Raw genomic sequence first — 113,181 nt, 5'->3', positions numbered from 1 at the left:
CTCGGGCCAGGGCCGCATCAAGCGCAACAAAACGCTGGAAGTGAAGATCCCGGTCGGCATCGACAACGGCATGCGCATCCGCTCGTCCGGCAACGGCGAACCGGGGACCAATGGCGGACCGTCGGGCGACTTGTACGTGGAAATCCACATCAAGCCGCACAGCGTGTTCCAGCGCGAAGGCGACGACCTGCACTGCGAAATGCCGATCTCCTTCGCCAAGGCGGCGCTGGGCGGCGAAATCGAAGTGCCGACGCTCTCTGGTAAAGTATCGTTTACGATCCCGGAAGGCACCCAGTCGGGCAAGACCTTCCGCCTGAAAGGCAAGGGCATCAAGGGCGTGCGTTCCGGTTTCGCGGGCGACCTGTTCTGCCACGTGGCGGTCGAGACGCCGGTCAAGCTGACCGACAAGCAGAAAGACCTGCTGCGCGAGTTTGAAAAGTCGACCACCGAGGGCGGCAACAAGCACAGCCCGCAGACGAAAACCTGGCGTGACAAGGTCAAGGACTTCTTTGAGTAACTTGTCGGTCACACAGGCTTGGTAATATCGGACCGCCGCGCTGCCGTTTTGGGCAGACCGGCGGTCTTCTTATGTACGAGAGGAGCATCATGGAAAGTCTGAAAAACAGCACGTCCCCCCTGCGTGGCCTGCTTGAGAACAACCGCCGCTGGGCGGAATCGGAAGTCGCGCGCGACCCCGAATTCTTCAGCCGGCTGGCCAACCAGGCCGCACCGGAATACCTGTGGATCGGCTGCTCGGACAGCCGCGTACCGGCGAACGAACTGCTGGGCCTGTTGCCGGGCGACGTTTTCGTGCACCGCAATATCGCCAACGTGGTGGTGCACTCGGACCTGAACTGCCTGTCGGTGCTGCAGTTCGCGATTGATGTGCTGAAGGTCAAGCACGTGATCATCGTCGGCCACTACGGCTGCAAGGGCGTGCATGCCGCCATGATGGGCACGCGTGTCGGCCTGGTCGACAACTGGCTGCGCCACGTGCACGACGTGCACCAGAAGCACGAGCGTTACATGGGCACCGTGGTCAACGAGCAAAAGCGTTCGGAGCGCCTGGTGGAATTGAACGTGGTGGAGCAGGTATCCAACGTCTGCGCCACCACCATCGTGCAGGACGCCTGGGAACGCGGCCAGGACCTGACGGTGCATGGCTGGGTGTACGGCATCAACGACGGCAAGCTGCAGGACATGGGCATTGCCGTCAGCGGGCGCGACCAGCTGGCGCCGGCAGTCGCGCAACGTCTGGCCAAATACGATGTCGTTGCCGGCTGATCGGACTGAAAACGTATAACGATATCGGATAAGCTTCGTTTTCTTGATAAGGACGGCGGCATAGACTGTATGGCACATAGTTCTCAAGGTGTGCATCATGTCTGCCGTTCTTCAGGAAACTTTTCAGGTTGAGTTGTTTGATGCGCCGCTGGGCGCCGCAATCCTTGGGCTGGACCTGAACCGCCCGCTGCCGCAGCGGGACTTCCAGCGCATCCACAAGGCGCATCTGGACCACCACCTGCTGGTGTTCCGCGACCAGCGCATCACGCCGCAGCAGCAGGTCGATTTCAGCCGCCGTTTCGGGCCGCTGCAAATCCACGTGCTGCGCAATTTCCAGCTGCCCTCCAATCCGGAGGTGCTGATCATCTCCAACATCATCGAAGACGGCAAGCCGACCGGCCTGGGCGACGCCGGCCACTTCTGGCATTCCGATTTGTCGTATGTCGACAAGCCGAGCCTCGGCTCCATGCTGCACGCGCAGGAGCTGCCGGCGGAAGGCGGCGATACGCTGTTCGCCAATATGCACCTGGCGTGGGACACCTTGCCGGCCGCGCTGCGCAATGCCGTGCAGGGCGCGCGCGCCGAACACAGTTACCTGACGCAGTATGAAGAGCTGCGCCGCCGCAGCCCGTTCCGCCCGGCGCTGACGCAGGCGCAGATCGACGAGGTCAAGCCGGTGGTCCATCCGGTGGTGCGTACGCACCCGGAGACGGGCCGCAAGGCGCTGTTCGTCAGCGAGCATTTCACCACCCGCATCGTCGGCATTCCGGAAGACGAAAGCCGCACGCTGCTGACCGAACTGTTCGCGCACAGCGTGCTGCCGGAGCATGTGTATCGCCATCGCTGGGCGCCGCACGACATGGTGTTCTGGGATAACCGCTCGCTGATGCACTTGGCGGCCGGCACGCCGGCGCATCTGCGCCGCAAGCTGTATCGCACCACCATCGAAGGCGACGCGCCTTTCTAATCCACCAGGGAATTCCATGTTCAAACTGACCGCCGCCGCTCTGGCCCTGAGCTTCGCCGTGACCGCACCCGCGCAGGCGGAAGGCCGCATCCGTATCGCCGAGCAGTTCGGCGTGGTCTACCTGCTGCTGAACGTGGCGCAGGACCAGCAGCTGATTGAAAAGCAGGGCAAGAAGCTCGGCGTCGACATCACCGTGGAGCGCTTGCAGCTGTCCGGCGGCTCGGCGGTAAACGATGCGCTGCTATCGGGCGCCATCGATATCGCCGGCGCCGGCGTCGGCCCGCTGCTGACCATCTGGGACCGCACCAACGGCCGGCAGAACGTGAAGGGCGTGGCGTCGCTGGGCAGCTTCCCTTACTACCTGGTGAGCACCAATCCGAAAGTGAAGTCGATCGCCGACCTGACCGAAAAGGACCGCATTGCGCTGCCGGCGGTGACGGTGTCGGTGCAGTCGCGCATTTTGCAGTACGCGGCGGCCAAACAGTGGGGCGAGAAGGAGTTTGCGCGCCTGGATAAATTTACGCAGACCTTGCCGCATCCGGATGCGACGGCGGCTGTCATTGCGGGCGGTACGGAGATCAACGGTCACTTCGGCAATCCGCCGTTCCAGGAGCAGGAGCTGGCCGGCAATTCGCATGCGCACATCGTGCTCAATTCCTACGATGTGCTGGGCGGCCCGAGTTCGGCCACCGTGCTGTATGCGACCGAGAAGTTCCGCAACGAGAATCCGAAAACCTACCGCGCCTTCACCGCCGCGCTGGCGGAAGCGGCGCAGTATGTGGCCAGGAATCCGGAAGGCGCGGCCGATACCTATCTGCGCATCAGCAAGAGCAAGGTGGATCGCGAACTGCTGCTGAAGATCATCAGGAACCCGCAAGTGAACTTCAGCGTGGCGCCGCAGAACACCTATGGCCTGGCGCAGTTCCTGTATCGCGTTGGCGCGATCAAGAAGCAGCCGGCCAGCTGGCGCGATTACTTCTTTGAAGATCCTGTGATTGCGAACGGATCATGAGCCTGCAGATCGTCAGTCCCACCGGCGGCATCCAGCCGCTGCTGCGCGCCGATGGCGTCAGCCTCGAATACGGCGGCACGCGCGCCACGCACGACGTCAGTTTCGACGTGTATCGCGGCGACCGTTTCGTGCTGCTCGGTCCTTCGGGCTGCGGCAAGTCGTCGCTGCTGAAGGCGGCGGCGGGATTCGTCAAGCCGGCGGCGGGCAGCATCTCGCTCAACGGTGCGCCGGTGCGCGGACCGGGACCGGATCGCATCGTGGTGTTCCAGGAGTTCGACCAGCTGCCGCCGTGGAAGACGGTGAAGGAGAACGTGATGTTCCCGCTGCTGATGGCCAAGCGCGTCAGCCGTCACGAAGCGTCTGGACGGGCGATGCACTGGATCGCCAAGGTGGGCCTGGCCGGCTTTGAGGATGCGCATCCGCACACGCTGTCCGGCGGCATGAAACAGCGCGTGGCGATTGCGCGCGCGCTGGCGATGCAGCCGGAGGTGCTGCTGATGGACGAGCCGTTCGCGGCGCTCGATGCGCTTACGCGGCGCAAGATGCAGGAGGAGCTGGGAAGGCTGTGGGAAGAGCTCCGCTTTACGCTGCTGTTCGTTACGCATTCGATCGAGGAGGCGCTGGTGGTGGGCAACCGTATCCTGCTGCTGTCGCCGCATCCGGGGCAGGTGAGGGCAGAGTTGAACAGCCACCAGTTCGATCTGGCCAGCGCCGGCAGCACCGAGTTCCAGGCCGCCACACAGCGCATTCACAGCTTGCTGTTCGGCGAATCGGTCGACCAGGATGCCGCGCGTGTCGCCGAGGCGCGCGACCGGAGCGCCGCACCATGAGCCTCGTCCTCGATCCGCCTATCCTCCAGGAGCGCGAATACACCGTCGCGCCGCCCACGTTGCGCGCCGCCGATCCCGTGCTGCCGCTGGCGCGCCGCGCATGGCAGCAAAGCTGGCTGCGCAAAACCGTCATCCTGATCCTGCTGGCCATCTTGTGGGAAGCCGTCGCCCGCTGGCAGGCCAACGACCTGCTGCTGCCCAGCTTCCTGCAAACCGCCCGTGCCTTCATCGACGGTGTGGTCAGCGGCGAACTGCCGGCCCGCGTGCGCATCTCGCTGGCGGTTCTGCTGCAAGGCTACGTGGCCGGCATCGCCGCCGCCTTCGCCCTGACCGCATTGGCCGCCTCCACCCGCATCGGCCGCGACCTGCTGGAAACGCTGACCGCCATGTTCAACCCGCTGCCCGCCATCGCCTTGCTGCCGCTGGCGCTGCTGTGGTTCGGCCTGGGACGCGGCAGCCTGCTGTTCGTCATCGTCCACGCGGTGCTGTGGCCGCTGGCGCTGGGCGCCTACGCCGGCTTCCAGTCGGTGCCGGACACGCTGCGCATGGCGGGCCGCAACTATGGCCTGAGCGGACTGCGGCTGGTGCTGCACATCCTGGTGCCGGCGGCGTTGCCGTCCATCCTGTCCGGCCTGAAAATCGGCTGGGCCTTCGCCTGGCGCACGCTGATCGCGGCCGAGCTGGTGTTCGGCACCACCGGCGGGCAGGGCGGCCTGGGCTGGTACATTTTCCAGAACCGCAACGAGCTGTACACCGACAAAGTTTTCGCCGGGCTGGCCGCCGTCATCGTCATTGGCCTGCTGGTGGAAAACGTGGTATTCCGTCCACTGGAAACGTTAACCGTGCGACGCTGGGGCATGCAACGCTAGGATGAGGTCTGGCAGAATCCGGCGTTTGTGCCGTAGAATCTGCAAATGCACATCCAAACTACTGGTTTGATTCTTGCTTGCAGCAAGGTCATGACCCATCTCCATGCGTAAGCCGGCCATGCCCAATTTGCGTATCGTCGTCGTCAACACCGTCATCCATGATGAGGGTGACGAAGCGTTGCACGCTCAGGCCGAGCGTGCGCGCGTGCTGCGCATTGGTCTGCTCGAAGCCGGCTACGACATCATCGCCTCGCTGCCGCCGGACATGTACCTGCCCGAGCGCATCGGCCAGCTGCAGCCGGACATGATCATCGTCGACGCCGAGTCGGACGCGCGCGATGTGCTGGAACACGTGGTCATCGCCACCCGCGACGAGCGCCGCCCCATCGTCATGTTCACCGAAGACCAGGACCCGGAAAGCATGGAGGCCGCCGTCGAAGCCGGCGTGTCGGCCTACATCGTGGCCGGCTTGCAGAGCGAACGCATCAAGCCGGTGCTGCAAGTGGCGCTGGCGCAGTTCAAGCGCGAGCAGAAGCTGCTGGATGAGCTGTCCGACACCAAGAGCAAGCTGGCCGAGCGCAAGGTCATCGAAAAGGCCAAGGGCCTGCTGATGGAGCGCCAGCGCTTCACTGAGGAGCAGGCCTATCAAAAACTGCGCTCCATGGCCATGAGCAAGAACCTCAAGCTGTCCGAAGTTGCCCAGCGCATCCTCGACGTCGAAGACCTGCTAGGCTAAAAACGCCCCACCAAAATGATGCACCGCGCAATTGCGGTGCATTTTTTTTGCGCAAACCACGCGTTCTCCCTCTGTGGCACTGCTGGCACAAACATTGCATAGCTGTAAGCAAGCGCAATGATGCGCGGATGCGCCTCGCCAACGGCGGTGAGGCCCACCAGACAATGACGTCTACCAATCATGAATTCGTTCGTGAGGGTAGGCGTTTTTTTTGGCCCATAGTTATTGACGACTACAGAGGGATTGCCATGAAATACAAGCAGCTCAAAGCGAAGATCACCTTGCCACCTGGCGACGCGGACGTTAATGTCAAGCGCAGGAAAATCATTCATGGTGCAGGTTTAATCGCAGGAGGAAGCATGTTGGGATTGGCAACGGGTGGCGTCTGGGCTGCAGGCTCGGACAAGCCGGAGAAGGAAGAAATCAAGATCGGCTTCATTCCGCTGACCGACTGCGCCTCCGTGGTGATGGCGTCGGTGTTGGGCTTCGATAAAAAATACGGCGTCAAATTCGTGCTGAGCAAAGAGGCTTCGTGGGCCGGCGTGCGCGACAAGCTGGCCAATGGCGATCTGGATGCGGCCCATGTGTTGTATGGCCTGCTTTACGGCGTGCAGATGGGGATCGGCGGCCAGAAGAAGGACATGGCGGTGCTGATGAGCCTCAACAACAACGGTCAGGCCATCACGCTGTCGAAGAAAATCGCCGACAAGGGCGGTGTCGACGGCCCGTCGCTGGCCAAGCTGATGCAAACCGATAAACGCGAATACACCTTCGCGCAGACCTTCCCGACCGGCACCCACGCGATGTGGTTGTACTACTGGATGGCCGCCAACGGCATCAATCCGATGAAGGACGCCAAGGTCATCACCGTGCCGCCGCCGCAGATGGTGGCCAATATGCGTGTCGGGAATATGGACGGCTTCTGCGTGGGCGAACCGTGGGGCCACCGCGCCATCATGGATGGCGTCGGCATCACCGCCACCACCACGCAGGATATCTGGAAGGACCATCCGGAGAAGGTGCTGGGATCGACGCTGGAATTCGCGAAAAAATATCCGAACACCTGCCGCGCGATGATGGCGGCGATTCTGGATGCCGGCAAATGGATTGACTCTTCGCTGGCCAACAAGAACAAGATGGCCGAGACGATTGCCGACAAATCCTACGTCAACACCAGCAAGGATGCGATCGACCAGCGCATCATGGGCCGCTATCAGAATGGCCTGGGCAAGACCTGGGACGATCCGAACCACATGAAGTTCTACAACGACGGCGCGGTCAACTTCCCCTACCTGTCGGACGGCATGTGGTTCATGACGCAGCATCGCCGCTGGGGCCTGCTGAAGGAAGATCCGGACTATCTGGCGGTGGCCACCTCGGTCAACCAGATCGCGCTGTACAAGGATGCGGCGGCCATGACCAAGACGCCTGTCCCTGCAAGCCCTCTGCGCACCTCGAAGCTGATGGACGGTTCCGTATGGGACGGCAAGAATCCGAAAGCCTACGCCGCCTCGTTCAAGATCAAAGCCTGATAACCGGAGGACGCCATGAACGCCTTGCTCGAACCCGATAGCGCGGAACCGGTGGCTGCGGCCATCGAAGCTTCCGCTCCGACGCGCCGTCCACGCCGGCCGCTGGCCGCCAACGGCACGGCGCGTGCGCGCCAGCAGGTCTCCGCCACCGCCATGAAGATCGTGGCGCCGCTGGTGGGCGCCGCGCTGCTGGTGCTGGTGTGGCAGCTCATCACCGTCAACAACAGTTCCTTCCCGACGCCGATGGTCACGCTGGCGGAGGCGGTCAAGCTGTTCTCCGATCCGTTCTACCGCAACAGCCCGAACGACCAAGGCATCGGCTGGAACCTGCTGGCGTCCCTGCAGCGCGTGGGCATGGGCTTCGGCATGGCGGCGCTGGTCGGTATTCCGCTGGGCTTCGTGATCGGCCGCGTCAAGTTCGTCAACAACATGTTCGGGCCGATCATCAGTTTGCTGAAACCGGTGTCGCCGCTGGCGTGGCTGCCGATTGGGCTGCTGGTGTTCAAGTCCGCCAATCCGGCTGCGATCTGGTCGATTTTCATCTGCTCGATCTGGCCGATGATTATCAACACAGCCGTTGGCGTGCAGCGCGTGCCGCAGGATTACATGAACGTGGCGCGCGTGCTGAATCTGTCGGAATGGAAGATCCTGACCAAGATCCTGCTGCCGTCGGCGCTGCCGTACATCCTGACCGGCGTGCGCCTGTCGATCGGCACCGCGTGGCTGGTGATCGTCGCGGCCGAGATGCTGACCGGCGGCGTGGGCATCGGCTTCTGGCTGTGGGACGAGTGGAACAACCTGAATGTCCCGCACATCATCATCGCGATTGTGTCGATAGGCCTGGTGGGGCTGCTGCTGGAACAGGCGCTGATGGCGCTGGCCCGCGCCTTCACCTACGAACAAGTATCCAACTAAGGAGCGCGATCATGGACGAATCCAAATTCATCGACATCGAAGGCGTGGAGATGGTCTTCCACACCAAGAAGGGTGTGTTCCACGCGCTGCGCGAGATCGACCTGACGGTGCGCAAGGGCGAATTCATCACGCTGATCGGCCACTCGGGCTGCGGCAAATCGACCTTGCTCAATCTGATCGCCGGCCTGCTGCAACCGAGCGACGGCGTGCTGTTGTGCGCCAACCGCGAAATCGCCGGTCCGTCGCCGGAGCGTTCGGTGGTGTTCCAGAACCACTCGCTGCTGCCTTGGCTGACCTGCTACGAAAACATCCATCTCGGCGTGGAGCGCGTGTTCGGCAAGACTGAATCGAAGGCGCAGCTGCGCGAACGCACCATGGCTGCATTGGCGCTGGTTGGCCTGACGCCGGCCGAGAACAAGCGTCCGCACGAAATCTCGGGCGGCATGAAGCAGCGAGTCGGCATCGCCCGCGCGCTGGCGATGGAGCCGAAAGTGCTGCTGATGGACGAACCCTTCGGCGCGCTCGATGCGCTGACGCGTGCGCACTTGCAGGACGAGTTGCTGAAGATAGTGGCCGCCACCAAGTCCACCGTGGTGATGGTGACGCACGACGTGGACGAAGCGGTGCTGTTGTCCGACCGCATCGTCATGATGACCAACGGCCCGGCCGCCACCATCGGCGAAATCGTCGAGGTGCAACTGGAGCGACCGCGCGACCGCGTGGCCCTGGCGGCTGACGCCAAGTACATGGCATACCGCACGGCGGTGCTGGAATTCCTGTATCGCAAACAGGCGCATCCCGCGAAGGAAGCCGCCTGATGGAGAACGTCGCCAGCAAAGCGCTCAGTGGCGAAGTATTCAGCGCCTTGATCAACTTGTCCGGGCGCCGCCGCTTCACCTCGCAGCGCATCGTGCTGTATGCGCTGCTGGCGTCGCAAAGACAGGATGGCAGCGCGGCCACGGCGCAGGAAGCGTTGACACTGTTCCGTGGCGCGCACAAGTCACTGCTCAGCGAGGCGGATGGTTTGCCCGGCGTGTTCTGCCCCGAGTTGCGCGAAGCCTACTTCGGCAAGCTCGATGGCGACAAGCAGATCGTGGCCTTTGCCGATCTTGGCGAACGTACCTTGAAAGCCATCGCGCAGGGTTCCACGCAGGCGGAGGAACTGCTGGCGGAACTGGTGCGCATCACCACGCCGACGCTGGCGATCCTGAATGCGATCACCGGCATCTACGAGGAACAGGCCAAGCAGAACGCGCGGCAGGTGCGCAGGCAGCTGCGTGGTGTGATCACGGATATTGAAACCATTAACCGCCAGGCGCGCATGGTGGCGTTCAATGCGCGCATCGTGGCGGCGCGCGCCGGGCAGGCAGGCAAGGAGTTCTCGGTGGTGGCTGGCGTGCTGTCCACCATCACCGGAGAAATCGACGAAATGGTCAACGCGGCGCTGGCCGCTGCCGCTTGAACCAATCGGCCAGGCTGGCGACATAGTCTTGCAGGTGCGGCTGGTCCGGCGCTTGCAGCGCGTGGCTGGCGTTGGGATATTCGATGAAAGTGAAGTCCTTGCCCGGATGTTGCGCAAAGTAGTCGCGCAAGGCGCGGCCGGATTCGATCGCTTCACTCTCATCCTTCTCACCCATGGCCGCGATGATGGGAATGTCTAGTTGACGATAGGTGAGCAGCGGATCGTAGAACAGGTGCGAACTCCAGTAGCGGTAGGCGTGTCCCATGAATTCTTTTTCCAGGCTGTCCGGATCGGCTTTGATGGCGGCGAAGGTCTTCAGGAACAGCGCGCGCGAAAGCGGATTCGCATACGGCGCCACACCGCGATCTGCAAAGATCAGAAAGCCTTCGCTTTGCGGCAGGCCGCCACTCCCGCCCGTGGCGAGCCAGCCGATTTTCGGGCTGCGCAAGGCCACCAGCGGCGCCACCATGCCGCCTTCGGAGAAGCCCACTACCGCCACGCTGCGCGCGCCCAGCGCTTTCAGAGGCGGCAGGTTGTCGATGAAGGCCAGATTGTCGCTGACGCGGCGTTCCAGATAGTCCGCCTGGTTGTAGGTGTCGGAGCAGGTCTCGCCGCTGTCGCCCGGCTGAATACCTGTCTTCTCGAGGAAGTGGACATCCACCGGCGCCGGATAGCGTTCGAAGAAGAACGGCAGGCGGTTGCCGGATGCCTTGCAGCCGGATCATTGTATGTCTGCCTTTTTGACAACCAAGTATAGAAGCTGAACCGGAATCTGTACAGAACCCCTCAATAGCTGAATGCCTGTTACGATGGCTCTTTCACCGAGGAGGTGATATGTCGATTTACCATCGAGAAGGCCAGCGGGCATTCACCGAGTTTGCTGCCGCATTGGCTGAAGAACAAGCCGCAGCGCACGAGCTGGCGCAATGCGCCAAGATCGACGCCTACCACCTGGTGGCGCAGGATGTCTTCAAGCGGCTCACCGCCGCCCACGCCAAGACCACCGCCGCATTCGAACAGATTGAGTGCTTCAGGGTGAACGGTGCATCATAAGCGTGCAAACGCGCACCGCAACATCGCACCGCACCAAATTATCAATCCACCACCACACCGCGTTTTTCCGCTGTTTCCCTCTGTAGCCGCGTGTTTGAAGGCTTGGCACGCGTCTTGCACTACACAAGGCAAGAGGTCAACGGCGATCTCCCTGAAGTACACGAATACATAGCTGGTCCAAAGACGGACTGGCAGGACAACGGCGTCCGCCCAACCCGGTCTTTGAGGCCCGGTTGCGCGGACGCCTTTTTGTTTTCTGAACGGGATAAACAATGGCCAGCAAAGCTACCAGCATCAAGCTCTTTTCGATCTCAACGCCACAGATGCGGGCGTTCCATTTGACCTGGATGGCGTTCTTCGTCTGCTTCTTCGCGTGGTTCGCCTGCGCGCCGCTGATGCCGGTGATTAAAGGAGAATTCGGACTGACCGTCGCGCAGATCGCCAACATCAATATCGCGGCCGTCGCCGTCACCATTCTCGTGCGGCTGGTCGTCGGCCCACTGTGCGACCACTTCGGCCCGCGCAAAGCCTATACCGGCCTGCTGCTGCTTGGTTCCATTCCGGTGATTGGCGTCGCCTTCGCGCAGAGCTACGAGAGCTTCCTGTTCTTCCGCCTTGCCATCGGTGCGGCCGGCGCCAGCTTCGTCATCACGCAGTATCACACCTCGGTGATGTTCGCGCCGAAGGTGGTGGGCACCGCCAATGCCGCCGCCGCAGGCTGGGGCAATGCCGGCGGTGGTGTCGCGCAAGCCGCCATGCCGCTGCTGATGACCGCCATGGTGATGCTGGGCGTGAGCGAAGGCTTCGGCTGGCGCGCAGCGCTGATCGTGCCCGGCGTGCTAATGATCGTCATGGCCTTTGTCTACTACCGCTATACGCAGGATTGCCCGCAAGGGAACTTCAGCGAGCTACGCGCCGCCGGCATTACGATTGAAGGCGGAAAGAAAGGCGGCTGGGATTCGTTCAAGCTGGCCGCCGCAAATTACCGCGTATGGCTGCTGTTCATCACCTACGGCGCCTGCTTCGGCATCGAGATCTTCATCCACAACATCGCCGCGGTCTATTACGTCGACCACTTCAAACTGACGCTGGCGCAGGCCGGCATGGCGGCGGGCAGCTTTGGCCTGCTGGCGTTGTTCGCCCGCGCGCTGGGCGGCTGGGTATCGGACAAGTTTGCCGCCGGCGGCAACCTGAATCACCGCGTCACGCTGCTGTTCGTGCTGATGCTGGGCGAAGGCGCCGGCCTGCTGATGTTCGCCCACGCCGGCAACGCCATGCTGGCCATTGCCGCCATGCTGTTCTTCGGTTTGTTCACTCACATGGCTTGCGGCGCGACCTACGCCGTGGTGCCGTTCATCGACAAGCGCGCCTTGGGCGGCGTGGCAGGCATCATCGGCGCCGGCGGCAATGTGGGCGCTGTCGCTGCGGGCTTCCTGATGAAAGGCATGGGCGACGTGCAGCAGACGCTGAGCATCCTCGGCATCCTGGTTGCCATCTCCGCGCTGTGCGCACTGGCTGCGCGCTTCAGCGGCAGCACCGTAGACAACGCAGTCGCCACCGCTTAAAGGAACAGACCATGAAAATTATCGTTATCGGCCACGGCATGGTGGGCCATAAATTTCTCGAAAGCCTGGCCAACAGCGGAGCGGCCAATGTGCAGGTGACGGTGCTGTGCGAGGAACCGCGTCCCGCCTACGACCGCGTGCACCTGTCCGAATTCTTCTCCGGTAAAAAGGCGGAAGACCTGTCGCTGGTGAAGCCCGGCTTCTTCGACCGTGACGACATGGTGCTGCGCCTGAACACCCGCGCCACCGCCATCGATACCCAAGCGAAAACCGTCACCATCGCCGACGGCAATGTGCTCGACTACGACAAGCTGGTAATCGCCACCGGTTCCTATCCATTCGTACCTTCGCTGCCGGGCAAGGAGCGCAAGGACTGCTTCGTCTACCGCACCATTGAAGACCTGGAAGCGATGCTCGAATGCGGTAATCGTTCGAAGACCGGCGTGGTGATCGGCGGCGGCCTGTTGGGTCTCGAATGCGCCAAGGCGCTGCGCGACATGAAGCTGGAAACCCACGTGGTGGAATTCTCGCCACGCCTGATGGCGGTGCAGGTGGATGATGGCGGCGGTCGTGTGCTGCGCCGTAAAATCGAAGAGCTGGGCGTCACCGTCCATACCGGCAAGAACACCACCGCCATTGTCGACGGCGTCGATGGCACGCATCGTATGGAATTCGCCGACGGCGGCCATCTGGATGCCGACATGATCGTATTCTCGGCCGGCATCCGTCCACGCGACATGCTGGCGCGCGAAGCCGGCCTGACCATCGGCCCGCGCGGCGGCATCGAAATCAATAACAACTGCGTCACCTCCGACCCGGACGTCTACGCCATCGGCGAATGCGCGCTGTGGGGCGGCTTGATCTTCGGCCTGGTGGCGCCGGGCTATGAGATGGCGCGCGTCGCCGTCAAGCACATGCTGGGCGAAGCGGCGGAATTCTCCGGCGCCGACATGAGCACCAAGCTGAAACTGATGGGCGTGGATGTGGCTTCCATCGGCGACCCGCACGGCAAGGCCGAAGGCAGCCACTCTTACCAGTTCATCGACGAACGCAAGCAGATCTACAAGAAGATCGTGGTGTCCGACTGCGGCAAGTACCTGCTGGGCGGCGTGATGGTGGGCGATGCCAGCGAATACGGCACGCTGCTGCAAATGATGCTGAATAAAATCGAGCTGCCGGAATCGCCTGAATTCCTGATACTGCCGCAGTCCGATGGCGCGGCCAAGCCGGCGCTGGGCGTGGATGCATTGCCGGACACCGCGCAGATCTGCTCCTGCAACGACATCTCCAAAGGTGCCCTGTGCGCCGCTGTCGCCAATGGCGCCACCACCGTCGCGCAGTTGAAAAGCTGCACGGGCGCCGGCACCGCATGCGGCGGCTGCGTGCCGCTGGTCACGCAGGTGATGAAGGCCGAGATGAAGAAGCAGGGCATGGAAGTCAACAACCATGTCTGCGAACACTTCGCCTACTCGCGCCAGGAGTTGTTCCACCTGATCAAAGTTGGCCAGTTGAAGACCTTCAACGACCTGCTGCACAAGCATGGCAAGGGCCTGGGCTGCGACGTCTGCAAGCCGCTGGCCGCCAGCATCCTGGCCACCGTCTACAACGACTTCGTGCTGAAGAAGGAACACGCCAGCCTGCAAGACACCAACGACTACTTCCTCGGCAATATCCAGAAGGACGGCACGTACTCCGTCGTGCCGCGCATGCCGGCCGGCGAAGTGACGGCCGATGGTCTGATCGCCGTCGGCATGGTGGCCAAGAAGTACGGTCTGTACACCAAGATCACCGGCGGTGCGCGCGTGGACCTGTTTGGCGCCCGCGTCGAGCAGCTGCCGCTGATCTGGGAAGAACTGATCGCCGCCGGCTTCGAATCCGGCCACGCCTACGGCAAGTCGCTGCGCACGGTGAAGTCCTGCGTTGGCTCGACCTGGTGCCGTTACGGCGTCGATGATTCCATCGGCCTGGCGATTGAGCTGGAAAACCGCTACAAGGGTCTGCGTACGCCGCACAAGATCAAGTTCGGGGTGTCCGGCTGCACGCGCGAATGCGCCGAAGCGCAGGGCAAGGATGTCGGCATCATCGCCACCGAAAAAGGCTGGAACCTCTACGTGGCCGGCAACGGCGGCATGAAGCCGCGCCACGCCGAGCTGCTGGCGACGGAGCTGGACAAGGAAACGCTGATCAAGTATATCGACCGCTTCCTGATGTTTTACAGCCGCACCGGCGACCGCCTGCAACGTACCAGCACCTGGCGCGAGAATCTGGAAGGCGGTCTGGATTACCTGAAGCAGGTGGTGGTGCAGGACAAGCTGGGCATCGGCGCCGAGCTGGAAGCCGACATGCAGCACGTCGTCAATACCTATGCCTGCGAGTGGAAGGAAGCGGTCGAGAATCCTGAGACACGCAAACGCTTCCGCCACTTCGTCAACAGCGACAAGGGCGACGAGAACGTGCTGTTCATGCAGGAGCGCGGCCAGATTCGTCCGGCCACCGTGGAAGAGCGCAAGCGCGTGATCCCTATCGCAGTCGTTTGAGGAGAAGATGATGCATCGTGATATTCAAACCGATAAATGGATCGCCGTCTGCGACCTGGCCGACATCGTGCCCAACACCGGCGTGTGTGCGCTGCTGAATGATGCGCAGGTAGCCGTGTTTCACGTTGACGACGGCAGCGCGCGTGTGTTCGCCATCGATAACTACGATCCGAATTCCGAAGCGTCGGTGCTGTCGCGTGGCCTGGTTGGTTCGCTGGGCGAACGCATTGTGGTTGCATCGCCGATCTACAAGCAGCACTTCGATTTGCAGACCGGCGAGTGCCTGGAAGCGCCGGAGCATTCGGTGGGCACCTATCCCGCCCGCATCGACGGCGGCAAAGTCTGGGTCGGCCTGTGAAACCCGCGCTGGTCGTCATTGGCAACGGCATGGCCGGCATGCGTACGGTGGAAGAACTGTACAAGCTGGCGCCGGACATGTACGACATCACCGTGTTCGGCGCGGAGCCGCATGGTAACTACAACCGCATCCTGCTGTCGCCGGTGCTGGCCGGCGAGAAGAGCATGGACGACATCATGCTCAACACGCGCGAGTGGTATGTGCAGCACGGGATCACACTGCATGCTGGCGATCCGGTGGAGCAGATCGACCGCCGCCAGCGCATCGTGCGCGCGAAGTCCGGGCTGGAAGTGCGCTACGACCGTCTGCTGATTGCGACCGGTTCCAAGCCGTTCATCATTCCTGTGCCGGGCCATCAACTGAGTGGCGTGCTGGCGTTCCGCGACATTCAGGACGTGGAGCAGATGCTGGCCATGGCGCGCAATCATCGCCATGCGGTGGTGATCGGCGGCGGCCTGCTTGGCCTGGAGGCGGCGAACGGCTTGCAGCGACAGGGTATGTCCGTGACCGTGGTTCACGTGACCGAGGCGCTGATGAACCAGCAGCTCGACAAGCCTGCCGCGCTGCTGCTGCAAAAAGCATTGGAAGCGAAAGGCCTGAACTTCATGATGGGCGCGCAGACCGAGGCGATCCTCGGCGACGACCGCGTGACCGGCGTGCGCTTCAAGGACGGCATCGAGATCCCAGCGGATCTGGTGGTGATGACCGCCGGCGTGCGTCCGAATATCGAACTGGCCAAGGCGGCCGGCCTGCATTGCGAACGCGCCATCGTGGTGGACGACACGCTGCAAACCTACGATCCGCGCATCTACGCGGTGGGCGAGTGCGTGCAGCACCGCAGCGCCACGTTCGGCCTGGTGGCGCCGATCTGGGACCAGGCACGCGTCTGCGGCGCGCACCTGGCCGGCGCCGGCGTGCGCCGCTACGTCCAGCAAACCTCGCCAACGCGCTTGAAGGTCACCGGCGTCGACCTGTACTCGGTAGGCGATTTCATCGGCGGCGAGGGCAGCGAAGACCTGGTGCTGCGCGATGTGCGCCGTGGCGTCTACAAGCGGCTGGTCATCAAGAATGGCCGCGTCACCGGCGCCGTGCTGTATGGCGACGTGAAGGACGGCCCGTGGTACTTCGGCTTGATCCAGAACCGCACCGATATTTCGCCGATCCGGCAAACCTTGTTATTTGGCGAAGCGATGTCCGCGCGCGCCGCCTGAAGGAATATCTTGAACCTGTCCACCGACCATCTGGCTGTCCGCACCACTTGCGCTTACTGCGGCGTAGGCTGCGGCGTGCAGGCCACGCCACTGGCCGATGGCACGGTTGCCATCGCCGGCGACAAGCAGCATCCGGCGAACAAGGGACGCCTGTGCGTCAAAGGTTCCGCGCTGGGCGAAACCGTTGGACTGGAAGGCCGCCTGCTATACCCCCAGGTGCGCGAGGCCGATGGCCTGCGCCGGGTGTCGTGGGAGGACGCGCTCGACAAGGTCGCCACCGACTGGCGCGCCATCATCGACGAGCATGGCCCGGATGCGGTGGCGCTGTACGTCTCCGGCCAGTTGCTGACGGAAGACTACTACGTCGCCAACAAGCTGATGAAGGGCTACATCGGCAGCGCCAACATCGACACCAACTCGCGCCTATGCATGTCGTCCGCCGTGGCGGGCTACAAGCGCGCCTTTGGCGAGGATCTGGTGCCGGTCTGCTACGACGACCTGGAACTGGCCGACATGGTGGTGCTGGTCGGCTCCAACACCGCGTGGTGTCATCCTATCCTGTTCCAGCGCATCCTCAAGGCCAAGGAAGCGCGCCCGGAGATGAAGCTGGTGGTCATCGATCCGCGCCGCACGGCTACCTGCGAGCTGGCCGACCTGCACCTGCCGGTCAAGGCCGGCACCGATGTGTGGCTGTTCAATGGCTTGTTGAGCTATCTGTCGCGCATTGGCGCCGTTGATCCCGGCTTTATCGAACAGCACACCAATGGCTTCGATAAGGCGCTTGCCACCGCCGACGTGGATTGCAGCGATCCGGCCGTGGTGGCGAAGATCTGCCGCATCGAACTGCCGGTGCTGCTGGAGTTCTACGAACTGTTCGCCGCCACGCGCAAGACCATCACCGCGTATTCGATGGGCGTGAATCAGTCGTCGGCAGGTACAGACAAGGCCAATGCCATCATCAATTGTCATCTGATCGGCGGCCGCATCGGCCAGCCGGGCATGGGACCGTTCTCCATCACCGGCCAGCCTAACGCCATGGGCGGACGCGAAGTGGGCGGCCTGGCCAATATGCTGGCCGCGCACATGGATCTGGAACGCGCCGAACACCGCGATGTGGTGCAGACCTTCTGGGACTCGCCGGTCATGGCGGACAAGGGCGGTCTGAAAGCGGTGGACTTGTTCAAGGCCATCGAAGACGGCAAGGTCAAGTCGGTATGGATTATCGCCACCAATCCGGTGGTCAGTCTGCCGGACGCCGATCAGGCGCGCCGCGCGCTGGACAAGTGCGAACTGGTGATCTCGTCCGACATCATGCAGAACACCGACACCACCGCCTACGCCGACGTGCTGCTGCCAGCACTGGGCTGGGGCGAGAAGGACGGCACGGTCACCAATTCCGAGCGCCGCATCTCGCGCCAGCGCGCCTTCCTGTCGGCGCCGGGTGAAGCGCTGCCGGACTGGAAGATCCTGTCGCTGTTCGCGCAGCGCATGGGCTACAGCGGTTTCGATTTCTGCGGCCAGCATGGCGTGTTTGACGAGCACGCGCGCCTGAGCGGCTTCCGCAACGCCGTCGGCGACGTGTCGCGCGCCTTCGATATGTCCGGCCTCGCAGGCCTGAAGCAGCGCGAATACGATGATCTGGAACCGATCCAGTGGCCGGTGCGCCGCGACGCAGGCGGCAAGCTGGCGGTGGAAGAGCGCCTGTTCGGCGACAATATCTACGCCCATGCGGACGGCAAGGCACGCTTCATCGCCACCGCGCCGCGCGCGCCGCTGCACGCCGTCAGCGAAGACTATCCGCTGTCGCTCAACACCGGCCGCGTGCGCGACCAGTGGCACACCATGACCCGTACCGGCAAGTCGGCCACGCTGGCCGACCACATCGCCGAATCCTTTATCGACATGCATCCGCAGGACGCGCTGTTGAGCGGCGTGAAGGAGGGCGAGTTGGCGCGCATCACGTCCGAATGGGGCGCGATGGTGGCGCGCGTGCAGCACGGCGGCGGCATCCCGCGCGGCAGCGTGTTCGTGCCGATTCACTGGAACGGCCAGAGCGCATCCGATGCGCGCGTCGGTGCGGTGGTCAATCCGGTGGTCGATCCAGTGTCTGGCGAACCTGAATTCAAGCACACGCCGGTGCGCGTGGAGCAGTTCCGCGTCAACTGGCACGGCTTCATTCTGAGTCGCGACGAAGTCAACCTGGAACGCATCGCGCACTGGACGCGCATCCAGGGCCGCGCCTTCGCGCGCTACGAACTGGCCGGCCGCAACACCATCCAGGATTACACCGGCTGGGCGCGCGAACTGCTGGGCGTGGAAGATCCGGACGCCGACTGGCTGGAATACGAAGACCGCACCGCCGGCGTGTACCGCGCCGTGCACGTGGTAGACGACCGCATCGCGCAGTGCATCTTCCTGTCGCCGCGTCAGGACATGCCGTCGCGCGCGTGGCTGGCCAGCCTGTTCGCCAAGGACCTGTTGAGTGAAGCCGACCGAGTCGGCCTGCTGGTCGGCATGCCGGTGGAGAAGGGCGCGGACACCGGTCCCACCGTGTGCTCGTGCTTCGGCGTGGGCCGCAACACCATCTGCAACGCCATCGTCGAGAAAGATCTGAAGACGGTGCCGGAGGTGACGGCCTGCCTGAAGGCCGGCGGCAATTGCGGCTCCTGCGTCCCGGAGATCAAGAAGATACTGGTGCAGACACGCGTGGAAGCAGCGGAAGCAAGGTTGTGATTATGGTAAGCTAGACCTGTCGACGGCAAAATGGAGTACGCACATGTCTATCCGTGAAAACTTCTCCGATGCTGATATGGACCAGTGGCTCAACGATAACCGGGTCACGGAAATCGAATGCCTGGTGCCTGACCTGACCGGCGTGGCGCGCGGGAAGATCCTGCCGCGTGCCAAATTTACACGGGATCGCGGCATGCGCATTCCCGAGGCGGTGCTGGGCATGACCGTCACCGGCAATTACCCGACCGAGGACGCGGCCTACGACCGCGCCATCTCCAACACCGACCGCGACATGATTTTGCGCGCGGACCCCGGCAGCATCACCACCGTCCCCTGGGCCATCGACCCGACCGCGCAGGTCATTCACGACTGCTACTTCGCCGACGGCACGCTGGTGGACTTCGCGCCGCGCTCCGTGCTGCGCCGCGTGCTCAAGCTGTATGCGGATCGCGGCTGGACGCCGGTGGTGGGGCCGGAACTGGAGTTCTACCTCACCGAAAAGAACATCGATCCCGACCTGCCGCTGAAGGCGCCAATAGGCCGTAGCGGCCGCGCCGAAACCACGCGCCAGGTCTACAGCATCGACGCCGTCAACGAATTCGATCCGCTGTTCGAGGATATCTACGACTACTGCGCGCTGATGAATCTCGACGTGGACACGCTGATCCACGAAACCGGCGCCGGCCAGATGGGCCTCAACTTCCAGCACGGCGACGCGATGGCGCTGGCCGACAATGTGTTCTACTTCAAGCGCACCTTGCGCGAGGCGGCGCTCAAGCACGATATGTACGCCACCTTCATGGCCAAGCCGATGGCCGGCGAACCCGGATCGGCCATGCACGTGCACCAGAGCGTGAGCGATGCCGCCACGGGACGCAATATCTTCAGCCAGGCGGACGGTTCGCCGTCACCGCAGTTCCGCCACTATATCGGCGGTTTGCAGCGCTATACGCCGGCGGCGATGGCGATTCTCGCGCCGTATGTGAATTCCTACCGGCGCATCGTGCGCCATACTGCTGCGCCGATCAACGTCCAGTGGGGCATGGACAACCGCACGGTGGGCTTCCGCATTCCCATCTCGGGCGTCGAGCAGCGGCGCGTGGAGAACCGCATCATCGGCGCGGACGCCAATCCTTATCTGGGGATTGCGGTGACGCTGGCCTGCGGCTACCTCGGCCTGGTCGACCAGCTGGAGCCGACGCCGATGTACAACGGCAGCGCCTACGATCATCTGTACGAGCTGCCGCAAGGTCTACCGCAGGCGCTGACCATGCTGCGGCAGGAGGACCGGCTGCGCGAAGTGCTGGGCGAGCGCTTCATCGACGTCTACACGGCCATCAAGGAGCTGGAGCACCAGGAGTTCATGACGGTCATCAGCCCGTGGGAGCGGGAACACTTATTGCTGCATGTCTGAACGCTGCTGGCTTTATAATCACCGGTTTGGCAAATATTATTTTACTCTTTTAATAACATGACCATAGAGCGAGCTGCTGAACCTTTCCTCCTGATCCGCAACCTGGTTAAGGAATTCGATGGCGTCCGCGCCGTCAATGACGTATCGGTGGCGATCAACAAGGGAGAAATCTTCGCACTGCTGGGCAGCTCGGGCTGCGGCAAATCCACCCTGTTGCGCATGCTGGCCGGCTTTGAGACGCCGACTTCCGGCAGCATCACGCTCGCCGGCCAGGATATCGTCAGCGTGCCGCCGTACCAGCGCCCGATCAACATGATGTTCCAGTCGTATGCGCTGTTCCCGCACCTGTCGGTGTGGGACAACATCGCCTTCGGCCTGCGCCGCGACGGCCTGCCGAAGGACGAAATCGCCGCGCGCGTGGAAAAGATGCTGGCGCTGGTGCAGTTGACCGACTACGCGAAGCGCAAGCCGCACCAGCTGTCCGGCGGCCAGCAGCAGCGCGTGGCGCTGGCGCGTTCGCTGGCCAAGCGTCCGCAGTTGCTGTTGCTGGACGAGCCGCTCGGCGCATTGGACAAGAAGCTGCGCGAGCGCACGCAGATGGAACTGGTCGGCATCATCGAGGAAGTCGGCGTGACCTGCGTGATGGTCACCCACGACCAGGATGAAGCCATGAGCATGGCCACGCGCATCGGTGTCATGAGCGCCGGCCGTATTTTGCAAGTTGGCGCACCGGACGAAATCTACGAAACGCCGAACTGCCGCTTCGTGGCCGACTTTATCGGCAGCGTCAACCTGTTCAACGGCAGCGTGTCGGTCGATGAACCGGATCACGTGATCATCGATACGCCCGAGGGCAGGCATTACGTCACCCACGGCATTACCGGTACCATGGGCATGCCGGTGTCGGTCGCGGTGCGTCCGGAGAAGATCGCCGTGCAGGCCGAGGCGCCGACGCTGGAGCAGCGCGCCAAGGCCGAGGAGCATGGCTATAACTGCGTGCAGGGCACCATCACCGGCATCGCCTACTTCGGCAACGAAACCAGCTACCACATCACGCTGGACAGTGGCCTGGTGGTCAAGGTCTCGCGCACCAATGCGGCGCGCCACGACGAGTCGGCGCTCAAGCGCGACCAGCGCGTGTACGCCTGGTGGGACGGCGCCGATGTCGTCGTGCTGACCAGCTGAGGCGGCCGGCATGAACTTCCTCAAGAACCTGATCAAGCATCCGGGACGTGCCGCGGTTATCGCCGTGCCGTCCCTGTGGCTGACCTTTGCCTTCCTGATTCCGTTCCTGATCGTGCTGCGCCTGAGCTTTGCCGATCTGGATAGCGGCGACGGCGGCCCGTTCGGCTCCTTGCTGACGCTGGCCGATGGCGTGCTGACGCTGAAGGTGAAGGTCGCCAACTACCTGTTCATCGCACAGGACGAGCTGTATGCCATCACCTATCTGAATTCGCTGAAGTTCGCGGCGATCACGGCGGCGCTGTGCCTCCTCATCGGTTATCCGTTCGCCTATTTCATGGCGCGCGCCAAGCCGTCGCTGCGGCCGGTGCTGCTGATGCTGGTGATGATGCCGTTCTGGACCTCCTTCCTGCTGCGCATCTACGCGTGGAAGGGCATCCTGGCCAACAACGGCATCCTGAACAGCTTCCTCATGCATATCGGCGTCATCTCCGAGCCGCTGCACATGATGAACACGCAGTTCTCGCTGATCATCGGCATGGTGTACGCCTACCTGCCGTTCATGATCCTGCCGCTGTACGCGAATCTGGTGAAGATGGACGTGCGCTTCCTGGAAGCCGCCGCCGATCTGGGCGCGACGCCGTGGCAGACCTTCTGGCGCATCACGGTGCCGCTGTCGAAGTCCGGCATCATCGCCGGCACCATGCTGGTGTTCATCCCGGCGGTGGGCGAGTACGTGATTCCTGAACTGCTGGGCGGCCCGGAAACGCTGATGATCGGCCGCCAGCTGTGGGACGAATTCTTCACCAATAACGATTGGCCGCTGGCGTCCTCGGTGACGGTGGTGGTGATCCTGCTGATTCTTGTGCCGATGGCGATCTTCAATAAATACAAGGCGGACCAGGAGGCGCGCAAATGACCCAGTTCCTGCATCGTTGGTTCGGGCGCGGCTGGCTGTCGCTGGGCTATCTGTTCCTCTATATTCCTATCGTGGTGCTGGTGGTGTTTTCGTTTAACAGCTCGCGCCAGGACATGGTGTGGAGCGGCTTCTCGCTGCAATGGTATGCGGCGCTGCTGAACGATCAGGAGATCATCAGCGGCTTCGGGCTGTCGCTGCGCATCGCGCTGCTGACGGCTTGCGGCTCGGTGGTGCTCGGGACGTTTGCTGCGTTTGTGCTGGACCGTTACCAGCGCTTCAAGGGCCGCACGCTGTTCACCGGCATGGTGAGTGCGCCGCTGGTGATGCCGGAGGTGATCATCGGCCTGTCGCTGCTGCTGATGCTGGTGTCGGTACAGAAGATGTTCGGTTTCCCGGAGCGCGGTCTCGTCACGATCTGGCTCGGCCACACCTTGCTGGGCATGGCCTATGCGACGGTGGTGATCCAGTCGCGCCTGCAGGAGATGAACAAGTCGCTGGAAGAAGCGGCGATGGATCTGGGCTGCCGCCCGTTCCAGGTGTTCTTCCTGGTGACACTGCCGAACATCAAGCAGGCGCTGGGTTCCGCGTGGCTGCTGACCTTCACGCTGTCGCTGGATGATGTGGTGCTGTCGGCCTTCCTGTCCGGCCCCGGCTCGTCGACCATGCCGATCGTGATCTTCTCGCGCGCGCGCCTGGGCCTGGACCCGCGCGTGAACGCGGTGGCGGCGCTGACCATCCTGGTGGTGTCGATTGGTGTCATCGCTTCCAGCCTGTACATCGCCCGCAACGAGCGCCTGCGCCTGAAGCAGATCAAAGGCTAGTTTCTATCCCATGCGGCGCTGGCGATGAAGATCGCTGCGCCACACCACAGAACGGCGGGCAGCGCATTGATGCCCGCCGTTTGCATTAATACTCCCGTCACCAAAGGTCCGCCGGCGCTGGTAATGCCCCAGCTGGCGTTGACCACCGCGCTGGCAGCGACCAGCGACTGACCTTCAAACCGCTCTCCGCAGGCCACCAGCGACAGCATGTAGATGGCGCCGGCCACCGCGCCCAAGGCCAGCAGCAGCGTCCACCACAGCCACGGCGTGCCCGCGGCGAAAGGCAGCGCCGGCAGCAGCACGCAACAGGCGATGCCGCAGCCGATATGTACCTTGCGCCGGCCGGCGTGGTCCGCCAACCAGCCGAAAGCGAATTGCAGCGCCGTGTCGCCGACCAGCACCACGGTGGCCGACAGCACCGCCAGCTCGGTCGCTATGCCGTGGCGCATGGCGTACACCGGCAGCAGGCTGAGTGCCACCGTATCGAACATGGCGAAGAAGGCGGCGCCGATGGCGATCATCCACATGCGCGGCAGGATGCGTTGCCAAGCCACCGGCGGTTCGTCCTCATGGCCGTGCGCGCCGCCGCTGATCAGCAGCATGCCGGGCAGCGCGAGCAGGAACAGCGCGCCGCAGCAGGCGAACGGCAGGGCAACCTTGCCGGCCAGCGCCGCCACCAGCGCGGGGCCGATCAGCTGGAACAGCGTGAAAGCGGTGGTATAGATCGCCACCACGCGGCCGCGTGAATTGGTCGGCGCCAGGTTGTTCACCCACGCTTCGCCAATCGTGAACAGCACGCCCATGCAGGCGCCGAAGACGAGGCGCAGCACGCCCCAGGCCAGCAGGTTGTCGGTCGTTTCCATCAGCGCGGTGGACAGCGCCGCCGCCAGAATCGCGCCGATCATGCAGCCGCGCGGGCCATGTCCGGCCACCCAGCGCGAGACAAACGGCGCGGCGGCCAGGATGCCGAAGGCGCTGACGGCCGTGATAACCCCAATAATGTCTGTTCCCACACCGCGCTGGTCGAGGGTCAGGGCGGTCAGCGGAATGGTGGCGCCCAGCCCGAGGCCGACGACGCCGATACTGGCAACTAATGCGATGAAATCGCGCCATGGCATGTTCTTCATGCGCGAACTCCTGATTTGATTTCGCCATCTTACCAAAAAAGGCATATCATTTAATTAAATCCAAATAGATGAAAGCTTCTATGCGTAGCCCAATCGTTCTGGTTCCAGCGTGCGTCAATCAAATCGGCGCACATTTCAATCACACCGCACAGCTGAAGTACGTGGCGGCGGTGGCGGACGGCGCGCGCTGCACGCCGCTGATCGTGCCGGCGCTCGGCTCGGCCACCGACTTCGAAGCGCTGCTCGCCGTGGCCGACGGCGTCATGCTCACCGGCTCCCATTCCAATGTCCACGCCAGCCTGTATGGCGAAGAAGTGCTCGATCCATCGCTGCCGCAGGATGCGGCGCGCGACGCCACCACGCTGCCGTTGATCCGCGCCGTCATCAAACGCGGCATACCGCTATTGGCGATCTGCCGCGGCTTCCAGGAAGTGAATGTGGCGCTGGGCGGTTCGCTGCATCAGGCGGTGCATGCGGTGGCCGGCATGGCCGATCATCGCGAACATAAGGAAGACTCATTGGACCAGCAATACGCGCCTTCGCACCGCGTGCTGCTGGATCCCGGAGGGCGCATGGCGCAGATGCTCGGCGGCGCCGCCGAAATCCAGGTCAACTCGCTGCACGGACAAGGCATCAACCAGTTGGCGCCCGGCCTCGCGATTGAAGCGCACGCCGACGACGGCCTGGTGGAAGCCTACCGTGTGGCGGACGCCAAAGGATTCACGCTCGCGGTACAGTGGCATCCAGAGTGGCGCTTTTCCGAGAATCCGGATGCCGTCAAATTATTCAGAGCCTTTGGCGACGCCTGCCGCGCCTACAAGGCCAACCGATAAAACCAATGAGAGAAGCACATGGCAATTCGCGAAAACTTTACCTACACCGATATGGACCTGTGGCTGAACGAGAAGCGCGTCACGGAAATTGAATGCCTGGTGCCCGACCTGACCGGCGTGGCGCGCGGGAAGATCCTCCCGCGCGGAAAATTCACCCAGGAGCGCGGCATGCGCATTCCGGAAGCGGTATTGGGCATGACCGTCACCGGGAACTATCCAACGGAGGATGCGGGCTACGACCGCGCCATCTCCAGCACCGACCGCGACATGATCCTGAAGGCCGATCCCACCACCATCACCATGGTGCCATGGGCCACCGACCCCACTGCGCAGGTGATCCACGACTGCTATTTTGCCGACGGCCGCCTGGTCGATTTCGCGCCGCGCTCCGTGCTGCGCCGCGTGCTCAAGCTGTATGCGGATCGCGGCTGGAAGCCGGTGGTGGCGCCGGAACTGGAGTTCTACCTCACCGCCAAGAACATCGATCCGGACCTGCCATTAAAAGCGCCGGTGGGCCGCAGCGGCCGTGCCGAAACCAGCCGCCAGGTCTACAGCATCGATGCGGTGAACGAGTTCGATCCGCTGTTCGAAGACATCTACGATTACTGCGACATGATGGGACTGGACGTCGACACGCTGATTCACGAAATCGGCGCCGGCCAGATGGAGATCAACTTCCTGCACGGCGAGCCGCTCGGCCTGGCGGACAAGGTGTTCTTCTTCAAGCGCACCTTGCGCGAGGCGGCGCTCAAGCACGATATGTACGCCACCTTCATGGCCAAGCCAATGGCCGGCGAGCCGGGATCGGCGATGCACGTGCACCAGAGCGTGGTGGACGCCGTCACCGGCAAGAACATCTTCAGCGCGGAGGACGGTTCGGCCTCGCCGCTGTTCAAGCACTACATCGGCGGCCTGCAGCACTACATGCCGTCGGCGATGGCGATCGTGGCGCCGTATGTGAATTCCTACCGCCGCATCGTGCGCCATACGGCGGCGCCGATCAACATCCAGTGGGGGATGGACAACCGCACGGTGGGCTTCCGCGTGCCGGAATCGGGTGTGCAGGATCGCCGCGTCGAAAACCGCATCATCGGCGCCGACGCCAATCCTTATCTGGCGCTGGCGGTGACGCTGGCTTGCGGCTATCTCGGCATGGTCGATCAGCTGGACCCCACGCCCATGACCACCGACAGCGCCTACGACCTGAAAGTCGAACTGCCGCAAGGCCTGCCGGAAGCGCTGCAACTGCTGCGCCGCGAGGACCGTCTGCGCAGCGTGCTGGGCGAGCGCTTCATCGACGTCTACGCCGCCATCAAGGATCTGGAACATCAGGAATTCATGACCGTCATCAGCCCGTGGGAGCGCGAGCACCTGCTGCTGCACGTTTAAGCGAGGAGACCTTATGAGCGACTACGATACCGCCGCCATCCAGAAGCTGGACGCCGCGCACTACATGCATCCCTTCACCGACCACAAGGCGCTGGGCGAAAAGGGCGCGCGCGTGATGGTGCGCGGCCAGGGTATTTATTTATGGGATTCGGAGGGCAACAAGATCATCGACGGCATGTCCGGCCTGTGGTGCGTGAATGTGGGCTATGGCCGCACCAGCATCTCGAAAGCGGTGTATGAGCAGATGGAGACGCTGCCGTTCTATAACAGCTTCTTCAACACCACCAATATACCGGCGGTGAAACTGGCGGCCAAGCTGGCGCAGATTTCGCCGCCGCAGTTCAACCATGTGTACTTCACCGGCTCTGGATCGGAAGGCAACGACACCAATGTGCGCATGGTGCGGCGCTATTGGGATGTGTTGGGCTACAAGGATCGCCACACCATCATCAGCCGCCACAACGCGTATCACGGCAGCACCATGGCCGGCGCTTCGCTGGGCGGCATGGATGGCATGCATGCGCAGGGCGGCTTGCCGATACCGGGCATCGTGCACATCGGCCAGCCGAACTATCTGGAATCCGGAAAGGGCATGACCGAAGACGAATTCGGCATCGAGGCGGCGTCCTGGCTGGAGAAGAAGATCCTGGAGGTCGGGCCGGAAAAGGTGGCCGCGTTCATCGGCGAGCCGATACAGGGCGCGGGCGGCGTGATTATCCCGCCTGCCACGTATTGGCCGGAGATCCAGCGTATCTGTGACAAGTACGAGATCTTGCTGATTTCCGATGAAGTGATCTGCGGTTTTGGGCGACTGGGACGCTGGTTTGCGTCCGAGCTGTTCGGCATCAAGCCGGACCTGATCACCTTCGCCAAGGGCGTTACGTCGGGCTATGTGCCGCTGGGCGGCGTGCTGGTTGGTGACCGCGTGGCCAAGGTGCTGATTGAGCAGGGCGGCGAGTTCAATCACGGCTTCACGTATTCCGGCCACCCGGTTGCGTGTGCGGCCGCGCTGGAAAACATCCGCATCATCGAAGATGAAAAACTGATCGAGCGCGTGGCCAATGAAACCGGGCCGTATCTGAAGCAGCGCTTTGCCGAACTGGCGGACCATCCGTTGGTGGGCTATGCCGACAGCTGCGGCTTTGTCGCCGGCCTGAATCTGGTACGCAGCAAGGGCGCCACGGTGCACGATAACGTGGCGTTCGACGAATCGCTGGCGGTCGGCATGGTGTGCCGGGGCTATATGTTCAACAACGGGATGATCATGCGCGCCGTTGGCGACCGCATGATCATTGCTCCGCCGCTGGTGCTGACCACGGTGCAGATCGACGAGATGGTAGCGCTGATTCGCCACTGCCTCGACCTGACCTACGCCGATGTGAAAGAACGCGGCTGGCTATAAAGGAGACAGACATGATGACATGGCATGACAAGGCCGCGGCGCTGCAAGCGGATGGCCGCGCCTTCATCGGCGGTGAACGAGTGTGGGCGAAATCGGAACAGCAGTTCGAGAACCTGTCGCCCATCGACGGCCGCAAGCTGGGCATGGTGGCACGTTGCGACAGCGCGGACGTGGACATCGCCGTGGCCGCAGCGCGCGCGGCGTTTGAAGACCGACGCTGGGCGGGCAAGTCGCCGGCGCAGCGCAAGCGGGTGCTGGTCAAGTTCGCGGACCTGATGCAGAAATATGGCCAGGAACTGGCGCTGCTGGAAACGCTGGACATGGGCAAGCCGATCAAGTACAGCCAGAGTGTGGACGTGGGCGGTGCATCCAACTGCATCCGCTGGTACGGCGAGGCGATCGACAAGATCTACGATGAAATCGCGCCGACGGCGGCCAGCAGTCTGGCGTTGATCACGCGCGAGCCGGTGGGCGTGGTGGCGGCCATCGTACCGTGGAATTATCCGATGCTGATGGCTTCGTGGAAGATCGCGCCGGCGCTGGCGGCGGGGAACAGTGTGGTACTCAAGCCGTCCGAGAAATCGCCGCTGACGGCGCTACGGCTGGCGGAAATCGCGCTGGAAGCGGGCATACCACCCGGCGTGTTCAATGTGCTGCCGGGTTATGGTGCGGAGGCCGGCGCCGCGCTGGCGCTGCACATGGATGTGGACTGCATCGGCTTTACCGGTTCCACCCGCGTGGGCAAGCAGATCATGCAGATGGCGGGACAGTCGAACCTGAAGCGCGCTTGGACGGAACTGGGCGGCAAGTCGGCCAACATCGTGTGCGCGGATTGTCCTGATCTCGATGCGGCGGTGGAGGCGGCCATCGGCTCCATCTTTTTCAACCAGGGCGAGAGCTGCAATGCGCCTTCGCGGCTGTTTGTCGAAGAATCGATCAAGGAGCGCTTCCTGGAAAAGGCACTGGCCAAGGTGCCCGCTTACCAGCCGGGTAATCCGCTGGACGAAGACACCATCATGGGCGCGATTGTCGATGCCACGCAGCTGAAGACGGTGATGGGCTATATCGAAGCCGGCAAGGCTGGCGGCGCGCGGCTACTGGCCGGCGGCAAGCAGGTCCGCACCGAAACCGGCGGCTATTACGTCGAGCCGACGCTGTTCGACCAGGTGGACAGCAGCATGACCATCGCGCGTGAGGAGATCTTCGGGCCGGTGCTGTCGGTATTGAGCTTTACCGATGTGCAGGACGCGGTGCGACAGGCCAACGCCACGCCGTATGGCCTGCACGCCGCGGTGTGGACGGCGGACCTGAGCAAGGCGATCCAGACCTCGCGCGCGCTGCGTGCCGGCACCGTGCATGTCAACCAGTACGACGGCGACGACATCACCGTGCCGTTCGGCGGCTACAAGCAGTCCGGCAATGGCCGCGACAAGTCGCTGCACGCATTCGACAAATACACGGAATTGAAAACCACATGGATACAGATAGGCTAGAAGAACTGCAAACGGTGATGGATGCGCAGGGCGTGCGTTATGTGTTTGCGCAGTTCACCGATATCCATGGCGCGGCCAAGGGCAAGCTGGTGCCGCTGGCGCATCTGGGAGATATTGTCGTGCCGGGCGCGGGCTTTTCCGGTCCGTCGATCTGGGGCACAGGCTTGCCGCGTAGCGGCCCACGTTCGGAGTATTACGGCCGTGCCGACCTGACCACCCTGCGGCCGATGCCCTGGCTGCCCGGCTATGCGCGCGTGGTGCTGGACGGGCATGTGGCCAGCCAGCCGTTCGACGCCTGTCCACGCCAGGTGCTGCGCAGGCAGGTCGCGCGCCTGGCGGCGCATGGCTGGACCTTGAACGCCGGACTGGAGCCGGAATTTTTCCTGTTGCAGCAAGGCGCCAACGGCTACGACAGCGAAGCCGCCGATACGCTGGAAAAACCGTCGTACGATCCCAAAAGCCTGCTGCGCCGCCGCTCCTTTCTCGACAAGCTGACCACGTCGCTGAACGACTGCGGCCTTGGCGTCTACCAGATCGACCATGAAGACGCGACCGGCCAGTTCGAGGTGAACTACCACTATGCCGATGCGCTGCGCGCGGCGGACAACTTCATGCTGTTCAAGATGGCCGCGCATCACATCGCGGAAGAGGAAGGCATGCTGTTTTCGATGATGCCCAAGCCGTTTGCCGAACGGCCGGGTAGCGGCCTGCATTTCCATCTGTCGCTGGCGGATTCGGACGGCAAGGCAGTATTCGCGCACGGTCCCGCCGACCATGCGGAACCGGGCGGTCGCGCACTCGGCTTGTCGCCGCTGGCCTATCACTTCCTTGGCGGCCTGCTCCATCATGCGCCGGCCTTGACGGCGCTATGCGCGCCGACCGTCAATTCCTACAAGCGCCTGATGTGTGGGCAGTCGCTGTCCGGCACCAGCTGGGCGCCGGCGTTCATCGGCTATGGCGACAACAACCGCACGGTGGTAGCGCGCACCGTGCACCAACGGATCGAATGGCGTCTTCCGGATAGCGCGGCCAATCCTTACCTCGCGCTGGCCGGCGTGATCGCGGCGGGCCTGGACGGCATTGAGCGTGGGCTGGACCCAGGCGATCCGGTCAACCAGGATGTGTACGAGATGAGCGATGCAGATCGCACCGCGCTTGGCCTGCGGCTGCTGCCGCAAAACCTTGGCGAGGCCGCGGCGGCGCTGAAAGCCGATACCGTGCTGTCGGAAGCGTTGGGCAGCGCCATTGTCCAAGAATTCGTCGCGCTGAAAAGCGCAGAGTGGATCGAATACAGCCAGCATGTCAGCGCGTGGGAAACCACGCGCTACCTGAACCGCTTCTGAGGAGCAGCACGCGATGAGCCAGGCCATGAAAGACTTTCTCCGCGAGCGCAATATCCACGAAGTGGAGTGCGTCATCGCCGACATGACCGGCATCGCGCGCGGGAAAATCCTGCCCAAGGATCTGTTCCTCAGCGAAGGCGAGATGCGCCTGCCCAAGAGCGTGTTGCTGAATACCGTCAACGGCGAGCAGCCCAACAACCTGCCCTACGTCGGCGCCACCGATCCGGACATGATCTGCGTGCCGGACCTGGCGACGCTGCGGCAAGTGCCCTGGGCGGCGGAGAATGTCGCGCTGGTGATTCACGATTGCCAGAACTTCGACGGCACGCCGGTGGGGCTGTCGCCGCGCGCCGTGCTGCGCAAGGTGCTGCGGATGTATGAGGATCGCGGCTGGCAGCCGGATGTGGCGCCGGAAATGGAGTTCTACCTGGTCGCCCGCAGCAGCAATCCGCACGAGCCGCTGGCGCCGCCGCTGGGCCGCAGCGGCAAGCCGGAGTCAGGCCGGCAATCGTATTCCATCGACGCGGTGAACGACTTCGATCCCTTCTTCCTTGAGCTGTCGACCTTCTGCAAGCAGCACGACCTGGGCGTGGAAACGCTGATCCACGAGGCGGGCGCGGGGCAGATGGAGATCAACTTCACGCACGGCGAGGCGCTGGAACTGGCCGACCGCGTATTCCTGTTCAAGCGCGCGGTGCGCGAGACGGCGCTGCGTCACGGGATCTTCGCCACCTTCATGGCCAAGCCGATGGAGACAGAGCCGGGCAGCGCGATGCACATTCACCAGAGCGTGCTGGATACGACATCCGGCCAGAATATCTTTTCACGGCTGGACGGCGATGCCAGCGATCTGTTCTTCAACTATATCGCCGGGCTGGAAAAGTATCTGGCGCCGGCCATGCTGCTGTTTGCGCCGCATGTGAATTCGTATCGCCGCCTGTCGCGCTTCATGTCGGCGCCGACCAATGTGCACTGGGGCTACGACAACCGCACCTGCGGCATCCGCGTTCCCAATTCCGCGCCGGTCAACCGACGGGTGGAGAATCGCGTACCGGGCGTGGACGTGAATCCTTATCTGGCGATGGCGGCCACGCTGGCCTGCGGCTATCTGGGCATGACGCAAGGCCTCAAGCCTTCGGCGCCGACATCCGGCAGCGCCGAGCATGTGCACGACCAGCTGCCGCGCAATCTGGAGGACGCCATCGTGCGTCTGCGCGAGTGCAAGCCGCTGAGCGAGATGCTGGGCGAGTTGTTCGTGCAGGCGTTCTGCGAGGTGAAGGAACTGGAGTTCGCCACCTACAGCCGCGTTATCAGCTCGTGGGAACGCGAGCATTTGATGTTGCTGGTATGAGCACGCGCGATGGCCTCGACTGGCAACGCGTGCAGGCGCTGATCGCTGCCGAACGTGCCGACTATGCCGCGCGCAATCCGGAATCGGCGCGGCTGGCGGGACAGGCGGCGCAGCATCTGCTGTTCGGTGTGCCGATGCACTGGATGAACGATTGGTCCACGCCGTTTCCACTGACGGTGAGAGAGGCATCCGGCGCACGCTTCCGCGATGCGGATGGCCATGAATACGTGGACTTCTGCCTGGGCGATACCGGCGCCATGTTCGGTCACGCGCCGCAGCCGGTGGCGCAGGCCATCGCGCGCCAGTCCGCGCGTGGCTACACGGCCATGCTGCCGTCGGAAGATGCGGGGCCGGTGGCGGCGGAGCTGGCGCGCCGTTTCGGCCTGCCATACTGGCAGTTCGCTTTGTCCGCTTCCGATGCCAACCGCTTCGTGCTGCGCTGGCTGCGCGCGGCGACGGGTCGCAGCAGGGTGTTGGTGTTCAATGGCTGCTATCACGGTACGGTGGATGACGTGTTTGTCGATCTGGTGAACGGCGTGCCGGCGCAGCGCGACAGTCTGCTCGGCCAGGTGCACAAGCTGACCGATCACACGGTGGTAGTGGAGTTCAACGATCTGCCGGCGCTGGAGGCCGCGCTGGCGCAGGGCGACATCGCCTGCGTGCTGGCGGAGCCGGTGATGACCAATGTCGGCATGGTGCTGCCGCAGCAGGGCTACTGGGAAGCCGCGCAGCAGCTGATCAAGCAGCATGGCGCATTGCTGGTCATCGATGAAACGCATACCATCAGCAGCGGTCCCGGGGGCTATGCCCGCGCGCATGGCATGCAGCCGGATGCGCTGGTGGTCGGCAAGCCGGTCGGCGGCGGTATTCCCTGCGCGGTGTATGGATTCACTGAAGAACTGGCGCGTCGGGTGGAACATGCCAAGCGCAGCGCGCCGCCGGGGCATTCCGGTATCGGCACCACGCTCAGCGCCAATATGTTCGCCATGGCGGCGATGCGCGCCAATCTGGAGCAGGTGATGACGGAGCTGGCCTATCAGCACATGTTTGCGCTGGCGTCGCAGCTGGCCGATGGGCTGCGCGACATCATCGCGCGGCATCGGCTACCCTGGTGCGTAACGCAGGTTGGCGCGCGGACCGAATTCCAGTTTGCGGCCACGCCGCCGCGCAACGGCAGCGAAGCGCAGGCCATCATGGACGGCGAACTGGAACAGGCCATCCATCTCTATTTGCTCAATCGCGGACTGCTGATCACGCCCTTCCATAATATGCTGCTGGTCTGCCCCGCCACGACCGCCGATGACGTCGCGCGCCTGCTGTCGGCGTTCTCCAGCTTCCTCGCTGACACAATCCAGATACAAATCTGATAGGCTGGTGGCGCCGCTATGTGCTCCATCTAACCGAATTCATTTTTACCGAAGCCTAAGCTGGCAGTAGCGCGTGCAGGCTTGAGACCTGCACGCCCATCGAACCTGGACAACGTGAAGGATCTTTATGCAGATCGGAATGATAGGACTGGGGCGCATGGGCGCCAATATGGTTTGGCGTCTGGCGGCGGCGGGGCACCACAGCGTGGCCTATGCGCGTCATGCGGAGACGGTGAACGCCGTGCTGCGCGAAGGAGTCACCGGCGCGTCGTCGCTGGAGGATCTGGTCTCCAAGCTGGAGACGCCGCGCGTGCTGTGGCTGATGGTGCCGGCCGGCGCGGTCGACTCCACGCTGGATATCCTGAAGCCGTTGCTGTCGCCGGGCGACATCATCATCGACGGCGGCAATTCGCATTACCACGACGATATTCGTCGCAGCGCGCAACTGAAGGAACAGCAGCTGCATTACGTCGACGTCGGCACCAGCGGCGGCACGCATGGCCTGACGCGCGGCTACTGCCTGATGATCGGCGGCGAGCCGGATGTGGTCAAGCATCTGGAGCCGATTTTCTCCACGCTGGCGCCGGGCCACGATGCGGCAACGCCGACGCCGGGCCGCGACAAGCCGGGCAGCAGCGCCGAACAGGGCTTCCTGCATTGCGGTCCGAATGGCGCCGGCCACTTCGTCAAGATGGTCCACAACGGCATCGAGTACGGCATCATGGCCGCCTATGCGGAGGGACTCAATATTCTGCGTCATGCGAACATCGGCAAGCAGGAACAGGAAGTCGATGCCGAGACCACGCCGCTGCGCCATCCGGAGCATTACCAGTATGACCTGGACCTGGGCGAGATCAGCGAGCTATGGCGACGCGGCAGCGTGATCAGCTCCTGGCTGCTGGACCTGACCGCCGACGCGCTGCTCCAGGACCCACATCTGGAGGCCTACGCCGGCCGCGTGTCCGATTCGGGCGAAGGCCGCTGGACCATCGCCGCCGCCATCGATGAAGGCGTGCCGGTGCCTGTACTGAGCAACGCCCTGTTCGAGCGATTCAGCTCGCGCGGCAATGCGGAATTCGCCGGCAAGGTGCTGTCGGCGATGCGCGCCGGTTTTGGCGGCCACGCCGAGAAGCCGCACAAGACAGGGAATGCGTGATGCCTGACGATATCGTCTTTCTGGTTGATTGCGACAACACGCTGCTGGACAACGACCGTGTCCAGAGCGATTTGCGTGAGCATCTGGAAAAGGAATTCGGCGCCGAGGCGCGCGACCGTTACTGGAGCATCTACACGGAGCTGTTCGCGCAACTCGGCTATGCCGATTACCTGGGCGCGTTGCAGCGCTACCGCATCGACGCCATGAACGATCCCAAGCTGCTGCTGATGGCGGGCTGGCTGATGAACTACCGCTTTGCGGATCGGCTGTATCCCGGCGCGCTGGACGTCATCAAGCATCTGCGGCAGTGGGGCAAGGTGGTGATCCTGTCGGATGGCGACGTGGTGTTCCAGCCGCGTAAGGTGGAGTATTCGGGCCTGTGGGATGCGGTGGAAGGCAATGTGCTGATCTACATCCACAAGGAGACCATGCTGGAGCACATCGAGCGTGCCTATCCGGCGCGCCGCTACGTCATGATCGACGATAAGGTGCGTATTCTGGCTTCCATGAAGCAGGGCTGGGGCGACCGCTTGACCACTGTGTTTCCGCGTCAGGGACATTATGCCGTCGCGCCGGATGTCGCCGGTTATACCACGCCGGATCTTGCGGTCGATCGCATCGCGGACTTGTTGAACTATGATTTGCCGGCGTTTGCCGGCCTTGAAAAGGAGACATCGTCATGAATCCTGCATTGCATCTGCGCCAGCTGGGGCAAGCCCTTTGGCTGGACAATATCACGCGCGGGCTGCTCACCAGCGGCACGCTGAAGAAGTACATTGATGATTACGAGATCGCCGGGCTGACGTCCAATCCCAGCATCTTCGAGGCGGCCATTCATGGCGCTGATTTTTACGACGAGGCGATACGCAGCAGGACTACGGCTGGCGTGAAGGGCGAACAGCTGTTCCTGGAGCTGGCGCTGGAGGATCTGCAAAACGCGGCTGATCTGTTCCTGCCGATGCATCAGTCGTCACAGGGTATGGACGGCTGGGTGTCGATGGAGGTGTCGCCATTGCTGGTGCATGACGCAGAGGGCACGTTGCGCGAGGCGCGGGCGTTGCACGAACGTTTGCAGCGGCCGAATGCGTTCATCAAGATTCCGGGCACCGCGGAGGGCGTGAAGGCGATTGAGGAGGCTATCTTTGCGGGCATTCCGGTCAACGTGACGCTGCTGTTCTCGCGCGAGCAGTACCTGGCGGCGGAGGAGGCTTATCTGCGTGGCGTGCAGCGGCGCGTTGATGCTGGTCTTGATCCGAAAGTGGCGTCGGTGGCGTCGTTGTTCGTCAGCCGTTGGGATACGGCGGTCAAGGACAAGGTGCCGGCGGAGTTGAAGAACAAGCTGGGGATTGCGGTGGCGCGGCACACATATGCGGCGTACCGCGAGCTGCTGGCGTCGCCGAAGTGGCGCAAGCTGGCGGAGGCGGGCGCCTTGCCGCAGCGCTTGTTGTGGGCGAGTACCGGGACCAAGGATCCGGCGGCGTCGGATGTTTTGTATGTGGAGTCGTTGACGGCGCCGCATACCATTAACACGGTGCCGGAGAAGACGTTGCTGGCGTTTGCGGACCATGGTGTCGTGAATGGCAGCATGCCGCCGGAAGGTGGGGATGCGGAGAGGGTATTGAAGCAGTTTGGCGAGGCGGGGATTGATGTTGGGGCGCTGGCGGCGCAGCTTCAGACCGAGGGCGCGGAGGCGTTCAGCAAGTCGTGGAAGCAGTTGCTGGATGTGATTGCGGAAAAAGGTAAAGCCTGAGCCGTCATTCCGCATCAGCGGACCGCCGCGTAGGCGGCACGGTCCGCCGATGCGGTCCATGCTTTGCATCTGCGGCGGCGAAGCATAGATTCCCGCCGGCGCGGCGGTCGCCGATGCGGAACGACGGGGACTATGCGTTGCGGGCCAGGACTGCGTGGGCCAGCAGGCAGACGTTCTCCACGCTGAAGCCGTACTCGCGCAGTACGCGCTCGCCCGGCGCCGAGGCGCCGAAACGGTCGATGCCCAGCACGTCGCCGCGCGTGCCGACGTAGCGATGCCAGCCTTGCGTGGCGCCGGCTTCAATCGCCAGCCGCGCGGTCAGCGCTGGCGGCAGCACCTGGTCGCGATATTCCTGCGACTGCTGGTCGAACAACTCCCAGCTCGGCATCGATACCACGCGTGCACGCACATTGTCCGCATGTAGCTTGGCTTGCGCTTCCAGCGCCAGGTGTACCTCGGAACCAGTGGCGATCAGCACGATCTGCGCTTCGCCGCCTTCCGCTTCGCTCAGCACGTAGGCGCCGCGCTGCAAGCCGTCGGCCGGCGCGAATTTGGCTCGGTCCAGCGTAGGCAGATGCTGGCGCGTCAGCACCAGCACCACCGGCTGGCCGGCCGATTGAACGGCAACCCGCCATGCTGCCGCCGTTTCGTTGGCATCGGCCGGCCGGATCACCACCAGTCCCGGCATGGCGCGCATGCTGGCCAGATGTTCGATCGGCTGGTGCGTCGCGCCATCTTCGCCCAGGGCGATGCTGTCGTGCGTGAACACATACACCACCTGCAATCCCATCATGGCCGACAGGCGCATGGCAGGCCGCAGATAATCGGCAAACACCAGGAAGGTGGCGGTGAACGGCAGCGCGCCGCCGTGCGCGGCCAGGCCGTTGCTGATGGCCGCCATCGCATGCTCGCGCACACCGAAGTGGATATTGCGGCCGGCGCGGCTCCAGCCGCCGCCATTCGAACCCTGGCGGTCGCCGGCTTCCTCGGCGCCGGGTGGGCTGTCCGGCTGGAAGTCGCCGAAGCCGGTCAGCGCGGTGAAGGTGGACGGGTCCAGGTCGGCCGAACCGCCGATCAGCGCCGGCAGTTTGGCGGCGATGGCGTTGGCCACCTTGCCGGCGGCGGTGCGTGTCGCCACGCCCTTGGCGTCGGCCGGGAACACGGGAATGTCGGCATCCCAGCCTGCAGGCAGGCCGCTGGTGCCGCCTTCCATCAGCTGATGCAGTTCCTGCGCCAGTTCCGGGAAGGCCTGCGCATAGGCGTCCATGCGGTCGCGCCATTCGGCTTCGCTGTGGCCGCCGCGCGCACCGGCCGTCGCATAGGCCATGCGCGCTTCCTCGGGAATCAGGAAGGCCGGCTGTTCCGGCCAGCCCAGCGCACGCTTGGTCAATGCCACTTCGTCGGCGCCCAGCGGCGAGCCGTGGGCGTCGATCTTGTCCTGTTTATTTGGCGAGCCATAGCCCAGATGGCTGCGCACCAGGATCAGCGACGGCTTGTGCACCTCGGCGCGCGCGGTGGCCAGCGCCTGTTCGATGGCCTCGATGTTGTTGGCGTCGTCCACCGTCTGCGTATGCCAGCCGTAGGCGGCAAAGCGCGCGGCGCGGTCCTCGCTGAAGGTCATGTCGGCGCCGGCCGACAGCGTGACCTGATTGTCGTCATACAGGTAAATCAGCTTGCCCAGCTTCAGGTGGCCGGCCAGCGACGCCGCTTCCGACGCCACGCCTTCCATCAGGTCGCCGTCGCTGACGATGCCGTAGGTGTGGTGGTCGATCACATTGTGTCCGGGACGGTTATAGCGCGCCGCCAGGCTGGCTTCGGCGATGGCCATGCCGACACCGTTGGCGAAGCCCTGGCCCAGCGGCCCGGTGGTCACTTCCACGCCGGGCGTGACGCCGCGTTCCGGATGGCCGGGCGTGATGCTGTCCCACTGGCGGAATTGCTGCAGCTGCTCCAGCGGCAGCTCGTAGCCGCTCAGGTGCAGCAGGCTGTAAAGCAGCGCCGAGCCGTGGCCGGCCGACAGCACGAAGCGGTCGCGGTCGAACCAGTGCGGATTGGCGGGATGGTGTTTGAGGAAGCGCGTCCACAGCACATAGGCCATGGGCGCGGCGCCAAGCGGCAGGCCGGGATGGCCGCTGTTGGCTTTTTGTACCATGTCGACACTGAGGAAACGCAGGGTGTCGATATTGCGTTGATCGCTGGAGTTCATGCGTGAGTCCTTCAAGGGAAGTCTCTCACAACAGTAGCGCCGGTGGGCGCGCCGCTCTGTGCGGCACGCCACTTAGCAAGTCAGCTTCCTAGAAGCAGTGTTCCAGCGCCGGGAAGCTGCCGTCCTTGACGGCGCTGACGTAGGCGGTGATGGCAGCGTCGATGCTGGTCTGGCCGTCCATGAAGTTCTTCACGAAGCGCGCCTTGCGGCCTGGGAAAACGCCCAGCAGATCGTGCATCACCAGCACCTGGCCGGAGCAGTCCGGACCCGCGCCGATGCCGATGGTGGGAATCGACAGCAGCTCGGTGACTTCCTTGCCCAGCGCCGAAGGAATCGCCTCCAGCACCACCAGCGAGGCGCCGGCGGCCTGCATCTTCAGGCAGTCGGTTTTCAGCAGGTCGGCGCTTTCGGTGGTCTTGCCCTGCACCTTGTAGCCGCCCAGCTGGTGCACCGATTGCGGCGTCAGGCCGAGGTGGGCGCAGACCGGAATCGCGCGGTCGGTCAGGAACTTGACGGTGTCGGCCAGCCAGGCGCCGCCTTCGATCTTGATCATGTGAGCGCCGGCCTGCATCACCTGCACGGCGTTGGCGTAGGCGGTTTCCGGCGTGCCGTAGGCGCCGAACGGCAGGTCGGCGACGATCATCGCCGACTTCGTGCCGCGCGCCACGGAGGCGGTGTGGTAGGCGATGTCGTTGACGGTGACCGGCAGGGTCGAGGTGTAGCCGGCGCAGACCATGCCCAGCGAATCGCCGATCAGCAGGATCTCGACGCCGCAGCGGTCCATCAGCGAGGCGAAGCTGGCGTCGTAGCAGGTCAGCATGGTGATCTTCTCGCGCGCGGCGTGCAGCGCTTGCAGCGTGTTGACCGTGACGGCCTTGTTGGCCGCCTTGGCGGGGGCCGGTGCAGGTGCGGTGGCGTCGGCAGGCTTTTGGCCCGCGGCCAGTTCGTTTCCTTGCAGGTATCCAGACATGATAAATCCTTTACTTTAAATCGGGCGGATGCCCTGGTCCGCCACGCCGGCCGCGTATTGCGCCGCCGGACCGTGGCCGGGTATATGGATGGACGGCGCGATCTCCAGTAGCGGCACCAGCACGAAGGCGCGCTCGGTCATGCGGGGATGTGGCACCGTCAGCGTGGCGCTGTCGATGATGGAATCGCCGTACAGCAGCAGGTCGAGGTCCAGCGTGCGCGGGGCGTTGCGGTAAGGCCGTTCGCGGCCGTGCGCCTGTTCGATGGCGTGCAGCGCCTGCAGCAGGGCTTCGGCGTCCAGCGTGGTGGCGATGCGGGCGACGGCGTTGATGTAGTCGTCGCCGCTGGAGTCGATCGGCGCGGTGCGGTACAGGCCCGACGCCGTCATCAGCGTGCAGCCGGGCTGGCGTTGCAGGCGTTCCAGCGCATCGAGCACGTTGGCGCGGGCCTCGCCCAGGTTGGCGCCGATGCCGATGTAGGCGATGGTGAAGGCGAATGGCGCCTTGTCGTCCTGCAGCGTTGCCGGTCCGACGCCGGCGCTGATTGCGGTTTTCATGATGCGGTGTGAAGCTTAGTCCGGGCCGCCATCGTGGGCGGGAGCCGGGCTGTCGGCGCCTTCGCCACGGCCGCTGCGGTTACGGCCGCCGCGACGCGGGCCGCGCTTGCGCTTGGCGCCGCCGGTGCCGGAGCCGCCTTCGCCGCCGCTGTTGCCGCCACCGCCGCCGACAGGACGGCCCACCGATGCGATCAGCTCTTCGCGGGTGATTTCATCGCCCTCGTAGAACGCGGTCCACCAGTCGCCGATTTCAGCGTCGATTTCGCCGGAGGCGCAGCGCAGCAGCAGGAAGTCATAGCCGGCGCGGAAGCGCAGGTGTTCCAGCAGCTTGTGCGGCGCCTTGCCGGTGCGGCGCTCGAAGCGCGGTTGCATCGACCAGATGTCGCGCATGTCGGTGCCGATCTTGCGCTGCAAGGCCAGCTTCTCGGTCTGCGAATCGAGCACATCGTCGGCCGCCAGGTGCAGCGCCGGGATGGTTTGTTCGCCGGATGCGCGGTAGGCGGTCCACTTTTCCAGCACCTGGTGCCACAGCAGCGATGCGAACAGGAAGCCCGGCGACACGGTCTTGCCGGCGTGGATGCGGGCGTCGGTCGAATCCAGCGCCAGCGTCACGAACTTGACGCCCAGCGGCTGTTCCAGCACCACGTCCAGCAACGGCAGCAGGCCGTGATGCAGGCCTTCCTTGCGCAGTTGCTGCAGGCAGGCCAGCGCGTGGCCGCTCATCAAGAGCTTGAGCATTTCGTCGAACACGCGCGCGGCCGGCACGTTGTTGATCAGCGGCGCCATCACCTTGATCGGCGCGCCGGTTTCCGGCTCGATCGAGAATTTCAGCTTGGCGGCGAAGCGCACCACGCGCAGCATGCGCACCGGGTCTTCGCGGTAGCGCGCTTCCGGCACGCCGATGATGCGCAGCGTTTTCGCGCGGATGTCCTCGATGCCGCCGTGGTAGTCCAGCACCTGCTGGTTGGCCGGGTTGTAGTACATGGCGTTGATGGTGAAGTCGCGGCGTTCCGCGTCTTCCGCCTGCGAGCCGAAGGTGTTGTCGCGCAGGACGCGGCCATGTTCATCCTTCGGCGCGTTGGCCGAGGTGGTGCCGCGGAAGGTGGTCACCTCCAGCAGGTCCTGGCCGAACATCACGTGGACGATCTGGAAGCGCTTGCCGATGATGAAGGCGCGGCGGAACAGGCGCTTGACCTGCTCCGGCGTGGCGTTGGTGGCGATGTCGAAGTCTTTCGGTTTGACGCCCAGCAGCAGGTCGCGCACGGCGCCGCCGACCACGAAGGCTTCGTAGCCGGCTTCCTGCAGGGTGCTGGTGACGCGCACCGCGTTGTTCGACAACAGGCGCGGGTCGATGCCGTGGGCGTCCGGCCCGAGCACCACCGGCGTGTTCGTGTCGCGTGCCGCTTTACTCTTGGTGCCGAGGATTTTGCGGATCAGTTTCTTAATCATTGAATAGGTCAATTAATGGCCAGCCATTCGCGGCGGCGTGCGTTTTCAGTTTTTCGTTGGGGTTGGTCGCCACCGGATGGCTGACGATGGACATCAGCGGCAGGTCGTTGTGCGAGTCGCTGTAGAAGTAGACGGTGTCGAAGTCTTCCAGCGTTTTCCCCATTTTTTCCAGCCACGCCTTGGTATGCACGATCTTGCCCGGTCCCTGGGTCGGCGTGCCAAGCAGCTTGCCGGTCAGGTTGCCGTCGGCGTCCAGTTCCGGCATCGCCGCGATCAGGTGCTCCACGCCTAGCGCCTTGGCGATCGGCGCGGTCACGAAGTGGTTGGTGGCGGTGACGATGGCCACCAGGTCGCCGGCGTCGGCGTGCTTTTTCAACAGCGCGCGCGCGGCCGGATGCAGCGCCGGCGTGACCACTTCGGCCATGTACTGCGCGTGCATCGCGTCGAGCTGCGGGCGCGGGAAGCGCGCCAGCGTGCCCAGCGTGAACTCCAGGTATTCTACCGGATCGAGCGTGCCGGCCTGGTATTGGGCGAAGAACTCCCTGTTGCGGCGGTCGTATTCGACGGCGTCGACGGCGCCGGTGCGCACCAGGAACTGGCCCCATTCGAAGTCGGAGTCGATCGGCAGCAGGGTGTGGTCGAGGTCAAAAAGGGCGAGATTCATCATTCTTTCGCTTCCGCCTGCAACCACTCGCGCAGCAGCGGCAGAGTGATCGGGCGTTGGGTTTCAAGGGAATACTGGTCCAGCGAGTCGAGGATGGTCGACAGCGACCGCATGTCGCGCTGGAAGTGCGACAGCAGGTAGGGTATCACGCCGGCCGACAGCGTCAAGCCGCGGGCGGTGGCGGCGGCGGCCAGCGCGGCGCTCTTTTCGTCGTCGGTCAGACCGTGGATCTGGTAGATCAGGCCCCAGCCCATGCGCGTGCGCAGGTCTTCGCGCACCGGCAGCACGGCCGGCGCCACGTTGCCGCTGCAGACCATGAAGGCGTTGTTGGCGCGGATTTCGTTAAACAGCGCGAAAGCGTCGATCTGCGCCACCGGCGACAGCTTTTCGCAGTCGTCCAGCAGGTACAGGTCCACTTCCGGCGAGTAGACGAATTCGGACTCGATCGAGAACGGCGAGATGTAGCGCGCGCGCGCCTGTTCGGCCTCGGCGCCGCAGCTGGCCAGGGCTTTCAGCAGGTGGGACTTGCCGACGCCGACCGCGCCCCACAGGTAGGCGAAGTGCTCGCGCGAGCTGCGATCGGCGAACTGCTTCATCAGCGCTGCCGCTTCGGCATTCTGTCCCACCTCGAACGATGCGAGGCTGTGCGTTGGTTCCGCGCCTAAATCGAGCACCAGTTGTTTCATGGCGTTCGCCTTGTGGTCTTTTGCATAACGTTTATCTGTTTCACATCATGCATTATAGAAGCTGCTGCTCAGATAGTGGCGGCGCAGGTGGTTGAAGGCCACCATCAGCACCGCCGACGCGGGCAGCGCCAGCAGCACGCCGACAAAGCCGAACAGCTGGCCGAACGCCAGCAGGGCGAAGATCACCGCCAGCGGATGCAGGCCGATGCGCTCGCCCACCAGGCGCGGCGTCAGGAAGAAGCCTTCCAGCACCTGGCCGATGCCGTAGATGACGGCCACGGCGATCAGGCCGCTCCAGTCGGAGAACTGCAGCACCGCCGAGATCAGCGCCAGCACCAGGCCCAGGCCGAAGCCGAGGTAGGGAATGAACACCAGCAGGCCGGTGATGATGCCGACCGGCAGGGCGACGTCGAAGCCGGCAATCGCCAGCGCCACCGAGTAGTAAATCGCCAGCACCAGCATCACCAGCAGCTGGCCGCGCAGGTACTGGGCCAGCAGCAGGTCGACTTCGCGCGCCATGGCCATGGTCGGCACGATGTAGCGGCGCGGCACGCAGCCGGCCACGCGGCCCAGCATCGCCGGCCAGTCCAGCAGCAGGTAGAACAGCACCACGGGGATCAGGGTCAGCGTCGCCAGCCAGCCCAGCACGGCGGTGCCGCCGACCCGGGCGGAATTCAAGACGGCGGCCCAGATGGCGTCGCCGCTGGCGGCCATCTGTTCGGCGGCCAGCTGCTTGATGCCGGCGCTGTCCACGCGCACCTTGATGCCGAGGTCTTGCAGGCGCGGCGCCAGCAGGTCGTTGGCTTTGGCCAGGAAGGCCGGGATCTGTGCCTGCAGCAGCGGAATCTCTTTTTGCAGCACCGGCACCACGATCAGCACCATGGCGATCAGGGCGGCGAAGAACAGCACCACGACGATGGTCACCGACAGCGCGCGCGGCATGGTGAGGCGGCGGCCGAAGCGGATGCGGTCCAGGCGGTCGACGCCGGGATTGAGCGCATAGGCGAAAATGGCGGCCGCCAGGAACGGCGTCAGCACCGGGCCGAGGGTAATCAACAGGAACAGAAATGCCGCCCACACCGCCAGCCAGAATGCCGTTTGCTTTTGCTCTAACGAGAGGGGAAATGGCATGAAGGTGAATTCGATGGTTAAAAAGGCGGTTGGACGGGGCAATTTTGATAAAATAGCGGATTGACCGGGTTGTTGCGCTGATTTTGCGTATTTTCATGCGATTTTGGCATGGAAATAGCACACAGCAGGTCTCCGCCTTCTATTTTACCGCCTCCGCTGCGAAATACACCATGAGCCAAACTTCAAATGTTTCCCTGTCCTACCGTGACGCCGGCGTCGATATCGACGCGGGTGACGCCTTAGTCGAAGCGATCAAGCCGTTTGCCAAGCGCACCCTGCGCGAAGGCGTGATGGGGGGCTTGGGCGGTTTTGGCGCCATGTTCGAGATCAGCAAAAAGTACAAGGAGCCGGTCCTGGTGTCCGGCACCGACGGCGTGGGCACCAAGCTGAAGCTGGCGTTTGAGCTGAACCGCCACGACACGGTCGGCATCGACCTGGTGGCGATGAGCGTCAACGACATCCTGGTGCAGGGCGCCGAGCCGCTGTTCTTCCTCGACTACTTCGCTTGCGGCAAGCTGGACGTGGCGATCGCCACCGACGTCATCAAGGGCATCGCCCAGGGTTGCGAACAGGCCGGCTGCGCGCTGATCGGCGGCGAAACCGCTGAAATGCCATCGATGTACCCGGCCGGCGAGTACGACCTGGCCGGCTTCGCGGTCGGCGCGGTGGAAAAATCGAAAATCATCGACGGCACCAAGATCGCTCCGGGCGACGTGGTGCTGGGCCTGGCCTCGTCGGGCGTGCACTCGAACGGCTACTCGCTGGTGCGCAAGATCATTGAAGTGTCGAAGCCGGACCTGGAAGGCGACTTCCACGGCCGCAAGCTGGCCGACGTGCTGATGCAGCCGACCCGCATCTACGTCAAGCCGCTGCTGGCGCTGATGGAGTCGCTGGAAGTCAAAGGCATGGTGCACATCACCGGCGGCGGTCTGGTGGAAAACATCCCGCGCGTGCTGCAGCCTGGCCTGGTGGCCGAGCTGGACGGCAAATCGTGGACCATGCCGCCGCTGTTCCAGTGGCTGCAACAGCACGGCGGCGTGGCTGACGCCGAGATGCACCGCGTGTTCAACTGCGGCATCGGCATGACCGTGATCGTCTCGCAGGAGAACGCGGCAGCCGCCATTGCGCAGCTGGAAGCGGCTGGCGAAACCGTCTACACCATCGGCAAAATCCGCGCCCGCGTGGGTGACGAGCACCAGACCATCGTCGTGTAAGCTGTCGTATGCGCCGAAAAAGCGGACCGCGCCCCGGCGTCGTCCGCTTTTTTTATTGGGAGAAAAGAATGGATAGGCAGGCGCTGGTGGAAGCGTTGATAAGGCAATTGCCTGGCTTGCTGGCTGTCTATGTGTTCGGCAGTCGTGCTAATGGGGAAGCGCGCGCCGACAGCGACCTCGATCTGGCTGGCGCGCGCCGGACTGCTCGAAGATATCGAACGCGAACGGCGGGTATATGGTCGACGACGTCATCATTAACAAAGCCGCTTCCATAGAGCGCTGCGTGGACCGTGCTCGTGAAGAGTATTTCAAAGATCCTTCGACATTTGGTGCCGATTACACCCGTCAGGATGCCGCGATCCTGAATATCCAGCGCGCGTGGCGCGACGTGTGACTGGGTTCATCGCGACGTCACATCTGTCTGGCATACTGCCGGGCATGAAAAATTTACTTGCTCTCTTGCTGGCGCTTGCCGCCGGCGCGGCGGCCGCGCAGCCGGCCCATCCTGTCATCCTGGTGTCGATGGACGGTTTCCGTCCGGATTATCTGGAACGCGGCGTCACGCCGAACCTGAACCGGCTGGCGGCCGGCGGTGCGCGCGCGGTGGCGATGCGGCCGTCGTTTCCATCGGTGACGTTCCCGAATCACTACACGCTGGTCACCGGCATGCGGCCCGATCATCACGGCATCGTTGATAATGTGATGAACGATGCGGCCATTTCCGACAAGCGTTTTACGATGAGCAATAGCGAAGCGGTGGTCGACCGCCGCTGGTGGGACCAGGCCGAACCGGTGTGGGTGACGGCCGAGCGCAACGGCGTCCGCAGCGGCACCATGTTCTGGCCCGGCTCGGAAGCGGCGATCCATGGCGTGCGCCCGACGCTGGCGCCCAAGTTCGACGGCAAGTTGCCGGCAACCGCGCGCGTCGATACGCTGCTGTCGTGGCTGGACCGGCCGGCCGGGGAGCGCTTCGGCTTCATGACCTTGTATTTCGATGATGTCGACCACGCCGGCCACGAGTTCGGCCCGGCCGCCGCCCAGACCACCGAGGCGGTGGCGCTGGTCGACCAGGCCATCGGCCGTCTGCTGGCAGGGCTGGCGGCGCGCCACATCGAGGCCGACATCGTGATCGTCTCCGACCACGGCATGGCGCCGGTCAGCGCCGAGCGCGTGATCCGCATGCAGACCCTGCTGCCGGAAGGCAGCTATGAGGACGTCGCCAGCGGCTCCTACGCCACCATCAATCCAGCGCCGGGCCGCGGCGAACAACTGGCCGCAGCGTTGCTGATACCGCAGGAGCACATGCAGTGCTGGCGCAAGGAAGAGATTCCGGCGCGGCTGGCTTACGGCCACAATGCGCGCGTGCCGGCCTTCCTATGCCTGGCCGAGCCGGGCTGGAGCATCGTCTTCAACGACAAGAGCGCGGCCAAGGTCAAGGGTGGCAAGCACGGCTACGACAACGCGGCGCCGGAGATGGAAGCGACCTTCATCGCCGCCGGCCCGTCGTTCAAGCCGGGCGTGGTGTTGCCCGAATTCGACAACGTCGACGTCTATCCGCTGGTGATGCACCTGCTGGATGTGGCGCCGCTGCCTTCCGACGGCGACCTCACGCCGCTGCTGCCGGCGCTGGTGCAGTAGCCGATTAACGCGGCGGCGGTGGCGGGCCGCCGTCCGGCATGGCGGCGAGCACGTCGCCCATCTTGTGGCAGACGCCGCTGATGGTGTCGCCGTGGCGGCCGGCGAACTTCACCTTGTCGCCTTCCGCCTTGCCCTTGCAGGCGGCGACCGCTTCCGGCGGCGGCCCTTTGGGCGGACCGTCCGGCGGCGGGCTGTTCTGCGCCGAGGCGCTCAACGCGCAGCCGGCCAGCGCCGACCACAGCATCCAATGCTTGAGTACTTTCATGAAAACTCCCGATAACAATGCGTGAGCCGCCATTGTCCGGCGGCCTGCTGTTAGTTGCGGTCAAGGCGCTGTAAAGCGCGGTAAAGCACTACAGCGATTCCAGCCGCTTCAGGGCATTGGCATCACCGGGATGCAGTTCCAGCACGCGCTGGTAGGCCTGCTTGGCTGCCGCACGCTCGCCGTTGACCAGCCAGGCTTCGCCCAGGCTGTCCTGGGCGTTGGCGCTGCGTGGGAAGCGCTCGGCGGTGAAGCGCAGCACCGCCAGCGCATCGGCGGCGCGGCCGGTGGACAGCAGGCGGTAGCCCCAATCGTTCAGTTCATTTTCCTGCCACGGCTGGTCCGGATAGCGGCGCTCGATGTCGGCGGCGGCGCTGGCGATCTGGCCGAAGCCGCGTTCCTCCAGCGCGATGCGCAAGCCGGGCACGCCGGACAGCGGCAGCTGCGGAATGTACAGCGACGCCAGTTTGTCGATCAGGTCTTCCGGAAAACTGCCGGTGAGGTTGGTCAGGATGATGACGCCGACGCCGTCCTCCGGATACAGGAAGAAGCCGGCGCGGCCGCCGCCCGTCATGCCGACCGCGCGGTGGCTGCCGCGTTGCAGCACCTGCCAGCCCATCGCCCACTGGCCCATGCCGCCATCGTTGAAGGCGACCGGCCGCCACATGGCGGCCAGGCTGGCATCGTTCAGCAGCTTGTGCTGTTGCAGGGCGATCAGCCAGTGCGCCATGTCGGCGGCGCTGCTGTTCATGCCGGCGGCGGCGCGGCGGAACGGCAGGAAGCGTTCCGAGACGGCGGTCAGCGTGCTGGCATCGGTGGCCGACGGCGCCGGGTAGCCCTGCACCTTGGCACCGGTCCATTGCCAGCGGTAGGTCGGCGCGCGCTTCGGGATGACGGTGTAGGCGTCGCCATACGCGGTGTGGGTCATGCCGGCGATGCGCAGCTGTTCTTCCGCCAGCGGCGCATTCGGCGCGCGGCCTTCCAGCTGGTTGACGATGCGCTGGATTAGCATGTAGTTGGTCTGGCAGTAGTGGAAGCGCTCGCCCGGCTTGAACAGGATGGTTTGTTCGCGCAGCCAGCGCCAGGCCGCCTCCTCGTCGGTTTCCACAGTGGGCGCGCGGGTGATGTCGGGCAGGCCGGACATATGGCTCAATAGCTGGCGGATGGTGACGGCGCGCCATGCCGGCGGCAGGTCAGGCAGGTACTGGTCCACCGGTGCGGACAGGTCGAGCCGGCCCAGTTCCACCTGCTTCATCGCGGCCACGCCGGTGAACGCCTTGGTGATCGAGTTGATGGAGAACACGGTGTCGTCGGCCACCGGCACGCCGAATTCCACGCTGGCGGTGCCGTAGTTGCGCGCCAGGACGATCTGCCCGTCCTTGACCACCGCCACCGATAGGCCGGGGATGCGCAGGCGCTGCATTTGCGCGGTCAGATAGCGGTCGGCTTCGGCCGCCGGCGTTTGCGCGGCGGCGTGCATGACCAGGGTCAGGCTGGACAACGCCAGCAGGGTGCGAAGTCGTTTCATGGTCAACGCTTGAGGATTTTTTCCACCGGCGCCGGACGCAGGCGGAACGCGTCCGGCATGCCGGAACCCAGCAGCGGCCGCAAATACATGCGGAAGGCGTCGGTAACGTCGGTGCCGCTGGCGCTGATGAACTCGTCCTCCATCACGCGCGTCTTGCCGGCCACGGCGCTCAGGGGCAGCAGCTCGTAGTCGACCGAATAGAAGCCGGTGCGCTTGATCGCCACCGAACCATCGCGGTCGCCCCACATGGCGAACTGCACGGCTTTCTCGCCGACCTCGCGCGCTTCGCGCTGGTCCACGTCCGACACGCAGCCGATGAAGGAACGCTGCAGATAGCCGAAGGTGTCGCCGCGCACGCGCTTGATGCCGAGCCGGGCCTTGATCTCGTCGCACAGCAAGTCGGCCAGCGCGCCGGTGCCGGACAGCTGCACGTTGCCGTGCGCATCGCGCTCCACTTCCTTGGCCAGCAGCGAGGCGATCGCTTCGCCGGAGGCGTCGTGGATGCCTTCGGATACGGCGATCACGCAGCGGCCGAAGCGCGTGTACGTGGCTTGCACATCGGCCAGGAACTGCTCCAGCGAGAACACCCGCTCCGGCAGGTAGATCAGGTGCGGGCCGTCGTCCGGAAACTTCTTGCCCAGCGCCGCGGCGGCGGTCAGGAAGCCGGCATGCCGCCCCATCACCACGCCCACGTAGACGCCGGGCAGGGCCGCGTTGTCGAGATTGGCGCCGGCAAAGGCCTGGGCCACGAAGCGCGCCGCCGACGGGAAGCCCGGCGTGTGGTCGCTGCCGACCAGGTCGTTATCGATGGTCTTGGGAATGTGGATGCAGCGTAGCGCGTAGTTGGCGGCCTGCGCCTGTTCGCTGACGATGCGCACGGTGTCCGACGAATCGTTGCCGCCGATGTAGTAGAACTGTTCGATCTGGTGCGCACACAGCACCTTGAAGATCTCGGCGCAGTAGGCCGCGTCCGGCTTGTCGCGGGTGGAACCCAATGCGGAAGAGGGCGTGGCAGCCACCAGCTCCAGGTTCTGGCTGGTTTCGCGGGTCAGGTCGACCAGCTCCTCGTTGACGATGCCACGCACGCCGTGCATGGCGCCGTAGACCCGCGTGACGTCGCGGAAGCGGCGCGCTTCCAGCACCACGCCGGCCAGCGACTGGTTGATGACGGCGGTGGGACCGCCTCCCTGTGCGACCAGAATCTTTCCCGATGCCATGCCCGCTCCTCCGTGGTGGTTTGAAAGGCTTGCTGCACCGGGAACTATAACGCGAATGTCAGTGCGCGCCGATATTCTTGTCGAGGAATTTGTCGACCCGGTCCCAGAAGTCGACGCGGTTCTTCGGCAGCTTCCAGCCGTGGCCTTCCTCCTCGTACTCGATCAGCTCGACGTTTGGATTGGTGGCCTTGATCGCCTTGTAGAACTTGATGCTGTGCGCCGGCGTGACACGGGTGTCGGCGCCGCCGTAGGCCATCAGCAGCGGCTGCTTGATCTCGGCCGCCCGCAGCAGCGGCGAGGTGGCCTTGAACTGCTCGGCGTCCTTTTCCTGGTCGCCGATCAGCGCCGGCATGCCGTAGCGCTTGTAGTCGTCGCTCATGTCGGAGCGGTAGTTCCAACTGCCGTCGTAGAGCAGGTTGATGTCGGTGATGCCCAGCCATTCCACGCCGCACTTGTACAGGTCCGGGTCCTTGATCAGGCCCATCAGCGTGGCGTAGCCGCCGTAGTTGGGGCCGCCGATGCAGATGCGCTGGGCGTCGGCATAGCCCTGGGCGATCGCCCAGCGGGTACCGTCGGCGATGTCGTCCTGCATCTTCATGCCCCACTGCTTCCAGCCGGCGCGGAACAGCTTGCTGCCATAGCCGGTGCTGCCGCGATATTCCGGTTCCAGCACGGCGTAGCCGCGCGAGGCCAGGAACTGCACCGCCGGCACCCACTCCCAGCTGCCGCCGCGCGCCCACGGCCCGCCGTGGACCAGCACCACCATCGGCAGGTTCTTGCCGGCGCCCTTGGGCAGCGTCAGCCAGGCTGGAATGGAGAGGCCGTCACGCGCCTTGTAGTGCACCAGTTCCTTGCGCGCCATCTGGTTCGGGTCGATGTTGGGAAAGGTCGCGCTGATCATGCGCAGCTTACCGGTTTCGCTGTTGTAAAGCATCAGGCGCCTTGGCCAGATGTCGGCATAGGCGCTCACCATCACCCACGGCGTTTCGGCCCGCGACGGCAAGGTCAGCAGGTTGGCGGTGTTGGGCAGCAGCTGGTCGACTTTGGCCTGCATCGCCTGCATGGCCGGATCGAGCCAGGTGGTGCCCCAGGCATCGGTCAGGTGGCGCACGCCCAGCAGCTTGTCCTTGTCCATGATCAGCTGGCCGTTGAAGTCGTAGCCCTCCAGGTTGACCAGCGCCTTGTCGGACAGCTTGCCGCTGGCGATGTCGTAGCTGTAGACCGAGGTGGTGTCCTGGCCGGGCGTGGTGTGGATCACGTACAGCGTGCCGTCGTTGCCGAACGCCAGCGGGCGGAAGCCGCCGCCACGGCCGGTGTAGCGTTCGAAGTCGGTCAGCTTGCGCCAGTCCTTGGTGGCCGGGTCGCGGTAGTAGATGTTGTTGCTGCCGCCTTTTTCGCGGGTGGTGGTCAGGCGCGGCTCGCCTTCGTTGTCGAGCATCCACGCGACGCTGTCGCCCGGACGCGGCACGTTGCCGCTGGTGCGGCCGGTGACCGTATTCAGGCGTAGCACGCTGCTGGACAGGAATTCGCCGGTGTTGCTGTAGTTGCGGTCCAGCACGTAGATGAAGTCCGAGTCCTGCGCGCCGCGCTGGCCCATCAGATAGGTGTGCCACGGCAGCAGGTCGCGCGCGGCGGTGCTGGCGCCGCTGGTCAGGAACGGCTGCCAGCTGCGCATCGCCAGCTGGCGGAAGCCGGTGCCGTCGCGGTTGATGGCGTACAGGCCCGGGGCGTAGCGCATGTCGGCCTCGCCCAGGTCGCGGTCGGCAGCGGTGAACACCAGGCGGTTGTCGTTGACCCAGCGGTACTGGCCGACATCGGCGTCGTTGAAATTGCCCACCACCTTGATGCCGTCGGTGGCCAGATCGACCACGCCGAGCACGTCATGTTTGCCCTTGGTGGCCAGGCGCACGGCCAGGTATTTGCCGCTGGGCGAGAGCACGGCGTCGCTGAATTCAGGATTGGTGAAGAAGTCGGCGCTGGGCGGCAGGGCCTTGGCGGCGTCGGCGGCGAGGGCGTGGCCGCAGAGGAACGCGCCGGCCAGGGCCAGGGCGCGCAAAAAGTGGTGGGAGCGCATATGCCTTGTTATAAAATAAGTAACTGAGGCAAGATAGCACCAAGTTGCCAAAACCGCCAAGGGGCAATTGTATTTTATTGTTGTTCCGGCGCGCGGATGTAATCGACCAGCGCCCCGGTCTGCGGCCCCGGCGCCGGCGTCAGCAGGCTGACGACGATAATCGTCAGCAGCCCGGCCGGCACGCCGAAGATGCCGGCCGAAATCGGCGCGATGTGGAACCACTGCGAGGCCGCGCCGCCGCCCAGGATCGGATTGGTGTGCAGCATGTAGTACACGCACACGACGAAGCCGGCGATCATGCCGGCGATCGCGCCCTGGTGGTTGGCGCGCTTCCAGAACACGCCCAGCACCAGCGCCGGGAACAGCGTCGAGCCGGCCAGCGAGAAGGCCGCGCCCACCAGCGACAGGATGTCGCCCGGCTTGGTCGAGGCGGCGTAGGCGGCGATGAAGGCCACCGCCAGCAACAGCAGCTTGGAAATCGTCACCCGCTTTTGCGTCGAGGCGCTGCGGTCCACCAGCTTGTAATAGACGTCGTGCGACAGCGCGTTGGAGATGGCCAGCAGCAGGCCGTCGGCGGTGGACAGCGCGGCGGCCAGGCCGCCGGCCGCCACCAGCCCGGAGATCACATACGGCAGGCCGGCGATTTCCGGCGTGGCCAGCACCAGCACGTCGGCGTCGATGGTGATTTCGGCCAACTGCACCACGCCGTCGTGGTTGATGTCGTTGATGCTGAACAGCGGATTGAGCTTGTCTACATTGGCCCAGTACGAGACCCAGTTCGGCAGGTGGTCGTAGCTGGTGCCGACCAGCGCGTTGTAGATGTCGTACTTGACCAGCACCGCCAGCGCCGGAATGGTCAGGTAAATCAGCAGGATGAAGAACAGCGTCCACAGCACCGACACGCGGGTGTCGTGCACCGACGGCGTGGTGTAGGAGCGCATCAAAATGTGCGGCAGCGCGGCGGTGCCCAGCATCAGGCAGAACACCAGCGCCAGGAAGTTGTTGCGCTTGATGTCCGAGGTTTCCGGATCGCCCGGATAGGGCGTGGCGTGCGGCGTGATCGGTTCGGCGCGTTGCAGGTTCTGCTCGCGCGCTTCGGTCCACATGCGTTCGGCTTCGTCGGCGTTCTTGGGGTAGGCCACCAGCTCGCGTTCGGCGTTGCGGATGTCGAGCAGCGAGGCGTTGCGCGTCTTGACGCTGTCCAGCTTGCGCTGCGCCTCGATGCGGCCGGTTTCCCACGATGACGGCAGGCTGGCCAGGCGGCGCTCGTAATCGGCGGCGCGCTGGCGGAACACGGCGCGCACTTCGGCTTCCTTCGGATCTTCCTGCAGCACGTGTTCGCGCGCGCTCAGCTTGGGCAGCAGCTTGCCGTAGGCGACTTGCGGAATCGGGTTGTCGGTGTGCTTGGCCGACAGCCAGATGGCGGGGATCAGGAACGCCACCAGGATGATGATGTACTGCGCCACCTGGGTCCAGGTGATGGCGCGCATGCCGCCGAGGAAGGAGCACACCAGGATGCTGGCCAGGCCGAGGAAGATGCCGACCGAGAAGTCGACGCCGGTGAAGCGCGAGGCGATCAGCCCCACCGCGTAGATCTGCGCCACCACGTAGGTGAAGGAGACGATGATGGTGGCGATCACCGCCAGCACGCGCACGGTCTTCGCGCCGAGGCTGCCGGCGTCGGGATGGTCGGCGCCGCCGTAGCGTTCGGCCAGGAAGTCGGGAATGGTGTATTGCGCGAACTTGCGCAGGTAGGGCGCGATCAGCAGCGCCACCAGGCAGTAGCCGCCGGTCCAGCCCATGATGTAGGCCAGGCCGTCGAAGCCATGCAGGTACAGGCCGCCGGCCAGGCTGATGAAGCTGGCGGCGGAGATCCAGTCGGCGGCGGTGGCCATGCCGTTGAACATGGCCGGCACGCGCCGTCCGGCCACGTAGTATTCCAGCACGTTGGAGGTGCGGCTGATGACGCCGATCAGCGCGTACAGCACGATGGTGGCGAACATGAACAGGTAGCCGATCCACACGCGCGGCATGCCTTCCTGTTCCAGCGCGGCCAGCGCGATCAGGAAGCCGCCGAAGCCGGCGGTGAACATGGCGTAGTAGCTGCGCAGGCGCTGGAAGAAGGTGCGGGGCGGCTTCAAGCGTGCGGCTCCGCTTGCTGGCGCGCGGCGCGGTCCAGCCGTCGCATGCGCCAGGCGTAAAAGGCCAGGATGGCCAGGTAGACCAGCGACGCGCCCTGCGCCGCCAGGTAGAACGACAGCGGCCAGCCGAACACGCTGAGGCCGGCCAGCTCGCGGGCGAAGAAGGCGGCGCAGAAGCCGGTCAGCAGCCAGAGCAGGAGCAGCAGCGCGGTCATGCGGCGCGTCTTGTGCCAGTGCTGTGTGCGCGTCAGCGGAGCGTCCGGCGGTATCGGTTTATCCATAATATGGCGGCTCGTCGTCCGCTGGCGGCGACGCCGGCGGCAGTGGGAAGGTCAGTCGGAACAGCGCGCCCGGCAGCTTGGGCTGCGTGGCGCGCGGATTGCTGAAGATGTCGACCTCGGCGCCATGCTGCTGCGCGATCTCGCGCACGATGGCCAGCCCGAGGCCGCTGCCTTCGGCGGTATTGCCGAGAATCCGGTAGAAGCGCTCGAACACGCGCTCGCGCTCGCCCTGGGCGATGCCCGGCCCCGTGTCTTCCACTTCCAGATAGCCGTGTTCCAGATCGTCGCTGCGCACGCGCACCGTGACGCTGCCGCCGGCCGGCGTGTAGCGCAGCGCATTGTCGATCAGGTTGGACAGCAGCTCGCGCAGCATGGTCGGATTGCCGGTGATGTGCAGCGGCTGCGGCGGCGCCTCGAAGCCGAGGTCGATGCGGTGCGCGAACGACGCCTGCACCCAGTCCTGCACCACGTTGCGCGCCACCTCGCCCAGGTCCAGTTGCAGCATGGCGCTGCCGGTCTGCGGCTGGTTCTCGGCGCGCGCCAGGGCCAGCAACTGATTCACCAGCCGCGTGGCCGCCTCCGAGCTCTTGGCCAACTGCTCCAGCGAGCGGTGGATTTCGCCGTTGTCGGTCTGGCGCAGCGCCAGCTCGGACTGCATGCGCATGCCGGCCAGCGGCGTGCGCATCTGGTGCGCGGCGTCGGCGATGAAGCGCTTCTGCATGTCGATGGTCAGCGACAGGCGCGCCAGCATCTCGTTGAGCGAGCGCACCAGCGGCGTGATCTCCTCCGGCACCTGGTTGGAGCCGATCGGACTGAGGTCTTCCGGACTGCGCGCGCGGATGCGTTCCTGCAGCTGCGCCAGCGGCGACAAGCCGCGCGCCAGGGCAAACCACACTAAAGCAAGGACAATCGGCAACACGATGAACTGCGGCAGGATCACGCCCTTGATGATGGCGTTGGCCAGCTGCGCGCGCTTCTCCAGCGTTTCCGCCACCTGCACCAGCGCCAGCTGCGGCTCGCTGCCGTCGCTGCGCTCGATCTGCACGTAGGCGAAGGCGATGCGCACCGGCGTGCCGTGCATGCTGTCGTTGCGGAAGCGCACGCCGCCGGAGCTGGTCTTGTCCTCGTCGTCCAGCAGCGGTTGCGGCATGTCGCGGTCGCCGTCGATGTGCTCGCCGCGCGGGCCCTGGATCTGGAAATAGACGTTGTCGATGTCGTCGGCGCGCAGGATGTCGCGCGCCGAGCCGCTCAGGCTTTTGATCAGTTTGCCGTCGACCGAGCGCACCTGCTGCGCCAGCACGGTCACGCTGTCTTCCAGCGCGTGGTCGAACGGCTGGTTGGCGATCGACTTGGCCACCAGGTAGGTGATGGCGATGCTCATCGGCCACAGCAGCAGCAGCGGCGCCAGCATCCAGTCCAGGATTTCGCCGAACAGGGAATGCTGGATATCCTCGTCCGCGTCGGGCGCGGGCGGCTGATAGTCCAGGTCGGCGGATTCCTGGGTCACTTCGGCGCGGTCCCGGCGTCCGCCTCGGCGCTGGCGCGCGCGGCGTCGTTGAATTTCTCCAGGCAGTAGCCGAGGCCGCGCACGGTGGCGATGCGCACGCCGCCCAGTTCGATCTTCTTGCGCAGCCGGTGCACATAGACTTCGATGGCGTTGTTGCTGACTTCCTCGCCCCATTCGCACAAATGGTCGACCAGCTGTTCCTTGGACACCAGCCGCCCGGTGCGCGCCAGCAGGATTTCCAGCAGGCCCAGTTCGCGCGCCGACAGGTCCAGCATCTGGTCGTTGATGTAGGCGCTGCGGCCGACCTGGTCGTAGCTCAGCGGACCGTGCCTGATGACGGTGGCGCCGCCGCCGGCGCCGCGCCGCACCAGCGCACGCACGCGCGCCTCCAGTTCCGACAGGGCGAACGGTTTGGCCATATAATCGTCGGCGCCGAGGTCGAGGCCGTTGACGCGCTGCTCGATCGAGTCGGCGGCGGTCAGAATCAGCACCGGCAGCAGTGAGGAACGGGCGCGCAGGCGGCGCAGCACTTCCAGGCCGGACAGCTTGGGCAGGCCCAGGTCCAGGATCAGCAGATCGAATTCCTGGGTCGACAGGGCGGTGTCGGCTTCCTGTCCGTTTCGCACGCAATCGATGGCATAGCCGGACTGCCGCAAGGATCGGGTCAGCCCGTCGGCCAGAACGCTGTCGTCTTCGGCAAGTAAAATACGCATGTAAACCACTCCTGATGCACAAACCCTATTTTGGCGAGTTTTTGTGCAATCTCAAAGAATTTGCGTAAATCCCGCTTGCATTAAGCACTGTTTTTTTATACAGTGCTACCTGTATCGAACAACCCAACTGGCTGAAAGCACATTATGGACGACAAAAAAGGCGTAGTACCTGCATCTGAAAAAGCCAAGGCGCTGGCTGCTGCGCTGGCCCAGATCGAAAAGCAATTCGGTAAAGGTTCCGTCATGCGCATGGACGCCAGTGCGCCGATCGAGGAAGTCCAGGTCGTGTCGACCGGCTCCCTGGGCCTGGACGTGGCGCTGGGCGTCGGCGGCCTGCCGCGCGGCCGCGTGGTGGAAATTTACGGCCCGGAGTCGTCGGGTAAAACCACGCTGACCCTGCAAACCATCGCGGAAATGCAAAAACTGGGCGGCACCTGCGCCTTTATCGACGCCGAGCACGCGCTGGACGTCGGCTATGCCCAGAAACTGGGCGTCAACCTGCACGAACTGCTGATTTCGCAGCCGGACACCGGCGAGCAAGCGCTGGAAATCTGCGACGCGCTGGTCCGTTCCGGCTCGGTGGACATGGTGGTGGTCGACTCGGTCGCCGCGCTGACGCCGCGCGCCGAGATCGAAGGCGACATGGGCGACTCGCTGCCAGGTCTGCAAGCGCGCCTGATGTCGCAAGCGCTGCGCAAGCTGACCGGTTCGATCAACCGCACCAACACCCTGGTCATCTTCATCAACCAGATCCGCATGAAGATCGGCGTGATGTTCGGCTCGCCGGAAACCACCACCGGCGGTAACGCGCTGAAGTTCTACGCCTCCGTGCGCCTGGACATCCGCCGCACCGGCTCGATCAAATCGGGCGACGAGGTGATCGGTAACGAAACCAAGGTCAAGGTCGTCAAGAACAAGATCGCGCCGCCGTTCAAGGAAGCGCACTTCGACATCCTGTACGGCGCCGGCACCTCGCGCGAAGGCGAGATCCTGGACCTGGGCGTGGAAGCCAAGATCGTCGAGAAATCGGGTTCGTGGTACAGCTATAACGGCGAACGCGTCGGCCAGGGCAAGGACAACGCCCGTATCTTCCTGCAAGAGCGCCCGGAACTGGCGTGGGAAATCGAAAACAAGGTGCGTGAATCGCTGGGCGTGCGCGCGCTGCCGCCACTGTCCACCGACAACACCGTGGTCAAGCTGAAGTCGGTTGACAAGGCCGATAAAGGCGACAAGGCCGACGCCGCTTAAATAGTATGCGCCAGCCGCAACTGAGTCTGAAAGCGCGCGCGCTGCGCTTTCTCTCCATGCGCGAGCATAGCCGGATGGAGCTGGCGCGCAAGCTGTCCAAGTATGCGGAGGAGGGCGACGACCTCGACGCCCTGCTCGATCTGCTGGAAAAGAACAACTGGCTGTCGCAGGAACGCTTCTCCGAATCGCTGATCCACCGCCGTGCCGCCCGGTACGGCAACAGCCGCATCGTCGCCGAGCTGCAAAGCCACGGCGTCAATGGCGACGCGCTGCAGGAACTCAAATCCAATCTCGCCGATACCGAAATCGCGCGCGCCAGCGAAATCTGGCAGCGCAAGTTCGGCACCGTGGCAAACGATCCACAGGAACGACATAAGCAAATCCGCTTTCTGTTGCAGCGTGGCTTCTCTCAACGCACTGTACAAAAGGTCATCAAAGGCGCCGATCTCGACGACTGAGTATCCACTCGGTGCGCGGTGTGCTAAACTTTGCGGGTTTTTGCAGCACCGCGGGTGCGGTGGTTGTCCGTAGAAGCTGCGGCAACGTGCATTTTTAGTAAGAGAAAATGCGCCAGGCTGCTAACTAATTAAATGCCGCGAGAGCGGTATCGATCTTATGTCCTTGTTAACTCCAGTTATCCGACGTGCGCTGCGGTCCTCGCGCGCAACCGCTATCCCGAACCGGGATGGTGTGCGGACTATTGGCGGCGCCCCTCTGCATCAACCATCGTTTCACTCCCCAGAATTCCAAGCTCTGTGCCTGATTAGCGGCGCAGCGGCGAAGTTTTACCCGCGCTCTGTGGACAAAGCAGCACCGGGTAGCGCGTAGCAACATTATCTGCTTAATCATTCAACCGATTTATACACATCAGCATCAGAAGGGAAGCCAGCATGAAAATCCATGAGTATCAAGGCAAAGAAATCCTCCGAAAATACGGAGTGACGGTACCGCGCGGCATTCCGTGCCTGTCCGTTGAAGAGGCAGTGAAAGCTGCTGAAACCTTGGGCGGCCCAGTCTGGGTTGTGAAAGCTCAAATCCACGCCGGTGGCCGTGGTAAAGGCGGCGGCGTGAAAGTTGCCAAGTCGCTGGAACAAGTTAAAGAATACGCTGACCAGATCCTGGGCATGCAGCTGGTGACCCACCAGACCGGCCCGGAAGGCCAGAAAGTACGCCGCCTGCTGATCGAAGAAGGCGCGGACATCAAACAAGAACTGTACGTATCGCTGGTCACCGACCGCGTGACCCAGCGCGTTGTGCTGATGGCCTCGTCGGAAGGCGGCATGGACATCGAAGAAGTTGCCGAGTCCCACCCAGAAAAAATCCACTCGATCGCCATCGATCCAGCCGTCGGCCTGACCGACGCTGACGCTGCCGCCATCGCTGCCAAAATCGGCGTGCCGGAAGGCTCGATCGCTGACGCTGTCACCAACCTGAAAGGCCTGTACAAAGCCTACTGGGAAACCGACTCGTCGCTGGCTGAAATCAACCCGCTGATCGTCACCGGTTCGGGCAAGATCATCGCCCTGGACGCGAAGTTCAACTTCGACGCCAACGCGCTGTTCCGTCAACCAGAAATCGTCGCTTACCGCGATCTGGACGAAGAAGATCCAGCGGAAGTTGAAGCATCGAAATTCGACCTGGCCTACATCTCGCTGGACGGCAATATCGGCTGCCTGGTGAACGGCGCCGGTCTGGCCATGGCCACCATGGACACCATCAAGCTGTTCGGCGGCGAGCCTGCCAACTTCCTGGACGTCGGCGGTGGCGCCACGGCCGAGAAAGTGACCGAAGCCTTCAAGATCATGTTGAAAAACCCAGGCCTGAAAGCCATCCTGGTCAACATCTTCGGCGGCATCATGCGTTGCGACGTGATCGCCGAAGGCGTGATCACCGCATCGAAAGCAGTTTCGCTGCAAGTACCGCTGGTGGTCCGCATGAAGGGCACCAACGAAGACCTGGGCAAGAAAATGCTGGCGGACTCCGGCCTGCCGATCATCGCCGCTGACACCATGGAAGATGCAGCTAAGAGCGTTGTTGCAGCCGCTGCTGGTAAATAATTAAGGAACCGATATGTCTATTCTGATCAACAAAGACACCAAAGTCATCACCCAGGGTATCACCGGTAAAACCGGCCAGTTCCACACCCGCATGTGCCGCGACTACGCGAACGGCAAAAACGCCTTCGTGGCAGGCGTGAACCCGAAGAAAGCCGGCGAAGATTTCGAAGGCATCCCAATTTTCGGTTCGGTGAAAGAAGCCGCTTCGGAAACCGGCGCCACCGTGTCGGTGATCTACGTGCCGCCAGCAGGCGCTGCCGCTGCAATCTGGGAAGCTGTTGAAGCCGACCTGGATCTGGCAATTTGCATCACCGAAGGCATCCCAGTGCGCGACATGATGGAAATCAAAGACCGCATGGCCAAAGCTGGTTCGAAAACCCTGCTGCTGGGCCCTAACTGCCCAGGTCTGATCACCCCAGACGAAATCAAGATCGGCATCATGCCAGGCCACATCCACAAGAAAGGCCGTATCGGCGTGGTTTCGCGTTCGGGCACCCTGACCTATGAAGCAGTGGGTCAGCTGACCGCACTGGGCCTGGGCCAATCGTCGGCAGTTGGTATCGGCGGCGACCCGATCAACGGTCTGAAGCACATCGACGTGATGCGCATGTTCAACGAAGATCCTGATACCGACGCGGTCATCATGATCGGCGAAATCGGCGGTCCGGACGAAGCCAATGCAGCCCGTTGGATCAAAGACAACATGAAGAAACCGGTAGTTGGCTTCATCGCCGGCGTTACCGCTCCTCCAGGCAAGCGCATGGGCCACGCCGGCGCGCTGATCTCGGGCGGCGCGGACACCGCACAAGCCAAACTGGAAATCATGGAAGCTTGCGGCATCACCGTGACCAAAAACCCATCGGAAATGGCACGCCTGCTGAAAGCAATGCTGTAATTTTCGTCCACGCAGTTGTGGAATAATAAAGGGGAGCCATCGTGCTCCCCTTTATTTTTGGCGGGGCGGCGGGGCGGACTGTGACTGCGCAACAAACGGCACTCGTACAACCCGCACACCGCTGCGGCCAGGGTCAGACCCCGCATGGGGTCTGACCCTTTCGTTCGGGGTACTGGCGATGTGCGTGCTTGTAACCCAGGAGACCAGATTGGCGAAGATCCTCATCGCGCGCGATGGAGCACTAGAGCAGCAAATCCAGTTGAGCAAGGAGCGCATGACGCTGGGCCGTCACCCGCGCAACGATATCGTGCTGACGCATCCGGCGGTCAGCGCCGAGCACGCCGCCATCGTCACCATCCTCGACGACTCGTTCCTGGAAGACCTGCACAGCACCAACGGCACCTTCGTCAACGGCCACCGCATCGGCAAGCATTTTTTGCAACACCAGGACAGCATCAAGATCGCCAAGTTCCAGTTGACCTTTGTGGCGGACGGCATCCGCCCGCTGGCTGCGGCGCAGCCGGTGCTGGCCGAGCTGTCCATCCTGAACGGCAGCAACGCTGGCAAGCACGTCGCGCTGACGAAGCCGCAGACCACGCTGGGCCGCGCCGGCGTGCAGGTGGTGGTGATTCATCGCCATCCGCAGTTCTACACCATGACGCACACCGAAGGCGAGGCCGCGCCGCTGCTGAACGGCGCGCCGGTGGACAAGCAGAGCGCCGAGCGCCTCAGCGATGGCGACATTCTCGACCTCAGCGGCACGCAGATGACCTTCCGCGTCGCCTGACAATTTTTGTCAATCCGACTTGTGCTGACAAATTACGGCGGTCCGGACTGACAAAAAACGGCAGTTTTTGTGCCGATTTGCTGAAAATTTGAGCAAAAACAAGCTGGCACACCAATTGCGCTAAGGGAGATGTGTCACCCAACAATGCCTTCACACCCTTAGGAGCCGTACCATGAAATCGATGAAAATGATGAAGAAACAAGCACAGGCCGGCTTTACCCTGATCGAGCTGATGATCGTGGTCGCCATTATCGGCATCCTGGCCGCCGTGGCGATTCCGCAGTACAGCAACTACACCACCAAAGCTAAAGTCGCCAACGCGATGTCGGCTGTTGATCCGTACAAAACAGCTGTGGCGTTGTGCATCCAGGAAAACGGTAACAGCAAGACTGATTGCAGCAGCACTGCCAATAACGGTAAAGGTATTCCAACCGCCTTTACTGCCACCAAAGAACTCAGCGACGTGACTGTAGAAAACGGCAAGATCACGGCTACCTTTAATTCGGGCGTTGGTACTGGTGTGGATGGGATGAACATGACGTTCGATCCTAACATCAGCGATACTGGCGTTAGCTGGACCATTGGCACTAGCGTGACGAACGACGCCGCCAAGGGTGCAATCCTGAAAAATAGCGCTACTCAATAATCAGCTTCAATAAGAAAACCCGGCATCTGCCGGGTTTTTTTTCGTCTGCTCAAACGATCTTCTGGCGGTCGGCGATCAGCGCTTCGTAGGTCAGGTTTTGCAGCATCGTGTAGTGGACCGGATCGAGATCGACAAACTGCACGCCGTAGGTGAATACTTCCGGCTTGTCGCTGGCCGCCGGCTTGACGACATTGATGTTCCGGATCGTCGCATTCGGATTGACGCGCACCTGCCGGTTGCCCGGCTGCGCAATCAGATAGAACGACAGCCCGACCTGCGCATCGCCATCCGTCAACTGCTTGGGCGACTCGATCAGCGCCCCGGACACGCTCAAGTTCACCAGAAACACCGACGTGTGGCTGCCGGAAGCGGTCGTGATCTGCGCCGGAATATCCACCTTGACCCGCATCGCCGCGCGCAGGCTGGTGCCCTGGATCGACTTCGGAAAACTCAGGTGCGCATAAAACAGCGGACGCGGGAACACGCGCTGCACCACGCACGAGAAGGAACACACGTTCACGCCGGAAAACACGCGGATCGTCAGCTTATCGCCTTCATTGAGCGCGATTGGCGCATTGTTCTCGAAGGGCACCTTGACGATCATGTACTCATCCTTCACCCAGCCGATCAGGGTGGAGAAGTGCTGGACAGGTTTGATGGTACGGTGCGTGATGAACTGAATTCTGCCGCCTACTTGCAGGTTCATTTGCTCAAACTCGTATTCCTGAGTTTTGGCTTCGCTTGGCGGAGGGTTGCTGCTCATGCAAATCTTTCTATATGCGCAAAACGGCTACGGTGACAACACCGTCAAAAAATTGTTCCTGCGACATTAATTATATGCGCGCTAACGAAGTGTGACAATCGAGCAATACAACACATTGCTAATCGGTCATACAGCGGGCGACGGCGCAACGTTATAGATTCGGCCGTTTTGGAGTTTGTAGTAGCTATCATCCATAATGCCAAGATGCTTAACCACTTGGGAATGCTTTATGTCGCAAGAGATACCCGTTCAGGCCCTCGCAGCAATTGCAACGTTAGTCGCAGCTTTGATTGCTGGCGCGATCTCGTTCGTCAGTCTCACCATGACCAAAGAGCAGAAAACTTCAGAATTTAGACAAGCGTGGATAGATGCTCTTCGCGAGGACCTGTCAACATTCTTTGCTTGTGCCCGTGCATTCGCCCGTGCTACTGAGGAGCGTCATATACTCGGCCCAAACTACAAAGACCAAGTTTCATTTCCAATCAGCGACGAACGGGTCAGCGATATCCGATTTCAAATAGCTGAGGTGCACTACCGCATTAAGCTTCGACTGAATTCGGAGGAGGCGGAGCACAAGGAGCTGATGCGGCTGATGGTGGGCGCTATCGTAGAACAAAATAAGATGATTCAGCAAAGAGGTACTAGTGATGCCACACTAAAAGCGCTAGAGCTCGCTGCTGACTATGCTTCACCGATACTCAAAAAAGAGTGGAGGCGAGTAAAGGAAGGGGAGCGCCCGTTCCGTATTGCCCGTAACTGGATGGCCCCTGCTATCGTACTGGTGTCTGTGGGGTTTATCGTACTCATTTGGACAGGCACGTTCAAAATTTAATCTGAGCGCATCTTTGGGGCTGCAAGGTCAGAATTCCCTCCTCAACGAAAGGCGTCTATGTATATGCGTGAGACAATAACCACTGAGGAACGTCGTACTTTCAGCTAGTTGTTCATTTACTCGCGGAAATTACCCAATCCAATTGATCCGTCTTCCACTGCATGTAAAACCCTAGCCACGCGGTCGTATGCCCCCCTCATAACTAAGCTCCTTCAGGTCCAAATGGAGCTGTTTCAAATTTCTCTCTACTTACGCGGTTTGTTTGTTTGTTTGTTTGGGTCTTTAACCAGCCTGATAGCTGAACTGAATACTTATGATGCCGAACCGCTAAGGTCCGAAGAAAAGTACCAGAATTGTTTGAATCATCGATTAAGAAAAATTTACTCACCAAATCAATTGCTTAGCTCGTCGCACTCCAGTCGCCCGACTTGCCGCCGTGTTTTTCGGTGACGCGGATGTTGGACATGACCATGCCGCGATCCACGGCTTTGCACATGTCATACACAGTCAGCAGGCCGATCTGCACCGCAGTGAGTGCTTCCATCTCCACCCCGGTCTTGCCGTAGGTTTCCACTTGCGCCTTGCAGTGGACGGTGGAATTGGCCTCGTCGGTTTCGAAGTCCACCGCCACGCGGGTCAGGGCCAGCGGGTGGCACAGGGGGATCAGGTCGCTGGTGCGCTTGGAGGCCATGATGGCGGCGATGCGGGCGATGCCCAGCACGTCGCCTTTCTTGGCGGTGCCGCTCAGGATGATGGCCAGGGTCTCCGGCTTCATGCGGATCGAGCCGCTGGCCAGGGCGATGCGGTGGGTCTCCGCCTTGGCGCCAACGTCCACCATGTGGGCTTGTCCGGTGGCGTCGAAGTGGGTCAGGTGGTCGGTAGTCATGGTTGCAGCTTAAAATGATTCATAATGGGGCACTAAGTTTTCGTGCCCAAGTTGCGGGTATCATATCACCGTGAATGTAAAACGCTCCTCTTACTCCGGTCGCATGCGCGCCATTGCCGCCGCCCTGCTGGTCGCCATGCCGATGGCGATGGCGCAGAACGTGCTGGCGCCTGCCAAAATTCCGAATCTCCCTGCGCTCGGCGGCACCGAGAGCCAGGACTTGTCGCCGCTGATGGAGCGCAAGCTGGGCGAGGAGATCATGCGCGACATCCGCCGCGACCGCGATTACCTCGACGACGGCCCCATCCTCGAATACATGAATACCTTCGGCAACGCGCTGGTGGACGCCCGTCCCGGCGCGCGCGGCGAGGCCAAGTACGATTATTTCTTCTTCGTCGTGCGCGATCCGCAGCTGAACGCGTTCGCGCTGCCGGGCGGTTTCATCGCCGTGCACTCGGCGCTGCTGCTGGCGGCGGAAAACGAGTCGCAACTGGCCTCGGTGCTGGGCCACGAGATCGGCCACGTGGTGCAGCGCCACATCGCCCGTTCCATCGGCCAGCAGAAGCAGGACGCGCTGATTCCGCTGGCGGCCATGATTCTGGCGGCGCTGGCCTCGCGCGCCGGCGGTGACGCGGCCATGGGCGTGTTCCTCGGCGGCCAGGGCGTCGCCATCCAGCGGCAGCTGAACTTCGGCCGCGACGCCGAGCGCGAAGCCGACCGCATCGGCTTCCAGATCATGGGCGAGGCCGGCTTCGACACCACCGGCATGGTGGCCTTCTTCCAGCAGATGCAGAATTCCACGCGCAATTACAGCGACCTGGTGCCGGCCTGGCTGCTGACCCACCCGCTGACCACCGAGCGCATCGCCGACATCCAGGCGCGCATCCGCGAGCAGCCGTACAAGCAGCGCCAGGACAGCCTGGACTTTTTCCTGGTGCGTTCGCGCGCCCGCGTGTTGCAGGACCAGACCACCACCGGCTACAACGAAGCCGCCATGTTCTTCCAGACGCAGATCAAGCAGGACAGCTGGCAGCAGAAGGCCGCCGGCCAGTACGGCATGGCGTTCCTGACCATGAAGCAGGGCGACACCGCCGCCGCACAGAAGTGGCTGGAGCAGGCGCGCGAGACCGTCAACCGGCCGCCGCCGACCGGCGTGTTCGGCGCGTCGCCGCGCAGCAAGGCGGAATCGATCTTTGCCGCGACCTCGATCGAGATCAAGCTGGCGCAGCCGGATAACAAGGAAGTGCTGGCCAAGGCCGTCGAAGAGGCGGACGCGGCGCATCTGAAATTCCCGCTGTCGCGCGGCCTCGCCCATCAATACGGCGAGGCGCTGCTGGCCGCCGGCAAGCTGGAAGAGGCCGGCGCCTACCTGCGCGATCAGGTGCAGCTGTACCGCGAGGATATCGAAGCCTATGATTTGCTGGCGCAGGTGTATTCCAAGCAGGGCAAGCTGGCCTTGCAGCACATCGCGCTGGCGGAGTCGTACAACCTGCAGGGCGGCGTGATGGCGGCGCTGGACCAGCTGGGCTACGCGCGCAAGGCGCCGGACGCCTCGTTCTACGACCAGTCGCTGATCGATGCGCGCGAGCGCGAGTGGCAGGCGCGCCGCCGCGAGGAGCTGGGGGACAAGGGCAAGAAGGATCTGGCCAACGCCAGTCCGGCGTTCAAGCTGGAGATGAAGTCTTCCGAGAAGGATACGAAGGACAACGGCTTCAATACCTACACCAGTCCGTTCGACCGCATCCGCCAGGCCACCGATCCTATGGCGCCGTCTCCGACGACGGTACGCTGACGTAGCCGAAGCGCGCCGCCAGCTGATCGGCGGCGATGCGTTCCACCGCCACGCCATTCAGGCTCAGCGCGCCTTCCGTCTGGCCAGCTATCCAGTCCAGCAGCACCTCATCCGCCACCGGCGCGCCGTCCATGTGCAGCAGCGGCAGCACGTGGGCGAAGTCGCGGTCGTCCAGTTGCGCGACCACGTCGCCGCTGCGCAGCACCAGCGCGCCGGTGTCGGTCAGCAGCGCCGCGTCGAGCGTGCCCAGCGGCGCGCCGGTGTGCAGCAGCCAGCCGGCGGATGGATCGGTGCGCACGATGTAGGGCGTGGCCTCCAGCTGCACGTAGACGCGCTGCGGACCGTTCTGGAAATACCAGCAGCCGCGTTCATCGGCCGCGTAGTTGCGCGTGATGAAGGCGACCAGCGCCGTGTTGGTCAGCTTGTCGCCCGGCAGGTTCAGGTGTTGCGCGCGTTCGTCGCGCATGCGCCAGTTGCCGCGCGCGTCGAGCGCCAGCCAGCCGTAGCAGTGCGGCACGTTGGGCCATTTGGCCAGTGCCTGTTTGACGATGTCATCCATGTTGCTCCAGGAAGTGGATCAGGCGCTGCGGCAGCCAGCTGATCTGGCCCGGCACGCCGCCGACGGCAAAGCCGACGTGGCCGCCGTGCTCAGGATAGTCCAATACCACGCGCGACGACGCACGCTGCGGCAGATGGCGGCCCGGCAGGAAGGGATCGTTCTTCGCGTTCAGCACCAGCGTCGGCACGGTGATGTCGCCCAGCACGTGCTTGGCGCTGGCGCGGTTCCAGTAATCGTCGGTGTCGCGGTAGCCGTGCAGCGGCGCGGTGACCACGTTGTCGAAGGCGTACAGGTCGCGCGCCGCGTGCAAGGCGTCGAGGTCGAACAGGCCGGGGAACTGCTGTAGTTTGGCTACGCACTTCGGTTTCAGCGTTTGCAGGAACATGCGCGTGTAGACCATGTTCAGGCCGCTCGACAGCGAGGCGCCGCCTTGCGCCAGGTCCAGCGGCGCGGACACGGCGCAGGCCGCGTTGACGAACCCGGCCTGCTGCTGCGATTCGCCGAGCCAGCGCAGCAGCGCGTTGCCGCCCAGCGAAACGCCGGTGGCGTAGAACTTGCCGCTGTCTTGCGTGCGGCGCGCGTGCAGGCGGCGGATGATCCAGTCGATTTCGGCGGCGTCGCCGGAATGGTAGAAGCGCGGCGCGCGGTTGGCTTCGCCCGAGCAGCCGCGGAAGTGCGGCACCGCGCCGGACCAGCCGCGCGCCTGCACGGCCGCCATCAAGGCGCGCGCATAGTGGCTGTCGGACGAGCCTTCCAGTCCGTGGAACAGCACCACGAAGGGCTGGCCCGGCTGGCCGTCGACAAAATCGACATCGATGAAATCGCCGTCCGGCGTATCCCAGCGTTCGCGGCGGAAACGCACCGGCGGCTTGCGGATGGCCAGCGCCGGATAAATGGTTTGCAGGTGGCCGCTGGGCAGCCAGAACGGTGCGGTGTACTTCACGGCCGGAATTAGTGCAGGATCTGGCTGTGCGTATCCATCGGCGCCGGACCGGGCGCCATCGAAACATGGTGCAGCACGATGCGCCAGCCTTTCGGCGTTTTCGCATACACGTTGGTGGCGACCAGGTGCGCCGGCTCGCCGCTGGCGGCGGTGATGCCTTCGATCACGGTATGGACCGAACTCATCAGCGTGTGCGTCTCGTGCAGCTGCGACGGCAGGATGTGCAGCCCGCCATGCTCGAGGATGGCGGCCCAGGAAGCGCGGATCGCCGCGTGGCCGATCAGCCTTACGCCGCCCGGATGCACGCAGACGATCTCGTCGTCGTCCGCCCACAGGGCCATCAATGCTTCCAGGTCGGCGCGGTTGAGGGCGTCGTAAAAGGCCGCTTCGGTTTCAGCGGCGCTGCCGTTGTGCGTTTTCTTCGATGGCATGGGGCGGCGTGGCAGGATTAGTGGTGGCCGACCACGGTGCCTGGCTTCAGGCTGTAGGCGGTGCCGCAGTACGGGCACTTGGCCACGCCGTGGGCGTCGAATTCCAGGAACACGCGCGGATGGGACGACCACAGCGGCATGGCTGGGTTAGGGCAGTGGGCCGGCAGATCCTTGCCATCGAGTTCAACTGCATTGGCGGCGGTGTTTGGGTTGGTCATTTCTTGTGGCTCCGGATGGCTAAGAGAAAAGCACGATTTTAACGGATTCGCGCATCCAGCAAAAATCGTCGGTAAAATAGCGCCTCTACAACCTCGCTCCAGCCCGCCATGTGGCAGGAATGCCACAACCATCCCATGACTGAATCGAGCAGCACCGCCCCGGCGCCATGCGTCGCGGCCCACCACGAACCCTCCTGGCGCGAAGGCGTCAAGACCGGCCTGCCGTCGCTGTTCGGCATCGGCGCCTGGGGCCTGGTGGTCGGCATCGCCATGGTCAAGTCCGGCCTCACCATTCCGCAGGCGCTGGGCATGACGCTGGTGGTGTTTGCCGGCTCGGCCCAGCTGGCCGCCTTGCCGCTGATCGCCGCCGCCGCGCCGATCTGGGTGATTTTCCTGACCGCGCTGGTGGTCAACCTGCGTTTCGTGATCTTTTCCGCGCTGCTGGCGCCGCACTTCGCCCACCTGCCGTGGCGCCAGCGCCTGACGCTGGGCTATGTGTCGGGCGACATGACAGTGGCGCTGTTCCTGCAAAAATACCCGTCGGAGGCGCCGCAGGTCGGCAAGCTGTCCTACCTGAAGGGCCTGCTGTACCCGAACTGGGCCTCGTGGCAGATCGGCTCGATCGCCGGCATCTTCCTCGGCAGCGCCGTGCCGCCCGAGTGGAACCTGAGCTTCGCCGGCACCCTGGCGATCATCTGCGTGATGATTCCGCTGATGGCGGGCCGGCCGGCGCTGTGCGGCGTGCTGGTGGCGGGCGCGGTGTCGGTGCTGGCGCACGGCCTGCCGTACAAGCTGGGCCTGCTGACGGCGGTGCTGGTCGGCATGCTGAGCGCCATGCTCATTGAGGAAACCGCTGAAAAATGGAGAGGCAAGCGTGGCTGACTGGGAAATCTGGCTGGTGATCGGGGTGCTGGCGCTGGCCACCGCCGCCACGCGCAGCGCGTTCTGGCTGATCGGCCACCACATCACCATTCCCAAGCGGGTGCAGGAAATGCTGCGCTATGCGCCGGCCTGCGCGCTGGCGGCCATCGTGGCGCCCGACCTGATCCTGGCGGCGGACGGCCAGCCGGTGCTGGATGCCGGCAACTTGAAACTGGTGTCCGGCATTGTCGCGACGATCTATTATTTGCTGCGGCGCAATATGTTGGAAACCATTGTGTTCGGCATGGTGTTCTTCACGGCATTAAGGCTGATTTCTGTAACTTAATAACAGAAAAATCACGTTCGGCTTGCGGTAAAATAGCGCTCTTCCAACAACTCGACCTTGGGTAGCCATGTCCGCTGTTCTGAACTTCATCCGTCTGCAAGACCTCATCGATCAAAACGCACTGCAAGGCAAACGCGTTTTCATCCGCGCCGACCTGAACGTGCCGCAGGATGATGCCGGCAATATCACCGAAGATACCCGCATCCGCGCGTCGGTTCCGGCGATTAAGGCGGCAGTTGCCGCTGGCGCCAAGGTCATGGTCACGTCCCACCTGGGCCGTCCGACCGAAGGCGAGTTCAAGCCAGAAGACAGCCTGGCGCCGGTCGCCAAGCGCCTGTCCGAGTTGCTGGGCCAGCCGGTCGAGCTGAAGCAGAACTGGGTGGACGGCGCCGGCCTGGAAGGCCTGCAAGCCGGCCAGGTGGTGCTGCTGGAAAACGTCCGCGTCAACAAGGGCGAGAAAAAGAACAGCGACGAACTGGCGCAGAAAATGGCCGCTTTGTGCGACATCTACGTCAATGACGCCTTCGGCACCGCACACCGCGCGGAAGCTTCGACGCATGGCATCGCCAAGTTCGCGCCGGTCGCGGCCGCCGGCCCGCTGCTGGCCGCCGAGCTGGACGCGCTGGGCAAGGCGCTGGGCGCGCCGGCCCGTCCGCTGCTGGCGATTGTCGCCGGCTCGAAAGTATCCTCCAAGCTGTCGATCCTGAAGGCGCTGGCCGACAAGGTCGACAACCTGATCGTCGGCGGCGGCATCGCCAACACCTTCATGAAGGCCGTCGGCCTGAACATCGGCAAGTCGCTGGTGGAAAACGACCTGGTCGACGAAGCCAAGGCCATCATCGACATCATGGCCAAGCGCGGCGCGCAGGTGCCGATTCCGGTTGATGTGGTGTGCGCCAAGGAATTCTCGCCAAGCGCAGTGGCCACCGTCAAGGACGTCAAGGACGTGGCCGACGACGACATGATCCTGGATATCGGCCCGAAGACCGCCGCCCAGCTGGCTGAACAGATCGCTGCCGCCGGCACCGTGGTATGGAACGGCCCGGTCGGCGTGTTCGAGTTCGACCAGTTCGGCGAAGGCACCAAGACGCTGGCGCTGGCCATCGCCAATTCCAAGGCGTTCTCGATCGCCGGCGGCGGCGACACGCTGGCGGCGATTGCCAAGTACAACATCAGCGAGCAGGTGGGCTACATTTCCACCGGCGGCGGCGCTTTCCTGGAGTTCCTGGAAGGTAAGGTTCTGCCGGCGGTCGAGATCCTGACCCAGCGCGCTGCAAAGTAAGTAAATAGCACGGTCGTGCTTTGTAGCAAATTAACAGTAGAATCCAGGTAATGCCTTGGGAGAGCATCAAATTTGTAGCAAACCTACAGATTTGATGTTCGAACCACAATAAATCCTGGTTTCCGCGCCGCGCGGGAACTGTTCGCATGACCTACCGCTAAGGAATACTATGTCTCGTAGCACCAAAATTGTCGCCACGATCGGCCCAGCTTCTACCGACTTCAACGTACTGGTCAAAATGATACGTGCCGGTGTCGATGTCGTGCGCCTGAATTTCTCGCACGGCAAGGCGCAGGACCACATCGACCGCGCGCGCCTGGTGCGCGAAGCCGCCGCCGAGTGCGGCCGCGAAGTGGCGATCATGGCGGACATGCAGGGTCCGAAGATCCGCGTCGGCAAATTTGAGCAGGGCAAGATCGAACTGGCCAAGGGCGACAAGTTCATCCTGGACGCCAAGTGGGGCGAAAACGGCGAACTGGGCAACCAGGACCGCGTCGGCCTCGACTACAAGGCGCTGCCGCAGGACGTGCGTCCGGACGACCAGCTGCTGCTGAACGACGGCCTGATCGTGCTGGTGGTGGAAAAAGTGGTGGGCAGCGAGATTTACACCGTCTGCAAGATCGGCGGCGAACTGTCCAACAACAAGGGCATCAACCGCCTGGGCGGCGGCCTGACCGCGCCGGCGCTGACCGCCAAGGACATGGAAGACATCAAGACGGCCATGAGCTTCCAGGCCGACTACCTGGCGATTTCCTTCCCGAAAAGCGCCACCGACATGGAAATGGCGCGCCAGCTGGCCAACATCGCCGGCGAGCCGTTCGGCCACAAGCCGATGATGATCGCCAAGATCGAGCGCGCCGAAGCGATCCCGCTGCTGCAGGAGATCCTCGACGCCTCGGACGGCATCATGGTGGCGCGTGGCGACCTGGCCGTGGAAGTGGGCAACGCCGCCGTGCCGGCGCTGCAGAAGCGTATGATCCGCATGGCGCGCGAGTCGAACAAGCTGGCGATCACCGCGACCCAGATGATGGAATCGATGATCTTCAACGCCGTGCCGACCCGCGCCGAAGTCTCGGACGTGGCCAACGCCGTGCTGGACGGCACCGACGCCGTGATGACGTCGGCCGAGACCGCATCGGGCCGCTATCCGATCGAAACCGTGGAAATGATGGCCGCCATTTGCGTGGAAGCCGAGCAGTCCGAGTACAACAAGCTGGACGCCGACTTCCTGAACGCCACCTTCACCCGCATCGACCAGTCGATCGCCTACGGCGCGCTGTTCACCGCGCACCACCTGGCGGTGAAAGCCATCGTGGCGCTGACCGAGTCCGGCTCGACCGCGCTGTGGATGAGCCGTCACAACATCGATACGCCGATTTACGCGCTGACGCCAAGCACCACCACCTTGCGCAAGGTGGCGCTGTATCGCAACGTGAAGGCATACAATTTGCTTCAACAAGGCGACAGCGCCGCGGTGCTGAAACAGGCCGAGGATCTGCTGGTCGAGCACGGCATCGTCAAGAAGGGTGACCTGATCGTCATGACCTGGGGCGAGCCGATGGGCCAGGTCGGCGGCACCAATGCGCTGAAGATCGTCAAGGTCGGCGAATTTAGTTAATCAAGCCCGGCAGTGCTGCCCTCGCAGGTATGACGAGGGCATGGCTCCGGCAACCGGTTTTTTTATTGTTTGGAGATTTACCATGTCCCTCGTATCCATGCGCCAACTGCTGGACCATGCTGCTGAAAATGGCTATGGCATCCCTGCGTTCAACGTCAACAATCTGGAACAAGTGCAGGCCATCATGGCTGCCGCCGATGCGCTGAACGCACCGGTCATCATGCAAGCCTCGGCCGGCGCCCGCAAATACGCCGGTGAAGCCTTCCTGCGTCACCTGATCGACGCCGCCATCGAAGCCTACCCGCACATCCCGGTCGTCATGCACCAGGACCACGGCCAGTCGCCGGCGGTCTGCATGGCCGCCATCCGCTCGGGCTTCAGCTCGGTGATGATGGACGGTTCGCTGGAAGCCGACGGCAAATCGGTCGCTTCCTACGAATACAACGTCGACGTGTCGAAAGAAGTGGTCAAGTTCTCGCACGCCATCGGCGTGACGGTGGAAGCCGAACTGGGCGTGCTCGGTTCGCTGGAAACCATGAAGGGCGACAAGGAAGACGGCCACGGCGCCGACGGCACCATGACCCGCGAACAGCTGCTGACCGACGTGGCCCAGGCCGCCGACTTCGTGCAGCGCACCCAGTGCGACGCGCTGGCCATCGCCATCGGCACCTCGCACGGCGCCTACAAGTTCACCCGCAAGCCGACCGGCGACATCCTGGCCATCGACCGCATCAAGGAAATCCACGCGCGCATCCCGAACACCCACCTGGTGATGCACGGTTCGTCGTCGGTGCCGCAGGAACTGCTGGCCATCATCCGCGAATTCGGCGGCGACATGAAGGAAACCTACGGCGTGCCGGTGGAAGAAATTCAGGAAGGCATCCGTCACGGCGTGCGCAAGATCAACATCGACACCGACATCCGTCTGGCGATGACGGCCGCGACCCGTAAATTCCTGTTCGAGAACCCATCGAAGTTCGACCCGCGCGACTTCCTGAAGCCAGCCCGCGCCGCCGCCGAGCAGATCGTCCGCGCCCGTTTCCAGGCCTTCGGCTGCGAAGGCCAGGCTTCGAAAATCAAGGCAATTCCGCTGGAAAAAATGGCGGAGCGCTACAAAGCCGGCGAGCTGGCGCAGATTGTGAAGTAAAATTCTGTTTTGGAACGGATTGGGCCTCACGTCCAGTCCGACTCTTTCGACCGGCGATCGAGCATTCCTCCATCGCCGGTTTTTGCTTTTTCATTACATTCCCCTGCTATGAACAGCCTCTACCAGTCTTCCATCAAGTCCCTGCCACTCCTCGGTCACGGCAAAGTCCGCGACAACTACGCTGTCGGCGATGACAAAATCCTCATCGTCACCTCCGACCGCCTGTCGGCTTTCGATGTTGTCATGAATGAACCGATTCCCGGCAAGGGCAAGGTGCTGAACCAGATGACCGATTTCTGGTTCGAGAAACTGGGCCACATCGTGCCGAACCACCTGACCGGCGTGGCGCCGGAATCGGTGGTGGCCGCCGACGAAGTGGCGCAGGTCCAGGGCCGCGCCGTGGTCGCCAAGCGCCTGAAGCCGATCATGGTGGAAGCCGTGGTGCGCGGCTACATCATCGGCTCGGGCTGGAAAGACTACCAGGCCACCGGCTCGATCTGCGGCATCAAGCTGCCGGAAGGCCTGAAGCAGGCGGAAAAACTGCCGCAACCGATCTTCACGCCGGCCGCCAAGGCCGACCTCGGCGAGCATGATGAAAACATCAGCTTTGAGGACATGGAAAGCCGCATCGGCGCCGAACTGGCCGCCAAAATGCGCGATGTCGCCATCAAGCTGTACACCGAAGCCTCCGAATACGCGGCGTCGCGCGGCATCATCATCGCCGACACCAAGTTCGAATTCGGCCTGGACGACAACGGCGTCATGCACCTGATGGACGAAGTGCTGACCGCCGACTCGTCGCGCTTCTGGCCCGCCGATTCCTACGCTGTCGGCATCTCGCCGCCGTCGTTCGACAAGCAGTTCGTGCGCGACTACCTGGAAACGCTGACCGACTGGGGCAAGACCGCGCCGGCGCCAGCGCTGCCGGCCGACGTCATCAACAAGACCCAGGCCAAGTACTTCGAAGCCATCGAACGCCTGACCGGCGAAAAGCTGAAGGTCTGAGCGATGAGCGATAACAAACCTCTGGTTGGCGTCATCATGGGTTCGTCCTCGGACTGGGACGTGATGTCGAACGCGGTCAGCATCCTCAAGCAGTTCGGCGTGCCGTTTGAAGCGCAAGTGATCTCGGCCCACCGCATGCCGGACGAAATGTACGCCTACGCCAAGAGCGCCCGTGCACGCGGCTTGCGCGCCATCATCGCCGGCGCCGGCGGTGCGGCGCACCTGCCGGGCATGGTGGCCGCCATGACCATCGTGCCGGTGCTGGGCGTGCCGGTGCCGTCGAAATATCTGCGCGGCGAAGACTCCATGCTGTCGATCCTGCAAATGCCGAAAGGCGTGCCGGTCTCCACCTTCGCCATCGGCGAAGCGGGCGCCGCCAATGCAGCGCTGACGGCCGTGGCCATGATCGCTTCCACCGACGACGCGCTGGCCGAGAAGCTGGAAGCCTTCCGCGTGTCGCAAACCGAGGTCGCCAAGGCCATGAAACTGCCGGTTGAATAAATGAGTGATACGAAGTTCTCGCCCATCCTGCCTGCCGCCAATCCTCCAGCCTGGCTGGGCGTGATGGGCGGCGGCCAGTTGGGCCGCATGTTCGCCCAGGCCGCACAGGCCATGGGTTATCAGGTTGCCGTGCTGGAGCCGTCCGATGCGTGCCCGGCCGGCCAGGTCGCGCAGCGCCTGGTCAACGCCGGCTACAGCGATGCCGCCGGTCTCGATGCGCTGGCCGCGCAATGCGCCGCTGTCACCACCGAGTTTGAAAACGTCCCGGCGGACAGCCTGTCGCGCCTGGCGCAATCGGTGTTCGTGGCGCCCGACGCGCATGGCGTGTCGGTGGCGCAGGACCGCATCGCCGAGAAGCGTTTCTTCGTCGGCTGCGCGCCGAAGTCGGGCGTGCTGCCGGCGCCGCACAAGGTGATCGCCTCGCAGGCGGACATCGATGCGATTGAAGATGATCTGCTGCCGGGCATCCTTAAAACCGTGCGCATGGGTTACGACGGCAAGGGCCAGGTCCGCGTCAAATCGCGTGCCGACGTGCAGGCGGCGTTTGAGTCGATGGACAAGGTCACCTGCCTGCTGGAGAAAATGCTGCCGTTGGCCTACGAGGTGTCCGTACTGACCGCGCGCGGCCACGACGGCGAATCGGTGGTCTACCCGATCGCCGAAAACGTGCACCGCGACGGCATCCTGTTCACCACCACCGTGCCCGGCCCGAACGTGTCGGACGAGAGCGCGCTGAAGGCGCAGCAGGCGGCGCAGGCCATCGTGGCCGAGCTCGGCTACGTGGGCGTGCTGTGCATCGAGTTCTTCGTGCTGACCGACGGTTCGCTGGTGGTCAACGAAATGGCGCCGCGTCCGCACAACAGCGGCCACTACACCATGGACGCCTGCGTCACCAGCCAGTTCGCGCAGCAGGTGCGCGCCATGGCGCGTCTGCCGCTGGGCGACGTGCGCCAGCATTCGCCGGCCGTCATGCTCAACATCCTGGGCGACGTCTGGTTCACCGACGACACCGACGCCACGCGCGAGCCGGCCTGGCACGAAATCCTGGCGCTGCCGGGCGCCAATCTGCACCTGTACGGCAAGGACGATCCGCGCCGCGCCCGCAAGATGGGCCACCTGACCTTTGTCGCGCCGACGCTGGCGCAAGCCCAGCAGCAGCTGAACGCGGCCTGCGCCATCCTCGGGATCGCCCCGTGAAGCAGCAGCCTCCCGCAAGCGTCGCCGACCACGCTGCCATCGCCGAGGCGGCGGCCATCCTGGAGCAGGGCGGCCTGGTGGCGTTCCCGACCGAGACCGTCTACGGCCTCGGCGCGGACGCTGAAAATCCGGCCGCCGTGGCGCGCATCTACGAAGCCAAGGGCCGTCCGCACGATCATCCGGTGATCGTGCACGTCGCGCCCGGCGCCGATCTGGATTACTGGGTCACCGACGTGCCGGACGAGGCGCGCAAGCTGGTGCAGGCCTTCTGGCCCGGCCCGCTGACCCTGATCCTGAAACGCCACCCACAGATTCCGGACGCGGTCTCGGCCGGCCAGGATTCGGTCGGCATCCGCTGCCCGTCGCATCCGGTCGCCATCGCCTTGCTGCAAGCGTTTAAAGGCGGCAAGGGCGGCGTGGCGGCGCCGTCGGCCAACAAGTTCGGCAACGTCAGCCCGACCACCGCGCAGCACGTGCGCGACGAGTTCGGCATGGACCAGCACGATGACGGCGACCTCGGCGGCGGCGTCGCCTGCTCGGCCGCCGAACTGAGCGTGGTGCTGGAGGGCGGTTCGAGCCAGGTCGGCATCGAATCGACCATCGTCGACATGTCGCGCCTGGCCACGCATGGCCCGGTGCTGCTGCGTCCCGGCCACATCAGCGCGCAACAGATCGCCGACGTGATCGGCATGCTGCCGGCCGCGCCGGACCAGGCCGCGCCGCGCGCCTCCGGCACGCTGGAATCGCACTACGCGCCGCGCACGCCGGTCACCATGCTGGCGGCCGCGGCGCTGGCCGACACGCTGGCCCGGCTGCGCGCCAGGGGCGTCAAGGTCGCCGTGATCAGCCATGCGGCGACGGTGGCGGCCGACGCGCAACGCGTGCTGCCCGCCGATCCGGCCGGCTACGCCTACGGCCTGTATGCTGCGCTGCGTGATATGGACCAGACCGGCTCCGGCCTGATCCTGGTGGAAACGCCGCCGCAGGATGCGGACTGGCTGGGCGTCAACGATCGCCTGCGCCGCTCGGTGTTCGGCTCGGCCGGCGTCATCGATTCGCTGCTGCAAAAATAAGCCGCGCGCGGCATGTCCTGCTAAGATACTTTTGTTGCCGGCCGAAGACCTCGCCCGGCCATCTTGCAAGGATGTCATATGCGCGGTGCTCGCCTGGTTCTGATTCCACTGATGTTGTTGCTGGCCTCCTGCGGCGGAGGCAGCAGTTCCGGGCCGGGCGGCACGGTGGTTGCCCCGGCCACGCCCGTGGTGCAGCTGCGCGGCCTGGCCATCGGCGGCGCCACGCTGGTGCCGGTGGCCGTCAGCAGTAGCGCCACCGTCAGCACGCTCGATCCCGCCGCACTGAAAACGCTGGTCGACGCCGGCACCACCGCCGGCAGCGCCGTCACCGGCACGCCCACCTGCGCCATCACCACCTATACGCTGAAATACCACACGATCGACTCGGCCGGCGCCGACACCAGCGCCAATACCGCCATCATCGTGCCGTCCGGCACGAATCCGGTATGCCAGGGCGGCCGTCCGGTGTTGTTATATGCCCACGGCACCTCGGTGCAGAAAAGTACCGACATGGCCAACCTGTCGGCCACCGAACCGCGCCTGATCGCCGCCATGTTCGCGGCGCAGGGCTACATCGTGGTGGCGCCGAATTACGTCGGCTACGCCGGGTCGACGGCCGGTTACCACCCTTATCTTGACGCACAGCAGCAATCGTCGGACATGATCGATGCGCTGCGCGCGGCGCGCAGCATTTTCGGCAGCATCGGCGCCGGCGCCTCCAGCCGGCTGATGGTCACCGGCTACTCGCAGGGCGGCTTCGTGGCGCTGGCCACGCAGCGCGCCATGCAGACGCAGTACGCGTCGGAATTCAAGGTGACGGCGGCGGCGCCGCTGTCCGGCCCGTATGCGCTGACGCTGTTCGGCGACACCATCTTCAACGGCGCGCCATCCACCGGTTCGGCCGGTTTCATCCCGATGCTGATCACCGCCGGCCAGCGCGCCGGCGCCAACCTGTACACCAGCACCAGCGACATCTACGAAGCCAGGTACGCCACCGGCATCGATACGCTGTTGCCCGGCACGCAAGGCCTGGGCGACCTGGTGGCGGCCGGCAAGCTGCCGAACGACGTGCTGTTCGCCGCCGATTCGCTGCCGCAGGCGGCCGGCTACGCCAGCTTCTTCGGCGCCGACCACCTGATCAAGACCAGCTACCGCGACGCCTACCTGGCCGACCTCAAGGCCAACCCGTGCAACGCCAGCAGCGCCACGCCGCTCAATTGCGCGCCGGCGCAGTCGCTGCGCAAATGGCTGCTGAAAAACGACCTGCGCACCTACACGCCGAACGTACCGCTGTTCCTGTGCGGCGGCGACGAAGACCCGCTGGTCCCTTACGCCAACACCACCAGCACCGCCGCCTACTTCCGCGCGCAAAGCGCTTCCGGCCTGCAATTGACGGTGCTGAACGTGGATGACGCGTCGCTGACCGGCCCCTTCCTGACCACGCGGGCCGAGTTTGCCGCCGCCAAGGAATTGCTGCGCCGCACGACGCTGAATCAGACCGGCAGCGCTGCCGCCGCCGACCAGGCGGTCAAGGACGCCTACCATGCCGGACTGGTGGCGCCGTTCTGTTTACGCGAGGCGCGTGCCTTCCTCGATTCTGCACCATCGCAGTGAATTGGCATTTGACGTAGCGTAAGAAACGCCGAGCAAGCGTTCTTTTTTGCTCACAAACCCCGGTTTTTAGTAGTGTTCCTCTATACAAGAGTTGTCGGGGCTGGCATATTAGTTGGGTTGCGAATAGCACGGCCGTTCGTATCAGAAAACCAAAAAATATTCTTAGGAGACAACATGCGTCATACCAAACTTGCACTTGCTGCAATGGCCCTGGCCGTCCTTGCGGGTTGCGGCGGCACCGATCCGGCTCCCGGCGATCAAACCGTGAAAGTCAAATACAGCGCCCAGGTATCGTTCGGCGACAGCCTGTCCGACGTCGGCTCTTATGCGGTCGGCACCGTTGCCGCGCTGAAGGGCGGCAAATTCACCATCAACGGCGACAACACGTCCATCAATTCGACCTTCACCGGTAAGAACTGGACCGAGCTGACCGCCGCCCAGATCGGCCTGGCCGCACCCTGCGCCGCCGTCACCGGCCTCGATGGCGACGCCACCAAAGGTTTCTCCGTGCCGGCCACGCCGCACGCCGGCTGCTACGGCTACGCCATGGGCGGTTCGCGCGTGACCAGCCCGGTCGGCCCGAACAACAAGCTGACCGGCAGCGCGCTGGGCGCGCTGACCTATCCGGTCGTCACCCAGATCGCCAACCACCTGAAAGCCGTCGGCGGCAAATTCAAGGGCGACGAGCTGGTGCTGGTCATGGCCGGCGGTAACGATGCGCTGTTCCAGCTGGGCTCGCTGAGCGCCGCCGCCACCGCGGCCGGCACCGCCGCCGGCAACACCGCCTATGTCACCAGCCTGGTGGGCCAGCTGGCCGCCGGCGCGACCAATCCGCTGACCGCCGCGCAAGCGATCGGCCTGGCGGCGCAAACCGCCGCCGCCCAGCCTGGCGCGACCCAGACCACCATCACCCAGGCCGCCATCGGCGCCGCCGCTACGCAGCCGGGCAATGCGGCCGTGGGTTCGGCCACGGTGTATGGCCCGATGGTTGCCAAGGCCACCACCGACGCCCAGGCCGCTGGCGCCAAGGCCGGCGCCGACTACGCGACCGCGCACGGTCCGGAACTGGTCGCGGCCATGGGCCAGGCCGGCACCGAACTGGTGGCGCTGGTGAAAAACCAGATCGTCGCCAATGGCGCCAACTATGTGGTGGTGAACAACCTGCCGGACGTGGCCACCACGCCGTCGGGCCGCGGCCAGCCGGCATCGACCCAGGCGCTGATCAACGCCATGGTCAACGCCTTCAACAGCGCGCTGACCTCCGGCCTGTCCAGCGAGCCGAAAGTGCTGCTGGTGGACGTGTTTGCCGTCAGCCACGACCAGGCGACCAACCCGGGCCCGTACGGCCTGACCAACGTCTCGGAAACCGCTTGCGACCTGAGCGCCGCCAAGAACCCGCTGGGCAGCTCGCTGGTGTGCAATGGCAGCAACCTGAAATCGGGCGATGTCAGCCACTGGTCCTTCGCGGATGACGTGCACCCAACCCCGTACAACAACCTGCTGCTGGCGCGTTACGTGTCCAAGGCGCTGGTGACCAAGGGTTGGCTGTAATTCAGTCGTCGCGGGCAGCGCGCGGCCGAGGCCGCGCCGCTGCCGGACTCACACACAAATATCTGGAGACGATATGAAGAACACGGTAAAACTGCTGGCGCTGGTCGCCGCAATGACGGTAGCTTCGGCTGCATCGGCACAACAAAGCACCGGCACCTGGCTGGGCACGCTGGGTGTCAACAAGATTACGCCGAAAGTGGATTCGGGCGATGTCTCGGCGCCGGCGCTGCCGGGCACCAAGACCGACGTCGGGTCGGACACCAAGCCCCGCTTTACCATCGGCTACATGCTGACCGATAACATCTCGGCCGAGCTGGACCTGGGCCTGCCGTACAAGCATGAACTGTCCGGCGCCGGTTCGATCCAGGGCACGGGCAAGCTGGCGACGGCCGAAGTGCTGCCGCCGACGCTGTTTGTGCAGTACCGCTTCCTGAACGCGAACTCGACCTTCCGTCCGTATGTGGGCGTCGGCTACACCTATGCCATGTTCCAGAAGGAACGCGGTTCGGGCCAGCTGACGGCGGTGCTGAACACCGGCGGCCCGGGCGCCACCTTCAAGCTGGACGACAAGTCGGCGGCCAGCTTCCAGCTCGGCGGCACCTTCAAGATCAACGAGAAATGGTTCCTGGACGCGTCGGTCATCAAGACCAAGCTGAAAACCACGGCGCACTACTCGACCGGCCAGACCCAGGACGTGCGCCTGGACCCGCTGGCGGTCAACTTCAGTATCGGCTACGCCTTCAAGGGCTTCTAGCCCAAAAAAAACCGCTGCCGGGGCAGCGGTTTTTTTTATTGGAAGGCCTGGATGCCGGTCTGCGCCCGGCCCAGGATCAGGGCATGGATGTCGTGCGTGCCTTCATAGGTATTCACGACCTCCAGGTTCACCATGTGGCGGATGATGCCGAACTCGTCCGAGATGCCATTCCCACCCAGCATGTCGCGCGCCATGCGGGCGATGTCGAGCGACTTGCCGCACGAATTACGCTTCATCATCGAGGTGATTTCCACCGCCGCCGTGCCTTCGTCCTTCATGCGTCCCAGGCGCAGACAGCCCTGCAGGCCCATGGTGATTTCGGTCTGCATGTCGGCCAGCTTCTTCTGGATCAGCTGGTTGGCGGCCAGCGGACGGCCGAACTGGGTGCGGTCCATCACGTACTGGCGCGCCGTGTGCCAGCACGACTCGGCCGCGCCCAGCGCGCCCCAGGCGATGCCGTAGCGCGCCGAGTTCAAACAGGTGAACGGCCCCTTCAGGCCGCGCACGTCCGGGAAGGCGTTCTCTTCCGGCACGAACACATTGTCCATGACGATTTCGCCGGTGATCGACGCGCGCAGGCCGAACTTGCCGTGGATCGCCGGCGCGCTCAGGCCGGCCATGCCTTTTTCCAGCACGAAGCCGCGGATCGCCCCTTCATCGTCCTTGGCCCAGACCACGAACACGTCGGCCACCGGCGAATTGGTGATCCACATCTTGGCGCCGCTCAGGGCGTAGCCGCCCGGCACCTTCTTGGCGCGGGTGATCATCGAGCCCGGATCGGAACCATGGTTCGGCTCGGTCAGGCCGAAGCAGCCGATCCATTCGCCGCTGGCCAGCCTGGGCAGGTATTTCTGTTTCTGCGCCTCGGTGCCGAACTCGTAGATCGGCACCATCACCAGCGACGACTGCACGCTCATCATCGAGCGGTAGCCGGAATCGACGCGCTCGACTTCGCGCGCGATCAGGCCGTAGGCCACGTAGTTCAGGCCGGGACCGCCGTACTGTTCGGGAATGGTCGGACCGAGCAGCCCCATCTCGCCCATTTCGCGGAAGATCGAGGTGTCCATCGTTTCATGACGGAAGGCGTCGAGGATGCGCGGCTGCAGCTTGTCGTGGCAATACGACGCGGCGGCGTCGCGCACCATGCGCTCGTCGTCGGTCAGCTGCTGGTCCAGCAGCAGGGGGTCATCCCAGTGGAAGTGGGCGCGGGCTTGGCTCATAATTAGTCTCTCGTTATGGTGATGAATGCTGCCAGCATTCTATGCCGCTGCCCCGGTGCACGCTTTTCTAATGGCGACACCAATTTCCGTTTTTAGCCCAGGCCGGCGAACTGGCCGCTGTGGAAGATCAGGGGAGGGGACGGAGAAAACTCGCAGAATTCCACTTCGCCGACAAAAATCACGTGGTCGCCTTCCGGATAGCGGCTACGGTTATGGCATTCGAACCAGGCCGACACGCCCTGGATGATGGGCTGGCCGGTGCGCGACAGTTCGTACTCCACGCCTTGCCACGGATCGACGCCGCGCGTGGCGAAACGCTTGGCCAGATGGGCCTGCTCGGCGTTGAGCACATTGATGACGTAGTGCGAGTTGCCGGTGAAGATGGGCATGCTGTTGGCGCCGTTCGACAGGCTCCACAGCACCAGCGGCGGGTCGAGCGACACCGAATTGAAGGAACTGGCCGTCAGGCCGCGAAACGTGCCGTCCGCCAGCCGCGTGGTGATGATGGTGACGCCGGTGGCAAACTGGCCCAGCGCCTGGCGAAAATGGGCGGTGTCGAACGTGCGCTCTGCGGCGCGGGGGGAATGGATGTTCATGGTGAGCCATTATGCCAAAGATTTGTACCGTCATAGCGGATTCACCCGGTTTGCGTTACAGTGGGCAGATGGGCAAGTCTTCTACGCAGGGGGAGTCATGGCTGGCAATCTGGAAACCGCGATACTGGGCGGCGGCTGTTTTTGGTGCACCGAGGCCGTGTACCTGGAGGTCAAGGGCGTCGAATCGGTCGAGTCCGGCTACATGGGCGGCGCCAGCGCCGATCCCACCTATGAGCAGGTGTGCACCGGCGGCACCGGCCACGCGGAAGTGGTGAAGCTGGGCTTCGACCCGGCCGTCATCAGCTACCGCGACCTGCTGGAAATCTTCTTCACCATCCACGATCCGACCACCCTCAACCGCCAGGGCAACGACGTCGGCACGCAGTACCGCTCGGTCATCTATCACCAGTCGCCGCAGCAGGAAGCCACGGCGCGCCAGGTCATCGGCGAAATGGCGCATGTGTGGGATGCCCCCATCGTCACCGAACTGTCGCCGGCCCAGCCGTTCTACAAGGCCGAGGACTACCACCAGGATTACTTCCGCCAGCACCCCTTGCAGGGCTACTGCGCCTTCGTGGTGGCGCCCAAGGTCGACAAGTTCAGGAAGATGTATTCGAACCGCTTGCGTTGAGCGCATTAAGCGCCGGCGCCCCGCCATCCCCGCCCAGCACGGCGAACGCCGGCAAGCCTTCATTGTCCAGCGCATACGGCGCCTGCACCGGCGCCGACTCGGCCGACGGATACATATGCTTGCGCGACCACGGCAGCGCCGCCGAGCGCTGGCCCGCCTTGCGGCCGACGATCTGGTACAGGCTGATCCAGTCCTGCTCGAAGGCGTAGCTGCAGCCGGCCAGGTACACATGCCAGATGCGGTAGCGCTTGTCGCCGGCCAGCTTGCGCACGCGTTCGCCCTGCGCCTCGAAATTGTCGGTCCAGATGGCGCAGGTGCGGGCGTAGTGGCGGCGCAGGTTTTCGACGTCGGTCACTTCCAGCGCCCCCTGCTGCATGGCCTTGAGCACATTGCCGATGTGCGCCAGCTCGCCGTGCGGGAACACGTATTTTTCGATGAACTCGCCGCCGCCATAGGGCGTCTCGCCGTTGTCCGGATCGGTCGAGGTGATGCCGTGGTTCATCACGATGCCGTCCGGCGCCAGCAGCTGGTGGATGGCGTTGAAGTATTCCGGCAGGTGGCGCGTGCCGACGTGCTCGAACATGCCGACGCTGGTGATGCGGTCGAACTGGCCGCGCACGTCGCGGTAGTCCTGCAGGCGGATCTCGATCAGGTGCTCCAGGCCGGCGGCGCGCACCCGTTCCTTGGCCAGCGCGAACTGGTTTTCCGACAGGGTGACGCCGACGCAGCGCGCCTGGTATTGCTGGGCCGCGCGGATCACCAGCGCGCCCCAGCCGCAGCCGATGTCGAGCAGCGTCTGGTTCGGCCGCAGCTCGATCTTGCGCAGGATGTGGTCGATCTTCTTGAGTTGGGCGGTGGCCAGGTCCTCGTCGCCGTTCTCGAAGTAGGCGCAGGAATACACCATGTTGGGGTCGAGGAATTCCTGGTAGAACTCGTTGGAGACGTCGTAGTGGTAGCGGATCGCCTCGGCGTCCTTCTGCTTGCTGTGGCTGATGTTGCGCACCAGCCGCGCGAACTTGCCCTCGGCCTTCAGCGAGCTGCGCGCCAGGGCGTTGACCACCGCGATCATGTCCTTGGCCTTGCCCTTGACCTCGATCGCCCCTTCGACATAGGCGGTGCCCAGGTTGGACAGCGAGGGCGTCAGCAGGTAGCGCGCGGCGGCGATGTTCGGCAGCCGTATCGTCACGCGCGGCGTCTCGGTCGACAGGTCGACCTGCTGGCCGTTCCACAACTCGATGCGCAGCGGCAGCGTGAGCTGCTCGCGGATGCCCGAGATCCAGTTGCTCAGTTGATTCTGTACGAACAAGATAACCTCCCACGTCAGGATTAAAAGACCATCGCCAGCGATGGCCTGGAGATCCTGACGGAGACGTTCCTGCTTACGGTTGCAGGCGTTCCTTCACCCAGCTGCCATCAGCTTGCTTCACATATACGATCCGGTCATGGAACCGCGAACGGCGTCCCTGCCAGAACTCGATGCGGACCGGATCGAGGCGGTAACCGCCCCAATGCGCAGGCCGCAACGGATGCTCGCCGCTGACTGCGGCGGCGGCATCGTAATTGGCTTCCATCTGTTCCCGGCTGGCGATGGGCGAACTCTGCTGCGAGGCGATCGCAGCGATCTGGCTCTTCACCGGCCGGCTGTAAAAATACTTGTCGCTTTCCTCGGTGGCGGTTTGCACCACCTTTCCTTCGATGCGCACCTGGCGTTCCAGTTCACTCCAGAAGAACAGCAGCGCGGCGTGCGGATTGCTGCGCAGCTGCCGGCCTTTCTGGCTCTCGTAATTGGTGTACCAGGTGAATCCCCGCTGATCGTATTGCTTGATGAGGACGATGCGCGAACTGGGTTTGCCGTCCGCATCCACCGTGGCCACGCTCATCGCGTTCGGTTCATTGACCTTCGCATGCATGGCCTCCTCAAACCACTTGCCGAACTGGTCGATCGGATCGTCCAGCACGTCCTGCTCCGTCAGGCTGGCGCGGCCGTAATCGAGCCGCAGGTCCGCAAGCACCACGCCGTCGGCCACCGTGTTGTTGACCGGCGCCGCCTGCTGCTCGGGCACCTGGCTGTGCGGCAGGTCGGGGGTGATCCCGCGCCGTACCTGCATCGCACCGCCGAGCTGCGCCATCTGTTCGGCGCTGAACAGCCGCTTGGCCATGGGCGCGATGTGGGTTTCCTCCACCACCATGTGGGCCGCGTAGGTGTCGCAGAAGTGCGCGACATCGCTGGCCGACAGCGTGGCGCTGGCGCCGTTGGCGATCTGCTCAAGTTGCGTTTTGATTATAGTCCAGTCTCTATCCATTTGCTCGTGACCGGCCAAAATGCCGGGCGCCAGTTCTGCCAGAAGGGTGGCGTCACCGTCGCGCGCGGTGGCCTGCAGCATCGGCAGCAGGTTCTGCTCCTCGTCTTCGTGGTGCAGATGGGCGGCATTGTTGAAGTATTTCAGCACCGCCTGCGCGGCTTTCTGTGCGTCAACATCGGCGCCATGCTGCGGCAGGTGGGCGATCAGGTTCTGCAGCGTTTGCAGCTGCTTGCGGATGCGGTCGTGGCAGTGCTTCAGCACGGCGATGGGCTGGCTGAAATCGGGGGCGGTGTCGAACAGTGCGTTGCTCATGGCGTGGACTCTGGCTGGTAACACCGCCATTCTAGATTACTTCGCCAAACCGGGGATTTAGCGAGGTTGCGATACGGCACTGTTGGACGGTTATAATCGTCCGGCACATCCAACCACATAAAGGAATGTTCGTGAACCGTTCGCTGATCAGCGCCGCCTGCTGCGCCATGCTCCTGCTTGCCTCGTCCTCGCTGTCCGCCCAGGAAGCGCCGGTGTCCGGCATCGATGTGAAAACCCTGGACCCGGCGGTGCGTCCGCAGGACGACTTCTACGGTTACGTCAACGGCATCTGGACCCGCAACACCGAGATCCCGGCCGACAAGTCGACCTGGGGCACCTACATCGAACTGCGCGAAACCGCGCAGGGCCAGCTGCGCGCGCTGATCGACGCCACGCTGAAAAATCCCGGCAAGGCCGGCAGCGAAACCCACAAGATCGCCGACCTGTATACCAGTTTCATGGACCAGAAGGCGCGCGACGCCGCCGGCTTCAAGCCGCTGCGCGCCGACCTGGCGCGCGTGGCCGCCGCCAGGGACAAGCAAGACCTGCCGGCGCTGTTCGCCTACCTGCAGCGCAACGGCATCCAGACGCCGTTCTCGGCCGGCGTGTCGCCCGACGCCCAGGATACGGAACAGTACACGCTGAACATCGGCCAGTCCGGCCTGGGCCTGCCCGACCGCGACTACTACCTGAAGGACGACGACGCCAAGCTGAAGGCCGTGCGCGCCCAATACCTGACCCACATCGCAACCCTGCTGGGCATGAGCGGCGACCAGAACGCCGCCGCCCACGCGGCCCAGGTGCTCGACCTCGAAACCCGCCTGGCGCAGGCGCAATGGACCCGCGTGCAGATGCGCGATCCGGTCAAGTCGTACAACCGCGTCGCCTTCGACAAGTTCAGCGAGCTGGCGCCGGCCTTCGACTGGAAGGCCTACTTTGCCGCCGCCGGCCTGGCGCCGAAAGCGTCGTCGGCGGTGGTGCGCCAGCCGAGCTTCCTCGGCGGCTTCTCCACGGCGGTGGCCGAGGTGCCGCTGGAAGCGTGGAAGAGCTACCTGAACTGGCGCATCATCGAAAGCTATGCGTCCTACCTGGACAGCGCCACCGTCAAGCAGCGCTTCGCCTTTGAAGGCACGGTGCTGCGCGGCGTGCCGCAAAACGAACCGCAGTGGCAGCTGGCGCTGCGCTTCACCGACGGCGCCGTCAGCGACGCGGTCGGCAAGCTGTACGTCAAGATGTATCTGCCGCCGGAAACCAAGCCGCGCGTGATGGCCATGTTCAACAACTTCGTCGCCTCGTTCAAGGACGGCATCGATAAGCTCGACTGGATGGGCCCGGAAACCAAGAAGGAAGCCCAGGCCAAGCTGGCCGCGCTGAAACCGAACATCGCCTATCCGGACAAGTGGCGCGACTACAGCGCGCTGAAAACCCGGCCGCATGACCTGGTGGCCAATGTGCGCGCCGCGCGCCTGTGGAGCCGCCAGCGCAATATCGACAAGCTGGGCAAGCCGGTCGACCGCGAGGAATGGTCGATGACGCCGCAAACCGTCAACGCCAGCTACAACCCGCTGCTCAACGCGATCACCATTCCGGCCGCCATCCTGCAGCCGCCGTTCTTCAACGTCAAGGCCGAGGACGCGGTCAACTACGGCCTGCTGGGCATCACCTTCGGCCACGAGATCAGCCACGCCTTCGACGACTCCGGCAGCCAGTACGACGCCCGGGGCCGCCTGCGCAACTGGTGGACCGCCGACGACCGCGCCGCCTTCAAGGCGCGCGCCGCCGGCCTGGTCAAGCAGTATGGCGCCTACAGCCCGGTGCCGGGCTACTACATCAACGGCGAGCTGACCTTGGGCGAGAACATCGGCGACAACTCCGGCCTGTCGCTGACCTACCGCGCCTACCAGCGTTCGCTGAACGGCAAGCCGTCGCCGGTGCTCGACGGCCTGACCGGCGCCCAGCGCCTGTACATCGGCTTCGCGCAGAAATGGCGCGCCAAGCTGCGGCCGGAAGCAGCCATCGCCCAGATCAAGAGCGATCCGCATTCGCCTGGCGAGTTCCGCGCCAAGGGCACGGTGATGAACCAGCCCGAGTTCTACGAAGCCTTCGACATCAAGCCGGGCGACCCGATGTACCTGCCACCGGAGCAGCGCGTCATCATGTGGTAAGCCTAGCCTTCCCTGGCCCAGCGCAGGCAGCCTTCCAGACTGCGCTGCGGATTCGGACCCCAGCTCGCCGCGTCCACCTTGTCCCCCAGCGCATCGAGCTGGGCCTGCATGGTCGGCTTGTCCTTGGCCAGGCAGGCCATGTAGGCGTAGCGGTTGCGCCGCGCCACGCTCGGGTAGCGCTCCAGCATATCCTGATAGGAGTGTTTTAAGGTCGGCCAGTCCACCAGGCTGGCCTGGAACAGCGCGTGGCCATAATCCCGTTCGGCGGCGGCCGAGTACAGCCGCGCATACATGCCGGTGCCGAACTGCGCCTTGCTTTGCTCGGTGGCGCGGCGGATGAACTGGTCCAGCCGCCTGGCGTCGCCGCCCCATTTGGGCAGCATCTGCGTCAGCGCGGTCATGTACAGGCTGATGTCGTCCGGATTGCGCTTCAGGCCGTCGTTGATGACGTTCCAGGTTTGCTGGTCGTTCCAGTCCATGGCCTTGCCGATTTCCAGCAGCGTGATATGGGCATAGCTGTCGGTCATCGCCACCTCGGCATGGTCCAGCAGATGCTGGGCGGCGCGGCGCAGATAGGCGTCGAATTCCTTCCACGCCTCCGGCGGCACGTCCTTGACGTAGCCGCCGCCGCGATACGACCAGGCGTGGGCGGTCAGCGTGCGCGCGTACAGCACGTGCGCCAGCGCCGACGACGGACGCTCGACGGTCCATTGCAGCGTCAGTTTTTCCAGTTCCGTCAGGTAGGCTTCCTGGTCTTTCGGCGTCGCCTCGGTCACCTTGTTCAGGCCGATGCGGAACAGCTCGATTTCGAGGACGCCATCGGCGCCCACGTGGCCAGGCTGGCGCAGCAGCGCGTTCTGCTGTTCCAGCGCCGCAAAGTCGCCCAGCCAGAAGGCCGTGGTCGCCTGCTGGGTCAGCGGCGATTCTTCGGCGGCGCCGGCCATAGCGGCCGCGCACAGCGCCAGCGCCGGCAGCAGGTACAGGAAACGTCGCGTCATTTGGGCGCCTCCGGCATGGTCCACAGCAGCTGGAATTTGTACGGGTTCTTGCCGGCCGGCTGGATCTGCGGATGGTCCGCGGCATACTGCAGCGCCGACTGATCGAACAAGGTTTCAAACGCCACCGGCCGCACGCCACGGATGCCGGGCACCTCGACCTTGCGTTCGGCCATGCTGGCCTGCTGCAGTTTGCCGTTGGCGTCCAGTTGCACTTCGATGATGGAGGCGCCATGCGCCAGGAAGCGCGCGGCCAGGGTGGGGAAGACCGGCGCGCCGCTGGCGGCCGCCGGCGGCTGATCGACCATGCCGGCCAGGCGCTCGGTGACGTTGATCATGGTGCCATAGCGGTAAGCGTTCAGCGCCGTGGCCGGGGCCACGCCTTGTTGCAGGCTGTACTTGAACCACCACTGTTGCAGCAGGCATTGCTCGGCCTGCGGCAAATCCTGGTACGGCTTGCGCTCGCCCAGCAGCTCGGACGCCAGCACCGGCGTCAGCGCCGGCCGCGCCGCCGGCTTGCCGGTTTTAATCAGCCTCAGCGCGGCGTCCTGCGGCAGCGGTTGCGGCCAGGCGGGCAGCGTGGCGCGCGGCTTGCCCCAGTGCGCCAGCAGCTCGCGCTCGGCCGCCAGCATGGCGGGCCGCTGCGCCGCCGGCAGGGTCTGGATGCGCGCGATGCGGGCGGCATAATCGCTGGCACGGGCGTCGCTGTAGAGATTGCAGAATGGCGTCGATCCGCGCAGGATCGCCAGCGTGGCGCTTTCGTAGGCGGCATCGCCGGGTTCCAGCTGCCACAGCCCCAGTTCGTTCAGCATCCGCGCCCAGACGGCTACATAGGGCTCCCAGGTCTGGGCCTGCTTGCCGGTGGCGTTGTTGAACTGGTTCTCTTCCTCCAGCCACGCCGGCAGCAGGGCCTGGATGCGGGCGATATGCGCCGCGCTGATCTCGTCGGCGGCGCTGCGCAGCGCCGGGTCCAGCGGCAGCGCCGCCGGCAGCGTGAAACTGCGCGCCAGATCGTTGCGCACGCCGTCGAGCGAATACTGCTTCGGCGGTTCCGGCGCGGCCAGCGCCGTGGCGCAGCACAGCAGCAGCGGCAAGCACACACGCATGGGCGGTCCTTTCTGTCGAAAATGTTATCAAATTTGATATTAACATCGATTTGTCCGCAGTCCGTTAAAATGGCGGGATGAACAGCATCTCTTCCCCAGATTTCGACGATGTCGATTTTGAACGCCGCTTCGGCGGTATCGCGCGCCTGTACGGCGTGCATGCGCTGGCGCGTTTCCGCAGCGCGCACGTGTGCGTGGTCGGCGTCGGCGGCGTCGGCTCGTGGATCGTCGAGGCGCTGGCGCGCAGCGCCATCGGCCAACTGACCCTGATCGACCTCGACAACGTGGCCGAGTCGAATATCAACCGCCAGATCCAGGCCCTCAGCAGCACCGTCGGCATGGCCAAGATCACCGCGCTGGCCGAGCGCATCGCCCAGATCAATCCGTTCTGCCAGGTCCACCAGGTGGAGGACTTTGTCGAGCCGGAGAATCTGGAACAGATGCTGGGCGGCGGCAAGTTCGACTACCTGATCGACGCCACCGATTCGGTCAAGGCCAAGGCCGCCATGCTGGCCTGGGCCCGCCAGCACGACCTGCCGGTGATCACCATCGGCAGCGCCGGCGGCAAGACCGACGCCTCGCAGATTTCGGTGCGCGACCTGGCCCGCACCGAGCAGGAGCCGCTGCTGAAGAAAGTGCGCAAGATCATGCGCGCGCAGTACGGCTTCCCGCGCGGCGAAAAGACCAAGTTCCACATCGACGCCGTGTTCTCGATGGAGCCGCTGAAGTTCCCGGAAACCGGCGAGGTGTGCACGGTGGATGGCGACGACCGCAGCGGCGGCGTTACCGGCCTCAACTGCGCAGGCTTCGGCTCGGCGATGGTGGTCACCGCCACCTTCGGCATGGTGGCCGCCGGCCACGCGCTGCGCCGCCTGGCCGATGACGCCTTGCCAACAACCGCCCCGGACGCCGTCTAGTTTGCTATCATGTCGAGCTGTCTATCGACCTCATTGAAAGAATCGACATGAAGCGTAGTTCCGTATTTGTAGCAATGCTGTTGGCGGCCGCCTTCGCCCAGGCGCAAACGCCGGCGCCGCAACCTGACGCGGCAACGGCCGCGCCGGCGCCCGCGCCGGACGCGCCGGTGGTGGTCGGCTCGGCCACGCCGGGTCCGGCGGCCGAACAGCTGATCGTCACCGACACCAAGCTCGGCACCGGCAAGGAAGCCACCGCCGGCGCCACCGTCTACATGCACTACTCGGGCTGGCTGTACCGTCCGCTGGCCAAGGGCATGCACGGCCGCATGTTCGATTCGTCACTTCCACGCGGCGAGCCGCTGGACTTCGTGCTGGGCGCCGGCCGCGTCATCAAGGGCTGGGACCAGGGCATCCTCGGCATGAAGGTGGGCGGCAAGCGCACCCTGATCATTCCGGCCGAACTGGCCTACGGCTCGCGGCCGACGCCGGGCAGCGGCATCCCGCCGAATTCGGCGCTGATCTTCGACGTCGAACTGGTCAACGTGAAGTAAATGGCAACCGCCGTGCGAAGAGGGTAGACTGGCAGTTCTCTCCCTGTTCGCCGGAGGTTCCCATGCAAGTCGCCAACGACGTTACCGAACTGATCGGCCGTACCCCGCTGGTACGGATCAACCGGCTGGCCAAGGGCAGCACCGCCCAGCTGCTGGTCAAGCTTGAATACTGCAATCCGGCCCATAGCGTGAAAGACCGCATCGGCCTGTCCATGATCGAAGCGGCCGAAGCGGCCGGACAGATCCGTCCCGACACCATCATCCTCGAACCGACCAGCGGCAACACCGGCATCGCGCTGGCCATGGTCTGTGCGGCGCGCGGCTACCGCTGCACGCTGGTGATGCCGGACACCATGAGCCGCGAACGGCGCATGCTGCTGCGCGCCTATGGCGCCGAGCTGATCCTCACACCCGGCAGCGAAGGCATGCTTGGCGCGATCCAGCGCGCCGACGCGCTGGCCGCGTCCGATCCGCGCTACCTGATGCCGCAGCAATTCAACAATCCCGCCAATCCCGAGGTGCACCGCCGCACCACCGCCGAAGAAATCTGGAGCGATACCGACGGCCGCGTGGACATCCTGGTGGCCGGCATCGGCACCGGCGGCACCATCACCGGCGTGGGCGAGGTGATCAAGGCGCGCAAGCCGGCGTTCCGCTGCGTGGCGGTGGAGCCGGAAGCGTCACCGTTCCTGTCGCAGGGCGTCAAGGGGCCGCACCCGATCCAGGGCATCGGCGCCGGCTTCGTGCCGGCCGTGCTCAACACCCGCGTCTACGACGAGGTGATCTGCGTGAAAAACGAGGAGGCGTTCGAGACCGCGCGCCAGGCGGCCAGCCAGGAAGGGCTGCTGGTGGGCATGTCCTCCGGCGCCGCGCTGTGGGCGGCGCTGCAGGTGGCGCGGCGGCCGGAAAATGCCGACAAGATCATCGTCACGATCATCCCGTCGTTTGGCGAGCGCTACCTGAGCACCGCGCTGTACGCCAATCTGGCGGACTAGTGGGCGTGGGCGTGCGCCGGCGCTGAAACCGGTGCTGGCGCTTGCAGGCAGCACTCCAGTTCGCTCTCGCCGAGGCGTACCTGCAGCGTGCTGTGCTGGATCGCGAAGTCCTCGCGCAGCTGCTTGCTGATGGCGTCGATGACGCCGTCGCCCGGATAGCCGGCCGGCGTCACCAGCTGCGCGGTCAGCGCGTTCTCGGTGGTGCTCATGGCCCAGATGTGCAGGTCGCTGACCTTGGCCACGCCCGGCTGGCTGCGCAGGAACTGCTCGATGCCGGCGCGGTCCACATTGTCCGGCACGGCCGCCATCATCATGCGCAGCGACTGCGTCAGCAGCGACCAGGTGCTGATGACGATGAACACCACGATGACCACGCTGACCAGCGGGTCCAGCCAGTTCCAGCCGGTGTAGCCGACGATCACGCCGGCCACCAGCACGCCCAGCGAAATGGCGGCGTCGGCGGCCATGTGCAGGTAGGCGCCGCGGATGTTGATGTCGTCCTTGCTGCCGGACATGAACAGCCAGGCCGAGAAACCGTTGATCAGGATGCCGATGCCGGCCACCACCGACACCGTCAGGCCGGCCACCGGATCGGGATGGACCAGCTGCTGCACGGCTTCCCAGGCGATGCCGCCGCAGGCCACCATCAGCAGCATGGCGTTGAACAGCGCGGCCAGCATCGAGGTGCTGCGCAGGCCGTAGGTGTAGCGGCTGTTCGGCAGGCGCTTGGCGAGGATGGCGGCGCCCCAGGCCAGCATCAGGCCCAGCACGTCGGACAGGTTGTGGCCGGCGTCGGCCATCAGCGCGGTCGAATTGGCCAGGAAACCGTAGAAGAACTCGACCGCCACGAACACCGTGTTGAGCACGATGGCGATGGCAAACGCGCGGCCCATGGTGTTCGGGTCGCCGTGATGGTGGTGATGGCCGTGACCATGGCTGTGGTCGTGTCCATGATCGTGGTGCGCGTGGGGCGCATGGTCATGGTGCTCGTGGTCGTGGTGCTTGCTCATGCTTCGGTTCCGGTGGAAGGTTCGGCGATATGTTCCAGCATATCGTTGAGAACGCCGCTGATATGGGCGTCGGCGGCGGAATAGAACACCTGCTTGCCCTGGCGCTCGGGCTTGACGATGCGGGCGGCGCGCAGCAGGCGCAGATGGTGGCTCACGAGCGAGCTGCTCAGATCCAGTGTAGACGCGATTTCGCTGACGGCAATCGGCGCCGGCATGCAGGACAGCACAATCCGCAAGCGCGTCGGATCGCCCAGCAGATGGAACAGATCGGCCAATTGCGCGATCTGCGGATCGCAGTTGGAGTAGTCGTGTTGGCAGCTCATCATTGCTAACGTATGAATAGGTGTTCACATGTTAGCATGAAACCTGACATCAGGTTCCGCTTTGTTTATTCCCACTGGCCCTTTTCGCTGACCAGCGACTTGTTGTTGAGCGTGACTTCGAGGCGGCCGTCTTCGCTGACGAAGTAGTGGGTGTTGCCGCTCTTGAATTCGTAGCCCTGGAAGCGGCACGGCGTGACGCCGTCGGCGCACAGGCTGTGCACGGTCTTGCCGCGCAGGCGGACGCTCTTGCCGGTCTTTTTGCTGGTGCCGACGTAGTTGACGTTGTCGCACGTTACGCTGCCTTCGGCGCAGTTGCTGATGATCTGGATCACGAACGAGGGCGTGTCGAGCTTTTGCGCCAGCGCCGGCAAGGCGCCCAGCGCCAGGGACAGCAGTAGGAGGAGGCGTTTCATTATTTTTGGAGTTCCACGGGAAGTTGGGCGCGCAGTTTCGGATCGAGCTTTTGCAGGGCTTTTTCCATCTTGTCGGCGTTTTGCAGCGCCTGCGCCTGTTCCGCCGTCAGCGCCGGCGCCGGCTTGCGGAAGGCGGCCTGGCCGCTCAGCACGATCAGCGCGCTGAGCAGGGCGATGCCGGCGGCCGCGCCCAGCAGCCGCAGCTCGCGCGGCGTGACGGCCGGCGACTGGGTGGCGATCGGCCGCACCGGACCGGCCGCCGGCGTCGGCACGTAGCCGGGCGGATGGTCGGGCGCGATTTCGTTGGAGGCGTCATGCGCGCTCTTGTGGCTGGGCGCTTGCGCCGCCACGCCGCCCGCCAGCCGCGCCTGCTGCGCCAGCTCCTGCGAGGCGGCGTCGATCAGCGCCACGTGGCGCTGCACCGCGTCTTCCAGCACCGCTTCGTTGAGCGCCACCAGCGCAAACACCGGGTCGTCGATGTCGATCTTGACGCCGGTTTTCTCAAAGACCAGACTGCGCAGCTTTTGCTGATCCATGGCCGCTTACCACTGCACTTTGTCGAGTTGCTCGAACAGGTCGCGGAACACGACCTTGATGCGCTGCTTTTCCATCACGTTGAATTTGTCGCTTTCCTTGACCTCGTTGACGGTCAGGCGCGCCGTGTTCATCTTCTTGATGTCGGCGCCGAAGGTGTCGGCGTTGCGCGCCGACAGCACCACGCGGCCCACCACGCGCGCCGAGTTGTCGGCGTAGGTCTGCGATTCGATGAACTGCTTGCCGCTCACCGATTGCAGCAGGCCGAAGTGTTCGTTTTCCCACAGCACCAGCGGCACATTGGTGGCCTTGGCGGTGGAGACGAAGCCCATGGCGGTGTCGTGCAGCGTGTCGCCGCCGCCGACGATGGTGTGGATGTAGACCTTGCGGCCGGATTCCTGCAGCAGCGCGAAGCAGTCGTTCTCGATCAGGTAGCCCATCAGCGGGGAGAAGGTGTTGGCGCCGTTGTCGATGACGCAATTGCCGTCCTGTTCCAGGATGTCGATCATCAGGGCGTCGAAGCGCTTGGGATCGATGGTGCGGCTGTCGGTCATCACCGGCACATGCTTGACGTCCATCGCCTTGTAGCGCGAGAAGGTCGCATTCTCCTGGTCGGTGTCGTAGCAGCGCAGCGGCTGCTGGCCCTCGGCCACGTCCTTGCTGGCGATCCATTGCGCAAGAATGGTCGAGACCAGCGTCTTGCCGATGCCGCCCTTACCCTGGAGAATAAAATGTACCGTGTTTTGCATCAACTACTCCCAAACGCATTTTGAATGCGTCGAGAGTAATTGTTTTGCGGCACGAAGGCAACCTAGTTGATAAATCGGAGCAGGCCCTGCAGGGCGTGGATCACGGTCTGCTCGCGCACCGCGCGGCGGTCGCCGCTGAACACCAGGCGTTCGGTGTGGACGGTGTCGGCGTTGGCCCAGCCGAAGCAGACGGTGCCGACCGGCTTGCCCGGCACGGCGCCGGTCGGGCCGGCGATGCCGGTGGTCGATACCGCCAGGTGGGCGTTGCTGGAACCGAGCGCGCCGCTGGCCATGGCGGCCGCCACTTCTTCCGACACGCTGCCCATCTGCGCGATCAGCGCGGCGGACACGTCCAGCATTTCGGTCTTGGAGGCATTGGAATAGGTGACGAAACCGCAGTCGAACCAGGCGGTGGAGCCGGCGATTTCGGTGATGGCCTGGGCCACGCCGCCACCGGTGCACGATTCGGCGGTGGCCAGGATCAGCCCTTTGTCTTGTAACGCTTTGCCGACTTGCGCGGCTAGATCGAGGATGGTGTCGCTGTTGCTCATGGCTTCTCCTTCTCTGATACGGGCTTGCTATCACTGTACCATGCAGTCCGACGTGGATGCCAGTGGCGCATGGAAATTTGTTATAGTTGCAAGGCGTGTCAAACGTGCACAGCCGTGCGCCGCCATTCGTGCAGGATGGTAAGCTAGCTCAACAGCAAAGATCCCCCGGAGGCGCAATGATCAGTCAGAACGACATCCATCACGCCCGCATCCTGATCGTCGACGATCAGCCAGTCAACATCGAGTTGCTGGAGTACCTGCTCACCTCCACCGGCTACAAGGACGTGACCGCCACCACCGATCCGCGCGTGGTGGCCGGCTGGCATGCCGAGCACCATTACGACCTGATCATCCTCGACCTGCAGATGCCCGGCATGAGCGGCTTCGAGGTGATGGACGCGCTCAAGCCGCTGGAACCGGACGGCTGGCTGCCGGTACTGGTGGTCACCGCCCAGCCCGACCACAAGATGCGCGCCTTCGAGTCCGGCGCGCGCGACTTCATCAGCAAACCTTTTGATCCGGTCGAGACGCTGACGCGCATCCGCAACATGCTGGAGATGCGCCTGCTGCACGGCCGCGAGCGCGGCTACAACGCCCGCCTCGAACAGACGGTGCGCGAGCGGACCGCCGAACTGCAGCGCTTCCGCAGCGCCATGGACGCCACCGCCGACGCCATCTTCCTGCTCGACACCGACAGCGCCGAAGTGCTCGATGTCAACGAGGGCGCCTGCCGCATGCTGGGCTATCCGCGCGTTGAAATGCTGGGGCCGATGGCCAGCCGGCTCGGCCTCGGTGCGCCGGACGCGCTGCGCGCCCAGGCCGAGCGGCTGGCCGCCTACGCCGCCGCGCTGGGCCCGGCCCGCTCGCCGGAACTGAGCGAGCTGGAACTGATGCGGCGCGACCTGATCGCCGTGCCGGTCGAGCTGTACTGGCAACTGTTGCAGCGTCCCGGCCAGCCGTCGGTGATGCTGGGCGTGGCGCGCGACATCAGCGAACGGCGCCAGGCCGAGGAACTGCTGCAGCACATGGCCCACTACGACAGCCTGACCGGCCTGCCCAACCGCACGCTGTTCTTCAAGACCGTGGCCGACGCCATCAGCGTGGCGCAGGACAAGGCCTGGCGCATCGTCGTGCTGATGATCGGCCTGGACCGCTTCAAGAACATCAACGATTCGCTGGGCGCGGCGCGCGGCGACGACCTGCTGCGCCAGTTCAGCAACCGGCTGGTGCAGACGGTGCGCATCCGCGACACCGTCGGCCGCCTCGGCGGCGACGAGTTCGCGCTGATCCTGACCATGAGCCGCGACCAGCAGGACGCCGTGCACGCCGCCAACGAGGTGCGCGAGGCGCTGCGCCAGCCGTTCGAGCTCGACGGCCACCAGGCCGTGGTCAGCGCCAGCATCGGCATCTCGGTCTACCCGGACGACGCCACCGATCCCGACACCCTGGTCAAGTACGCCGACACCGCCATGGAGCGCGCCAAGCAGGCCGGCCGCGACGGCTACCGCTTCTTCACCGCCGGCATGAACGTGCAGGTGCTGGCGCGGCTGGACATGGAGCTGGCGCTGCGGCGCGCGCTCGACAACGACGAGCTGCGCCTGCACTTCCAGCCCAAGGTCAACCTGCACACGGGCGGCTTTGCCGGCGTCGAGTCGCTGCTGCGCTGGGAGCGGCCGGGCTTCGGCCTGGTCTACCCGGCCGAGTTCGTGCCGGTGCTGGAGGATACGGGGCTGGTGGTGCGCGTCGGCGCCTGGATCATCGACGCCGCCTGCCGCCAGATCGCCGTCTGGCTGGCCGACGGCACCGGGCCGGTGCGGGTGGCGGTCAACGTCGCCAGCCGCCAGTTCATCGAAGGCGACCTGGAACAGCTGGTGCACGACGCGCTGGCGCGCCACCAGACGCCGCCGGAACTGCTGGAACTGGAGCTGACCGAAACCTCGCTGATGAACAACGCCGAGCGCACCATCACCGTGCTCAAGCGCCTGAAGGCGCTCGGCATCAAGGTGGCCATCGACGACTTCGGCACCGGCTATTCCTCGCTGGCCTATCTGCAGCGCTTCCCGATCGACAAGCTGAAGATCGACATCGCCTTCGTGCGCGACATCACCACCAACCCCAACGACGCGGCGATCGCGCTGGCCATCATCAGCATGGCGCACAGCCTCAAGCTGCAGGTGGTGGCGGAAGGCGTGGAGACGCGGGCGCAGCTGGAATACCTGCGGCGCAGCCGCTGCGACGAAATCCAGGGCTACTTCTACAGCCGGCCGCTGCCGCCGGACGAGGTGAGCCAGCTGGTGCGGTCAGGCCACAGCCTGCCGCCGGCGCCGGGCAACGCCACCCAGCCGGCGCAGACGCTGCTGATCGTCGACGACGATGTGAACGTGCTGGCCTCGCTGCACCGGCTGTTCCGCCGCGACGGCTACCAGATCCTGACGGCGGCCTCGCCGACCGAGGCGTTCGAGCTGCTGGCGCTGCACGCGGTGCAGGTGATCCTGTGCGACCAGCGCATGCCGGCCATGAGCGGCACCGAGTTCCTCAGCAAGGTCAAGGAGATGTATCCGGACACCATCCGCATCATCCTATCCGGCTATACGGGGCTGGAGGCGGTGCTCGATTCGATCAATCGCGGCGCCATCTACCGCTTCTACACCAAGCCGTGGGACGACACCCAGCTGCGCGACAACATCCGCCTGGCCTTCCACCACTACTGGCTGATGCACGGCAGCGGCAAGCGCGTCGGGCAGCCGGGCGAGGACGCCACGGCGTTGCAGACGGCGGCTCAGGAAGTGAAGTGATCGAAGCTGCTCAGTTGCAGGTCGAGCGGCGCGCCGTCGGCGCCGACCAGCCTTAGCCCGGCCTGCGCCTCGATGCTGCCGACGCGCGTCACCGGCGTTGCCACGCTGGCGGCGGCGGCCAGGATGGCGGCGCGTGACGCCACCGGCGCGGTGAAGCACAGCTCGTAATCGTCGCCGCCGGCGGCGGTGTAGGCGCGCCGCAGCGCCGTCTCCTGCGTGGCCAGGATGTCGCCGGCCGGCAGCGCGTCAATGTCCAGCGTGGCGCCGACCTGCGAGCGCTTCAGGATGTGGCCGAGGTCGCCGATCAGACCGTCCGAGATATCGATGGCCGCATGGGCGATGCCCTGTTCGGCCAGCAGCACGCCCAGTTCCACGCGCGGCACCGGCGTATGCATGCGCACGGCGGCGGCGCGCTGGCTGGCGGCGTCCAGCGCTTGTTTCAGTTCCAGGCGGTAGCCGGCCAGCGCCAGGCGGGCGTCGCCGAGCGTGCCGGAAATCCAGATGTCGTCGCCCGCTTGCGCGGCGCTGCGGCGTAGCGCCTGGCCCGGCCGCAGTTCGCCGAACACGGTGATGCAGATATTCAGCGGCCCCTTGGTGGTGTCGCCGCCAATCAGCTCGATGTTGAAGGCGTCGGCCAGCGCGAACAGGCCTTGTGAAAAGCCTTGCAGCCAGGCGCGGTCGGCCGACGGCAGCGCCAGCGCCAGCGTGAAGCCGACCGGGCGCGCGCCCATCGCCGCCAGGTCGGACAGGTTGACCGCCAGCGCCTTGTGGCCGAGCCGCTGCGCATCTTCGCCGGCAAAGAAATGCCGGCCCTCGACCAGCATGTCGGACGAAATGGCGGTCTGCAGGCCGGGCGTGGGCGCGATCAGCGCGCAATCGTCGCCGATGCCGAGCACAGCGCGCGCGGCATGGTGGGGACGCTGGAAGTATTCCTGGATGAGGTCGAATTCGGAGAGCATGGGCGGTATTGTACCGCTACGGCGCCAGCCTTTTTTGCAGGGTTTCCATGCCCAGTGCCGGCAGCGATTCGTCGGACAGGAACAGCCAGTCGTGGTTGGCCAGCCGCACGGCGACGCCGTTGACGTGGAAGCGGCTCAGCAAATTGGGCGTGAAGAACAGCTGTGGCCCGGCCTCGTAGGAGGCGCCGGACAGCACGATGTACAGCTTGCTGGCGCCGGCCTCGATGGTGGTGGCGTCCAGGCTCAACTGGTCCAGCCGGCCTTGTCCGGTGTGGATCAGCCCGCCCTGCGAACGGGTGTAGACGAAAGCCAGTTGCTGGCCGTTCTCCTGCCAGTGCAGCAGTTGTTGCCAGGCGGCGCCTTGCGGCGTGGCGCCGGCCGGTTCGGGCAAGCGGTCGGAAACAATCAAGGCGGCCATGGACTTCTCCTGATGAACGGTTGATGGTCTCAGCTTAGCCGAAACGCCGCCGCTTGCGCGGCGCCGCGCTTCGCATGGTGAAATATCGATAATTTCAATCACTTATAAATTATCGATAGTCAAAGGCAATGAGTTCGGAAAATTGATTATGTAGGCTCTAACCATGGGTAATCTGCCTAAAAATTCGGCTAACCTCCAAGTTGCCTCATAAAAAATGCTGATAACGTTTATTGCTGTTGGTGAAAATACCTACTTAATTGAAAGAACTGGTCTGATAAAATCATAGGCCTTCGATCGCACAATATGGGAAGGCAGTAAAGCACATGGATTCGTCACCTGAGAAAAAAGAAGCAATTCGTCAACAACTTCGCGCATCGGCGCTGGAGTACCACGAGTTCCCAACCCCGGGCAAAATCAGCGTAACGCCGACCAAGCAACTGACCAACCAGCGCGATCTGGCGCTGGCCTACTCCCCGGGCGTGGCCGCGCCGTGCGAAGAAATCGTCATCGATCCGGCCAACGCTTATAAATACACCGCGCGCGGCAACCTGGTTGCCGTCATCACCAACGGCACCGCCGTGCTGGGCCTGGGCAATATCGGTCCGCTGGCCGCCAAGCCGGTGATGGAAGGCAAGGGCGTGCTGTTCAAGAAGTTCGCCGGCATCGATGTGTTCGACATCGAAATCAACGAGCAGGACCCGGACAAGCTGGTCGACATCATCGCCTCGCTGGAGCCGACCTTCGGCGGCGTCAACCTGGAAGACATCAAGGCGCCGGAGTGCTTCACCATCGAGCGCAAGCTGCGCGAGCGCATGAAGATCCCGGTGTTCCACGATGACCAGCACGGCACCGCCATCATCGTCGGCGCGGCGATCCTGAACGGCATCTCGCTGGTCGGCAAGGACATCAAGCAGTGCAAGCTGGTGGTGTCCGGCGCGGGCGCCGCGGCGCTGGCCTGCCTGGACCTGATCGTCGACCTCGGCTTCCCGCTGGAAAACATCTACGTGACCGACCTGGCCGGCGTGGTCTACAAGAGCCGCACCGAGCTGATGGACCCGGACAAGGAACGCTTCGCCCGCGAAACCGACGCCCGCACCCTGGCCGAAGTTATTCCGGATGCGGATATCTTCCTCGGCGTGTCGGCCGGCGGCGTGCTGAAGCAGGACATGGTCAAGGCCATGGCGCCGAATCCGCTGATCCTGGCGCTGGCCAACCCGAATCCGGAAATCCTGCCGGAAGACGTCAAGGCGGTGCGCGGCGACGCCATCATCGCCACCGGCCGCTCGGACTACCCGAACCAGGTCAACAACGTGCTGTGCTTCCCGTACATCTTCCGTGGCGCGCTCGATTGCGGCGCCACCACCATCACCCGCGAAATGGAAATCGCCGTGGTGCACGCGATCGCCGAGCTGGCGCACGCCGAGCAGTCGGACATCGTCGCCACCACCTACGGCTTCACCAACCTGTCGTTCGGCCCGGAATACCTGATCCCGATGCCGTTCGATCCGCGCCTGCTGACCAAGATCGCGCCGGCCGTGGCCAAGGCCGCCGAGGATTCCGGCGTCGCCACCCGTCCGATCAAGGACCTGGTGGCCTACGAGGAAAGCCTGCAGCAGTTCGTCTACCGTTCGGGCACCTTCATGAAGCCGCTGTTCCAGGTCGCCAAGAAGGCCGACATGGGCATCAAGCGCATCGTCTACGCCGAAGGCGAGGAAGAGCGCGTGCTGCGCGCGGTGCAGGTGGTAGTCGACGAGAAGCTGGCGCGTCCGATCCTGGTCGGCCGTCCGGCCGTGCTCGATACGCGCATCGCCAAGTTCGGCCTGCGCCTGAAGCAGGGCGTCGACTTCGACGTCATCAATCCGGACCACGACGACCGTTACCGCGACTACTGGCAGGCCTACTACGAGCTGACCGCCCGCAAAGGCGTGACGCAGGAATACGCCAAGCTGGAAATGCGCCGCCGCCACACGCTGATCGGCGCCATGATGATCAAGAAGGGCGACGCCGACGGCATGATCTGCGGCACCTTCGGCACCACCCAGCTGCACCTGCACTACATCGACCAGGTGCTGGGCCGCCGCGAAGGCGCCTGCGTGTACGCCGCCATGAACGTGCTGGTGCTGCCGCAGCGCCAGCTGGTGATGGTCGACACCCACGTCAACGAAAATCCGGACGCCAACGAGCTGGCCGCGATCACCGTGATGGCGGCCGAAGAGATGCGCCGCTTCGGCCTGTCGCCGCGCGCCGCGCTGCTGTCGCACTCCAACTTCGGCTCGTCGGACAGCCCGTCGGCGGTCAAGATGCGCGCCGCGCTCGAGCTGATCAAGCAGCGCGACCCGTCGCTGGAAGTGGACGGCGAAATGCACGGCGACACCGCGCTGGACTCGAAGCTGCGCACCGCCATCATGCCGGGCTCGACCCTGACCGGCGACGCCAACCTGCTGGTGATGCCGAACATCGAATCGGCCAACATCGCCTACAACCTGGTGAAAACCTCGTCCGGCAACGGCATCGCGGTCGGCCCGATCCTGCTCGGCTGCGCCAAGCCGGTCCACATCCTGACGCCGTCGGCCACCGTGCGCCGCATCGTCAACATGACCGCGCTGTGCGTGGTGGATGCGGTGGCGCAACGCAAGGTTTAAGCCTCATCCCATCAGGCCGGTTCCGCCCCTCGGGGCCGAACCGGCTTTTTCTTGCCTGGTAACAAGATGTAAGTGATGTAAAACGGGCGTTTTCGATAGAAATGTTTATATTTCAATTTGGTACAATAGTAGGGTGTTAAGATTATTAACGAATTATTCGCGATTCGCCTCACTTCCCCTCAATTTGGAGTCAAACATGCAGAAAGTTAAAAAGGCCCTAATTACGGGCATTACCGGTCAAGATGGCGCGTACCTGGCGGAACTGCTGCTTGAAAAGGGGTATGAGGTCACTGGTACCTACCGTCGTACCAGCTCGGTGAATTTCTGGCGTATTGAAGAGCTGGGCATTCAGGCGCACCCGAACCTGAAACTGGTGGAATACGATCTGACTGACCTCAGCTCCAGTATCCGCCTGATGCAAACCGTGCAGCCGGACGAGGTGTACAACCTGGCGGCGCAAAGCTTTGTCGGCGTGTCGTTCGACCAGCCGCTGACCACCGTGGAAATCACCGGCGTCGGCCCGGTCAACCTGCTCGAAGCGATCCGCATCGTCAATCCGAAGATCCGCTTCTACCAGGCCTCGACCTCGGAAATGTTCGGCAAGGTGCAGGCCGTGCCGCAGAAGGAAGACACGCCGTTCTACCCGCGCAGCCCGTATGGCGTGGCCAAGCTGTACGCCCACTGGATGACCATTAACTACCGTGAGTCGTATGGCATCTTCGGCTCGTCCGGCATCCTGTTCAACCACGAATCGCCGCTGCGCGGGCGTGAATTCGTCACCCGCAAGATCACCGATTCGGTGGCCAAGATCCACCTGGGCCTGCTGGACGTGCTGGAGCTGGGCAATATGGACGCCAAGCGCGACTGGGGCTTCGCCAAGGAATACGTGGAAGGCATGTGGCGCATGCTGCAGGCCGACGAGCCGGGCACCTATGTGCTGGCCACCAACCGGACCGAAACCGTGCGCGACTTCGTCTCGATGGCGTTCAAGGCGGTCGACGTGGCGCTGGAGTGGAGCGGTGAGGCCGACAACGAAATCGGCACCTGCAAGAAAACCGGCAAGGTGCTGGTGCGCGTCAATCCGAAGTTCTACCGCCCTGCGGAAGTGGAACTGCTGATCGGCGACCCGGCCAAGGCACAGCAGGAGCTGGGCTGGAAACCGTCGACCACGCTGGAGCAGCTGTGCCAGATGATGGTTGAAGCCGACCTGCGCCGCAATAAAGCCGGCTTCTCGTTCTAAGTTCAAGGAGGCCCCATGGCTGCTGAAGGAGCGGGCAAGCGCGCCCTGATCACCGGTTTGTCCGGCTTCACCGGCCATTACGTCGCGCAGGAACTGCGCGCGGCCGGCTACCAGGTGTTCGGCACCACCACGCCCGGCCACGCGGCCGGCGATGGTGACAGGGCGGGCGAGTTCGCGGTCGACCTGCTGGACCGCGCCGGCCTGGCCGCCGTGGTGCAGCAGGTGCAGCCGGACGTGGTGGCGCACCTGGCCGCCATCGCCTTTGTCGCCCACGGCGACGTCGACCAGATCTACCGCGTCAACGTGGTCGGCACCCGCAACCTGCTGGACGCCCTGTCGGCGCTGGAGAAAAAGCCGTCGGCGGTGCTGCTGGCCTCGAGCGCCAACGTCTATGGCAATACCGACGTCGGCGTCATCGCCGAGGACGTGCCGGCGGCGCCGGCCAACGACTACGCCGTCAGCAAGCTGTCGATGGAGTACATGGCGCGCCTGTGGCAGGACAAGCTGCCGCTGGTGGTGGTGCGTCCGTTCAACTACACCGGCGTCGGCCAGCACGAGAACTTCCTGCTGCCGAAAATCGTCTCCCACTTCCGCCGCCAGGCCGCCGACATCGAGCTGGGCAACCTGCACGTGTGGCGCGACTTTTCCGACGTGCGCATGGTCGCGCAAAGCTACCGCAAGCTGCTGGCCGTGCCGGCCGCGATCGGCCAGACCGTCAACATCTGCTCCGGCCACGGCTACTCGCTGGGCGAGGCGCTCGACATGATGGCCGATATCGCCGGCTACCGGATCAACGTTCACGTCAACCCGGCCTTCGTGCGCGCCAATGAAGTGGTGCGCCTGGTCGGCGACAACCGCCGCCTGGCCGCCGTCACCGGCGCCATCGAGACCGTACCGCTGGCCGAGACGCTGCGCTGGATGTACATGGCGTGAATCAGCTGCGCCATTTGCGTGTCGGCCTGTCCGCCACCACCACCGAGCCGGTGCTGACCGGCGGCCGCATGGACGGCATCGGTGTCTACACCCACGGCTTGCTGCAGCACCTGCCGCAGGCCGGCGTCGAGGTGCTGCCGTTTTCCTTCGCGCCGCCCGGCGACGCGCGCCGCCTGAGCGTGGGCCGCGCGCTGCCGCTGTCGTTTCCGCTGGCGACCCTGGGCGACCTGATCCTGCCGTCGTCGGTGCACCTGAGCACGCAGTCGGTGCTGGGCACGGGGGCGCCGCCGCTGGACCTGTTCCACGCCACCGACTACCGCATCGTGCGCATGGACTGCCCGGTGGTGGCGACATTGCACGACGCGCTGCCGATCTCGCATCCGGAATGGGCCAGCCCGAAAATGCGCAAGCTGAAGAACTGGCTGCAGGCCAAGGCCGCGCGCAAGGCGCAGCACGTGATGACCGGTTCGCACTTCTCCATCCGCGAGCTGGTGGAGTGCTTCGGCGTCGATGAACACCGCATCAGCGTGGTCCATCACGGCGTGCGCGCCGAGTGGCACGAGCAGCCCGACGCCGCGGCGCGCGACGCCACGCTGGCGCAGCACCAGCTGCGCGCCGGCTACTTCCTGTTTGTCGGCACGCTGCAGCCGCGCAAGAACGTCGAGCGCCTGCTGGAAGCCTACCTGACGCTGCCGCCGGTGCTGCGTTCGGCGCGCCAGCTGGTGATCGTCGGCGCCCCCGGCTGGCGCAGCGAGGAACTGGTCAGCCGCATCAAGGCCGCGCAGCAGCGCGGCGAGAACGTCGTGTGGCTCGACAGGCTGACCGACGACCTCCAGCTGCGCCACCTGTACGCCGGCGCCGGCGCCTTCATCTTCCCGTCGCTGCACGAAGGTTTCGGCCTGCCGCTGCTGGAGGCCTTCGCCAGCGGCGTGGCGGTGGCCTGCTCCGGCACCACCTCGCTGCCGGAAGTGGCGGCCGGCGCGGCGCTGGAATTCGATCCATTGTCGGTGGGCGAGATCGCCGCCGCCATGACCAACTTGGCACGCGACGACGCGCTGCGCGCGCGCTGCGTCGCCGCCGGCCGCCGTCGCGCGCTGGAGCTCACCTGGGACGAGGCGGCGCGCCGAACCGCCGCCGTGTATCGCCACGTCCTGTCACACTGAATTGTCACCCCGAGCATGCGCGTTCTTCATTTCTACAAGACCTATTATCCCGACACCTGGGGCGGTATCGAACAAGTGATACGCCAGCTGTGCGTCGGCACGGGCCGCCTCGGCGTCACCAACGAAGTGCTGACCCTGAGCCGCAGCGGCCCGTCCGAGATCGAAATCGAAGGCCACACCGTGCACCGCGTGCCGCTCGACTTCGAGATCGCTTCCACCGGCTTTTCGTTCGCCGCCATCCGCAAGCTGGCGCGCCTGGCGCGCAAGGCGGACGTGATCCACTACCACTTCCCGTGGCCGTTCATGGACCTGGCGCACTTCCTGGCGCGCATCGACAAGCCGAGCGTGGTGACCTACCACTCCGACATCGTGCGCCAGAAGCACCTGCTGCGCGTGTATGGCCCGCTCAAGCGCCGCTTCCTGGAAAACGTCAGCACCGTGGTGGCGACCTCGCCCAACTACCTGGCGTCGTCGCCGGTGCTCAAGCGCTTCGAGCACAAGACCCGCACCATCACCTACGGCCTGGATAAGTCGATTTATCCGACGCCGTCGCAGGCGCTGAAGGACAAGTGGCGCGCCCAGTGCGGCGAGCGCTTCTTCCTGTTCGTCGGCGTGCTGCGCTACTACAAGGGCCTGCACATCCTGCTCGACGCGATGGCCAATGTCGACTACCCGGTGGTGATCGTCGGCGCCGGCCCGATCGAGCAGGAGCTGAAGGAGCACGCGCGGCGCCTGGGTCTGACGCACGTGCAGTTCATCGGCGCGGTGGACGAGGAAGACAAGGCGGCGCTGCTGGAACTGAGCTACGCCATGGTGTTTCCGTCGCACCTGCGCTCGGAAGCCTTCGGCATCTCGCTGCTGGAAGGCGCGATGTTCGGCAAGCCGATGATCTCCAGCGAGATCGGCACCGGCACCACCTACATCAACATCGACAACGAGACCGGGCTGGTGGTGCCGCCCGACGATCCGGCGGCGCTGGGCGCCGCCATGCGCAAGCTGTGGGACCATCCGGAGCTGGCCGCCGACATGGGCCGCCGCGCCGAGGCGCGCTACTGGGAACTGTTCACCGCCGAACGCATGGCGCAGAACTACCATGCGCTGTACCGCGAGCTGGCGGCGCGGCCAAGGTAGCGCCGCCAAGGTAGAATAGCGCTCATCACTAGAATGTCGGAGACTCGCGTGCGCTGCCTGGTTATTGAAGACGAAGCCGAAACTTCCAACTACATCTGCAAGGGACTGCGCGAGGCCGGCTACATCGTCACCGCCGCCGCCAACGGTCCGGACGGACTCGATTACGCCACCGGCGAGGACTGGGACATCATCATCCTCGACCGCATGCTGCCGGGCCGCATCGACGGCCTGTCCATCGTCGACAAGCTGCGCGCGCTGGGCAAGCAGACGCCGGTCATCATCGTCAGCGCGCTGACCACCATCGACGCCCGCGTGACCGGCCTGCGCGGCGGCGCCGACGACTATCTCTCCAAACCGTTCGCCTTCTCCGAGCTGCTGGCGCGGGTGGAAGCGCTGCTGCGCCGCAGCGCCCCCGGCGCCGACAGCACGCAGCTGCAGGTGGCCGACCTGCGGCTGGACCTGCGCACGCTGCGCGTCACGCGCGGCAGCAAGGTGATCACGCTGCAGCCGCGCGAATACCGCCTGCTGGAATACCTGATGCGCAACGAGAACCAGGTGGTCACCCGCACCATGCTGCTCGAATCGGTGTGGGACTACCACTTCGACCCGCAGACCAACGTGATCGACGTGCAGATCTCGCGCCTGCGCGCCAAGGTGGACAAGGACTTCCCGGTGATGCTGATCCACACGCTGCGCGGGGTCGGCTACCGCATGGGCGTCGCGCCGCCCGACGAGGCGGAGCTGCCGGGTGTTTAGACTGCGCACCTCGATCGTCGCCAAGCTGGTGCTGGGCTACGGCCTGCTGGGCATCGCCTCGATCGTGGCGGTATCGGCGGTGTTCTACAGCGGCACCATCGGTGTGCTGGACCAGAATATCGACGGCAAGATCCGGGCCCAGACCGAACGCATGCTGGACAACGTCAGCGACGGCAACCGCGAGGCGCTGAAGGCCGAGGTGCACCGGCTGCTGACCGACGGCGTCGACAACGACCGCGAAATCTTCGCGCTGCTCGACGCCGACGGCGTGGCGCTGGCCGGCAACCTGGGCTCCTGGCCCAGCGTGGCCGACGCGCCGGACCTGGTGACGGCCACCGTGCTGCGCTACGGCCGCAGCGCGCCGGCGCGCCTGTATCTGCGGCCCCTGGTGCAGGGCGGGGTGCTGATCGTCGGCCGCGACCTCAGCGAGGAAGACGCGGTGCGCGAGGTGATCTGGCGCGCGCTGGCGGCCGGCGCCTGCGTGTCGCTGATGCTGACCATCGCCGGCGCCATGCTGTTCCGCAGCAGCGTCGAGTCGCGCCTGGGCCAGATCCGCCGCACCGCCGCGCAGATCGAGGCGGGCGATCTGACGCCGCGCATTCCGGTCAGCGGCAACGACGAATTCGCGCTGCTCAACCGCGACATCAACCGCATGCTGGACCGCATCCAGCTGCTGATGGACGGCATCCGCAACGTCTCCAACGCCATCGCCCACGACCTGCGCACGCCGTTGAGCCGCATCCGGGGCCGGCTGGACGACGCGCTGCGCCACGACGTGACGGTGCCGCGCCTGGCCACCGCCGCGCACGACGCCATCGACGACATCGACGACCTGATCCGCCTGTTCGAACGCCTGCTGCAGATCGCCGAGGCCGAATCGGGCATGCGCGCGCGCCTGTTCGAACGGCTCGACCTGGGCCGCGTGGTGGCCGACATCGGCGAGATGTACGAGGCCATCGCCGAGGACAGCCACATCGTGCTGACGGTCGACGCGCCGGACTCGCTGTACGTGGACGGCGACCGCAACCTGCTGGCCAGCGCCGTCGCCAGCCTGCTGGACAACGCCATCAAGTACGCCGGTCCCGGCTCGGTGATCCACGTGCGCGCCGGCCTGCATCACGGCCAGGCGTCGATGTCGGTGCACGACAATGGCCCCGGCATTCCGGCCGGCGAACTTGGCAACGTCACGCAGCGCTTCTACCGGCTCGACAAGAGCCGCCACATGCCCGGCAATGGCCTGGGCCTGTCCATCGTCAGCGCCACCGCCAAGTCGCACGACGGCAAGCTGGTGCTGGAGGACGCGGGACCGGGGCTGATCGCCCGCATCGTGCTGCCGCTGGCGGTGATCTAGCGAAAAGTACAACTATCCAATTCGTAATGTGACCGCAAGCTTGGGGAAAGCCGCGCGGTCCTATGATGGACTGATATCTTTCGGCTACCTCCATCATGCACGACTTAAGCGACATCGCCAGCTGGCTCCAGCACCACCCCATCTACCACGACTCGTCGGTGCACAGCACGCTGCCCGATCCGACCTTCATCACGGAAGGCGAATCGGTGGTGTCCTTCAGCACCAACAACTACCTGGCGCTGGCCAACCATCCGCGCCTGGTGGAAGCGGCCAAGGCGGGCCTGGACCGCTATGGCGTCGGCAACTGCGAGTCGCGCCTGCTGGGCGGCGACCTGGAGGTCTACCGCGAGCTGGAGCGCCGCCTCGGCGCGCTCAAGCACAAGAGCGACGCGGTGCTGTTCGTCACCGGCTATATGACCAATATCGGCGTGCTGTCGTCGATCGTCAAGGCGGCCACGCTGGCGCGCCTGCACGGCTTCCGCGCCCGCAAGCGCCGCAAGTACGCCTACTACTCGGACGAGTTCAATCACATCTCGATCCGCGAAGGCATCCAGATGTCGGGCGCGCTGCGCTACAACTACCGCCATTGCGACATGAACCACCTGGAGTCGCTGCTGCAGGCCGGCGCGGTGGAAGGCACCACGCCGATCATCGTCAGCGACGGCGTGTTCAGCATGGAAGGCACGATCGCGCCGCTGCCGGAACTGGTGGCGCTGGCCGAGCGCTTCGACGCGCTGCTGTACATCGACGACGCCCACGCCACCGGCATCCTGGGCGCCAACGGCGGCGGCACCTCGGAGCACTTCAACTGCTACAGCCCGAACATCATGCAGATGGGGACACTGAGCAAGGCGCTCGGCTCCATCGGCGGCTTCGTGGCGGTGGAAAAGGATGTGGGCGACGTGATCCGCCTGACCAGCTCCGCCTACGGCTTCACCTGCCCGCCGCCGCCGGACCAGGCCGCGGCGCTGCTGGCCGCGCTGGACATCCTGGAAGAAGAACCGCAGCGCCGCCAGCGCCTGTGGGACAACCAGCGCTACTTCATCGAGCGCATGGCGCCGCTGGGCTACACCATCATCTCGACCGCCACGCCGATCCTGCCGGTGCTGATCGGCGACGCCGAGACCTGCCAGCGCTACGCGGTGGAACTGCGCGCCGAGGGCGTGCACGTGGACTCGATCCAGTTCCCGGCGGCGCCGGTGGGCCAGGCCCGCCTGCGCTTCATGATGAACGCCGGCCACACCAGGGCGCAGATCGATCACGCCGTCAGCGTGATGGCGCGCCTGGCCGGCCGCGGCGAACGCCTGGTCGCGTAAAGGCGTGGACTAACGCTCTGCCCAGCGCTCCTTGATGTCAAGCAGCGCGGGCATCTGGTCAAAGAAGATGTCGACCAGGCGGCCTTCGAAATGCAGGTCGCGCTGCGCCTGCATGTGGGCGACCGCCTTCTCCACCGGCCACGCCTCCTTGTACGGCCGCGCCGAGGTCAGCGCGTCGAACACGTCGGCGATCGCCACGATGCGGCCGACCAGCGGAATCTCTTCCCCCTTCAACCCATTCGGATAGCCGCTGCCGTCCCACTTCTCGTGGTGGGTGACGGCGACGTCGTAGGCCATCGCCAGCATGCCGTGCGGATGGCGGCCGATGATGTCGCCGCCGATCGAGGCGTGCGACTGCATCACCTTCCATTCCTCCGCGTCCAGCGGGCCGGGCTTGCGCAGGATGTTGTCCGGGATGCCGATCTTGCCGACGTCGTGCATCGGCGCCGCGTGCAGCAGGTCTTCCGCTTCCGCCTCGGTCATGCCCAGCGCCAGGCCGAGGATGCGCGAGTAGTGGCTCATGCGGATCACGTGCAGGCCGGTCTCGTTGTCCTTGAATTCGGCCGCCAGGCCGAGGCGCTGGACGATTTCCAGGCGCGTCTTCTTCAGTTCATCCACGCCCACCAGCGACAGGTGGGTGCGCACGCGGGCGCGCACGATGGGCGGGCTGACCGGCTTGGTGATGTAGTCGACCGCGCCGGCCTCGAAGCCGATCACCTCGTCGTCGGTGTCGTTCAGGGCGGTGACGAAGATGACGGGAATCGACGCCGTGACCGGATCGGCCTTCAGCCTGGCGCAGGTTTCGTAGCCGGTCATCCCCGGCATCATCACGTCCAGCAGGATCAGCTGCGGCTGTTCGGAGCGCGCTAGTTCCAGCGCGCGCGGGCCGTCCTTGGCGAACAGCAGGCGGTACTGGTCCTGCAGGATGTGGCGCAGCAGCTGCAGGTTGCTGGCCTCGTCGTCGACCACGAGGATCTGCGGCTGGTTGGCTTGGTGGGTGGTAATCATGGGGTCTCCGTGGACAGGCTGGCCTGTAGTGCTTGCAGTGCGGCGAGGGCCTGCGGGAAATCGAAATCGTTGAGGGCGTCCTGCACGGCTTTCAGCTGTTGCGCCAGTGCGGGCGGGGCGCCGGTCAGGGCGGCGGTCAGTGCGGTCAGGGCGGCGTCGTTCAGCGCGCCGCGTTGCAGCGACGGCAGCAGGGCGGCGGACTTCTGGCGCGCCATGGCCGGGTCGAACACGGCGGCCGGCGGCGC

Annotated in this window: 109 protein-coding genes and 1 pseudogene (1 of these 110 only partly in view); 69 read left to right on the top strand and 41 right to left on the bottom strand. The window is 64.3% G+C overall.

Going from position 1 to position 113,181, the window contains the following annotated elements:
- The 7 genes from dnaJ to GJ695_RS12430 all read left to right on the top strand — a co-directional run.
- On the top strand, positions 1-517 hold the final stretch of the coding sequence (gene dnaJ, locus GJ695_RS12460) for a molecular chaperone DnaJ (protein ID WP_154365141.1). Its footprint begins 605 nt before the window's first position; 517 of the gene's 1,122 nt are visible here — the last part of the coding sequence; its start codon lies beyond the left edge, outside the window; the stop codon is at positions 515-517.
- 89 nt (positions 518-606) lie between these two features.
- On the top strand, positions 607-1,284 hold the full coding sequence (can, locus tag GJ695_RS12455; RefSeq protein WP_154365139.1) for a carbonate dehydratase: 678 nt from the start codon (positions 607-609) through the stop codon (positions 1,282-1,284).
- 97 nt (positions 1,285-1,381) lie between these two features.
- Entirely contained in the window at positions 1,382-2,251 is an 870-nt protein-coding gene (locus GJ695_RS12450; RefSeq protein WP_154365137.1) for a TauD/TfdA dioxygenase family protein, read from the top strand.
- A gap of 16 nt (positions 2,252-2,267) precedes the next feature.
- Positions 2,268-3,263, top strand: coding sequence for an ABC transporter substrate-binding protein (locus GJ695_RS12445; RefSeq protein WP_154365136.1), 996 nt, complete (start codon positions 2,268-2,270; stop codon positions 3,261-3,263).
- A complete protein-coding gene (locus GJ695_RS12440) occupies positions 3,260-4,093 on the top strand; it encodes an ABC transporter ATP-binding protein (protein WP_154365135.1) in 834 nt (277 codons plus the stop codon). The genes GJ695_RS12445 and GJ695_RS12440 overlap by 4 nt, the downstream gene beginning before the upstream one ends.
- Positions 4,090-4,962, top strand: a complete 873-nt coding sequence (locus GJ695_RS12435; RefSeq protein WP_154365133.1) for an ABC transporter permease — start codon at positions 4,090-4,092, stop codon at positions 4,960-4,962. The genes GJ695_RS12440 and GJ695_RS12435 overlap by 4 nt, the downstream gene beginning before the upstream one ends.
- Before the next feature lie 118 nt (positions 4,963-5,080).
- Complete coding sequence (locus GJ695_RS12430; protein ID WP_154365131.1) at positions 5,081-5,698, top strand: ANTAR domain-containing response regulator; 618 nt, start codon at positions 5,081-5,083, stop codon at positions 5,696-5,698.
- Here the strand turns inward: GJ695_RS12430 and GJ695_RS12425 are convergent.
- Entirely contained in the window at positions 5,695-6,030 is a 336-nt protein-coding gene (locus GJ695_RS12425) for a hypothetical protein (RefSeq protein ID WP_154365129.1), read from the bottom strand. The two genes, GJ695_RS12430 and GJ695_RS12425, sit on opposite strands and share 4 nt — an antisense overlap.
- Between GJ695_RS12425 and GJ695_RS12420 the strand changes: the two genes are divergently transcribed.
- From GJ695_RS12420 to GJ695_RS12405, 4 genes are read left to right on the top strand one after another with little or no spacing between them, the layout of a single operon-like run.
- Positions 5,947-7,230: a CmpA/NrtA family ABC transporter substrate-binding protein gene (locus tag GJ695_RS12420; RefSeq protein ID WP_229260427.1), complete on the top strand. Its 1,284-nt coding sequence runs from the start codon at positions 5,947-5,949 to the stop codon at positions 7,228-7,230. The two genes, GJ695_RS12425 and GJ695_RS12420, sit on opposite strands and share 84 nt — an antisense overlap.
- Before the next feature lie 15 nt (positions 7,231-7,245).
- Positions 7,246-8,145, top strand: coding sequence for a nitrate ABC transporter permease (gene ntrB / locus GJ695_RS12415; protein ID WP_154365125.1), 900 nt, complete (start codon positions 7,246-7,248; stop codon positions 8,143-8,145).
- A gap of 11 nt (positions 8,146-8,156) precedes the next feature.
- The gene (locus tag GJ695_RS12410; protein ID WP_154365123.1) at positions 8,157-8,963 is read left to right on the top strand and encodes an ABC transporter ATP-binding protein; all 807 of its coding nucleotides are present in this window, start codon (positions 8,157-8,159) and stop codon (positions 8,961-8,963) included.
- Positions 8,963-9,607 (top strand): methyl-accepting chemotaxis protein, encoded by a 645-nt coding sequence (locus GJ695_RS12405; protein WP_154365121.1) that lies wholly within the window; start codon positions 8,963-8,965, stop codon positions 9,605-9,607. The genes GJ695_RS12410 and GJ695_RS12405 overlap by 1 nt, the downstream gene beginning before the upstream one ends.
- Here the strand turns inward: GJ695_RS12405 and GJ695_RS12400 are convergent.
- Positions 9,579-10,268, bottom strand: coding sequence for an alpha/beta fold hydrolase (locus GJ695_RS12400; protein ID WP_166455122.1), 690 nt, complete (start codon positions 10,266-10,268; stop codon positions 9,579-9,581). The genes GJ695_RS12405 and GJ695_RS12400 overlap by 29 nt on opposite strands.
- Before the next feature lie 173 nt (positions 10,269-10,441).
- Here GJ695_RS12400 and GJ695_RS12395 point away from each other — a divergent pair, with 173 nt between their 5' ends.
- The 10 genes from GJ695_RS12395 to GJ695_RS12350 all read left to right on the top strand — a co-directional run bounded on the left by GJ695_RS12395 (position 10,442) and on the right by GJ695_RS12350 (position 23,400).
- Positions 10,442-10,660, top strand: coding sequence for a hypothetical protein (locus GJ695_RS12395; protein ID WP_154365117.1), 219 nt, complete (start codon positions 10,442-10,444; stop codon positions 10,658-10,660).
- Between the two features lie 272 nt (positions 10,661-10,932).
- Entirely contained in the window at positions 10,933-12,225 is a 1,293-nt protein-coding gene (locus GJ695_RS12390) for an MFS transporter (RefSeq protein ID WP_154365115.1), read from the top strand.
- Positions 12,226-12,236: 11 nt separating this feature from the next.
- Positions 12,237-14,762: a nitrite reductase large subunit NirB gene (gene nirB, locus GJ695_RS12385; RefSeq protein WP_154365113.1), complete on the top strand. Its 2,526-nt coding sequence runs from the start codon at positions 12,237-12,239 to the stop codon at positions 14,760-14,762.
- Positions 14,763-14,772: 10 nt separating this feature from the next.
- The gene (nirD, locus tag GJ695_RS12380; RefSeq protein WP_154365308.1) at positions 14,773-15,120 is read left to right on the top strand and encodes a nitrite reductase small subunit NirD; all 348 of its coding nucleotides are present in this window, start codon (positions 14,773-14,775) and stop codon (positions 15,118-15,120) included.
- Positions 15,105-16,331 (top strand): NAD(P)/FAD-dependent oxidoreductase, encoded by a 1,227-nt coding sequence (locus GJ695_RS12375; RefSeq protein ID WP_154365306.1) that lies wholly within the window; start codon positions 15,105-15,107, stop codon positions 16,329-16,331. Before nirD ends, GJ695_RS12375 begins: the two co-directional genes overlap by 16 nt.
- 9 nt (positions 16,332-16,340) lie before the next feature.
- Positions 16,341-19,064 carry a nitrate reductase gene (locus tag GJ695_RS12370; RefSeq protein WP_154365111.1) on the top strand — a complete coding sequence of 908 codons (2,724 nt, stop codon included), beginning with the start codon at positions 16,341-16,343 and terminating at the stop codon, positions 19,062-19,064.
- 43 nt (positions 19,065-19,107) lie between these two features.
- Positions 19,108-20,478, top strand: a complete 1,371-nt coding sequence (locus GJ695_RS12365) for a glutamine synthetase family protein (protein WP_154365109.1) — start codon at positions 19,108-19,110, stop codon at positions 20,476-20,478.
- Between the two features lie 57 nt (positions 20,479-20,535).
- Complete coding sequence (locus tag GJ695_RS12360) at positions 20,536-21,663, top strand: ABC transporter ATP-binding protein (RefSeq protein ID WP_154365107.1); 1,128 nt, start codon at positions 20,536-20,538, stop codon at positions 21,661-21,663.
- 10 nt (positions 21,664-21,673) lie between these two features.
- Positions 21,674-22,579 carry an ABC transporter permease subunit gene (locus GJ695_RS12355; RefSeq protein ID WP_154365105.1) on the top strand — a complete coding sequence of 302 codons (906 nt, stop codon included), beginning with the start codon at positions 21,674-21,676 and terminating at the stop codon, positions 22,577-22,579.
- Positions 22,576-23,400, top strand: a complete 825-nt coding sequence (locus GJ695_RS12350) for an ABC transporter permease (RefSeq protein WP_154359388.1) — start codon at positions 22,576-22,578, stop codon at positions 23,398-23,400. The genes GJ695_RS12355 and GJ695_RS12350 overlap by 4 nt, the downstream gene beginning before the upstream one ends.
- On the opposite strand, the gene GJ695_RS12345 is transcribed toward GJ695_RS12350, so the two are convergent.
- Entirely contained in the window at positions 23,397-24,527 is a 1,131-nt protein-coding gene (locus GJ695_RS12345; RefSeq protein ID WP_154365103.1) for an MFS transporter, read from the bottom strand. The two genes, GJ695_RS12350 and GJ695_RS12345, sit on opposite strands and share 4 nt — an antisense overlap.
- 80 nt (positions 24,528-24,607) lie before the next feature.
- On the opposite strand from GJ695_RS12345, the gene GJ695_RS12340 reads away from it, so the two are divergent.
- From GJ695_RS12340 to tal, 10 genes are all read left to right on the top strand, one after another.
- A complete protein-coding gene (locus GJ695_RS12340; RefSeq protein WP_154365101.1) occupies positions 24,608-25,360 on the top strand; it encodes a gamma-glutamyl-gamma-aminobutyrate hydrolase family protein in 753 nt (250 codons plus the stop codon).
- 18 nt (positions 25,361-25,378) lie between these two features.
- Entirely contained in the window at positions 25,379-26,749 is a 1,371-nt protein-coding gene (locus GJ695_RS12335; RefSeq protein ID WP_154359391.1) for a glutamine synthetase family protein, read from the top strand.
- A gap of 13 nt (positions 26,750-26,762) precedes the next feature.
- Complete coding sequence (locus GJ695_RS12330) at positions 26,763-28,151, top strand: aspartate aminotransferase family protein (protein ID WP_154365099.1); 1,389 nt, start codon at positions 26,763-26,765, stop codon at positions 28,149-28,151.
- An 11-nt stretch (positions 28,152-28,162) separates the two neighbouring features.
- A complete protein-coding gene (locus tag GJ695_RS12325) occupies positions 28,163-29,644 on the top strand; it encodes an aldehyde dehydrogenase (protein ID WP_154365097.1) in 1,482 nt (493 codons plus the stop codon).
- Positions 29,626-30,987: a type III glutamate--ammonia ligase gene (glnT, locus tag GJ695_RS12320; RefSeq protein ID WP_154365095.1), complete on the top strand. Its 1,362-nt coding sequence runs from the start codon at positions 29,626-29,628 to the stop codon at positions 30,985-30,987. The genes GJ695_RS12325 and glnT overlap by 19 nt, the downstream gene beginning before the upstream one ends.
- A gap of 13 nt (positions 30,988-31,000) precedes the next feature.
- The gene (locus GJ695_RS12315; RefSeq protein ID WP_154365093.1) at positions 31,001-32,338 is read left to right on the top strand and encodes a glutamine synthetase family protein; all 1,338 of its coding nucleotides are present in this window, start codon (positions 31,001-31,003) and stop codon (positions 32,336-32,338) included.
- Positions 32,335-33,705 (top strand): aspartate aminotransferase family protein, encoded by a 1,371-nt coding sequence (locus GJ695_RS12310; RefSeq protein ID WP_154365091.1) that lies wholly within the window; start codon positions 32,335-32,337, stop codon positions 33,703-33,705. Before GJ695_RS12315 ends, GJ695_RS12310 begins: the two co-directional genes overlap by 4 nt.
- A 127-nt stretch (positions 33,706-33,832) precedes the next feature.
- Positions 33,833-34,861, top strand: a complete 1,029-nt coding sequence (gene gnd, locus GJ695_RS12305; protein ID WP_154365089.1) for a phosphogluconate dehydrogenase (NAD(+)-dependent, decarboxylating) — start codon at positions 33,833-33,835, stop codon at positions 34,859-34,861.
- A complete protein-coding gene (locus GJ695_RS12300) occupies positions 34,861-35,544 on the top strand; it encodes an HAD family hydrolase (RefSeq protein WP_154365087.1) in 684 nt (227 codons plus the stop codon). Before gnd ends, GJ695_RS12300 begins: the two co-directional genes overlap by 1 nt.
- Positions 35,541-36,611 carry a transaldolase gene (gene tal / locus GJ695_RS12295; protein ID WP_154365085.1) on the top strand — a complete coding sequence of 357 codons (1,071 nt, stop codon included), beginning with the start codon at positions 35,541-35,543 and terminating at the stop codon, positions 36,609-36,611. The genes GJ695_RS12300 and tal overlap by 4 nt, the downstream gene beginning before the upstream one ends.
- Before the next feature lie 130 nt (positions 36,612-36,741).
- Here tal and tkt read toward each other — a convergent pair whose 3' ends face one another.
- The 7 genes from tkt to GJ695_RS12260 form a co-directional block, all read right to left on the bottom strand.
- A complete protein-coding gene (gene tkt, locus GJ695_RS12290; protein WP_154365083.1) occupies positions 36,742-38,817 on the bottom strand; it encodes a transketolase in 2,076 nt (691 codons plus the stop codon).
- 88 nt (positions 38,818-38,905) lie between these two features.
- The gene (gene panB / locus GJ695_RS12285; protein WP_208023389.1) at positions 38,906-39,787 is read right to left on the bottom strand and encodes a 3-methyl-2-oxobutanoate hydroxymethyltransferase; all 882 of its coding nucleotides are present in this window, start codon (positions 39,785-39,787) and stop codon (positions 38,906-38,908) included.
- A 15-nt stretch (positions 39,788-39,802) separates the two neighbouring features.
- Positions 39,803-40,342, bottom strand: a complete 540-nt coding sequence (gene folK / locus GJ695_RS12280; RefSeq protein ID WP_154365082.1) for a 2-amino-4-hydroxy-6-hydroxymethyldihydropteridine diphosphokinase — start codon at positions 40,340-40,342, stop codon at positions 39,803-39,805.
- A gap of 15 nt (positions 40,343-40,357) precedes the next feature.
- Positions 40,358-41,791: a polynucleotide adenylyltransferase PcnB gene (gene pcnB / locus GJ695_RS12275; RefSeq protein ID WP_154365080.1), complete on the bottom strand. Its 1,434-nt coding sequence runs from the start codon at positions 41,789-41,791 to the stop codon at positions 40,358-40,360.
- Positions 41,784-42,455: a histidinol-phosphatase gene (locus GJ695_RS12270; RefSeq protein WP_154365302.1), complete on the bottom strand. Its 672-nt coding sequence runs from the start codon at positions 42,453-42,455 to the stop codon at positions 41,784-41,786. Before GJ695_RS12270 ends, pcnB begins: the two co-directional genes overlap by 8 nt.
- Positions 42,455-43,141 carry a DnaA regulatory inactivator Hda gene (hda, locus tag GJ695_RS12265; protein WP_154365078.1) on the bottom strand — a complete coding sequence of 229 codons (687 nt, stop codon included), beginning with the start codon at positions 43,139-43,141 and terminating at the stop codon, positions 42,455-42,457. The genes GJ695_RS12270 and hda overlap by 1 nt, the downstream gene beginning before the upstream one ends.
- Before the next feature lie 45 nt (positions 43,142-43,186).
- Complete coding sequence (locus GJ695_RS12260; RefSeq protein ID WP_154365076.1) at positions 43,187-44,272, bottom strand: AI-2E family transporter; 1,086 nt, start codon at positions 44,270-44,272, stop codon at positions 43,187-43,189.
- A gap of 170 nt (positions 44,273-44,442) precedes the next feature.
- On the opposite strand from GJ695_RS12260, the gene purM reads away from it, so the two are divergent.
- The 4 genes from purM to GJ695_RS12245 are packed head-to-tail and all read left to right on the top strand — an operon-like array spanning position 44,443 to position 47,124.
- Positions 44,443-45,486 (top strand): phosphoribosylformylglycinamidine cyclo-ligase, encoded by a 1,044-nt coding sequence (gene purM, locus GJ695_RS12255; protein WP_154365074.1) that lies wholly within the window; start codon positions 44,443-44,445, stop codon positions 45,484-45,486.
- Between the two features lie 8 nt (positions 45,487-45,494).
- Positions 45,495-45,761: a nucleotidyltransferase domain-containing protein gene (locus tag GJ695_RS12250; protein ID WP_308492684.1), complete on the top strand. Its 267-nt coding sequence runs from the start codon at positions 45,495-45,497 to the stop codon at positions 45,759-45,761.
- Positions 45,722-45,880: a hypothetical protein gene (locus GJ695_RS29615; RefSeq protein ID WP_166455124.1), complete on the top strand. Its 159-nt coding sequence runs from the start codon at positions 45,722-45,724 to the stop codon at positions 45,878-45,880. The genes GJ695_RS12250 and GJ695_RS29615 overlap by 40 nt, the downstream gene beginning before the upstream one ends.
- A 44-nt stretch (positions 45,881-45,924) precedes the next feature.
- Positions 45,925-47,124, top strand: a complete 1,200-nt coding sequence (locus GJ695_RS12245) for an alkaline phosphatase family protein (protein WP_154365072.1) — start codon at positions 45,925-45,927, stop codon at positions 47,122-47,124.
- Positions 47,125-47,128: 4 nt separating this feature from the next.
- Here GJ695_RS12245 and GJ695_RS12240 read toward each other — a convergent pair whose 3' ends face one another.
- From GJ695_RS12240 to GJ695_RS12205, 8 genes are all read right to left on the bottom strand, one after another.
- Positions 47,129-47,389 (bottom strand): hypothetical protein, encoded by a 261-nt coding sequence (locus GJ695_RS12240; protein ID WP_154365070.1) that lies wholly within the window; start codon positions 47,387-47,389, stop codon positions 47,129-47,131.
- An 88-nt stretch (positions 47,390-47,477) separates the two neighbouring features.
- Positions 47,478-48,914, bottom strand: a complete 1,437-nt coding sequence (locus GJ695_RS12235) for a serine hydrolase domain-containing protein (RefSeq protein ID WP_208023390.1) — start codon at positions 48,912-48,914, stop codon at positions 47,478-47,480.
- A gap of 2 nt (positions 48,915-48,916) precedes the next feature.
- Positions 48,917-50,131 carry a 6-phosphofructokinase gene (locus GJ695_RS12230; RefSeq protein WP_154365068.1) on the bottom strand — a complete coding sequence of 405 codons (1,215 nt, stop codon included), beginning with the start codon at positions 50,129-50,131 and terminating at the stop codon, positions 48,917-48,919.
- A 58-nt stretch (positions 50,132-50,189) separates the two neighbouring features.
- Positions 50,190-52,205 (bottom strand): S9 family peptidase, encoded by a 2,016-nt coding sequence (locus GJ695_RS12225; protein ID WP_154365055.1) that lies wholly within the window; start codon positions 52,203-52,205, stop codon positions 50,190-50,192.
- A gap of 74 nt (positions 52,206-52,279) precedes the next feature.
- Entirely contained in the window at positions 52,280-54,346 is a 2,067-nt protein-coding gene (locus tag GJ695_RS12220; protein WP_154365053.1) for a sodium:solute symporter family protein, read from the bottom strand.
- Positions 54,343-54,627, bottom strand: coding sequence for a DUF4212 domain-containing protein (locus tag GJ695_RS12215; RefSeq protein ID WP_154365052.1), 285 nt, complete (start codon positions 54,625-54,627; stop codon positions 54,343-54,345). Before GJ695_RS12215 ends, GJ695_RS12220 begins: the two co-directional genes overlap by 4 nt.
- Complete coding sequence (locus GJ695_RS12210) at positions 54,620-56,134, bottom strand: sensor histidine kinase (RefSeq protein WP_166455125.1); 1,515 nt, start codon at positions 56,132-56,134, stop codon at positions 54,620-54,622. The genes GJ695_RS12215 and GJ695_RS12210 overlap by 8 nt, the downstream gene beginning before the upstream one ends.
- A complete protein-coding gene (locus tag GJ695_RS12205; protein ID WP_154365050.1) occupies positions 56,131-56,847 on the bottom strand; it encodes a response regulator in 717 nt (238 codons plus the stop codon). Before GJ695_RS12205 ends, GJ695_RS12210 begins: the two co-directional genes overlap by 4 nt.
- Before the next feature lie 144 nt (positions 56,848-56,991).
- Between GJ695_RS12205 and recA the strand changes: the two genes are divergently transcribed.
- The 6 genes from recA to GJ695_RS30385 all read left to right on the top strand — a co-directional run bounded on the left by recA (position 56,992) and on the right by GJ695_RS30385 (position 62,480).
- A complete protein-coding gene (recA, locus tag GJ695_RS12200; RefSeq protein ID WP_154365048.1) occupies positions 56,992-58,095 on the top strand; it encodes a recombinase RecA in 1,104 nt (367 codons plus the stop codon).
- A 5-nt stretch (positions 58,096-58,100) separates the two neighbouring features.
- Positions 58,101-58,553: a recombination regulator RecX gene (gene recX, locus GJ695_RS12195; RefSeq protein ID WP_154365046.1), complete on the top strand. Its 453-nt coding sequence runs from the start codon at positions 58,101-58,103 to the stop codon at positions 58,551-58,553.
- Positions 58,554-58,985: 432 nt separating this feature from the next.
- Positions 58,986-60,152 carry an ADP-forming succinate--CoA ligase subunit beta gene (gene sucC / locus GJ695_RS12190; RefSeq protein ID WP_154365044.1) on the top strand — a complete coding sequence of 389 codons (1,167 nt, stop codon included), beginning with the start codon at positions 58,986-58,988 and terminating at the stop codon, positions 60,150-60,152.
- A 13-nt stretch (positions 60,153-60,165) separates the two neighbouring features.
- Entirely contained in the window at positions 60,166-61,047 is an 882-nt protein-coding gene (gene sucD, locus GJ695_RS12185; RefSeq protein WP_154365042.1) for a succinate--CoA ligase subunit alpha, read from the top strand.
- 208 nt (positions 61,048-61,255) lie between these two features.
- A complete protein-coding gene (locus GJ695_RS12180; RefSeq protein WP_154365040.1) occupies positions 61,256-61,834 on the top strand; it encodes an FHA domain-containing protein in 579 nt (192 codons plus the stop codon).
- A 190-nt stretch (positions 61,835-62,024) separates the two neighbouring features.
- Complete coding sequence (locus GJ695_RS30385) at positions 62,025-62,480, top strand: pilin (protein ID WP_208023392.1); 456 nt, start codon at positions 62,025-62,027, stop codon at positions 62,478-62,480.
- Positions 62,481-62,529: 49 nt separating this feature from the next.
- Here the strand turns inward: GJ695_RS30385 and GJ695_RS12170 are convergent, their stop codons facing one another.
- Positions 62,530-63,186 (bottom strand): flagellar brake protein, encoded by a 657-nt coding sequence (locus GJ695_RS12170; protein WP_308492679.1) that lies wholly within the window; start codon positions 63,184-63,186, stop codon positions 62,530-62,532.
- Positions 63,187-63,472: 286 nt separating this feature from the next.
- On the opposite strand from GJ695_RS12170, the gene GJ695_RS12165 reads away from it, so the two are divergent.
- Entirely contained in the window at positions 63,473-64,075 is a 603-nt protein-coding gene (locus tag GJ695_RS12165; protein WP_154365034.1) for a hypothetical protein, read from the top strand.
- Between the two features lie 400 nt (positions 64,076-64,475).
- Here GJ695_RS12165 and moaC read toward each other — a convergent pair whose 3' ends face one another.
- Positions 64,476-64,961 carry a cyclic pyranopterin monophosphate synthase MoaC gene (gene moaC, locus GJ695_RS12160; RefSeq protein WP_154365032.1) on the bottom strand — a complete coding sequence of 162 codons (486 nt, stop codon included), beginning with the start codon at positions 64,959-64,961 and terminating at the stop codon, positions 64,476-64,478.
- A 103-nt stretch (positions 64,962-65,064) separates the two neighbouring features.
- On the opposite strand from moaC, the gene GJ695_RS12155 reads away from it, so the two are divergent.
- Positions 65,065-66,753, top strand: coding sequence for a M48 family metalloprotease (locus tag GJ695_RS12155; protein WP_154365030.1), 1,689 nt, complete (start codon positions 65,065-65,067; stop codon positions 66,751-66,753).
- Here the strand turns inward: GJ695_RS12155 and GJ695_RS12150 are convergent.
- The 4 genes from GJ695_RS12150 to GJ695_RS12135 are packed head-to-tail and all read right to left on the bottom strand — an operon-like array spanning position 66,722 to position 68,904.
- A complete protein-coding gene (locus GJ695_RS12150) occupies positions 66,722-67,312 on the bottom strand; it encodes a DUF2946 family protein (RefSeq protein ID WP_154365029.1) in 591 nt (196 codons plus the stop codon). The genes GJ695_RS12155 and GJ695_RS12150 overlap by 32 nt on opposite strands.
- Positions 67,305-68,255 carry a YheT family hydrolase gene (locus tag GJ695_RS12145; RefSeq protein WP_166455126.1) on the bottom strand — a complete coding sequence of 317 codons (951 nt, stop codon included), beginning with the start codon at positions 68,253-68,255 and terminating at the stop codon, positions 67,305-67,307. The genes GJ695_RS12150 and GJ695_RS12145 overlap by 8 nt, the downstream gene beginning before the upstream one ends.
- 8 nt (positions 68,256-68,263) lie before the next feature.
- A complete protein-coding gene (locus GJ695_RS12140; RefSeq protein ID WP_154365027.1) occupies positions 68,264-68,686 on the bottom strand; it encodes a YybH family protein in 423 nt (140 codons plus the stop codon).
- A gap of 17 nt (positions 68,687-68,703) precedes the next feature.
- Entirely contained in the window at positions 68,704-68,904 is a 201-nt protein-coding gene (locus GJ695_RS12135; protein WP_154359425.1) for a zinc-finger domain-containing protein, read from the bottom strand.
- A 135-nt stretch (positions 68,905-69,039) separates the two neighbouring features.
- Here GJ695_RS12135 and GJ695_RS12130 point away from each other — a divergent pair, with 135 nt between their 5' ends.
- The 12 genes from GJ695_RS12130 to GJ695_RS12075 all read left to right on the top strand — a co-directional run bounded on the left by GJ695_RS12130 (position 69,040) and on the right by GJ695_RS12075 (position 81,853).
- Positions 69,040-69,786 (top strand): AzlC family ABC transporter permease, encoded by a 747-nt coding sequence (locus GJ695_RS12130; protein WP_154365025.1) that lies wholly within the window; start codon positions 69,040-69,042, stop codon positions 69,784-69,786.
- The gene (locus GJ695_RS12125; protein ID WP_166455127.1) at positions 69,779-70,111 is read left to right on the top strand and encodes an AzlD domain-containing protein; all 333 of its coding nucleotides are present in this window, start codon (positions 69,779-69,781) and stop codon (positions 70,109-70,111) included. Before GJ695_RS12130 ends, GJ695_RS12125 begins: the two co-directional genes overlap by 8 nt.
- 67 nt (positions 70,112-70,178) lie before the next feature.
- Positions 70,179-71,393: a phosphoglycerate kinase gene (locus GJ695_RS12120; RefSeq protein WP_154365023.1), complete on the top strand. Its 1,215-nt coding sequence runs from the start codon at positions 70,179-70,181 to the stop codon at positions 71,391-71,393.
- Positions 71,394-71,562: 169 nt separating this feature from the next.
- Positions 71,563-73,011: a pyruvate kinase gene (gene pyk / locus GJ695_RS12115; protein ID WP_154365021.1), complete on the top strand. Its 1,449-nt coding sequence runs from the start codon at positions 71,563-71,565 to the stop codon at positions 73,009-73,011.
- Positions 73,012-73,093: 82 nt separating this feature from the next.
- Complete coding sequence (gene fba, locus GJ695_RS12110; protein ID WP_154359430.1) at positions 73,094-74,158, top strand: class II fructose-bisphosphate aldolase; 1,065 nt, start codon at positions 73,094-73,096, stop codon at positions 74,156-74,158.
- Between the two features lie 108 nt (positions 74,159-74,266).
- Positions 74,267-75,163, top strand: coding sequence for a phosphoribosylaminoimidazolesuccinocarboxamide synthase (locus GJ695_RS12105; RefSeq protein ID WP_154365019.1), 897 nt, complete (start codon positions 74,267-74,269; stop codon positions 75,161-75,163).
- Between the two features lie 3 nt (positions 75,164-75,166).
- The gene (gene purE, locus GJ695_RS12100; protein ID WP_154365017.1) at positions 75,167-75,664 is read left to right on the top strand and encodes a 5-(carboxyamino)imidazole ribonucleotide mutase; all 498 of its coding nucleotides are present in this window, start codon (positions 75,167-75,169) and stop codon (positions 75,662-75,664) included.
- The gene (locus tag GJ695_RS12095; protein ID WP_154365015.1) at positions 75,665-76,861 is read left to right on the top strand and encodes a 5-(carboxyamino)imidazole ribonucleotide synthase; all 1,197 of its coding nucleotides are present in this window, start codon (positions 75,665-75,667) and stop codon (positions 76,859-76,861) included.
- Complete coding sequence (locus tag GJ695_RS12090; protein WP_166455128.1) at positions 76,858-77,934, top strand: L-threonylcarbamoyladenylate synthase; 1,077 nt, start codon at positions 76,858-76,860, stop codon at positions 77,932-77,934. Before GJ695_RS12095 ends, GJ695_RS12090 begins: the two co-directional genes overlap by 4 nt.
- A gap of 78 nt (positions 77,935-78,012) precedes the next feature.
- Complete coding sequence (locus tag GJ695_RS12085) at positions 78,013-79,548, top strand: alpha/beta hydrolase family protein (RefSeq protein ID WP_154365013.1); 1,536 nt, start codon at positions 78,013-78,015, stop codon at positions 79,546-79,548.
- Positions 79,549-79,722: 174 nt separating this feature from the next.
- A complete protein-coding gene (locus tag GJ695_RS30075) occupies positions 79,723-81,099 on the top strand; it encodes an SGNH/GDSL hydrolase family protein (RefSeq protein ID WP_154365011.1) in 1,377 nt (458 codons plus the stop codon).
- 73 nt (positions 81,100-81,172) lie between these two features.
- Complete coding sequence (locus GJ695_RS12075) at positions 81,173-81,853, top strand: OmpW/AlkL family protein (RefSeq protein ID WP_154365009.1); 681 nt, start codon at positions 81,173-81,175, stop codon at positions 81,851-81,853.
- A gap of 35 nt (positions 81,854-81,888) precedes the next feature.
- Here GJ695_RS12075 and GJ695_RS12070 read toward each other — a convergent pair whose 3' ends face one another.
- Both GJ695_RS12070 and GJ695_RS12065 read right to left on the bottom strand, forming a co-directional pair.
- Positions 81,889-83,073 carry an acyl-CoA dehydrogenase gene (locus GJ695_RS12070; protein WP_154365007.1) on the bottom strand — a complete coding sequence of 395 codons (1,185 nt, stop codon included), beginning with the start codon at positions 83,071-83,073 and terminating at the stop codon, positions 81,889-81,891.
- 92 nt (positions 83,074-83,165) lie between these two features.
- Complete coding sequence (locus GJ695_RS12065) at positions 83,166-83,669, bottom strand: flavin reductase family protein (protein WP_154365005.1); 504 nt, start codon at positions 83,667-83,669, stop codon at positions 83,166-83,168.
- Between the two features lie 97 nt (positions 83,670-83,766).
- On the opposite strand from GJ695_RS12065, the gene msrA reads away from it, so the two are divergent.
- Entirely contained in the window at positions 83,767-84,300 is a 534-nt protein-coding gene (msrA, locus tag GJ695_RS12060; RefSeq protein ID WP_154365003.1) for a peptide-methionine (S)-S-oxide reductase MsrA, read from the top strand.
- Here msrA and GJ695_RS12055 read toward each other — a convergent pair.
- From GJ695_RS12055 to GJ695_RS30480, 3 genes and pseudogenes are all read right to left on the bottom strand, one after another.
- Positions 84,269-85,606 carry a class I SAM-dependent methyltransferase gene (locus GJ695_RS12055; RefSeq protein ID WP_154365001.1) on the bottom strand — a complete coding sequence of 446 codons (1,338 nt, stop codon included), beginning with the start codon at positions 85,604-85,606 and terminating at the stop codon, positions 84,269-84,271. The genes msrA and GJ695_RS12055 overlap by 32 nt on opposite strands.
- 73 nt (positions 85,607-85,679) lie before the next feature.
- On the bottom strand, positions 85,680-86,315 hold the full coding sequence (gene pdxH / locus GJ695_RS30485) for a pyridoxamine 5'-phosphate oxidase (protein ID WP_371866523.1): 636 nt from the start codon (positions 86,313-86,315) through the stop codon (positions 85,680-85,682).
- Between the two features lie 198 nt (positions 86,316-86,513).
- Positions 86,514-86,915 (bottom strand): annotated as a pseudogene (locus GJ695_RS30480) (hemerythrin domain-containing protein); the annotation flags it as partial.
- A gap of 131 nt (positions 86,916-87,046) precedes the next feature.
- On the opposite strand from GJ695_RS30480, the gene GJ695_RS12045 reads away from it, so the two are divergent.
- Positions 87,047-89,080 (top strand): M13 family metallopeptidase, encoded by a 2,034-nt coding sequence (locus GJ695_RS12045; protein WP_166455129.1) that lies wholly within the window; start codon positions 87,047-87,049, stop codon positions 89,078-89,080.
- Positions 89,081-89,082: 2 nt separating this feature from the next.
- Here the strand turns inward: GJ695_RS12045 and GJ695_RS12040 are convergent, their stop codons facing one another.
- Positions 89,083-90,078 carry a DUF4034 domain-containing protein gene (locus tag GJ695_RS12040; protein ID WP_154364995.1) on the bottom strand — a complete coding sequence of 332 codons (996 nt, stop codon included), beginning with the start codon at positions 90,076-90,078 and terminating at the stop codon, positions 89,083-89,085.
- Complete coding sequence (locus tag GJ695_RS12035; RefSeq protein ID WP_154364993.1) at positions 90,075-91,181, bottom strand: hypothetical protein; 1,107 nt, start codon at positions 91,179-91,181, stop codon at positions 90,075-90,077. Before GJ695_RS12035 ends, GJ695_RS12040 begins: the two co-directional genes overlap by 4 nt.
- Positions 91,182-91,258: 77 nt before the next feature.
- On the opposite strand from GJ695_RS12035, the gene GJ695_RS12030 reads away from it, so the two are divergent.
- The 3 genes from GJ695_RS12030 (at position 91,259) to cysK (ending at position 93,644) form a co-directional block, all read left to right on the top strand.
- The gene (locus GJ695_RS12030) at positions 91,259-92,098 is read left to right on the top strand and encodes a tRNA threonylcarbamoyladenosine dehydratase (protein ID WP_154364991.1); all 840 of its coding nucleotides are present in this window, start codon (positions 91,259-91,261) and stop codon (positions 92,096-92,098) included.
- A 47-nt stretch (positions 92,099-92,145) separates the two neighbouring features.
- On the top strand, positions 92,146-92,649 hold the full coding sequence (locus GJ695_RS12025; RefSeq protein WP_154364989.1) for an FKBP-type peptidyl-prolyl cis-trans isomerase: 504 nt from the start codon (positions 92,146-92,148) through the stop codon (positions 92,647-92,649).
- A 62-nt stretch (positions 92,650-92,711) separates the two neighbouring features.
- Positions 92,712-93,644 carry a cysteine synthase A gene (gene cysK / locus GJ695_RS12020; protein WP_154364987.1) on the top strand — a complete coding sequence of 311 codons (933 nt, stop codon included), beginning with the start codon at positions 92,712-92,714 and terminating at the stop codon, positions 93,642-93,644.
- Here cysK and GJ695_RS12015 read toward each other — a convergent pair.
- From GJ695_RS12015 to GJ695_RS11990, 6 genes are all read right to left on the bottom strand, one after another.
- The gene (locus tag GJ695_RS12015; RefSeq protein ID WP_154364985.1) at positions 93,641-94,654 is read right to left on the bottom strand and encodes a cation diffusion facilitator family transporter; all 1,014 of its coding nucleotides are present in this window, start codon (positions 94,652-94,654) and stop codon (positions 93,641-93,643) included. The two genes, cysK and GJ695_RS12015, sit on opposite strands and share 4 nt — an antisense overlap.
- Positions 94,651-94,977: an ArsR/SmtB family transcription factor gene (locus GJ695_RS12010; RefSeq protein ID WP_154365288.1), complete on the bottom strand. Its 327-nt coding sequence runs from the start codon at positions 94,975-94,977 to the stop codon at positions 94,651-94,653. Before GJ695_RS12010 ends, GJ695_RS12015 begins: the two co-directional genes overlap by 4 nt.
- Positions 94,978-95,042: 65 nt before the next feature.
- Complete coding sequence (locus GJ695_RS12005) at positions 95,043-95,390, bottom strand: hypothetical protein (RefSeq protein WP_154364983.1); 348 nt, start codon at positions 95,388-95,390, stop codon at positions 95,043-95,045.
- Positions 95,390-95,926, bottom strand: a complete 537-nt coding sequence (gene traM / locus GJ695_RS12000; RefSeq protein ID WP_154364981.1) for a conjugal transfer transcriptional regulator TraM — start codon at positions 95,924-95,926, stop codon at positions 95,390-95,392. The genes GJ695_RS12005 and traM overlap by 1 nt, the downstream gene beginning before the upstream one ends.
- A 6-nt stretch (positions 95,927-95,932) precedes the next feature.
- On the bottom strand, positions 95,933-96,673 hold the full coding sequence (locus GJ695_RS11995; RefSeq protein WP_154364979.1) for a P-loop NTPase family protein: 741 nt from the start codon (positions 96,671-96,673) through the stop codon (positions 95,933-95,935).
- A 62-nt stretch (positions 96,674-96,735) separates the two neighbouring features.
- Positions 96,736-97,224 carry a CinA family protein gene (locus GJ695_RS11990; RefSeq protein ID WP_154360937.1) on the bottom strand — a complete coding sequence of 163 codons (489 nt, stop codon included), beginning with the start codon at positions 97,222-97,224 and terminating at the stop codon, positions 96,736-96,738.
- Positions 97,225-97,400: 176 nt separating this feature from the next.
- On the opposite strand from GJ695_RS11990, the gene GJ695_RS11985 reads away from it, so the two are divergent.
- Positions 97,401-100,019, top strand: coding sequence for an EAL domain-containing protein (locus GJ695_RS11985; RefSeq protein WP_154364977.1), 2,619 nt, complete (start codon positions 97,401-97,403; stop codon positions 100,017-100,019).
- Here GJ695_RS11985 and thiL read toward each other — a convergent pair.
- Together thiL and GJ695_RS11975 are read right to left on the bottom strand one after the other, a co-directional pair.
- Positions 100,004-100,978, bottom strand: coding sequence for a thiamine-phosphate kinase (gene thiL, locus GJ695_RS11980; RefSeq protein ID WP_154364976.1), 975 nt, complete (start codon positions 100,976-100,978; stop codon positions 100,004-100,006). The genes GJ695_RS11985 and thiL overlap by 16 nt on opposite strands.
- A gap of 16 nt (positions 100,979-100,994) precedes the next feature.
- Positions 100,995-101,396, bottom strand: coding sequence for a hypothetical protein (locus tag GJ695_RS11975; protein WP_154364974.1), 402 nt, complete (start codon positions 101,394-101,396; stop codon positions 100,995-100,997).
- Positions 101,397-101,719: 323 nt separating this feature from the next.
- Between GJ695_RS11975 and GJ695_RS11970 the strand changes: the two genes are divergently transcribed.
- From GJ695_RS11970 to GJ695_RS11935, 8 genes are all read left to right on the top strand, one after another.
- Positions 101,720-104,038 (top strand): NADP-dependent malic enzyme, encoded by a 2,319-nt coding sequence (locus tag GJ695_RS11970; RefSeq protein ID WP_154364972.1) that lies wholly within the window; start codon positions 101,720-101,722, stop codon positions 104,036-104,038.
- 196 nt (positions 104,039-104,234) lie between these two features.
- Positions 104,235-105,278 carry a GDP-mannose 4,6-dehydratase gene (gmd, locus tag GJ695_RS11965; RefSeq protein ID WP_154364970.1) on the top strand — a complete coding sequence of 348 codons (1,044 nt, stop codon included), beginning with the start codon at positions 104,235-104,237 and terminating at the stop codon, positions 105,276-105,278.
- 15 nt (positions 105,279-105,293) lie between these two features.
- Positions 105,294-106,211, top strand: coding sequence for a GDP-mannose 4,6-dehydratase (locus GJ695_RS11960; RefSeq protein WP_154364968.1), 918 nt, complete (start codon positions 105,294-105,296; stop codon positions 106,209-106,211).
- The gene (locus GJ695_RS11955; RefSeq protein WP_371866522.1) at positions 106,208-107,374 is read left to right on the top strand and encodes a glycosyltransferase family 4 protein; all 1,167 of its coding nucleotides are present in this window, start codon (positions 106,208-106,210) and stop codon (positions 107,372-107,374) included. The genes GJ695_RS11960 and GJ695_RS11955 overlap by 4 nt, the downstream gene beginning before the upstream one ends.
- A gap of 15 nt (positions 107,375-107,389) precedes the next feature.
- Positions 107,390-108,505, top strand: coding sequence for a glycosyltransferase family 4 protein (locus GJ695_RS11950; protein ID WP_154364966.1), 1,116 nt, complete (start codon positions 107,390-107,392; stop codon positions 108,503-108,505).
- A gap of 48 nt (positions 108,506-108,553) precedes the next feature.
- Entirely contained in the window at positions 108,554-109,261 is a 708-nt protein-coding gene (locus tag GJ695_RS11945) for a winged helix-turn-helix domain-containing protein (protein WP_166455130.1), read from the top strand.
- Positions 109,254-110,612, top strand: coding sequence for a HAMP domain-containing sensor histidine kinase (locus GJ695_RS11940; RefSeq protein ID WP_166455131.1), 1,359 nt, complete (start codon positions 109,254-109,256; stop codon positions 110,610-110,612). The genes GJ695_RS11945 and GJ695_RS11940 overlap by 8 nt, the downstream gene beginning before the upstream one ends.
- A gap of 95 nt (positions 110,613-110,707) precedes the next feature.
- A complete protein-coding gene (locus GJ695_RS11935; protein WP_154364962.1) occupies positions 110,708-111,928 on the top strand; it encodes an aminotransferase class I/II-fold pyridoxal phosphate-dependent enzyme in 1,221 nt (406 codons plus the stop codon).
- Positions 111,929-111,937: 9 nt separating this feature from the next.
- On the opposite strand, the gene GJ695_RS11930 is transcribed toward GJ695_RS11935, so the two are convergent.
- Together GJ695_RS11930 and GJ695_RS29610 are read right to left on the bottom strand one after the other, a co-directional pair.
- Positions 111,938-112,936 (bottom strand): response regulator, encoded by a 999-nt coding sequence (locus tag GJ695_RS11930; RefSeq protein WP_154364960.1) that lies wholly within the window; start codon positions 112,934-112,936, stop codon positions 111,938-111,940.
- On the bottom strand, positions 112,933-113,181 hold a 249-nt coding region (locus tag GJ695_RS29610), incomplete at its 5' end, for a hypothetical protein (RefSeq protein ID WP_166455396.1). The genes GJ695_RS29610 and GJ695_RS11930, both read right to left, overlap by 4 nt.

The organism is Duganella alba (assembly GCF_009674495.1).
Classification (GTDB): Bacteria; Pseudomonadota; Gammaproteobacteria; order Burkholderiales; family Burkholderiaceae_D; genus Rugamonas; species Rugamonas alba.
This window is presented reverse-complemented; position numbering and strand designations above follow the sequence as displayed.

Excerpts from the sequence above, each read along its gene's own strand:
- folK (WP_154365082.1), bottom strand. The coding sequence starts at position 40,342 with ATGAAAACCGCAATCAGCGCCGGCGTCGGACCGGCAACGCTGCAGGAC.
- GJ695_RS12395 (WP_154365117.1), top strand. The coding sequence starts at position 10,442 with ATGTCGATTTACCATCGAGAAGGCCAGCGGGCATTCACCGAGTTTGCT.
- GJ695_RS12065 (WP_154365005.1), bottom strand. The coding sequence starts at position 83,669 with ATGAACATCCATTCCCCCCGCGCCGCAGAGCGCACGTTCGACACCGCC.
- GJ695_RS12130 (WP_154365025.1), top strand. The coding sequence starts at position 69,040 with ATGACTGAATCGAGCAGCACCGCCCCGGCGCCATGCGTCGCGGCCCAC.
- GJ695_RS12445 (WP_154365136.1), top strand. The coding sequence starts at position 2,268 with ATGTTCAAACTGACCGCCGCCGCTCTGGCCCTGAGCTTCGCCGTGACC.
- GJ695_RS12135 (WP_154359425.1), bottom strand. The coding sequence starts at position 68,904 with ATGACCAACCCAAACACCGCCGCCAATGCAGTTGAACTCGATGGCAAG.
- GJ695_RS12260 (WP_154365076.1), bottom strand. The coding sequence starts at position 44,272 with ATGCCATTTCCCCTCTCGTTAGAGCAAAAGCAAACGGCATTCTGGCTG.
- GJ695_RS12155 (WP_154365030.1), top strand. The coding sequence starts at position 65,065 with ATGCGCGCCATTGCCGCCGCCCTGCTGGTCGCCATGCCGATGGCGATG.
- GJ695_RS11935 (WP_154364962.1), top strand. The coding sequence starts at position 110,708 with ATGCACGACTTAAGCGACATCGCCAGCTGGCTCCAGCACCACCCCATC.
- GJ695_RS11960 (WP_154364968.1), top strand. The coding sequence starts at position 105,294 with ATGGCTGCTGAAGGAGCGGGCAAGCGCGCCCTGATCACCGGTTTGTCC.
- GJ695_RS12450 (WP_154365137.1), top strand. The coding sequence starts at position 1,382 with ATGTCTGCCGTTCTTCAGGAAACTTTTCAGGTTGAGTTGTTTGATGCG.
- GJ695_RS12235 (WP_208023390.1), bottom strand. The coding sequence starts at position 48,914 with ATGAAACGACTTCGCACCCTGCTGGCGTTGTCCAGCCTGACCCTGGTC.
- pyk (WP_154365021.1), top strand. The coding sequence starts at position 71,563 with ATGTCTCGTAGCACCAAAATTGTCGCCACGATCGGCCCAGCTTCTACC.
- GJ695_RS12140 (WP_154365027.1), bottom strand. The coding sequence starts at position 68,686 with ATGCCATCGAAGAAAACGCACAACGGCAGCGCCGCTGAAACCGAAGCG.
- GJ695_RS12345 (WP_154365103.1), bottom strand. The coding sequence starts at position 24,527 with ATGAAGAACATGCCATGGCGCGATTTCATCGCATTAGTTGCCAGTATC.
- tal (WP_154365085.1), top strand. The coding sequence starts at position 35,541 with ATGAATCCTGCATTGCATCTGCGCCAGCTGGGGCAAGCCCTTTGGCTG.
- GJ695_RS12035 (WP_154364993.1), bottom strand. The coding sequence starts at position 91,181 with ATGCGTGTGTGCTTGCCGCTGCTGCTGTGCTGCGCCACGGCGCTGGCC.
- purE (WP_154365017.1), top strand. The coding sequence starts at position 75,167 with ATGAGCGATAACAAACCTCTGGTTGGCGTCATCATGGGTTCGTCCTCG.
- GJ695_RS12360 (WP_154365107.1), top strand. The coding sequence starts at position 20,536 with ATGACCATAGAGCGAGCTGCTGAACCTTTCCTCCTGATCCGCAACCTG.
- GJ695_RS12170 (WP_308492679.1), bottom strand. The coding sequence starts at position 63,186 with ATGAACCTGCAAGTAGGCGGCAGAATTCAGTTCATCACGCACCGTACC.
- GJ695_RS12150 (WP_154365029.1), bottom strand. The coding sequence starts at position 67,312 with ATGGATGACATCGTCAAACAGGCACTGGCCAAATGGCCCAACGTGCCG.
- GJ695_RS12120 (WP_154365023.1), top strand. The coding sequence starts at position 70,179 with ATGTCCGCTGTTCTGAACTTCATCCGTCTGCAAGACCTCATCGATCAA.
- GJ695_RS12070 (WP_154365007.1), bottom strand. The coding sequence starts at position 83,073 with ATGAGCCAAGCCCGCGCCCACTTCCACTGGGATGACCCCCTGCTGCTG.
- msrA (WP_154365003.1), top strand. The coding sequence starts at position 83,767 with ATGGCTGGCAATCTGGAAACCGCGATACTGGGCGGCGGCTGTTTTTGG.
- GJ695_RS30075 (WP_154365011.1), top strand. The coding sequence starts at position 79,723 with ATGCGTCATACCAAACTTGCACTTGCTGCAATGGCCCTGGCCGTCCTT.
- GJ695_RS12240 (WP_154365070.1), bottom strand. The coding sequence starts at position 47,389 with ATGAAAGTACTCAAGCATTGGATGCTGTGGTCGGCGCTGGCCGGCTGC.
- GJ695_RS11970 (WP_154364972.1), top strand. The coding sequence starts at position 101,720 with ATGGATTCGTCACCTGAGAAAAAAGAAGCAATTCGTCAACAACTTCGC.
- nirB (WP_154365113.1), top strand. The coding sequence starts at position 12,237 with ATGAAAATTATCGTTATCGGCCACGGCATGGTGGGCCATAAATTTCTC.
- recX (WP_154365046.1), top strand. The coding sequence starts at position 58,101 with ATGCGCCAGCCGCAACTGAGTCTGAAAGCGCGCGCGCTGCGCTTTCTC.
- GJ695_RS12095 (WP_154365015.1), top strand. The coding sequence starts at position 75,665 with ATGAGTGATACGAAGTTCTCGCCCATCCTGCCTGCCGCCAATCCTCCA.
- GJ695_RS12330 (WP_154365099.1), top strand. The coding sequence starts at position 26,763 with ATGAGCGACTACGATACCGCCGCCATCCAGAAGCTGGACGCCGCGCAC.
- GJ695_RS12440 (WP_154365135.1), top strand. The coding sequence starts at position 3,260 with ATGAGCCTGCAGATCGTCAGTCCCACCGGCGGCATCCAGCCGCTGCTG.
- sucC (WP_154365044.1), top strand. The coding sequence starts at position 58,986 with ATGAAAATCCATGAGTATCAAGGCAAAGAAATCCTCCGAAAATACGGA.
- GJ695_RS12250 (WP_308492684.1), top strand. The coding sequence starts at position 45,495 with ATGCGCCGAAAAAGCGGACCGCGCCCCGGCGTCGTCCGCTTTTTTTAT.
- GJ695_RS12325 (WP_154365097.1), top strand. The coding sequence starts at position 28,163 with ATGATGACATGGCATGACAAGGCCGCGGCGCTGCAAGCGGATGGCCGC.
- cysK (WP_154364987.1), top strand. The coding sequence starts at position 92,712 with ATGCAAGTCGCCAACGACGTTACCGAACTGATCGGCCGTACCCCGCTG.
- GJ695_RS12420 (WP_229260427.1), top strand. The coding sequence starts at position 5,947 with ATGAAATACAAGCAGCTCAAAGCGAAGATCACCTTGCCACCTGGCGAC.
- GJ695_RS12010 (WP_154365288.1), bottom strand. The coding sequence starts at position 94,977 with ATGAGCTGCCAACACGACTACTCCAACTGCGATCCGCAGATCGCGCAA.
- ntrB (WP_154365125.1), top strand. The coding sequence starts at position 7,246 with ATGAACGCCTTGCTCGAACCCGATAGCGCGGAACCGGTGGCTGCGGCC.
- GJ695_RS12165 (WP_154365034.1), top strand. The coding sequence starts at position 63,473 with ATGTCGCAAGAGATACCCGTTCAGGCCCTCGCAGCAATTGCAACGTTA.
- can (WP_154365139.1), top strand. The coding sequence starts at position 607 with ATGGAAAGTCTGAAAAACAGCACGTCCCCCCTGCGTGGCCTGCTTGAG.
- GJ695_RS12340 (WP_154365101.1), top strand. The coding sequence starts at position 24,608 with ATGCGTAGCCCAATCGTTCTGGTTCCAGCGTGCGTCAATCAAATCGGC.
- hda (WP_154365078.1), bottom strand. The coding sequence starts at position 43,141 with ATGAAACAACTGGTGCTCGATTTAGGCGCGGAACCAACGCACAGCCTC.
- thiL (WP_154364976.1), bottom strand. The coding sequence starts at position 100,978 with ATGCTCTCCGAATTCGACCTCATCCAGGAATACTTCCAGCGTCCCCAC.
- glnT (WP_154365095.1), top strand. The coding sequence starts at position 29,626 with ATGGATACAGATAGGCTAGAAGAACTGCAAACGGTGATGGATGCGCAG.
- pcnB (WP_154365080.1), bottom strand. The coding sequence starts at position 41,791 with ATGATTAAGAAACTGATCCGCAAAATCCTCGGCACCAAGAGTAAAGCG.
- GJ695_RS12105 (WP_154365019.1), top strand. The coding sequence starts at position 74,267 with ATGAACAGCCTCTACCAGTCTTCCATCAAGTCCCTGCCACTCCTCGGT.
- tkt (WP_154365083.1), bottom strand. The coding sequence starts at position 38,817 with ATGAACTCCAGCGATCAACGCAATATCGACACCCTGCGTTTCCTCAGT.
- GJ695_RS12205 (WP_154365050.1), bottom strand. The coding sequence starts at position 56,847 with ATGCGTATTTTACTTGCCGAAGACGACAGCGTTCTGGCCGACGGGCTG.
- traM (WP_154364981.1), bottom strand. The coding sequence starts at position 95,926 with ATGGATCAGCAAAAGCTGCGCAGTCTGGTCTTTGAGAAAACCGGCGTC.
- gmd (WP_154364970.1), top strand. The coding sequence starts at position 104,235 with ATGCAGAAAGTTAAAAAGGCCCTAATTACGGGCATTACCGGTCAAGAT.
- GJ695_RS12025 (WP_154364989.1), top strand. The coding sequence starts at position 92,146 with ATGAAGCGTAGTTCCGTATTTGTAGCAATGCTGTTGGCGGCCGCCTTC.
- GJ695_RS11995 (WP_154364979.1), bottom strand. The coding sequence starts at position 96,673 with ATGCAAAACACGGTACATTTTATTCTCCAGGGTAAGGGCGGCATCGGC.
- panB (WP_208023389.1), bottom strand. The coding sequence starts at position 39,787 with ATGTCTGGATACCTGCAAGGAAACGAACTGGCCGCGGGCCAAAAGCCT.
- gnd (WP_154365089.1), top strand. The coding sequence starts at position 33,833 with ATGCAGATCGGAATGATAGGACTGGGGCGCATGGGCGCCAATATGGTT.
- GJ695_RS12085 (WP_154365013.1), top strand. The coding sequence starts at position 78,013 with ATGCGCGGTGCTCGCCTGGTTCTGATTCCACTGATGTTGTTGCTGGCC.
- moaC (WP_154365032.1), bottom strand. The coding sequence starts at position 64,961 with ATGACTACCGACCACCTGACCCACTTCGACGCCACCGGACAAGCCCAC.
- GJ695_RS12030 (WP_154364991.1), top strand. The coding sequence starts at position 91,259 with ATGAACAGCATCTCTTCCCCAGATTTCGACGATGTCGATTTTGAACGC.
- GJ695_RS11975 (WP_154364974.1), bottom strand. The coding sequence starts at position 101,396 with ATGGCCGCCTTGATTGTTTCCGACCGCTTGCCCGAACCGGCCGGCGCC.
- GJ695_RS11930 (WP_154364960.1), bottom strand. The coding sequence starts at position 112,936 with ATGATTACCACCCACCAAGCCAACCAGCCGCAGATCCTCGTGGTCGAC.
- GJ695_RS12270 (WP_154365302.1), bottom strand. The coding sequence starts at position 42,455 with ATGAATCTCGCCCTTTTTGACCTCGACCACACCCTGCTGCCGATCGAC.
- GJ695_RS11950 (WP_154364966.1), top strand. The coding sequence starts at position 107,390 with ATGCGCGTTCTTCATTTCTACAAGACCTATTATCCCGACACCTGGGGC.
- GJ695_RS12005 (WP_154364983.1), bottom strand. The coding sequence starts at position 95,390 with ATGAAACGCCTCCTCCTACTGCTGTCCCTGGCGCTGGGCGCCTTGCCG.
- GJ695_RS12335 (WP_154359391.1), top strand. The coding sequence starts at position 25,379 with ATGGCAATTCGCGAAAACTTTACCTACACCGATATGGACCTGTGGCTG.
- recA (WP_154365048.1), top strand. The coding sequence starts at position 56,992 with ATGGACGACAAAAAAGGCGTAGTACCTGCATCTGAAAAAGCCAAGGCG.
- GJ695_RS29615 (WP_166455124.1), top strand. The coding sequence starts at position 45,722 with ATGGTCGACGACGTCATCATTAACAAAGCCGCTTCCATAGAGCGCTGC.
- GJ695_RS12425 (WP_154365129.1), bottom strand. The coding sequence starts at position 6,030 with ATGAATGATTTTCCTGCGCTTGACATTAACGTCCGCGTCGCCAGGTGG.
- GJ695_RS12350 (WP_154359388.1), top strand. The coding sequence starts at position 22,576 with ATGACCCAGTTCCTGCATCGTTGGTTCGGGCGCGGCTGGCTGTCGCTG.
- GJ695_RS12245 (WP_154365072.1), top strand. The coding sequence starts at position 45,925 with ATGAAAAATTTACTTGCTCTCTTGCTGGCGCTTGCCGCCGGCGCGGCG.
- GJ695_RS12430 (WP_154365131.1), top strand. The coding sequence starts at position 5,081 with ATGCCCAATTTGCGTATCGTCGTCGTCAACACCGTCATCCATGATGAG.
- GJ695_RS12355 (WP_154365105.1), top strand. The coding sequence starts at position 21,674 with ATGAACTTCCTCAAGAACCTGATCAAGCATCCGGGACGTGCCGCGGTT.
- GJ695_RS12405 (WP_154365121.1), top strand. The coding sequence starts at position 8,963 with ATGGAGAACGTCGCCAGCAAAGCGCTCAGTGGCGAAGTATTCAGCGCC.
- GJ695_RS12230 (WP_154365068.1), bottom strand. The coding sequence starts at position 50,131 with ATGGCATCGGGAAAGATTCTGGTCGCACAGGGAGGCGGTCCCACCGCC.
- GJ695_RS12300 (WP_154365087.1), top strand. The coding sequence starts at position 34,861 with ATGCCTGACGATATCGTCTTTCTGGTTGATTGCGACAACACGCTGCTG.
- GJ695_RS30385 (WP_208023392.1), top strand. The coding sequence starts at position 62,025 with ATGAAGAAACAAGCACAGGCCGGCTTTACCCTGATCGAGCTGATGATC.
- GJ695_RS12390 (WP_154365115.1), top strand. The coding sequence starts at position 10,933 with ATGGCCAGCAAAGCTACCAGCATCAAGCTCTTTTCGATCTCAACGCCA.
- fba (WP_154359430.1), top strand. The coding sequence starts at position 73,094 with ATGTCCCTCGTATCCATGCGCCAACTGCTGGACCATGCTGCTGAAAAT.
- GJ695_RS12310 (WP_154365091.1), top strand. The coding sequence starts at position 32,335 with ATGAGCACGCGCGATGGCCTCGACTGGCAACGCGTGCAGGCGCTGATC.
- GJ695_RS11990 (WP_154360937.1), bottom strand. The coding sequence starts at position 97,224 with ATGAGCAACAGCGACACCATCCTCGATCTAGCCGCGCAAGTCGGCAAA.
- GJ695_RS12435 (WP_154365133.1), top strand. The coding sequence starts at position 4,090 with ATGAGCCTCGTCCTCGATCCGCCTATCCTCCAGGAGCGCGAATACACC.
- GJ695_RS11985 (WP_154364977.1), top strand. The coding sequence starts at position 97,401 with ATGATCAGTCAGAACGACATCCATCACGCCCGCATCCTGATCGTCGAC.
- GJ695_RS12410 (WP_154365123.1), top strand. The coding sequence starts at position 8,157 with ATGGACGAATCCAAATTCATCGACATCGAAGGCGTGGAGATGGTCTTC.
- GJ695_RS12225 (WP_154365055.1), bottom strand. The coding sequence starts at position 52,205 with ATGCGCTCCCACCACTTTTTGCGCGCCCTGGCCCTGGCCGGCGCGTTC.
- nirD (WP_154365308.1), top strand. The coding sequence starts at position 14,773 with ATGCATCGTGATATTCAAACCGATAAATGGATCGCCGTCTGCGACCTG.
- GJ695_RS12315 (WP_154365093.1), top strand. The coding sequence starts at position 31,001 with ATGAGCCAGGCCATGAAAGACTTTCTCCGCGAGCGCAATATCCACGAA.
- GJ695_RS12215 (WP_154365052.1), bottom strand. The coding sequence starts at position 54,627 with ATGGATAAACCGATACCGCCGGACGCTCCGCTGACGCGCACACAGCAC.
- sucD (WP_154365042.1), top strand. The coding sequence starts at position 60,166 with ATGTCTATTCTGATCAACAAAGACACCAAAGTCATCACCCAGGGTATC.
- GJ695_RS12075 (WP_154365009.1), top strand. The coding sequence starts at position 81,173 with ATGAAGAACACGGTAAAACTGCTGGCGCTGGTCGCCGCAATGACGGTA.
- GJ695_RS12365 (WP_154365109.1), top strand. The coding sequence starts at position 19,108 with ATGTCTATCCGTGAAAACTTCTCCGATGCTGATATGGACCAGTGGCTC.
- GJ695_RS12040 (WP_154364995.1), bottom strand. The coding sequence starts at position 90,078 with ATGACGCGACGTTTCCTGTACCTGCTGCCGGCGCTGGCGCTGTGCGCG.
- purM (WP_154365074.1), top strand. The coding sequence starts at position 44,443 with ATGAGCCAAACTTCAAATGTTTCCCTGTCCTACCGTGACGCCGGCGTC.
- GJ695_RS12015 (WP_154364985.1), bottom strand. The coding sequence starts at position 94,654 with ATGAGCAAGCACCACGACCACGAGCACCATGACCATGCGCCCCACGCG.